This is a genomic window from Streptomyces violaceusniger Tu 4113, from assembly GCF_000147815.2.
Classification (GTDB): Bacteria; Actinomycetota; Actinomycetes; order Streptomycetales; family Streptomycetaceae; genus Streptomyces; species Streptomyces violaceusniger_A.
The window spans coordinates 3374324-3489666 of record NC_015957.1 but is presented as its reverse complement, the minus strand read 5'-3'; the positions used below and the strand labels follow the sequence as shown (position 1 = coordinate 3489666).

Annotated in this window: 88 protein-coding genes and 1 pseudogene (2 of these 89 running past the window's edge); 30 read left to right on the top strand and 59 right to left on the bottom strand. The window is 71.4% G+C overall.

Going from position 1 to position 115343, the window contains the following annotated elements; genetic code table 11:
* On the top strand, positions 1-595 hold the 3' portion of the coding sequence (locus STRVI_RS14945; RefSeq protein WP_014056491.1) for an MFS transporter. 749 nt of this gene lie to the left of the window's left edge; 595 of the gene's 1344 nt are visible here — the last part of the coding sequence; its start codon lies off the left edge, out of view; it ends in the stop codon at positions 593-595.
* Between the two features lie 116 nt (positions 596-711).
* On the opposite strand, the gene STRVI_RS14940 is transcribed toward STRVI_RS14945, so the two are convergent.
* The 3 genes from STRVI_RS14940 to STRVI_RS14930 all read right to left on the bottom strand — a co-directional run bounded on the left by STRVI_RS14940 (position 712) and on the right by STRVI_RS14930 (position 2746).
* Entirely contained in the window at positions 712-1527 is an 816-nt protein-coding gene (locus tag STRVI_RS14940; RefSeq protein WP_014056490.1) for an SAM-dependent methyltransferase, read from the bottom strand.
* 105 nt (positions 1528-1632) lie between these two features.
* Complete coding sequence (locus STRVI_RS14935; RefSeq protein WP_050993949.1) at positions 1633-1845, bottom strand: DUF397 domain-containing protein; 213 nt, start codon at positions 1843-1845, stop codon at positions 1633-1635.
* 25 nt (positions 1846-1870) lie between these two features.
* Positions 1871-2746, bottom strand: a complete 876-nt coding sequence (locus tag STRVI_RS14930; protein WP_014056488.1) for a helix-turn-helix domain-containing protein — start codon at positions 2744-2746, stop codon at positions 1871-1873.
* Between the two features lie 245 nt (positions 2747-2991).
* Between STRVI_RS14930 and STRVI_RS14925 the strand changes: the two genes are divergently transcribed.
* The 5 genes from STRVI_RS14925 to STRVI_RS14905 all read left to right on the top strand — a co-directional run bounded on the left by STRVI_RS14925 (position 2992) and on the right by STRVI_RS14905 (position 10020).
* Positions 2992-3453, top strand: coding sequence for an ATP-binding protein (locus STRVI_RS14925; protein ID WP_014056487.1), 462 nt, complete (start codon positions 2992-2994; stop codon positions 3451-3453).
* Between the two features lie 129 nt (positions 3454-3582).
* Positions 3583-3903 carry a hypothetical protein gene (locus STRVI_RS14920; RefSeq protein ID WP_251982622.1) on the top strand — a complete coding sequence of 107 codons (321 nt, stop codon included), beginning with the start codon at positions 3583-3585 and terminating at the stop codon, positions 3901-3903.
* A 262-nt stretch (positions 3904-4165) separates the two neighbouring features.
* Positions 4166-6457, top strand: coding sequence for an AbfB domain-containing protein (locus STRVI_RS14915; RefSeq protein ID WP_050993667.1), 2292 nt, complete (start codon positions 4166-4168; stop codon positions 6455-6457).
* 126 nt (positions 6458-6583) lie between these two features.
* Positions 6584-8434, top strand: coding sequence for a glycoside hydrolase family 76 protein (locus STRVI_RS14910; RefSeq protein WP_014056484.1), 1851 nt, complete (start codon positions 6584-6586; stop codon positions 8432-8434).
* Positions 8435-8511: 77 nt separating this feature from the next.
* Complete coding sequence (locus STRVI_RS14905) at positions 8512-10020, top strand: glycoside hydrolase family 43 protein (protein WP_014056483.1); 1509 nt, start codon at positions 8512-8514, stop codon at positions 10018-10020.
* A 16-nt stretch (positions 10021-10036) separates the two neighbouring features.
* On the opposite strand, the gene STRVI_RS14900 is transcribed toward STRVI_RS14905, so the two are convergent.
* Complete coding sequence (locus tag STRVI_RS14900; RefSeq protein WP_014056482.1) at positions 10037-10675, bottom strand: TetR/AcrR family transcriptional regulator; 639 nt, start codon at positions 10673-10675, stop codon at positions 10037-10039.
* A 135-nt stretch (positions 10676-10810) separates the two neighbouring features.
* Between STRVI_RS14900 and STRVI_RS14895 the strand changes: the two genes are divergently transcribed.
* Positions 10811-11425, top strand: coding sequence for an NIPSNAP family protein (locus tag STRVI_RS14895; RefSeq protein WP_014056481.1), 615 nt, complete (start codon positions 10811-10813; stop codon positions 11423-11425).
* A gap of 121 nt (positions 11426-11546) precedes the next feature.
* Here STRVI_RS14895 and STRVI_RS14890 read toward each other — a convergent pair whose 3' ends face one another.
* The 11 genes from STRVI_RS14890 to STRVI_RS14845 all read right to left on the bottom strand — a co-directional run bounded on the left by STRVI_RS14890 (position 11547) and on the right by STRVI_RS14845 (position 23906).
* Entirely contained in the window at positions 11547-12857 is a 1311-nt protein-coding gene (locus STRVI_RS14890; protein WP_014056480.1) for an alpha-glucosidase/alpha-galactosidase, read from the bottom strand.
* A complete protein-coding gene (locus tag STRVI_RS14885) occupies positions 12854-13810 on the bottom strand; it encodes a carbohydrate kinase family protein (RefSeq protein WP_014056479.1) in 957 nt (318 codons plus the stop codon). Before STRVI_RS14885 ends, STRVI_RS14890 begins: the two co-directional genes overlap by 4 nt.
* A gap of 46 nt (positions 13811-13856) precedes the next feature.
* Entirely contained in the window at positions 13857-14768 is a 912-nt protein-coding gene (locus STRVI_RS14880) for a carbohydrate ABC transporter permease (protein WP_014056478.1), read from the bottom strand.
* Complete coding sequence (locus STRVI_RS14875; RefSeq protein ID WP_014056477.1) at positions 14765-15715, bottom strand: carbohydrate ABC transporter permease; 951 nt, start codon at positions 15713-15715, stop codon at positions 14765-14767. The genes STRVI_RS14880 and STRVI_RS14875 overlap by 4 nt, the downstream gene beginning before the upstream one ends.
* A 10-nt stretch (positions 15716-15725) precedes the next feature.
* Positions 15726-17054 carry an ABC transporter substrate-binding protein gene (locus STRVI_RS14870; protein ID WP_014056476.1) on the bottom strand — a complete coding sequence of 443 codons (1329 nt, stop codon included), beginning with the start codon at positions 17052-17054 and terminating at the stop codon, positions 15726-15728.
* A gap of 71 nt (positions 17055-17125) precedes the next feature.
* Entirely contained in the window at positions 17126-17965 is an 840-nt protein-coding gene (locus tag STRVI_RS14865; protein WP_014056475.1) for an endo alpha-1,4 polygalactosaminidase, read from the bottom strand.
* 305 nt (positions 17966-18270) lie between these two features.
* Positions 18271-18882: a DUF742 domain-containing protein gene (locus tag STRVI_RS14860; protein WP_106685887.1), complete on the bottom strand. Its 612-nt coding sequence runs from the start codon at positions 18880-18882 to the stop codon at positions 18271-18273.
* 16 nt (positions 18883-18898) lie between these two features.
* Positions 18899-19348 carry a roadblock/LC7 domain-containing protein gene (locus tag STRVI_RS14855; RefSeq protein WP_014056473.1) on the bottom strand — a complete coding sequence of 150 codons (450 nt, stop codon included), beginning with the start codon at positions 19346-19348 and terminating at the stop codon, positions 18899-18901.
* A gap of 30 nt (positions 19349-19378) precedes the next feature.
* Entirely contained in the window at positions 19379-22228 is a 2850-nt protein-coding gene (locus STRVI_RS14850) for a nitrate- and nitrite sensing domain-containing protein (RefSeq protein WP_014056472.1), read from the bottom strand.
* Positions 22229-22372: 144 nt separating this feature from the next.
* Positions 22373-22459: an MFS transporter small subunit gene (locus STRVI_RS56380; RefSeq protein ID WP_413116947.1), complete on the bottom strand. Its 87-nt coding sequence runs from the start codon at positions 22457-22459 to the stop codon at positions 22373-22375.
* A 61-nt stretch (positions 22460-22520) separates the two neighbouring features.
* A complete protein-coding gene (locus tag STRVI_RS14845) occupies positions 22521-23906 on the bottom strand; it encodes an L-lactate MFS transporter (RefSeq protein WP_014056470.1) in 1386 nt (461 codons plus the stop codon).
* 537 nt (positions 23907-24443) lie between these two features.
* Between STRVI_RS14845 and STRVI_RS14840 the strand changes: the two genes are divergently transcribed.
* Together STRVI_RS14840 and STRVI_RS14835 are read left to right on the top strand one after the other, a co-directional pair.
* On the top strand, positions 24444-24839 hold the full coding sequence (locus STRVI_RS14840) for a DUF485 domain-containing protein (protein WP_014056469.1): 396 nt from the start codon (positions 24444-24446) through the stop codon (positions 24837-24839).
* Complete coding sequence (locus STRVI_RS14835; protein ID WP_014056468.1) at positions 24836-26431, top strand: solute symporter family protein; 1596 nt, start codon at positions 24836-24838, stop codon at positions 26429-26431. Before STRVI_RS14840 ends, STRVI_RS14835 begins: the two co-directional genes overlap by 4 nt.
* Before the next feature lie 189 nt (positions 26432-26620).
* Here the strand turns inward: STRVI_RS14835 and STRVI_RS49980 are convergent, their stop codons facing one another.
* The 10 genes from STRVI_RS49980 to STRVI_RS14785 form a co-directional block, all read right to left on the bottom strand.
* The gene (locus STRVI_RS49980; RefSeq protein WP_014056467.1) at positions 26621-27139 is read right to left on the bottom strand and encodes a hypothetical protein; all 519 of its coding nucleotides are present in this window, start codon (positions 27137-27139) and stop codon (positions 26621-26623) included.
* A complete protein-coding gene (locus tag STRVI_RS14825) occupies positions 27123-27614 on the bottom strand; it encodes an RNA polymerase sigma factor (protein ID WP_014056466.1) in 492 nt (163 codons plus the stop codon). Before STRVI_RS14825 ends, STRVI_RS49980 begins: the two co-directional genes overlap by 17 nt.
* Before the next feature lie 85 nt (positions 27615-27699).
* Positions 27700-28314 (bottom strand): class F sortase, encoded by a 615-nt coding sequence (locus tag STRVI_RS14820; protein ID WP_014056465.1) that lies wholly within the window; start codon positions 28312-28314, stop codon positions 27700-27702.
* The gene (locus STRVI_RS14815; protein ID WP_014056464.1) at positions 28311-28721 is read right to left on the bottom strand and encodes a hypothetical protein; all 411 of its coding nucleotides are present in this window, start codon (positions 28719-28721) and stop codon (positions 28311-28313) included. Before STRVI_RS14815 ends, STRVI_RS14820 begins: the two co-directional genes overlap by 4 nt.
* Positions 28722-28941: 220 nt before the next feature.
* On the bottom strand, positions 28942-31170 hold the full coding sequence (katG, locus tag STRVI_RS14810) for a catalase/peroxidase HPI (RefSeq protein WP_014056463.1): 2229 nt from the start codon (positions 31168-31170) through the stop codon (positions 28942-28944).
* 33 nt (positions 31171-31203) lie between these two features.
* On the bottom strand, positions 31204-31641 hold the full coding sequence (locus STRVI_RS14805) for a Fur family transcriptional regulator (protein ID WP_014056462.1): 438 nt from the start codon (positions 31639-31641) through the stop codon (positions 31204-31206).
* A 114-nt stretch (positions 31642-31755) separates the two neighbouring features.
* Positions 31756-32817, bottom strand: coding sequence for an NlpC/P60 family protein (locus STRVI_RS14800; protein WP_014056461.1), 1062 nt, complete (start codon positions 32815-32817; stop codon positions 31756-31758).
* Positions 32818-32838: 21 nt separating this feature from the next.
* Positions 32839-33321, bottom strand: coding sequence for a poly-gamma-glutamate biosynthesis protein PgsC/CapC (locus tag STRVI_RS14795; RefSeq protein WP_014056460.1), 483 nt, complete (start codon positions 33319-33321; stop codon positions 32839-32841).
* Complete coding sequence (gene pgsB / locus STRVI_RS14790; protein WP_014056459.1) at positions 33318-34883, bottom strand: poly-gamma-glutamate synthase PgsB; 1566 nt, start codon at positions 34881-34883, stop codon at positions 33318-33320. Before pgsB ends, STRVI_RS14795 begins: the two co-directional genes overlap by 4 nt.
* A gap of 10 nt (positions 34884-34893) precedes the next feature.
* On the bottom strand, positions 34894-37065 hold the full coding sequence (locus tag STRVI_RS14785; protein WP_043238791.1) for a HAMP domain-containing protein: 2172 nt from the start codon (positions 37063-37065) through the stop codon (positions 34894-34896).
* A gap of 298 nt (positions 37066-37363) precedes the next feature.
* On the opposite strand from STRVI_RS14785, the gene STRVI_RS14780 reads away from it, so the two are divergent.
* On the top strand, positions 37364-38326 hold the full coding sequence (locus tag STRVI_RS14780) for a hypothetical protein (protein WP_014056457.1): 963 nt from the start codon (positions 37364-37366) through the stop codon (positions 38324-38326).
* A 173-nt stretch (positions 38327-38499) separates the two neighbouring features.
* On the opposite strand, the gene STRVI_RS14775 is transcribed toward STRVI_RS14780, so the two are convergent.
* The gene (locus STRVI_RS14775; protein ID WP_014056456.1) at positions 38500-40746 is read right to left on the bottom strand and encodes a hypothetical protein; all 2247 of its coding nucleotides are present in this window, start codon (positions 40744-40746) and stop codon (positions 38500-38502) included.
* Positions 40747-40928: 182 nt separating this feature from the next.
* Here STRVI_RS14775 and STRVI_RS14770 point away from each other — a divergent pair, with 182 nt between their 5' ends.
* Positions 40929-41264, top strand: a complete 336-nt coding sequence (locus tag STRVI_RS14770; protein ID WP_050993666.1) for a hypothetical protein — start codon at positions 40929-40931, stop codon at positions 41262-41264.
* Between the two features lie 65 nt (positions 41265-41329).
* On the opposite strand, the gene STRVI_RS14765 is transcribed toward STRVI_RS14770, so the two are convergent.
* Positions 41330-42265 (bottom strand): AurF N-oxygenase family protein, encoded by a 936-nt coding sequence (locus tag STRVI_RS14765; RefSeq protein ID WP_014056455.1) that lies wholly within the window; start codon positions 42263-42265, stop codon positions 41330-41332.
* Entirely contained in the window at positions 42262-50388 is an 8127-nt protein-coding gene (locus tag STRVI_RS14760) for a type I polyketide synthase (RefSeq protein WP_014056454.1), read from the bottom strand. The genes STRVI_RS14765 and STRVI_RS14760 overlap by 4 nt, the downstream gene beginning before the upstream one ends.
* A gap of 474 nt (positions 50389-50862) precedes the next feature.
* Between STRVI_RS14760 and STRVI_RS14755 the strand changes: the two genes are divergently transcribed.
* Positions 50863-52020: an SDR family oxidoreductase gene (locus STRVI_RS14755; protein WP_014056453.1), complete on the top strand. Its 1158-nt coding sequence runs from the start codon at positions 50863-50865 to the stop codon at positions 52018-52020.
* A 294-nt stretch (positions 52021-52314) separates the two neighbouring features.
* On the opposite strand, the gene STRVI_RS14750 is transcribed toward STRVI_RS14755, so the two are convergent.
* Positions 52315-53685 (bottom strand): WS/DGAT domain-containing protein, encoded by a 1371-nt coding sequence (locus STRVI_RS14750; protein ID WP_014056452.1) that lies wholly within the window; start codon positions 53683-53685, stop codon positions 52315-52317.
* A gap of 249 nt (positions 53686-53934) precedes the next feature.
* Here STRVI_RS14750 and STRVI_RS14745 point away from each other — a divergent pair, with 249 nt between their 5' ends.
* On the top strand, positions 53935-54531 hold the full coding sequence (locus STRVI_RS14745; protein ID WP_014056451.1) for a hypothetical protein: 597 nt from the start codon (positions 53935-53937) through the stop codon (positions 54529-54531).
* Here STRVI_RS14745 and STRVI_RS14740 read toward each other — a convergent pair.
* Positions 54508-56802: an MMPL family transporter gene (locus STRVI_RS14740; protein WP_014056450.1), complete on the bottom strand. Its 2295-nt coding sequence runs from the start codon at positions 56800-56802 to the stop codon at positions 54508-54510. The two genes, STRVI_RS14745 and STRVI_RS14740, sit on opposite strands and share 24 nt — an antisense overlap.
* A 420-nt stretch (positions 56803-57222) precedes the next feature.
* Here STRVI_RS14740 and STRVI_RS14735 point away from each other — a divergent pair, with 420 nt between their 5' ends.
* Positions 57223-58200, top strand: a complete 978-nt coding sequence (locus STRVI_RS14735; protein WP_014056449.1) for a VC0807 family protein — start codon at positions 57223-57225, stop codon at positions 58198-58200.
* A 125-nt stretch (positions 58201-58325) separates the two neighbouring features.
* Positions 58326-59123: an SAM-dependent methyltransferase gene (locus STRVI_RS14730; RefSeq protein WP_014056448.1), complete on the top strand. Its 798-nt coding sequence runs from the start codon at positions 58326-58328 to the stop codon at positions 59121-59123.
* 15 nt (positions 59124-59138) lie between these two features.
* On the opposite strand, the gene STRVI_RS14725 is transcribed toward STRVI_RS14730, so the two are convergent.
* The 3 genes from STRVI_RS14725 to STRVI_RS14715 all read right to left on the bottom strand — a co-directional run bounded on the left by STRVI_RS14725 (position 59139) and on the right by STRVI_RS14715 (position 66219).
* Positions 59139-60728 carry an ABC transporter substrate-binding protein gene (locus tag STRVI_RS14725; RefSeq protein WP_014056447.1) on the bottom strand — a complete coding sequence of 530 codons (1590 nt, stop codon included), beginning with the start codon at positions 60726-60728 and terminating at the stop codon, positions 59139-59141.
* Positions 60729-60734: 6 nt separating this feature from the next.
* Positions 60735-62795, bottom strand: a complete 2061-nt coding sequence (locus STRVI_RS14720; RefSeq protein WP_014056446.1) for an ATP-binding protein — start codon at positions 62793-62795, stop codon at positions 60735-60737.
* A gap of 205 nt (positions 62796-63000) precedes the next feature.
* Positions 63001-66219, bottom strand: coding sequence for an NACHT domain-containing protein (locus STRVI_RS14715; protein WP_014056445.1), 3219 nt, complete (start codon positions 66217-66219; stop codon positions 63001-63003).
* Between the two features lie 146 nt (positions 66220-66365).
* Between STRVI_RS14715 and STRVI_RS14710 the strand changes: the two genes are divergently transcribed.
* The 4 genes from STRVI_RS14710 (at position 66366) to STRVI_RS14695 (ending at position 69610) form a co-directional block, all read left to right on the top strand.
* Positions 66366-67094 (top strand): TetR/AcrR family transcriptional regulator, encoded by a 729-nt coding sequence (locus tag STRVI_RS14710; protein ID WP_014056444.1) that lies wholly within the window; start codon positions 66366-66368, stop codon positions 67092-67094.
* 29 nt (positions 67095-67123) lie between these two features.
* Positions 67124-68278, top strand: coding sequence for an MAB_1171c family putative transporter (locus STRVI_RS14705; protein ID WP_014056443.1), 1155 nt, complete (start codon positions 67124-67126; stop codon positions 68276-68278).
* 308 nt (positions 68279-68586) lie between these two features.
* Positions 68587-69027, top strand: a complete 441-nt coding sequence (locus STRVI_RS14700; RefSeq protein ID WP_014056442.1) for a helix-turn-helix domain-containing protein — start codon at positions 68587-68589, stop codon at positions 69025-69027.
* A 13-nt stretch (positions 69028-69040) separates the two neighbouring features.
* Positions 69041-69610 (top strand): toxin, encoded by a 570-nt coding sequence (locus tag STRVI_RS14695; RefSeq protein WP_014056441.1) that lies wholly within the window; start codon positions 69041-69043, stop codon positions 69608-69610.
* A 22-nt stretch (positions 69611-69632) separates the two neighbouring features.
* Here the strand turns inward: STRVI_RS14695 and STRVI_RS14690 are convergent, their stop codons facing one another.
* From STRVI_RS14690 to STRVI_RS14620, 15 genes and pseudogenes are all read right to left on the bottom strand, one after another.
* A complete protein-coding gene (locus STRVI_RS14690; protein ID WP_014056440.1) occupies positions 69633-73043 on the bottom strand; it encodes an aminotransferase class I/II-fold pyridoxal phosphate-dependent enzyme in 3411 nt (1136 codons plus the stop codon).
* Between the two features lie 71 nt (positions 73044-73114).
* A complete protein-coding gene (locus STRVI_RS14685) occupies positions 73115-74056 on the bottom strand; it encodes an NAD-dependent epimerase/dehydratase family protein (protein ID WP_014056439.1) in 942 nt (313 codons plus the stop codon).
* 144 nt (positions 74057-74200) lie between these two features.
* Positions 74201-75766: an amidase family protein gene (locus tag STRVI_RS14680; RefSeq protein ID WP_043235924.1), complete on the bottom strand. Its 1566-nt coding sequence runs from the start codon at positions 75764-75766 to the stop codon at positions 74201-74203.
* Positions 75767-75919: 153 nt separating this feature from the next.
* Positions 75920-77067: pseudogene (locus STRVI_RS14675) on the bottom strand (ABC transporter substrate-binding protein).
* 43 nt (positions 77068-77110) lie between these two features.
* Positions 77111-78016 carry an ABC transporter permease gene (locus tag STRVI_RS14670; RefSeq protein WP_014056437.1) on the bottom strand — a complete coding sequence of 302 codons (906 nt, stop codon included), beginning with the start codon at positions 78014-78016 and terminating at the stop codon, positions 77111-77113.
* Complete coding sequence (locus tag STRVI_RS14665) at positions 78013-78840, bottom strand: ABC transporter ATP-binding protein (protein ID WP_014056436.1); 828 nt, start codon at positions 78838-78840, stop codon at positions 78013-78015. Before STRVI_RS14665 ends, STRVI_RS14670 begins: the two co-directional genes overlap by 4 nt.
* Before the next feature lie 112 nt (positions 78841-78952).
* Positions 78953-80881 (bottom strand): glycoside hydrolase family 5 protein, encoded by a 1929-nt coding sequence (locus STRVI_RS14660; RefSeq protein ID WP_014056435.1) that lies wholly within the window; start codon positions 80879-80881, stop codon positions 78953-78955.
* Between the two features lie 151 nt (positions 80882-81032).
* Positions 81033-83327, bottom strand: a complete 2295-nt coding sequence (locus tag STRVI_RS14655) for a glycoside hydrolase family 3 N-terminal domain-containing protein (RefSeq protein ID WP_014056434.1) — start codon at positions 83325-83327, stop codon at positions 81033-81035.
* Positions 83324-85258, bottom strand: coding sequence for a glycoside hydrolase 5 family protein (locus STRVI_RS14650; RefSeq protein WP_014056433.1), 1935 nt, complete (start codon positions 85256-85258; stop codon positions 83324-83326). Before STRVI_RS14650 ends, STRVI_RS14655 begins: the two co-directional genes overlap by 4 nt.
* Before the next feature lie 48 nt (positions 85259-85306).
* Positions 85307-86350, bottom strand: a complete 1044-nt coding sequence (locus STRVI_RS14645; RefSeq protein ID WP_043235921.1) for a LacI family DNA-binding transcriptional regulator — start codon at positions 86348-86350, stop codon at positions 85307-85309.
* Positions 86347-87174 carry a carbohydrate ABC transporter permease gene (locus tag STRVI_RS14640; RefSeq protein WP_014056431.1) on the bottom strand — a complete coding sequence of 276 codons (828 nt, stop codon included), beginning with the start codon at positions 87172-87174 and terminating at the stop codon, positions 86347-86349. Before STRVI_RS14640 ends, STRVI_RS14645 begins: the two co-directional genes overlap by 4 nt.
* A gap of 17 nt (positions 87175-87191) precedes the next feature.
* Entirely contained in the window at positions 87192-88130 is a 939-nt protein-coding gene (locus tag STRVI_RS14635) for a carbohydrate ABC transporter permease (RefSeq protein ID WP_014056430.1), read from the bottom strand.
* Between the two features lie 52 nt (positions 88131-88182).
* Positions 88183-89472: an ABC transporter substrate-binding protein gene (locus STRVI_RS14630; RefSeq protein ID WP_014056429.1), complete on the bottom strand. Its 1290-nt coding sequence runs from the start codon at positions 89470-89472 to the stop codon at positions 88183-88185.
* A gap of 227 nt (positions 89473-89699) precedes the next feature.
* A complete protein-coding gene (locus STRVI_RS14625; protein ID WP_014056428.1) occupies positions 89700-91193 on the bottom strand; it encodes a carboxylesterase/lipase family protein in 1494 nt (497 codons plus the stop codon).
* A gap of 67 nt (positions 91194-91260) precedes the next feature.
* The gene (locus STRVI_RS14620; RefSeq protein ID WP_014056427.1) at positions 91261-92163 is read right to left on the bottom strand and encodes an MBL fold metallo-hydrolase; all 903 of its coding nucleotides are present in this window, start codon (positions 92161-92163) and stop codon (positions 91261-91263) included.
* A gap of 371 nt (positions 92164-92534) precedes the next feature.
* On the opposite strand from STRVI_RS14620, the gene STRVI_RS14615 reads away from it, so the two are divergent.
* Entirely contained in the window at positions 92535-93914 is a 1380-nt protein-coding gene (locus STRVI_RS14615) for an endo-1,4-beta-xylanase (protein WP_014056426.1), read from the top strand.
* A gap of 52 nt (positions 93915-93966) precedes the next feature.
* Positions 93967-94898, top strand: a protein-coding gene (locus STRVI_RS47825) for an IS5 family transposase (RefSeq protein WP_435532578.1) whose coding sequence is annotated in 2 segments (ribosomal slippage) — positions 93967-94344 and positions 94347-94898 — 930 coding nt in all. Because the reading frame shifts where the segments join, the coding sequence is not laid out codon by codon here.
* A 57-nt stretch (positions 94899-94955) separates the two neighbouring features.
* On the opposite strand, the gene STRVI_RS54250 is transcribed toward STRVI_RS47825, so the two are convergent.
* The 8 genes from STRVI_RS54250 to mhpD all read right to left on the bottom strand — a co-directional run bounded on the left by STRVI_RS54250 (position 94956) and on the right by mhpD (position 102053).
* A complete protein-coding gene (locus STRVI_RS54250) occupies positions 94956-95249 on the bottom strand; it encodes a hypothetical protein (protein ID WP_014056424.1) in 294 nt (97 codons plus the stop codon).
* A complete protein-coding gene (locus STRVI_RS14595; protein ID WP_014056423.1) occupies positions 95236-95610 on the bottom strand; it encodes a hypothetical protein in 375 nt (124 codons plus the stop codon). The genes STRVI_RS54250 and STRVI_RS14595 overlap by 14 nt, the downstream gene beginning before the upstream one ends.
* Entirely contained in the window at positions 95607-96656 is a 1050-nt protein-coding gene (locus STRVI_RS14590) for an LLM class flavin-dependent oxidoreductase (protein ID WP_014056422.1), read from the bottom strand. Before STRVI_RS14590 ends, STRVI_RS14595 begins: the two co-directional genes overlap by 4 nt.
* A gap of 65 nt (positions 96657-96721) precedes the next feature.
* On the bottom strand, positions 96722-98080 hold the full coding sequence (locus STRVI_RS14585; protein WP_014056421.1) for an MFS transporter: 1359 nt from the start codon (positions 98078-98080) through the stop codon (positions 96722-96724).
* Positions 98081-98358: 278 nt separating this feature from the next.
* Entirely contained in the window at positions 98359-99030 is a 672-nt protein-coding gene (locus tag STRVI_RS14580; protein WP_043235919.1) for a TetR/AcrR family transcriptional regulator, read from the bottom strand.
* Between the two features lie 166 nt (positions 99031-99196).
* Positions 99197-100261, bottom strand: coding sequence for a 4-hydroxy-2-oxovalerate aldolase (dmpG, locus tag STRVI_RS14575; RefSeq protein WP_014056419.1), 1065 nt, complete (start codon positions 100259-100261; stop codon positions 99197-99199).
* Positions 100258-101223 (bottom strand): acetaldehyde dehydrogenase (acetylating), encoded by a 966-nt coding sequence (locus tag STRVI_RS14570; protein ID WP_014056418.1) that lies wholly within the window; start codon positions 101221-101223, stop codon positions 100258-100260. Before STRVI_RS14570 ends, dmpG begins: the two co-directional genes overlap by 4 nt.
* On the bottom strand, positions 101220-102053 hold the full coding sequence (mhpD, locus tag STRVI_RS14565) for a 2-keto-4-pentenoate hydratase (RefSeq protein WP_014056417.1): 834 nt from the start codon (positions 102051-102053) through the stop codon (positions 101220-101222). The genes STRVI_RS14570 and mhpD overlap by 4 nt, the downstream gene beginning before the upstream one ends.
* A gap of 311 nt (positions 102054-102364) precedes the next feature.
* Between mhpD and STRVI_RS14560 the strand changes: the two genes are divergently transcribed.
* Positions 102365-103165 carry an alpha/beta fold hydrolase gene (locus STRVI_RS14560; protein WP_014056416.1) on the top strand — a complete coding sequence of 267 codons (801 nt, stop codon included), beginning with the start codon at positions 102365-102367 and terminating at the stop codon, positions 103163-103165.
* Positions 103166-103178: 13 nt separating this feature from the next.
* On the opposite strand, the gene STRVI_RS14555 is transcribed toward STRVI_RS14560, so the two are convergent.
* Together STRVI_RS14555 and STRVI_RS14550 are read right to left on the bottom strand one after the other, a co-directional pair.
* Positions 103179-104300 (bottom strand): 50S ribosomal protein L11 methyltransferase, encoded by a 1122-nt coding sequence (locus STRVI_RS14555; protein ID WP_014056415.1) that lies wholly within the window; start codon positions 104298-104300, stop codon positions 103179-103181.
* Between the two features lie 509 nt (positions 104301-104809).
* Entirely contained in the window at positions 104810-105721 is a 912-nt protein-coding gene (locus tag STRVI_RS14550; protein ID WP_014056414.1) for an SDR family oxidoreductase, read from the bottom strand.
* A 147-nt stretch (positions 105722-105868) separates the two neighbouring features.
* Between STRVI_RS14550 and STRVI_RS14545 the strand changes: the two genes are divergently transcribed.
* Positions 105869-106816, top strand: coding sequence for a LysR family transcriptional regulator (locus tag STRVI_RS14545; RefSeq protein WP_014056413.1), 948 nt, complete (start codon positions 105869-105871; stop codon positions 106814-106816).
* Positions 106817-106895: 79 nt separating this feature from the next.
* On the top strand, positions 106896-108770 hold the full coding sequence (locus STRVI_RS14540) for a LamG-like jellyroll fold domain-containing protein (protein WP_014056412.1): 1875 nt from the start codon (positions 106896-106898) through the stop codon (positions 108768-108770).
* A 107-nt stretch (positions 108771-108877) separates the two neighbouring features.
* Here STRVI_RS14540 and STRVI_RS14535 read toward each other — a convergent pair whose 3' ends face one another.
* Positions 108878-111649 (bottom strand): AfsR/SARP family transcriptional regulator, encoded by a 2772-nt coding sequence (locus tag STRVI_RS14535; protein ID WP_014056411.1) that lies wholly within the window; start codon positions 111647-111649, stop codon positions 108878-108880.
* Positions 111650-111869: 220 nt separating this feature from the next.
* Between STRVI_RS14535 and STRVI_RS50620 the strand changes: the two genes are divergently transcribed.
* The 6 genes from STRVI_RS50620 to STRVI_RS14515 form a co-directional block, all read left to right on the top strand.
* A complete protein-coding gene (locus STRVI_RS50620; protein WP_014056410.1) occupies positions 111870-112001 on the top strand; it encodes a lasso RiPP family leader peptide-containing protein in 132 nt (43 codons plus the stop codon).
* 115 nt (positions 112002-112116) lie between these two features.
* On the top strand, positions 112117-112248 hold the full coding sequence (locus STRVI_RS50615) for a lasso RiPP family leader peptide-containing protein (RefSeq protein WP_014056409.1): 132 nt from the start codon (positions 112117-112119) through the stop codon (positions 112246-112248).
* A 215-nt stretch (positions 112249-112463) separates the two neighbouring features.
* The gene (locus STRVI_RS14530) at positions 112464-114167 is read left to right on the top strand and encodes an asparagine synthase-related protein (RefSeq protein ID WP_208949137.1); all 1704 of its coding nucleotides are present in this window, start codon (positions 112464-112466) and stop codon (positions 114165-114167) included.
* A complete protein-coding gene (locus STRVI_RS14525) occupies positions 114164-114421 on the top strand; it encodes a lasso peptide biosynthesis PqqD family chaperone (RefSeq protein WP_014056407.1) in 258 nt (85 codons plus the stop codon). Before STRVI_RS14530 ends, STRVI_RS14525 begins: the two co-directional genes overlap by 4 nt.
* Entirely contained in the window at positions 114418-114840 is a 423-nt protein-coding gene (locus STRVI_RS14520; RefSeq protein WP_014056406.1) for a lasso peptide biosynthesis B2 protein, read from the top strand. The genes STRVI_RS14525 and STRVI_RS14520 overlap by 4 nt, the downstream gene beginning before the upstream one ends.
* Positions 114837-115343, top strand: the 5' portion of a protein-coding gene (locus STRVI_RS14515) for a daunorubicin resistance protein DrrA family ABC transporter ATP-binding protein (protein WP_014056405.1). It continues 462 nt past the right edge of the window; 507 of the gene's 969 nt are visible here — the first part of the coding sequence; its start codon is at positions 114837-114839; its stop codon lies off the right edge, out of view. Before STRVI_RS14520 ends, STRVI_RS14515 begins: the two co-directional genes overlap by 4 nt.

Here is a 115343-nt window from a genome sequence, read left to right as displayed (position 1 = left end):
GGAGTCCTGTGCCTACTACCTGACCGCCACCTACCTCCTGTCCTACATCACCGACCGCGACTCCGGCGACCGTGGCGTGGCACTCGCCGGTGTGGTCACCGCCAGTCTGCTCGCCACCGCCACCACCGTGCTCTCCGGCGCGCTCACGGACCGCGTGGGTCGCCGCACCGTCTACCTGGTGGCCTGTGTGCTGGCCGCCCTCTTCGGCTTCCCGATGTTCCTGATGGCCAACTCCGGGGCCCCGGTGCTCATCGTGCTGATCTTCCTGATCGGCATCGGGGTGATCCACGCCGCGCTGACGGGCACTCAGGCGGCCTGGTTCGCCGAGCTGTTCAACACCGCCACCCGCACGTCCGGGGCCTCACTGGGCTACCAGACGGCGGCGTCGGTGGCCGGTTTCGCGCCGTTCCTCGCCGTCCTGCTCGCGGAGTCCTTCGGCTGGGCGGGCCCGGCCGGGCTCTATGTGTGCATGGCGCTGGTGGGACTCGTCGGTGTGCTGTCCACCCGCGAGACCTGGGGTCCCGGGCAGCGCACGGCCCTCCCGGCCGATCAGCCGCGGCGCGTGGCCGACCGGGAGCGGCATCCCTCGCACTGAGCGGCAGCCGGGTGATCCGGGGCCCGGACACGGCACCGGGCTCGCCGGTGCGGGCCGCGCTGACGCGGCCGCCCGCACCGGCGAGCCCATGGAGGACAGACACCGAAGGTACGACCTCAGGGCTTGCGGGCCACCGCTCCGTACATCGCGATGTCCTCGTCCTTGATGGTTTCGGTGGAGGTGCCGTCCGGGCGCCACTTGTGGACCTGGGTGACGCCGGGCTCGACCAGGTCGAGGCCGTCGAAGAACCGCTCGGCCTCGGCCTCGGTGCGCAGCCGCATGGGCATGTCGCGGGCCGCGTACTCGCGGGCGACCCGGGCCACCTCGTCCGGCGCGAAGTCGGCGGTGCCGATGGACATCGCCAGACAGCTTCCGGAGGGCAGCGGCTCCAGGAGGCGGTTGACGATTCCGTAGGCGTCGTCCTTGTCCAGGACGAAGTGCACGATGGCGATGACCGTCAGGGCGACCGGGCGGCCGAGGTCGAGGGTCTCGCGGAGCTCGGGGGCCTGAAGGATGGAGGCGGGCTCGCACATGTCCGCCTCGACATAGGCGGTCCTGCCCTCGGGTGTGCTGGCGAGCAGCCCCTGGGAGAGGGTGAGGACGATGGGGTCGTTGTCCACGTAGACGACCCGGGAGTCCGGGGCGACCGCCTGGGCGATCTCATGGAGGTTGGGCGAGGTCGGGATGCCGGTCCCGATGTCGAGGAACTGCCGGATCCCCGCCTCTTCGGCCAGATAGCGCACGGCCCGGTTCATGAAGTCGCGGTTGGCCCGCATATGGATCGGGAGGGCGGGCCACTCCCGGGACATGGCGATGCCCGCTTCCTTGTCGGCCGGGTAGTAGTCCTTACCGCCGAGGATGTAGTCGTAGATTCGTGCCGAATGCGCGCTCTCGGTGTCGATGCGGTCGGCCGACCATCCGTTGTCGCTCAAGGCGTCCCCTCCCAGTGGATCGTCAGTTCGCTGTCGGTGTGGCCCCCTGTCCGTGCTGGGCCGGGCCGGCCTCGCACAGACAGGGAAGGTTGCGGTGCCGTGGCGCTAGCAGAGGAAGTCGGCGTCGCCCGCCTTCACACCTGCCAGAAACCGGGTCATCTCGTGTGTGGTGAAAACCAGTGCGGGGCCGTCGGGATCGGTCGACTGACGCAGCGCCACCCGCCCGTCGTGCAGCTTCTTGGCTTCGACGCAGGCGCCCCCGGCGTCGTCGCTCCACGGCTTGGACCAGCCCCTGGTGCCGAGATCACGGGAGGGCATGCCGCTGCGTATGTGGTGGTGCACTTCAGAGCTCCTTGCGAATGGCGCCGAGGACGGCCTCGGTTTTCCTGGCGGGCACCGACTGGGCGCCCATCCGGTCCAGGACCTCGCGGTACACCACCACGTCTTCCTCTTTGTCCAGATACACCGCGCCGACCAGGCCGCTGAGGTAGACGATGTCGGGCAACTCCGCGGCCCTGAACCGGAAGACATGGAACGCGCCGGCCCGCATGGCCGGATGCGGACCGCTTCCGAACGGCATGATCTGCACGGTCACGTGAGGAAGAGCGCTGATCTCGATCAGGTGGTCGATCTGGGCGCGCATCACGGCCGGGCCGCCGACCGGCCACCTCAGCACGGTCTCGTCCATCACGACCCACAGCCGGGGAGGGGATTCCCGGGACAGCAGTTCCTGGCGCTGCATGCGCAGGGCGACCCTGCGCTCGGTGGCCTCCGCCGGAGCATGCGGGTTGCCGGCGCTGAGCAGCGCACGGGCGTAGTCCTCGGTCTGCAGCAGCCCGTGGACGAACTGCGCCTCGTAGGCGCGGATCTGAAGCGCCGCCTGCTCCAGGTTCAGATACGCGGCGAACCAGTCCGGCATCACATCGCGGTAGGTGTGCCACCAGCCGCGCTTGTTGGCCTCGCGGACCGACTTCAAGAAGGTGTCGATCTCATGCCCGTCGGTGACGCCGTACGTCTGGAGCAGCTTCTCCACGTCCGCGAGCCTGAGCCGCGCCACTTTTGCGGCTTCCATCCTGCGGATCGTCGAGTGGCTGACCCCGATCGCCGCTCCCGCCTGGTCGTATGTCAGGCCGGCGCGCGTCCGCAGCTCCTCCAACTGCCTGCCGAGGATCATGCGGAGGACAGAGGGTGCACCGCCCCATGCGGTTTCCGCGGCCAACGCTCTACCTCCCCACACCGGGCATTACGGCTGCAGTCTGTCACGGTCCCCGGACCGGGCAAGCGGAACCTCCGATGGCAACTTGCAATTTCCAATTTACCGCTTGCAACTCGTTCGTTGCACCTGTCACAGTGGTCACACCGTCCGATCACGGTGGGAACGCTTGCGTGGGTACGTCCGTAGGCACTGCGCAGTGCGGGAACGGCACGGTCCATGACGCGCAGGCAGACGAAAGGCGGCCGCTCGTGGCTCCCCTCGCCCTTCCCCTGACTCCCCTTCGGACGTCCCGGGAGCGGGACACGCATCCGGCAGTCGCCTTACGGCTGCCCGCCATCGCCTCCTCGGTGAGCACAGTGCGCACGGCCGTGCGCGAGCGGCTGCGCGCCTGGGGCGTGAGCGCCCAGGCGTGCGACGACACGCTCCTCGTGGTCTCCGAGCTGGTCACCAACGTGATCACACATACGCTCAGCGATCATCTGGAGTGCAGGCTGAGCATCGGCGCGGGACATCTGCGCCTCGAGGTCGAGGAACAGCTCCGGGCCCACACCCTCCCCGCGCCGCGCACCCCCGACCCCGATGAGCACGGGGGACGAGGGCTGCTGCTGGTCGGCGCGGTGAGCAGCGCCTGGGGCGTCAGGGACACCCCGCACGGGCCGGGGCGGATCATCTGGGCCGAGCTGCCGGCGCGCACGGAAGAGTGTCACTGACTGATGGACCGACAGTTTGTTGCCCCTGAGGCCCCATCACTCAGCGCGCCGAACCGCTGGCGAGGCCACAGCGGACGCCTGCGTCTGCCGGACGGACTGCCCGCCAGACTGGGATACGACGCGGTGGGGATGCCCGCGGACATCGGCCGGCGGGTCATGAAGTGCCTGCCCCGCATCGGCTGTGTCTTCGCCGACGATCAGCGGTGGTGGTGGATCGTGCCGTCCGCATCCCATATCGACGTCGCCTGGCCGTCGTTCACCAGCTACGCGATCGGCGCCCATATGACCGACCTGAGCGCCCGCTCCCGCCTCCCCCGCCTGGTCCATCACCCCCAGGACGACTCGCCGTACACGCCGCCGATTCCGCTGTACTTCATGACCTGCCATATCGCCGGCATCCGGCCCCACTGGTCACCGGGGGACGCCACCGGGCCGTCCCAAGCGGTGTGAGCCGGACCGTACCGCCTCCCGCACACTGATGCTCCGCACGAGGCCCAGCAAGGCCGACAACGTTGTCCCAACTATGGACAAACACCCGTTGTGAATGCTCTGGTATTCGTGCAGCAAGTGTTCCCTGTGGAAGAGTCCCGCCGCCCACCGGGCGGCGGCGCCAACCGGACCATGGAGCAGCAGCGTGCTGAAACACTTGTTCCTCCGCTTCCCCTCCCTTCTCCGTCCAAGACGGACCTGGCGGCGGCGCGTTGCCGCCGCCGTGGTCCCCGCGCTGGCCGCCACCGCCCTGCTCGTCTCCGGTGCCGGCCCCTCCCACGCCGCCCCGGCCTGGGACCCCAAACCCTCCCCCATGACGACTCCGTGGACGAACCAGGTCCCGGTCGACCACCCGCTGCCGGAATATCCGCGCCCGCAGCTCACCCGGCCCGACTGGGCCGATCTCAACGGCATCTGGGACTTCGCGGTCACCTCCCGCGACGCCGGACAGCCGACGACATTCGGCGAGCAGATCCGGGTGCCGTTCGTGCCCGAGTCCGCGCTCTCCGGCGTCCAGCGCAAGATCACCCAGAATGACAAGCTCTGGTACAAGCGCACCTTCACGGTGCCGTCCGGCTGGAGCGGCCGCCACATCCAGCTCAACTTCGGCGCGTCCGACTGGGAAACCACGGTCTGGGTCAACGGCCGGCAGGCCGGGGCCGCCCACCGCGGCGGATACGACGCCTTCTCGTACGACATCACGCCCCTGCTGAACGGCGGCACCAACACCATCGTCATCTCCGTGTACGACCCGACGGAGACCGGCGGTCAGGCCATCGGCAAGCAGCGCATCCAGGACGTCACCCCGCACCCCGGCAAGAGCATCGTCTACACCGCCTCGTCCGGGATCTGGCAGACCGTCTGGCTGGAACCCACCGCCACCGCGCACATCACCCGCCTGGACATGGTCCCGCGCCTGGAGGACAACACCCTGCGGGTCACGGTGCGCGGCGCCGGAGGAGCCGACGGCACGAGCGTCAAGGTCACCGTCTCCAGCGGCGGCACGACCGTCGGCAGCGCCACGGGCACGGTCGGCAGCGAGCTCTCCGTGCCGGTGCCCAACACCCACCTGTGGACGCCGGAGGATCCGTTCCTCTACGACGTCACGGCCGAGCTGACCGGCACCGCAGCCGACAAGGTCGGCTCCTACACCGGCATGCGGTCGATCGCGGTGAAGGACGTGGGAGGAGTCCGGCGGCCGGTACTCAACGGCAAGTTCGTCTTCCAGACCGGCACCCTGGACCAGGGCTACTGGCCGGACGGCATCTACACCGCGCCCACCGACGAGGCCCTCAAGTACGACCTGCAGAAACACAAGGACCTGGGCTTCAACATGGTCCGCAAGCACATCAAGGTCGAGCCGCAGCGCTGGTTCTACTGGGCGGACCGGCTCGGGCTGCTGGTGTGGCAGGACATGCCCTCGATGGACAGCGGCAAGACCCCGGACACCGCGGCCCGCACCCAGTGGGAGAGCGAATACCGCGCCATCATCGACCAGCACCGCAGCTCGCCCTCGCTCATCCAGTGGGTGGACCAGAACGAGGGCTGGGGCCAGTACGACCAGGCCCGCATCGCCGACATGGTCAAGGCGTACGACCCCGCCCGCCTGGTCGACAACATGAGCGGCGTCAACTGCTGCGCCGCCAAGGACGGCGGCAACGGCGACGTCATCGACAACCACAACTACGTCGGGCCCGGCAACACCCCGACGGAGCCGGTCCGCGCCTCGGTACTCGGGGAGTACGGCGGCCTCGGCTACCGCGTGCCCGGCCATGAGTGGTACCCGGGCGGCGGATTCAGCTACGAGGACCAGCCCACCACGACCGCACTCAACAACCGGCTCGTCGGCCTGCTCGACGGGATGCGGGAGAACACCATGCCCGCGGGCGGCCTGTCGGCCTCCGTCTACACCCAGATCACCGACGTCGAGAACGAAGCCAACGGGCTCATGTCCTACGACCGCCAGGTGGTCAAGGTCGACCAGGCCCGGGTCCGGGCGGCCAACCAGGCCCTCATCGCGGCGTCCCGGTCACCCGGCGCGACGGTGAAACTGCCGGTCGGGCAGAACGTGTCGATCCGGGTCACCACACCCGGCTACACCGACCGCTACATCCGCCACTACGACGGGCTGGGCTTCACCGAGGTGGTCAACTCGGCCAGCGGGGACCTGCTGAAGCAGGACGCCACCTGGACGGTCAGGCCGGGGCCGGCGAACAAGCTCTGCTATTCCTTCGAGTCCCGCAACTACCCGGGCGAATACCTGCGCCACCGCGAATTCCGCGTCCGGCGCGAGGCCGGCGACGGCTCCACCGTGTCCAAGGAGGACGCGACCTGGTGCCCGGTCCAGGGCAGCGGAGGCGTCCGGATGTCGGCCGCGGGCTTCCCCGGACAGTATCTGCGGCATATCAACGCCGAGCTGTGGCTGGCCCAGTCGGGCTCCACCCACGCCTGGGACAACCCGGCCGGCTTCACCGAGGACACCACCTGGGCCATCGAGCCACCCTGGGCTCCCTGACCGACCGCCGCCGGCCCGGCATCGACGGGCCCGCACCTCCGGCGGCCGCCGCTTCGCACGGGCGGCCGCCACTTCTCTCCTCCCCCACGCTCATGCGCACGGCCCCCTACGAAAGGCGGGTACGTCATGTCAGCGCGGCTCCACCGTGTCCTTCGCGGACTCCTGACCCTGGCCATCGCCCTGGCCGGACTGGTCCTCCTGCCCACGCCGTCCCGTGCCGCGACCCCGGTCTGCGCACTGGCATGCGACACCCTCGACCCCTCGAAGGCGCAGCGCGACACCTTCCCCGTGCCGCAGGTGAACCTCAACGGCCGGATCCTGAAGCTGCATATGTCCGACCCCGACAGCATGGCCTGGGCCGGCATCGACAACGGTGTGAGCGGCGACTCGGTCTGGCTCGACCGCTCCTGGGACCGGGGCGCCACCTGGGAGGGCCTGCTCGGCAAGGCGAGCATCCCCGGCACCTGGACCGGCACCCGCACCCTGATGTACAACCTCACCGACCCGGTGGGACACCGGCGCGGCTGGATCCGCGCCTGCGGTGACGCCGCCGGTGTCACCTGCACCGACTGGGTCTACCCGACGGTGTGCGACGGCACGTCCTGCGACGGCGCCGACCCCGCCACCGCGGCGGGCGACGACCGCCCGGTGCCGTCCACCACCCTCTTCGGGCGCACCATCAGCCTCCATGTCGACCAGCGGAACGGAATGGCGTGGGGCGTCATCGAAAACGGCGGCGCGGGCGACGAGATCTGGCTCGACCGCTCCTGGGACAACGGCGCCACCTGGCCCGAGGGCTCCTCCCTCGGCCGTACGAGCGTGCCCTCGGGCAAGACCACGACGCACACGGCCATGTTCGCCACCCGGGATCCGCGCGGGCTGATGTTCGGCGGCGCGGTCCGGGCATGCGGCCGGGCGGCCGCCCACCAGGAGGGCGGTTGCACGGCCTGGGTGCGGCCCGCGCCGAGCCGGGCGCGCGCCGGGGCGGACGCGCTGATGGCGTCGTACCAGACGTACGAGGGCTGGTGGCGCAGCAGTTGGTGGAACTCGGCCGTCGCGGTCACCTCACTCATCGACTTCGCCGAGCGCACCGGGCGGCACGACTACGACTGGGTCATCGCCCGCACCTTCGAGCAGAACCGCGGCGCCTTCCCGGCCGGGGTGCGCAGCTCCGACGCGGTGGAGGGCCATTTCATCAGCCGCGCCATCGACGACGCCGCATGGTGGGGAGTGGCCTGGCTGGCCGCGTACGACCACACCCATGAGCGGCGCTACCTGGACGAGGCCGTCACCATCGCCACTTACGTCCACCAGTACTGGGACACCGGAAGCTGTGGCGGCGGTGTGTGGTGGGACCGGGAGCGCACCTACAAGAACGCGGTGACCAACGGGCTGTACCTGTGGCTCACCACATCACTGCACCAGCGGATCTCCGGCGACACCGGATGGGGCGACCGGGCGGCCACGGCCGCCACCTGGTACCAGGGCAGCGGATTGATCAACGGCGCGGGCCTGGTCAACGACGGGCTGACCGGCGACTGCCGCAACAACTCCCAGACCGTGTGGAGTTACAACCAGGGCCTGGCCATCGGCGCCTTCACCGAGCTGTGGCGGTCCACCGGCAACGGCCAGTACCTGGACACCGCCCGCCGCCTGGCCGATGCCGCGATCACCTCGACGACGCTGACCCGCGACGGTGTGCTCACCGAATCCTGCGACACCGGCACAGGCGCGTGCGACGACAACCAGAAGCAGTTCAAGGGCATCTTCATGCGCCACCTCGCCGACCTCGCGGACGCCACCGGATCGGCCACCTACCGGGCGTACATCACCCAGCAGGCCGACTCGATCTGGACCACCGACCGCGACCCCCTCAACCGGCTCGGCCAGCGCTGGGCGGGCACCACCCCGAACCAGGTGGACTGGCGCACCCAGGCCGGCGCACTCGGCGCGCTGACGGCCGCGGACGGCCTGTGACCCGCTACGCCGACACGGGGACGGCCACTCGGTCCGGACCCCACCCGCCGTACGCACATCGCCCCAAGGAGGCGCCCATGAACCCCCGCACGACCCGCCGCCACGCGGCACTGCTCACCGCGCTACTGGCCATCCTGTGGGGCCTGGTCGCCGCCCAACCCGCCGCCACCGCGGCACCACACACCGCAGCCGCGGCCCCGTCTGCCGCCAAGGGGACACCACACACCGCCACCGCGACACCGCATACCGCCGCCGCGGGCACCTTCCGCAACCCCCTCAACACGGGCCCCGACCCGTATATGACCGTCTGGAACGGGAACTACTACCTGACCACCACGCAGGGCAACAGCATCCGGATGTGGCGCTCCTCCTCGCTGGGCACCCTGCTCGACGCCGATCCCATCACCGTGTGGACGGACACCGACCCCTCCCGCAACCAGCACATCTGGGCACCGGAGTTCTACCGCTTCGGCGACCGCTGGTACCTCTACTACACCGCCGACGACGGAGTCGACGACCACCACCGGCTCTATGTGCTGGAGTCGGACCGCGACGACCCGGCCGGTCCCTACCACTTCAAGTCCCGTCTTACGCCGCCCAACCACGCGTCCGACTTCGCCATCGACCCCGGCATCCTCCAGCACAACGGACGCCTCTACCTCGCCTACTCCGGCATCAACCAGTACCAGCACAACGGCATCAACATCGCCCCCATGTCCAACCCCTACACCGTCTCCGGCAACGCCGTCGCCCTGAACGCGGCCGGTGGCTGCCCCGAGGTGCGCGAAGGCGCCGAGTTCCTCTACCGCAACGGCCGCACCTGGATGACGTACTCCACCTGTGACACGGGCAAGCCGGACTACCAGGTGTGGATGATGTCCCTGCCGTCCACGGCCGACCCGCTCGTGCCCGGCAACTGGACCCAGCACAGCGGTGCGCGGTTCTCCCGCGCCGACGACCACGGCGTCTACGGCCCCGGCCACCACGCCTTCTTCCGCTCCCCCGACGGCACGCAGGACTGGATCGTCTACCACGCCAAGACCACCTCGGTGAACACCTACACCGACCGCACCACACGCGCCCAGAAGATCACCTGGAACGCCGACGGCACCCCCGACCTGGGCCGCCCGCTCGCCACGGGGGCCACCCAGGACCTGCCGTCCGGCGACCCGGGAGCGGGCACGTACTGGATCAACGACGACGGCCGGTCCAGCGGCGACGGAAGCGCCACGTTCACCGGCACCTGGAACTCGGGGACCGGCTGCGCCACCCAGTGCTTCTGGGGCGACGACCACTGGAGCGACCAGGCGGGCAACACCGCCACCTTCTCCTTCACCGGCACCCGGATCGCCCTGCTCTCGGTCCGCGACACCGGCAACGGCATCGCCGCCCTCAGCGTCGACGGCGGCCCCGAGCAACGCCAGGACTTCTACGGCGCGATCCGCACCGGCGAGACCCTCCAATACCTCAGCCCCCGGCTCCCCTACGGCCGGCACACCCTGCGCATCCGCGTGACCGGCGAGCACAACGCCCAGTCGGGCGCCTCATTCGTGAGCGTGGACCGTGCGGAGGTGTACACCCGCTAGCACCGGCCGCTCCGGCCTAGGGTGTGTCCGCCGCGTCGGCCGCCGGGACGAGCAGCCCGTGCAGGGCGTACTCCACCAGCTTGCGCACCTCCTGGGGGGCCAGCGATTCATGCCCGGCCATCAGGCGGAACGCCGGCGCGCCCAGCAGCACGTCCGTGGCCGTCGCGGCGTCCACGCCCCGCCTGGTCAGCCCCGCCTCGGCGGCCCGGTCCCAGTACGGCTCCAGGGCCGCCCTGCGGGGCGCCAGGAAGAACTCATGGAAGTACGGCGCCGCCTGCGGCTCGGTCGCGCAGGCGGCCAGCAACTGCCCGAGGACGCCACCCTCCGGACTGGTGTAGTAGGTCAGCAGGTCGGTCGCGTAGGTGACCAGGTCCTCGACGGGGCGGCCGGTGTCCGGGAAGACCACCGCCTCGGCCGCGTCACGGCCGAACGCCTCCGCCATGATCGCCGCCTTGCAGGGCCAGTGCTTGTAGATGGTGGCCGTGCTCACCCCCGACCGGCCGGCGATGCGGTCGATGGTGACCCCGGACGTGCCCACCTCGCGCATGAGCGCGCTGGTAGCGGTCAGCACCGCGTCATGCGCCCGGATGCTGCGCGGCCGCCGGGGACGGTCCGGTGTGCGGCGCGCACCGGGTACGTCGGCGGTGGTGTCCACGGGTGGCCCTCCTCTGCGCTTGCTTGCCGTTGAACTAAAGTGATGCTTCACTTTAGTTTGCGGAGACCGGCGACGCAATCCCGACCGCCGGAAACCCCCGCGAACCGCGACAACGGAACGGTCAGGACATCGGCCATGCTCTATGAACTCGCCACCCTTTCCCTCAAGCTGCGCACGGTCCCGAAGGCACTGTCCGCGCTGGAGACGTACACCACGAGCCACGCCACCGGCGGCCGGCTGCTCGGCTGCTGGGAGCCCGAACACGGCGTCATCGTCGGGCAGTTGCTCCTGCTGCGCGGCTTCGAGAACGCCGAGGAACTCACCGAGGAGCGCACCCGCGTGCTCACCAGCCCCGACCCGTTCGGCATCGGGGAACACCTCACCGGCTTCCAGGTGGAGAGCTACGCCCCGTTCCCCTTCCTGCCACCGGTCGAGCCGGGCCACTACGGCTCCGTGTACGAGTTCCGCACCTACCACCTCAAGGTCGGCGGCCTGGTGCCCACGATGGCGGGCTGGGAGGCCGCGGTGCCGGAGCGCACCCGGCTCCACCCGCTGACGACCGCCATGTACGGCCTGGACGGCGTCCCCCGTATCACCCACATCTGGCCCTTCCCCGACCTCAACGCCCGGCTGGAGATCCGCCGCGAGTCCTACGAACGCGGCATCTGGCCCCCGGAGAACGGCCCGGAGAACATCGCCCACGCCACCTCCACGATCGCCCTGCCGACCCCCATCTCCCCGCTGGCCTGAGCCCGGGAGCCGTCACCCGGCCCCGGAGCCCGGCTACGCCCGGCCTGCCGCTTGGCACACTATTCTGCTGCGGGCCTGCAGGCCTTCAGGGCCTTCAGGGCCTTCAGGGCCTTCAGCGCCGTCAGCTCCCGAGGGTGGCGTCCAGCCCGGGCTGCAGCCGATCGGCGTGTGCGCGCACCATGTCGTCGCACAGCTCCCAGATCTGCTCGACGCGCAGGGCGGCGGCGGTCGCCGGGTCGGTCATGGCCGCATGCCGGATGTGGCGCGGCTCGTCCTCCAGGGCGGCCCGTACCACCAGGTCGTTCATGCTGAGGTAGGTGCGGTTGAGCGCGGCGAGCTGCGGGGGCAGCGCACCGGCCCGGGTCGGCTGGACACCGGACCGGTCGACCAGGCAGGGCACTTCGACCACGCCGTGGGCCGGAAGGTTCTCGATGAGGCCGTGGTTGGGCACATTGCCGTAGACGGTCCTGGGGGTGCCGGTCACCATCGAGTGGATGATCTGCGGGGCGTACTCCATGGTCCCCTCGACGTCGATGCAGGCGCCGGCCGCGAGGTCGTCGCGGGTCCGCTCGTAGGCTGCGACGTTCTCGTCCACGATGCCGAGATAGGCGCCGATGGGCAGCCGCAGCCGCTCGATCTCGCTGTCGTGGTGCAGATACCAGGGCACGTACTCGGCGGAGTGCTCGCTGGTCTCGGTCGGGTAGTGGCCGAGCCGCCGGTACATGTCGACGCGGACCCGGCGCCGCAGTTGCTCGTTCTCGGCGATCAGCGCGTCCAGCCGGGGGTACAGATCGGTGCCGTCGTGCTCGAAACGGAGCACCCACGCCTGGTGGTTGACCCCGGCGGCGCGGTAGGTGATCTCGTCGAAGGGGACCTCGAGCAGGGCGCACAGGTCGTGCATGGTCCAGTACACCGAGTGGCACAGGCCGACCACCCGGGTCAGGCCGGTCGCCGCGGTGAGGTACTGCACGTTCATGGCCATCGGGTTGGTGTAGTTGAGCAGCCACGCCCCGGGGCATACGGCGGCGATGTCCTCGCCGAGCGCCTTGAGGAACGGGAAGGTGCGCAGGGCGCGGAAGATACCGCCGACGCCGAGGGTGTCGCCGATGGTCTGCCGCACTCCGTGGCGGGCGGGGATCTCGAAGTCGGTGCGGGTGGCCTCCCCCATGCCGATCTGGACGAGGTTGATGACGAAGTCGGCGCCGTCGAGTGCTGCGCGCCGGTCGGCGTGTGCGGTGATGTGCGCGTCGGCACCCCGCCGCTCGGCGATGTACCGGGCGGCGGCCTCGGCGGTGGCCAGGCGTTCCGGATCGATGTCGTGCAGCGCGATCCGCGCGGTCTTCAGCTCCGGGAAGGCGAAGAGGTCCGCCAGCAGGCCCTGGGTGAAGACGACGCTTCCGGCGCCGATCAGCACGATTTTGGGGTAGGTCATGTCGGGCTGTCTCCGTTGACGGTGAGGTGGGTGAGGGCTTCTTCCCAGGTGGGCTGGGCGGTGGTGCCGCCTGCGGCGCGGGTCGACAGCGCACCGCAGGCGGCGGCGAGGTCGAGCGCCTCGGCGATGGGCCGGCCCGCGAGCCGTCCGGCGAGGAAGCCCGCGTTGAAACTGTCGCCCGCGCCGACGGCGTCCTGGGGTGTCACGCGGATACCGGCGCTGGTGAGCAGGGTCCGGCCGTCGTGGCACAGGGCGCCGTCCGCCCCGTTCTTGACGGCCACCAGCGGCACCTGGTGTGCGAGGAGTTCGGCTGCTGCCGTGACGGATGTGCCGTCGGTGCCGGCGAGCCGGTGCGCCTCGGCGGCGTTGGGCAGCAGGATGTCGGTCCGGGCGAGGACGGGCGCCAGTGCCGCGCGGTCCCATCGGCCCGAGGAGTCGTCGTTGGTGTCGAGCGAGGTGGTGGCGCCCGCCGCGTGGGCGGTGTCGAAGAGGCCCGGCAGATCGGCGGCGAGCCCCGGCATCAGGAAGTAGGACGCGGCGTGGACGTGCCGGGCCGAGGTCAGCAGGTGCTCGGGCACATCGCGCCCCGAGGTCGCGGCGAGGGTGCCCGGCGCGGTGAGGATGGCCCGGTCGTCGCCGCGGGTCACGACGACCGTGAGCGGTGTCGGCAGGCTCGGGTCCAGGTGCAGCCCGCCGATGTCGACGCCTTGGGCGGCGAGTTGGTCGCGCGTGTAGTGTCCGGCGCCGTCGTCCCCGACGCGTCCGGCGAAGGCCACGCGCAGCCCCAGCCGGGCGGCGCCGCACGCGGTGATCGCGGCGGATCCGCCGAGGGTGAGCGCGCCACTGTCGATGAGCTGTTCGCGCTGGCCGAAGGCGAGTGGCGTGGTGAGCGGTCCGACGATGACGTCCGGGTTGGCGTCCCCGATGACGAGCAGGTCGAAGGTGGGCGGCATACGGCTTCCTGACGAGTGGTGAGGGAGGGGCGGTGCGGGGCCGTGGTCAGCCCTTGAGGCCGGTGGAGGTGATGGACCGGACGAAGGTCTTCTGGGCCGCGAGGAAGGCGAGCAGCACCGGCAGGACGGTGATGACGTTTCCCGCCATCACGGCCGACCACTGGGTGTGGTGCTGTCCCCGGAAGGTGGTCAGGCCCAGTTGGAGGGTGTAGTTGGCGTCGTGGTTCAGGGCGATGAGCGGCCACGACAGGTCGTTCCAGGTGGTGAGGAAGGTGAGGACGGCGACGGTGCTCAGCGCGGGGCGGGACAGCGGGACCACGATCTGGAACAGCACCCGCAGCCGCGAACACCCGTCGATCCAGGCGGCCTCCTCCAGCTCCCTGGGCAGGGAGAGGAAGAACTGCCGCAGCAGGAACACCGCGAACGGCGTCACCAGCGACGGCACGATCAGCGCCCCGAGGGTGTCGACGAGCCCCAGTTTCCGCATGACCAGGAAGGTCGGGATCATGGTGAGCTGGAAGGGGATGGCCATGGTCGCCAGCATCAGGACCAGCAGCACCCGGGAACCGCCGAACCGCATCCGGGCGAAGGCGTATCCGCCCAGCGTCCCCAGCAGCAGGTTCGAGAAGACCGCGACGGCCGAGACGATCAGGGAGTTGGCGAACCAGCGCGGGAACATCGCGTTGCCGAGGACGAAGCGGTAGCCGCCCAGGTGGATCCCGGAGGGCCAGAGCGCCGGCGGGAACCGGTTGATCTCCGCGTCGCTCATCACGGAGCTGAGCCCCAGCCAGATCAGCGGTACGGCGAAGAGCAGCGCCAGTGGCGCGAGCAGCAGATGCCACGGGCTGAACGGCAGTCGGAACCGGCGCCGTGGGCGGGCCACGGGCTCCCCGGTGGTCCGGCCGACCGGCCGGAGCCGGTCGGTGGCGCTCCCGGGGAGGTGGGACAGGTCCGTCATGGCGTGGCTCCCTTGAGGCGGCGGTCGTCGCGGCGCCGTACCAGCCGCAGCCCGGCGGCGACCACGAGCAGGGCGACGCCGAGGACGTAGGCCGCCGCGGCCCCGTATCCGGCGGTGAAGTTCCGGAACGCCTGCTCCCAGACGAAGTAGACGATCACGGTGGTGGATCCGAGCGGACCGCCCTTCGTCGTCACGTACACCAGGTCGAAGACCTGTAGGGCGCTGATCGTCTGCCAGAGCAGCAGGAACACGCTGACCGGCGCGATGGTGGGCAGGGTGACATGGCGCAGCACATGGCGGCGTTCCGCGCCGTCCAGGGTGGCGGCCTCGATGAGTTCCCGGGGTACGTCCTGGAGGGCGGCGAGGTAGATCACGACGCAGAAGCCGGTGCCGCTCCACAGGGAGATGGCCACCAGGACCAGCAGGGCCTGGGCCGGATCGGACAGAAACCCCTGTGGGGAGAGCCCGAGGCGGTGCAGCAGCGCGTTGGCCGCGCCGAACTCCGGGTCGAGGATGAAGGAGAACAGGACGCCCTGGGCGGCGGCCGAGACCACGAACGGCACGAAGAGCAGCGTGCGGTACAGGCCGGAGAACCGGATGCGGCGGTTCAGCACCAGCGCGAGCGCCAGCCCCAGACCGATGCTCAGCGGTACATACAGCGCGGTGTACACCAGTGTGTTGCGCACGGCCTGGGCGAACTGCGGATCGTCGGCGAGCTGGCGGTAGTTGTCCCAGCCCACCCAGACGCTCGGGGTGAGGAGGTCGCTGTACTGGAACGACAGCAGCAGCGACCACAGGACGGGGACGACGCTCAGGCCCAGGATGACCAGGACCGAGGGGAGGACGAACGCCCAGGCCGTCGCGGCCTCCCGGCGGCCTCTGCGGCGTGCGGACCCGGCCGGTGTTCGCGGCGCCGGACGGGTGATGGGGGTGGGCAGACGGGACATGTGGTACTCCTCAACGCACCTTGGCCATGGCGGCGTTGGCCTCGTCCGCGCACCGCCGCAGCGCCTTCGCCGGTGTGCTCTTCCCGAGCAGGACGGCGGTGATGGCCTCGCCGAACGGCATGGAGATCTTGGGGTAGGCCCGGTCGACGGGCCGTACCCGCGCGGTCTCCAGCACCTCGGTGAACACCGGGAGACCGGGCACCCCGGCCGCGTGCTCCCGCCACTTCGGACGGCGCTCGGCGGGCCGGCTCTGCGGCAGGCTGCCCGCCTCGGAGTCCCACAGATACGCCTGTTCGGGCTCCATGAGCCAGCCGATGAACGTACGGGCCGCCGTCAGCCGCGCGGAGCCGTTGTCGAACACGCTCCAGGTGTCGGGGCCGGAGATCGTCACCGACCGGCCATGGAAGCCGGGCAGCGGGACGACGTGATAGTCGATCTTCGCCTGCCGGATGTCGGGCAGTTGCCAGGGACCAGTTCCGACCATGCCCAGCCGGCCGGTGGAGAACGCCTGGTACATCTGCTCGCCGCCGGGCTTGGGGTCGACGTAGACGCTTCGGTCCCTGGCGAGTTCGGCGAGCACATCGAGGGAGCGGGCCCCGGGTTCGCCCGCGAATCCGATCTCCCGCTTGCCCTTGGCGATGACCTCGCCGCCCAGGTCCCAGATCATGGGCCACATCCGCCACACCGTGTCCTCGTCGCCCGCGCCGGGCCAGCCGGTGCCGAACGTGCCCTTGCCGCGGTCGGTCAGCTTCCGGGCCATCTCGGTGAAGTCCTGCCAGGTCCAGCCCGGTGCGGGCAGCTCCAGCCGGGCCTCGCGGAAGAGCTTCTTGTTGCACACCACGGCGAGCGAGTCCAGCACCGCGGGCACCGCACGGACCACACCGTCGACCATGACGCCCTCCCGGGCGGCCGGCCAGTACTGGTTCCAGGGCACCGGCTGCGATTCCACGACCGACGTCATGTCCGCGAGCTGGGGACTTCTGGCGACACTCGCCAGGTCGGGGCCGAAGATGTAGGCGACGTCGGGTGGCGACTGGGCGACGAGTCCGGCCATCACCTTCTGCAGCATGTCGTCCGCCAGCACCCCGCCGCCGATGTCGACCCGGATGGCGGGGTGGCTTCGGTGGAAGTTGGCCACGAGCCGTTTGAACGCCTTCAGCGAGGGGCCGTTCTGCCCGTGCCACACCTCGATGTGGACGGTTCCGTCGGAGTCCACACCGAGGCCGGTCCCGCATCCCGCCACCGCCGTACCCGCTGCCGCGGTGAGGGCCAGCGCGCCACCGCCGCGCAGGATGCCACGGCGCGAGGGGCCGCCACGGCCACTGCGGACCGCGTCCATGTCTGCCTCCAGATGTTCGGTGGATGCGTGGCCGCCGCGGTCCGCGGCGGCCACACCGTCCCCGGCCAGGACTACGGGCAGGTCTTGCGGACGTAACCGTCCTCGCCCTTGGGCAGGACATCGCGGTCGCGCTGGACGACGCTCACCCGGTCGCCGTACTCGCAGGCGTTCTTCATCCCGGCGTTCGTGTACTCGATGAAGATGGCGTTGTTCCCGAACTCCGCGAGGTAGTCGGCGCACTCGTTGTACTCGGGGTTGCCGCATTCCTCGGCGATGGCGAAGTCGAGGCCGTTGGCCGCGTGGTTCTTGGCCAGCTCCACGGTGTTCTTCTGACCGACCGCCAGGCCCTTGCCGTGGCCGTAGGCGGACAGCATCCGGATGTAGGTCTGGGCGTGCTCCTCGGTGATCCTGCCCTCGACGACATCACGGGTGAAGGTGTCGAAGTTGTCCAGCTCCAGCGCGTCGAAGCCCTTGGCGGCGCATTCGTCGATCTGGGCGTCGATCTTCTCCGCGATGCCCTCCCGCTTCTTCTCGGTGGTGATGTCGAGGATCGCCTCGTCCCAGTCCGTGTCGATGATGACGTCACCGTCGTCGTTCTTGAGCAGCAGGTCGGAGGGCCAGTCATCCGGGCCGCCGGGCTGGCCGGTCTTCTGCGTCTGGAAGGCGTTGACGTAACAGATGTTGTACAGACCCGGTGCCGGGGAGGCGCTGTGGTCGCGGCTGACGACCCCCACCCCGGACGGCGGGGTGTACGCCCCGCCGATCTGGTAGTCGAAGCCCGCGTGGACCGGCGGAAGGGCGGCCGAGGCGGCCGAGGCGGGGGCGGGGGCGAGAACGCCGGCCGCGGCGGCCGCGGCGCATGCCATGGCGGCGCCCACAGTGGTACGGATGCGCGAACGGTTCAGGCTCATCGCTGAGAGCTCCATGATCCGTGGGCACGGCCCCGCCTCGGTCGCAGACAGCGACCTGGCGACTCGGGCCGGACTCGCGGCGGGGCCGCATACCGGCTGGGCGTACCTCTGTCGCCGAGCATTCGACATCGGCGTGCCAGGGAGTAAACCGATCAGACCGAGCCACGTCAAGAGCGTGAAACTGCTCAGTGTCGGCTCGGAACACGCACAAGCGATCAGCGCATGGGGGCTCCACGGCGGACATTACGCACAGATGCGGGCATGCCGACGTGCGGGAACCCGTCGGCCCCCGCGCGCCCGACACACTAGATCCGCCGAAGTCCCACCAGCACTCTCTCCATCAGGGCGCGGTCCGGCGCGGCGCCCTCCTCGGAGGCCGTCCGGTGGACGACGATCAGCCCGCGCTCGGCCATGTCGCCGAGCAGGACCTTGGCCACCCCCAGCGGCACCAGGAGCATGGCCGCCACCTCGGCCACCGATCTCGGCTCCTGACACAGCGCGATCACCGGGCGGTGGTCGGCCTGCAGGACGTCGGTGGAGCGGTGACCCAGCTCGGTGGTGGTCACCAGGGTCTCGACCTCGAAGTGATGGTGGGATCTGGTCCGGCCGCCCGTCCATGAGTAGGCGCGCACGAGCGCGGCCGGGCCCTGGCTCTCGTCGTGCTCGGACTCCCAGGCGGCCGGCCCCTCGGCCTCCGACGACGCCCTCGGGAAGGATCCCCCGGGCTCCTCGGGACGGCCGTCCCCGCCCTCACGGCGGGACGGGGCCTCCGGCGTGCCGTCGGAGCGAGATGCCTTCCGCCCGCGTCGCCCTTTGCCGAAGCTGAAGGCGTTGAGCACGTCGGCGAAGGTCTGTTCGTCCTCCGCCCCCTGTTCTCTCCCAGGTCCCTGCCCGGAAGGGCCTTCACCGGTGCTCATCATCTCCCCGTCCGGCCTATTGGGCTGATGTCCGCTTCACGCCCTGCAGGTTGAGCTCCTGCAGCTCAGCGCGGAGCTCGGGGGTCAGCATCTCGCCGACCTGGTCGACCAGTACGGTCATCTCGTAGGCCACCTGACCGATCTCGCAGTCCGGCGCCGCCAGCACCACGAGGCATGAGCCGTCCTTGATCGACATCAGGAGCATGTTGCCGAGCTCCATCTGGATGACCGAGGACCGCACATCACCGGTCATCAGGCACCGGGCGGCGCCCTGGATCAGACTGATGGCCCCCGCGGCAATGGTGGCGACCTGCTCGGCCCGGTCGGCCGCCAGCCCGTCCGACGCGGTGAGCAACAGTCCGTCGGCCGAGACCACCACGGCGTGCGCCACATTGGGCACACGCTCGGTAAAATTGGTGACCAGCCATCCGAACTGGCTCACCTCCCGTAGCTGGGGTGAGGTCATTGGTTCTTCCTGTCCATCTTCGCTGAGACCTTATGTCTCGTCGCGTCCGTCGGGCTGACCCCGGCGGATGCCCGACTGGTAATTGCTGAGGAATGAATGGGTGCGGCCGGCGTTCCGCCGCGCGGTTTCCTCGTCCGCGGCTCCACGCGGCTTGGGGCGCTCCTCGGTGGCGCGCGGCTTGGCCCGGTCCGTACCCGGGTCCTGGCGCGGCACCCGCCGGGGCAGCCCGGCCTGCGTGATTCCGCCCGCGTCCGCGGCGCCCGGCCGCTCGTGGACGATCTGGCCGGGGTCATCGGCGGCATCCGGCCGGCTCTCGCCGGGGGACGCGGGCGCGGCGGGGACGGGCCGCCGGGGGAGCTCGGAGGCCGGGAGGTCCGCCGGCTTACGGCTCTCGGCCGTCTCCTCGGCAGGGGAGCCCGCCGGGGCCGTCTCGGCCTCGGCGGAGGCGAACCACGGCGAGGGGGCGTCGTCGCCAGCGGCCGGATGTGAACGCCGCGGTGGCAGCGGAGGCTGTCCCGGCGGCTGTGCGGCACGGCGGTCCAGGGGGGCGTTGCCGTTCCCCTTGCCGTTGCCGTTCCCGGGGGCGGCGGCCTTCCCCGGTGCGTCCTCGCCGACCGGGGCGGGCCGGCCGGCCTTGGCGGGAGGTATCCGGCGCGGCAGTCCGCCGGGCTGCAAGGCGTCCACGAACGCCCGCGAGCCGCTGGAGCGGGTCGGCAGGGAGCGGCCCGTGGCCGCGGAGTCGGCCGGGGAATCCCCGGCGCGCAGCGAGCGGGCGCCGTCGGTCGCGCGGCGCGGCAGCGGCGCCGCCGGGGCCGCGCCGGTCTCCCGGCGGGTGCCCACCGGCTCGGCCGTCCTGGCGGAGGTCTGCCGGACGGGCAGGGAGCTCTGCCCGCCCGCGAGCGCGGGCTTGTCCGCGAGCATCAGCCTGGCAGGGACCAGCACACCAGCGCGCAGCCCACCGCCGGTGTCGCGCTCAGAGATCAGCTCCACGGTGACGCCGTGGCGACGGGCCAGATGGCCGACGACGGTCAAGCCCATCTGCCGGGACGTAGGTACCTCCACGGATACGTCCCCCGCTACGCGCCGATGAGCCTTGGCCAATTCGGCCCCGCTCATCCCGAATCCCTCGTCGCGGACCTCGATCAGTGCGGAACCGTCCAGGCGCAGTGTATTGCTGACCACCACTTGGGTCTCCGGCGGGGAGAACGCGGTGGCGTTGTCCAGCAGCTCAGCGATCATTCGCGCCAGGTCACCGGCAGCGTACCCGATCACTTCGGCGGCCGGAACGGGCTCCACCACCACCCGCCGGTAGTGCTCGATCTCGGAGACCGAGGCCCGCAGCACATTGTCGAGCGGCACGCGCTGCTCGGACGGGCGGACCGGGGTGCTGCCGCACAGGACCATCAGGTTCTCGTTATTGCGCCGCATCCGGGTCGCCAGGTGGTCCAGCTTGAAGAAGCTGGCCAACTGGTCCGGGTCCTCTTCGTGCAGTTCGAGCTGTTCCATCAGGCGCAGCAGCCGGTCCACCAGGCTCTGGCTGCGCCGGGAGAGGTTGACCAGGGTGTCCCGCAGGTCGCCGCGGAGCGCGGCCTGTTCGGCGGCCAGCCGCACGGCCTGGCCGTGCACCGCGTCGAACGCCCGCGCGAGCTGGCCGAACTCCTCGGTGGTGTGGACGGGCACGGCGCTGATCGACGTGGTCGCCATCTCGCCCTCGCGGATGCTCGACACCGCTTCGGGCAGCCGGCGCTCGGCCACGTCGAGCGCGGTGGAGCGCAGCACGGTCAGGGACCGCAGCAGATGCCGGGCGATGGCGATACCGATGGCGAAGGCGAGCAGGAGTACGGCGAAGAGCAGCACGGACTCCGCACCGGCCCGGTCGCTCGTCTCGTCCTGCAGCTTGGCGGAGGTCACGCGGAGCCGGTCGGCAAGCCGCTTCTCGACCGTGTTGATGAGGGTTCCGGTCGCCTCCGAACTGCGGTTCCAGTCGCGGACGGAGAACGACGCGGCATCGGCGGAGTTCTGTCCGGAGCTCTGCGAACCCGCCTGGGACAGCACGGTATCCAGCAGCCGGGTGCGCCGCTCGACCTCCGGGCCGGTGACCGTCCGCTGGTAGGCGCGCTGGTCCCCCTTGGTGGCCACGGCGCGGAAGTCGCTCAGCTTGTCCCGCAGGCGGATGTCGGACTCCTGGAGCGCCCTGATGAGCTTGGGGTCCTTCAGTGTGGCGGGGTCGGGCGCGTCCATGACGATCACGTGCTGGAGGTGGACCTGTTCCTGGACCAGCTCCAGGTCGTACAGCGCGGTGGCCGGTCCGGAGAGCTGGGGTTCACCGAACCGGCTGCCCAGTGCCTGGTCCAGGTCGAGCAGACCGTTGATGATCTTGCTGTACTCGGTCACCGCGGTCCACGAGCCGATGTCCGTGGACGTCACCTGCTTGCGCAGCGCGGGCAGCCCGTCCAGCAGCTTGAACGCGTCGCGATAGCGGTTCGCCGAAACGCCTCCGAGACCGTGTGCCCGCTTGGTGGTGCGCGTGACGGCGGCCTGCGCGCGGTCGACGCGCCGGCTCTGCTGCCGGAGCATGGCCGGATCGGCGGACGCGCTGTCTCTCAGCCGCTCGGCCGACATCGTCCGTTCCATCTGCAGATCGCTGATCAACGGCATCAGCCCACCGCGCAGTCTGACCAGCCGCTGCACGTCCGCGTAGGTGTTCGCGCGCGCGACGTCGCGTTGGATCTGCACGACGCCCAAGGCGACGGCGAGCAGAGCGGGCACCACCAGAACGGCACCCAGCTTCACGGGCAGCCGCCAGTTGCGCCATTCCACGACGCCGGCCCACCACGACGGTGAGCGATCGCGCGCGGCCGCATGCCTGCCCGGGGTCATGAGGCGCGCTCCGCGCTCGGACCGGCTTGCCCACAGGGATGTATCACGATGCCGTTTCTCCTGGGATTTCCCCGGCTGGGGAAAGTCGAACGCCCGGCAGCGCGCCGGCACATCGCTTTCGGCGATGCGTCGGCGCGCCTGGCTCTACTCGAACAACTTGCTGCTCTTCTCGGCCAGTTGGTAAAGACCGTACAGAAACGGCACAGCTACCCACAGCCATGCCACGACCATGACCACGGGAGAACCCGTCTTGGCCACGTCCGGCGAAGGGCTGTCTGCGTCAGTCACCGGCTTACCGCCTCTCTGCCGGAAGGGGGTCGGGGGTTTCCTCCGGGGACGCCGACTCCGCCTGGGCCGACTCCGGTTCATGGAACTTCGGATTCACCGGACGCACCAGTTCGTTCGCGATGAAGCCGACGACAAGCAACCCCATCATGAGAGTGAACGAAAAGGTGTAGAGGGCCGGGCCGGTGTCCCCGGACTCATGCGCGGAATCCGCGATGGAGTCCACGATGAGCGGTCCGGCGACTCCGGCGACCGACCACGCGGTCAGCAGCCGGCCGTGGATCGCGCCGACCTGGTAGGTGCCGAACAGATCCTTGAGGTAGGCCGGAACGGTGGCGAACCCACCGCCGTAGAACGACAGGATCACCATGGTCGAGGCGACGAACAACGCGGTGCTGCTGTCCTTTTCGAGCATGATCGTGAGGTAGAGCAGGGCACCGGCGCCCAGGTACAGGCGGTAGATGTTCTTCCGGCCGACCACGTCGGAGACCGAGGACCATACGAAGCGACCGGCCATGTTGGCCAGGGACAGCAGCGCGACGAAGCCGGTGGCGGCGCTCGCACTCACCGGACTGGCCGTGTCCTGGAAGAAGTCCTGGATCATCGGGGCGGCCTTCTCCAGGATCCCGATACCAGCAGTAACGTTCATGCACAGCACGACCCAGAGCAGCCAGAACTGGGGCGTGCGCACCGCGTTCTTCGCCGATACGTTCGCGGTGGTGACGAGCCGCTTGCCCGAGTCGTCGCGGGGCGTCCAGCCGGCCGGCCGCCAGCCCTCGGGCGGCACCCGCACCAGCACCACGCCCAGCGACATGAAGGCGGCGTAGGCCAGGCCATGCACCAGGAAGGTCTTCGCGATGCCGCTGGTGTCGCTGCCGAACGCCTTGAGCATCTCCGTCGACCAGGGCGAGGCGATCAGCGCGCCGCCGCCGAACCCCATGATCGCCGTACCGGTGGCCATTCCCGGCCGGTCCGGGAACCACTTCATCAAGGTGGACACCGGCGCGATGTAGCCGATGCCGAGCCCGACCCCGCCGATGCCGCCGTATCCGAGAACGACCAGCCAGTAATTGCGCGTGGCGACGCCGAGGGCGGCGACCAGGAAGCCGATGGAGAAGGCCACGAGCGAGACGAACATGGCCCAGCGCGGGCCTTTTCTCTCGACCAGCGTTCCCCCGAACGCGGCGGAGAGCCCGAGCACCAGAATGCCGATCTGGAAGGGGAGGGCGCTAGCCGTCCCCGAAATGTCTAGGGAATCCTCCAGAGGTATCTTAAAGACGCTCCAGGCGTACGCCTGGCCGATGGAGAAGTGGATCGCAAGCGCCGCCGGTGGAATCAGCCAACGATTCCACCCCGCCCCTGCGATGATGCGAGAGCGATCGAGGAAACCCACGGATCAACCTACCTCCGGCTTCTTGAGAGCACCCCCGCAGACTGCGTTCCTGGACCTATACAAACACCTCGGGGGAGGCAGTGGCGAGCACGGGGCTGCCGTCATATGCCAGTGGCAGACTCACTGCACAGCGGCACGCTCACAGCACTCATGCTCACGCACGACGGGACGTTCTGCCCGAGGTGAGGTTCTACCAGTGGCGACACTTGGGACACAACGCCGGGTCCCGAAATGTCCTCAAGGCGCAACCCTCAGCGGCCATCGTCAACCTGACATCAAGTCAAAATGGACAACACGGGAAGGAGAGACAAAGTATTGGTTCAGCGGCCACTCCCGCCATATTCGAGAGGTCGCCGACGCCCGATGTCTACCATGACACCCGCCCACCTGCACCGGTGAGAGCCGGGGGCGGCGTTGACTGTATCCGGCGCCTCACTACACTTGCGGCGTCAAGGGCCCGCCGGTCGCCCCTCCCTCCACCGCTCGAGCGCGGGCGCTCCGAACCGACGCCTCGTCAGAAACACCCCGGAGAAGACCATGAATAAATCGGTGCGACCGCCCGCTTCCTTGCCATCCGAGCGGGCCACCGGAACGGGGTTCGCCGATCGCGGTGACGACATCGGGGAGCCCGATTTCGAGGCGATTCAGCAGAGCCCGGAGTTCAAACTTCTCCGCAAGAGACTGCTCTGGTTCATCTTCCCGATGAGCGCCTTCTTCTTGTGCTGGTACATGACCTTCGTGCTCTTCTCGGCGTATGACCACGAGTTCATGAGCCGCAAGCTGTTCGGCGCGGTCAACACCGGCACCGTCTTCGGCCTGCTGCAGTTCGTATCGACGATGGCGATCGTCCTGACGTACCGGCGCTTCGCGCGCAAGAAACTTGACCCGCAGGTGGACACGGTCCACGAGCTGGCGGGAGTCGGCAAGGAATGACATTGCAGATCGCAGCCCGCACGACCGGCAGCCCGATAATCAACCTGAGCGTCTTCTTCGCTTTCGTCCTCATCACGCTGTTCGTCGTCTACAAGGCCACCAACAGAAATTCGACGACCTCCGACTACTACGCCGCGGGCAGCGCCTTCACCGGCGTCCAGAACGGCATCGCCCTGTCCGGCGACTTCCTCTCCGCGGCCTCGTTCCTCGGCATCTCGGGGGCGATCGCCGTCCATGGCTACGACGGGTTCCTCTACTCCGTGGGGTGGCTCGTGGCGTGGCTGGTGGCCCTCCTGCTCGTCGGGGAGCGGCTGCGCAACACCGGGCGGTTCACGGTCGGCGATGTGATGGCCTACCGCATGAAGCAGCGCCCGGTGCGCGCGGCGGCGGCCAACTCCACCCTGGTCATCACGTTCTTCTACATGCTCGCCCAGATGGCCGGTGCGGGTGGTCTGATCGCCCTGCTGCTCAATGTGCACAGCAAGGGCGGGCAGGCCCTCATCATCACCGGCGTCGGCCTCGTCATGGTCTTCTACGTCCTGGTGGGCGGCATGAAGGGCACGACCTGGGTGCAGATCATCAAGGCGGGCCTGCTGCTGATCTGCGTGACCTTCATGAGCGTGTTCCTGCTCGGCAAGTTCGGGTTCAGCTTCTCGGCGATCCTCGACCAGGCGGCGCAGAACAGCTCGCTGGGCGCGGATCTGCTCAATCCTGGTGGCTGGTACGGCGAGAACTCAATGACCAAGCTCGACTTCGTCTCGCTGTCGCTGTCGCTGGTCCTCGGCATCTCCAGCCTGCCGCACGTGCTGATGCGCTTCTACACCGTGCCCGACGCCAAGGAGGCCCGGCGTTCGGTGGTCTGGTGCTCCTGGTCGATGTTCATCTTCTACCTGTCGATCCTGATCGTCGGGTACGGCGCCACCGCGCTGGTCGGCTCGGACCGGATCGTCAACGCCCCCGGCGGCGAGAACTCCGCCGCTCCCCTGCTCGCCTTCGAGATCGGCGGCGCGATGCTGCTGGGCGTCGTCTCCGCGGTGGCCTTCGCGACGATCCTCGCGGTGGTGGCCGGGCTGACCCTGGCCGCCTCGGCCTCGTTCGCCCATGACGTGTACGCCAACGTGATCCGCGACGGCAAGGCCGACCCGCGCTCCGAGATCCGGGTCGCGCGGCTGACGGCGCTCGTGATCGGTTTCATGGCCATCCTCGGCGGCATCGTCACCAACGGCCAGAACGTGGCGTTCCTGGTGTCGTTGGCCCTGGCGCTCGCCGCGTCCGCCAATCTGCCGACGATCCTCTACACGCTGTTCTGGAAGCGGTTCAATACGACCGGGACGCTGTGGAGCATCTACGGCGGCCTGGGGTCCGGCCTGGTGCTCATCATCTTCTCGCCAGCGATCTCGGGCAGTTCCACGTCGATCATCAAGGGCGTGGACTTCCACTGGTTCCCCCTCACCAACCCCGGCCTGGTGTCGATTCCGCTCTCCTTCCTCTGCGGATTCCTCGGCACGATCTTCAGCAAGGATTCCTCGGACTCCAAGAAGCAGGCGGAGATGGAGGTCCGGTCGCTGACCGGCATCGGTTCGAAGGCGTAAGCCGGACGGACCGCTCCTGGGCGGCCCCGCTCGGGGCCGCCCAGGGCCTGTCCGGCGGATCTTCGCGCCTGTGACATCAGCGGCCGGCGCCGCGGGGCCCGCGGCGTCTGGTGCAGGGGGCACCTCCCAGCGGTAGCCGGGGGCGCGGTGCCAGGCGTCGCGGGCCCGCGAAGGTCCGCCGGACAGGCCCTACGGCCGGCGGATGGTGCCGGGGGCCGTGAGGGGTCCCCTCCGGAGCTCCGACGGCTCGGCCCGCGCCGAGGAGCTCGGTGCCGTCGACCGCCCGGGGAGGGGGACGTTCCTGCTGTCCCGGGGGCCGGCGGTCTCGTTCCGGGGCCCGCGGGTGACGCGCCGGCCGGCGGTCTTGGACGGCGCCGACGGGGTGGGCGACGCCGAGGGACGACCGGGGGGCGCCGACGGGAGCGGGGGCGTCGTACGGCCCGTCGCGGGCGGCGGGGCGAGCGGCACCGTCGGGCGCGCGGGCGTCTCGGGCGCAGTCAGACGGAGCGGCAGCGCGATGAGGGCGGCGACGGCGCAGGACACGCCGACCCCGGCCGCGGCGCGCAGCAGCCGGCGGCGGGCCGCGGCGCGGCGGATCGCCTCGTACCGGCCGGGGGGCGGGCCGAGGTAGTCGGAGGTGGGCCGCAGGATCACCGCGAGGGGGTCGTCGGGTTCCAGCTCCGGGCCGTCGTCAAAGTGTGGGGTCAAGGCTTCTCCTCAGATGGACGCGGAGCAGTTCTCTGGCCGCGTGGAGGTCGGCCTTGACGGTTCCTTCCTTGCGCCCGGTCAGTACGGACACCTCCCGGATCGGCATATCAGCGTAGTAGTGCAGCAGGATCGGCACGCGCAGTCGTTCCGGCAGCGACTGTACGAGCAGACGTACCGACGGGTCGGACTGTTCGGCGTGGGGGCGGAGGGCGGCTTCGGAGGTGGCCCGGCGCATGGCCTTGCGCTCGCGCTCCATCTTGCGCCAGTGGTCCCGGACGAGATTGGCCGCGGTGACGTAGAGGAAGCCACGCGGCTCCTCCACGGACGTCCAGCGGGCCCAGAGCCGGGTGAACGCCTCGGAGGCGATCTCATGGGCTGTCTCGTCGTCGTCGACGAGCCGGCGGCACCAGCCGGCGAGGCGTGGGTAGAGGGCGGCGAACAGCTCGGACGCCGCCCTGTCACGGGACCGTTTCAACGCACTCCATGGTCGTGATGGCACTCGGAGGGGAAGACCCCGGGCCGCCGGTGTGGGTTCCGTCGGCCCGGGATCCAGGGGTGGGTCAGGAGCCGGCGGAGGTCAGCGCGGCGAAGACGATCACGTTGTCGAGGTAGCCGTCGCCGGAGCGCGGGCCACCACAGGTGATCAGCCGCAGCTCCGGACGGTCCACGTCCCCGTAGACGTCGTCCGCCGGGAAGTCCGCCTTGGCCACCGTCCGTACGGCGGTGATGGCGAACACCGCCGCCGTGCCGTTCTCCAGGCGCGCCACGACCCGGTCGCCCCGGCGCAGCCGGGCGAGGTGGCGGAAGACCCCGTCACCGTAGTCGCCGACCGTCACATGGCCGAGGATGACCGACGGGCCGACCTGTCCCGGTGTCGGCGAGTGCCGGTACCAGCCCGCCTGGTCGTGCTCCGTGACCGGCGGCACCCGCACACTTCCGTCCCGCGCCAGCCCCAGCCGCATGACCGGGGTGTCGACGTCGATGGCCGGGATCAGCAGCCGGACCGGGACCGAACGCCCCAGGGGACGCGCCGCCTTCACGGGGGTCGGGGAAGGCGGTGAGGTCCTCCCGGAACCTGGTCCGGCCGTGGCCTGCCGGGCCGGATGGCCGCCGCAGCCCACGAGCAGCGAGGCCATCGCCGCCGTGGTGAACGCGCGCCTGGAGAACGGGGTCATGCCCCGGTCGCCCGCCGGCGACGGACGACGAAGACCGCCGCGCCGCCCGCGACGAGCGCCGCGGCGGCGCCCCCGCCGATCAGTTGGCCCTGGGCGTCGGAGCCGGAGGACTTGGCCGTCACGCCGGTGTTCGGCGCGCCCCTCGGGACGACGCCGACCTGGCCGCGGTCCCGCGTCTTGGTCGGCTTCTCCTTCGGGGCCGGGGTGGCGGCGCCCGGCCGGCTCGGCTGCCGGCTCGGGACCGGGCTGGCGGCCGGGCCGCGGGTGGGTTCCGCGCTCTGGGCGGGGGCCGCGGCGGACGAGGGGGCGCGGGGGGCCGGAGACTTCTCGTCGGCGAACGCGGGCGCGGTGCTCACCAGGACGGCGGTACACGCGAGTGTCATCGCGCTGAGGACGGTTCGGCGCATGGAATCGCTCTCTTTCGTCGGTCCGCCCGCTATGCGGCGGGCGGGTTACGGATCGAGCGGAGAGACGAGGCAGCGGCGCGGTGCGTTGTAAAGAGCAGGCAAAGTATGTCGGTCGGCCCTGTTCTAGCCGGAGTTCGGGCTGAACGCCGGAGTGAACGCCGGGCGGAAAAGCGTCCAGGCCGGCCCGTGCGGGCCGGCCTGGACGTCGTGCTCAGGTGTGTCAGACGAGGTCGATCCGGTCGAGGTTGGAGACCTTGACCCAGGCGGCGACGAAGTCCTTCACGAACTTCTCCTTCGCGTCATCGCTCGCGTAGACCTCGGCGAGCGCCCGCAGCTCGGAGTTGGAGCCGAAGACCAGGTCGGCCCGGGTGCCGGTCCACTTGACCGCACCGGTGGCGCCGTCGCGGCCCTCGAAGGTGCTCTGGTCCTCCGAGGTGGCCTTCCACGTCGTGCCCATGTCGAGCAGGTTGACGAAGAAGTCGTTGGTCAGCACTCCGGGCGTCTCGGTGAGGACACCGGCCGCCGACTGCTGGTAGTTGGCGCCCAGCACCCGCAGGCCACCGACGAGGGCCGTCATCTCCGGGCCGCTCAGGGTGAGCAGGTTGGCCCGGTCGAGCAGCAGGTACTCGGCCGGGAGGCGGTTGCCCTTGCCGACGTAGTTGCGGAACCCGTCGGCGGTCGGCTCCAGCGCGACGAAGGACTCCGCGTCGGTCTGCTCCTCGGTCGCGTCGACACGGCCCGGAGTGAAGGGCACCTCGATGTCGTGTCCGGCGTCCTTGGCGGCCTTCTCCACGGCGGCCGCACCGCCGAGCACGATCAGGTCGGCCAGCGACACCTTCTTCGCACCGGCACCGGCGTTGAACGCCTGCTGGACGCCCTCGAGGGCGCGCAGCACGGTGGCGAGCTCACCGGGCTCGTTGACCTCCCAGTCGCGCTGCGGCTCGAGGCGGATGCGCGCGCCGTTGGCGCCGCCGCGCTTGTCGCTGCCGCGGTAGGTCGAGGCCGACGCCCACGCCGTGGAGACGAGCTGGGCGACGCTCAGGCCCGCGTCGAGGAGCTTGGCCTTGAGGGCCGTGATGTCCGCGGCGTCGATGACCTCGCCCTCGGCCTCCGGCAGCGGGTCCTGCCACAGCAGGGTCTCCGCCGGGACCTCCGGGCCCAGGTACAGCGACTTGGGGCCCATGTCGCGGTGGGTCAGCTTGAACCAGGCGCGGGCGAAGGCGTCCGCGAACTGGTCGGGGTGCTCGTAGAACCGGCGGGAGATCGGCTCGTAGACCGGGTCGAGGCGCAGCGCCAGGTCGGTGGTGAGCATGTTCGGGGCGATCTTCTTCGAGGAGTCGTGGGCGTGCGGCACCGTGCCCTCGCCCGCGCCCTCCTTCGGCCGCCACTGGTGGGCGCCGGCCGGGCTCTTGGTCAGCTCCCACTCGTAGCCGAAGAGGTTCTCGAAGAAGTTGTTGCTCCACTGGGTGGGCGTGGTGGTCCAGGTGACCTCGAGGCCCGAGGTGATGGCGTCCGCGCCCTTGCCGGTGCCGTAGGTGTTCCGCCAGCCCAGGCCCTGCTCCTCGATGGTGGCGGCCTCGGGGTCCGCGCCGACGTGGTCGGCCGGGCCCGCGCCGTGGGTCTTGCCGAAGGTGTGGCCGCCCGCGATCAGCGCGACCGTCTCCTCGTCGTTCATCGCCATCCGGCGGAAGGTCTCGCGGATGTCGCGGGCCGCCGCGATCGGGTCCGGGTTTCCGTTCGGGCCCTCCGGGTTGACGTAGATCAGACCCATCTGCACGGCGCCGAGCGGGTTCTCCAGCTCGCGGTCACCGGTGTAGCGCTCGTCCCCGAGCCAGGTGCTCTCCGGGCCCCAGTACACGTCCTCCTCGGACTCCCAGACGTCCTCGCGGCCGCCGCCGAAGCCGAAGGTGGTGAAGCCCATGGACTCCAGGGCGACATTGCCGGTGAGGACCATCAGGTCGGCCCAGGACAGGGCCTGGCCGTACTTCTTCTTCACCGGCCACAGCAGACGGCGCGCCTTGTCCAGGTTGCCGTTGTCCGGCCAGCTATTGAGCGGGGCGAAGCGCTGCTGACCGGCGCCCGCGCCACCGCGGCCGTCGCTGATCCGGTAGGTGCCCGCGCTGTGCCACGCCATACGGATCATGAACGGGCCGTAGTGGCCGAAGTCGGCCGGCCACCAGTCCTGCGAGGTCGTCAGCACCTCGGCGATGTCCTGCTTCACCGCCGCGAGGTCGAGCCCCTGGAAGGCCTCCGCGTAGTCGAACCCCTCGTCCAGGGGGTTCGCCACGGCGGGGTTCTTGGCCAGGATCTTCAGATTGAGCCGCTCCGGCCACCACTGACGGTTGCCGCCCCCCTGAGTCGGATGCGGAGCGCGCTCGTGCGCGACCGGGCAGCCCCCCGCCTCCTCCGTCTTCGCGTCTACGACGATTGCCTCATGGTTCTCGGACATGGGAATCCTTCCAAGCTGGGCGGATCATGGTGCTCAGGAACTCGTGGCGGTGGAACAGTCGGAGCACAGGCCCCAGTAGATGACCTCGGCCTCGTCGATCGAGAAGCCGTGGTCGTCGGACGCGGTCAGGCAGGGCGCCTCACCGGCGGCACAGTCGACATCGGCGACGGCATCACACGACCGGCACACGACGTGGTGGTGGTTGTCCCCGACGCGTCCTTCGAACCGGACGGGGTTGCCGGCCGGTTCGATGCGGCGTACGAGGCCCGCCGCGGTCATCGCGTGGAGGGCCTCGTACACGGCCTGCAGGGAGATGTGGCCGACGCGATCGCGTACCCCGGAGGCGATCGCCTCGACGCCGAGGTGGTCGCCGTCCCGGACGGTTTCGAGCAGCGCGACACGGGCGGCCGTCACCCGCAGGCCGGCACCGCGCAGCTCCTCGGCAGTGGTCGGAGTCTGGGATGCGGTCATGGCGCTTGAACCTACCCGCATAAACGCGAACGCTACAAGGAAACGAGGCGTTAAAGTCTGCCGCAACGCGGAAAAGTTTTGCCCGATTTTCGGGTGTTTTCCCCTCCCGAGCCCTCAGAGGCGCTTGGCGCTGCGGAAGAGCCCGGCGTAGAAGCCGTTGCCGTCGATCCGGGAGACACCGCCGTTGTCGCCGATGGTGGGGCCGTTCTGCTCCTTGCGGCTGGAGACGAAGACCCGGTGGCCGTCGGTGTCCAGCCCCAGGTACAACGCGACATGGTCCATATGGTTGCCGGTGCGGTGATCCATCTTGAAGAACAACAGGTCACCAGGTTGCAGAAGGTCGATGTTGGTGGGCCGGGTGTACCAGGGGGCGGGGCCCTGCATCTTGATGACGTCGACGCCGGTCTTGGAGCGGGCCATGCCGTCGGCGGTGCGCGGCAGGCCGTCGCCGAGGGCGTTGGTCGCCATCAGGGGGAAGCGGGCGCGGTAGCCCATCACCATGCGGATGAAGCCGGAGCAGTCCAGCGCCCGGTAGCGGTCCTGGCGCGGGGCCAGCGTGGTGCCGTTGCGGAAGGTGTAGGAGATGCCGAGGTAGTCGTAGAAGTCGTTCTGCTCCAGACGGTCCACGCCGTCCGGCTTGAACGGTCCGAAGACCGCGTCGCCCGCGTACGGGATGCCCTGGGCGTCCTTCTTGACCGGCGCGCCCTGCACATACTGGAAGGCGATCGCGAAGAGGTCCTCCTTCTCGCTGCCGTAGTTCTCCTTGAACCAGCTCTTGAACCACTGCTCCTTCTCGGCGCCCGCGGTCCACGCCTCCGGCATCAGCCGCACCCAGTCCTCGGTGATCACCTTGGACTTGGTGTTGACGGGCTCGCTGAAGGTACGGGAGGGGCCACGCAGGGTGGCGGTGCGGGCGCGGTCGGTGAAGGTGGCGAGGATCTGGCCGTTCTCACCGCGCAGGATGGTGCGCTCGGGGTTCTTCAGCCGCTCCCAGGTCTGCTTGCCGCCCGGCCGGCCGGTGCCGCCTTCCAGGTTCAGCTCGTCGATGACCGCCTGGGTGGCGGGCGTCTTGGCCTGCTCGTCCTTTCTGAGCTCCACGGTCAGATAGCCGCTGGCGCCGAGCAGCGCGAGCACGGTGGCGGCGTGCAGGACGGGGCGTTTCTTCTTGGGTGGCATGGGATCGGCTCCAGTGGTGGGTCAGGCGGACGGCATGACGCCGAGGAGGATTCCGGCGGTGAGGACGACATAGGCCATCAGCGTCACCGACCCGGTGGACAGCAGGGTGGCCCCCCGGGGCTGGCGGACCAACTGGTAGGCGATCAGTCCGGGGACGATGAAGCCGAGGGTCTGGTTCGCGTACATCAGCGGGAACTCCAGCGACAGGATGATCATCACGGTCGCCTGGAGCGTCACGCCGAGCAGCACGACCGCGGCGAACAGCCGCTTGCCGTAGAGGATCACGAACTTCTGCATCAGCAGCGTGCCCACATAGGTGAGCACGGTCACGCCGACCACCATCGCGGCCCGCTGCAGATCCTCGACGAGGGTCAGCGCCAGCCAGCCCGGGGTGATCATGCCGCCGGGCGAGAGGTTGGTGGTCAGATAGCAGACCAGCGAGAAGAGCAGCCCGATCGCGATGCCGATGGCGGCGATCTCAGGGGTGAGGACGGCGGGGATCAACGGTGCTGCTCTCCTGGGTTCTGCCCCTGCTGGGAGTCGTCGGCGGGCGGGGCGGGCGGGACGCGCGGCTCGAACAGGCCGCGGGGCTGCGGGGATTCGGGGGTGGATACCACCGGCGGGGATCCGGGGGCGGGTATCACCGCGGGCCAGGGCTCCCGGGAGTCCTGGCCGTAGGTCTGCCGCGGGTACGGCTGCTCGGAGGTGCGCTGATGCGGCACCTGCGCCTGGGGCGCGTACCGGCTCTCGTACGCCTCCGGGTACCGCTGGTAGGGGTCCAGGCGGGGCGCGTAGAGCTGCATCGTGTCCACGTACTCGACATGGCGCTCGTCGGCCGCCGGGGCCGACGGGGCCGCCGCTGCCGCCGGTACCTCGTCGGCGCTGTCGTCGGCCGGCAGCTCGGCGAGGTGCTCCAGGAGGAGCTCGCCCTGGCCGTGGATGTTGCCGATGGCGACCAGGGAGGAGTCGGCGCCGAGATGGCCGAGCAGCTCGGCCATGAACTCCTCGGGGTCCCGGCGGTCGCCGCCGAGGTCCACCGCCCGGCCCCGGTACTCGGCCGGGATGGCGTCGATGGCGGACTTGGCCGGATGCCCGATGACGAAGACCTGCTCGGGGTCGAGGTCGGGGATGATCTCGCCCATCTGGCCATTGCGCTCGACGCGGTCGGGGCGGCAGTTGATGACGACGTTGAGCGGGCGGTGGACGGCGCCGAGGTCGAGAAGCTGGTTGATGTTCATCAGCGTCGACTCGGGGTCGTTGGCCGCGAAGACGTTGGCGAACCGCAGCTTCTTGCCGTCCTCGGTGGCGTACCGCTCGACGGAGAGCACACCGGGGTCCGGCGGGGCGTCGTACATGCCCTTGAGGGCGGTCTCGCGGTCGACGCCCACCAGCTCGGCGACGGTGAGCGCGATGGCCACGTTCTCCTTGAAGGTGAACCAGCTGAAGCCGCGCAGCTCCTCGTCGCTGACCGTATCGGGGTCGGCGTAGATCAACTGGCAGTTCCGGGCGTCCGCCTCCTCCTGGAGGATGTCGAAGCGGTCCTGCTCGGCGGTGACGCAGATGCCGTTCTCGGGCATGGACCGGCACAGGGAGCGCGCCACGTCGTCCAGCGTCGGGCCCATTTCGGCCAGGTGGTCCTCGCGGACGTTGCACAGCACGCCGATCGTGGAGCGGATCAGCTTGGACTGGTTGATCTCCTGGAGCGCCGGCATGACCGCCATGCACTCGATGACGAGCGCCTCCGGGTTGTAGGCGGCGGCGCGGCGCACGATGCCGATCTGCTCGACGACGTTGGCGATGCCGAACTTGCGGTAGACGGGTTCCTCGGTGGCGTCCGGGTGGATGAAGCGGGCCGCCGTACCGGTGGTCTTGGCGACGGTGGTCAGCCCGCCGCCGCGCAGGGCGCCCGCGCACAGCCGGGTGATGGAGGACTTGCCGCGGATGCCGTTGACCAGGACCCGGGTGGGGATCATGTCGAGGTTGGTCTGGTGCCGCCGCTGTTCGACGATGCCGGCGATCAGCAGGACGGCCTCGCACACCACGAGCACGGTGTAGAGGAAGAGCACGGTGAGGGCCTCAGTTCCTTCCGACTCCGGCGGGGGTCCGGCTGCCGCCGTCCCGTTTGCGGGGCTGCTCCTGGAGCTGCTGCCGGATCAGCTCCAGGCTGCGGACGACGGCGCCGACCTCGTCGTGGTGGCGCGGGAACAGCACGGTCTTGCGGTCTCCGGCGGCGAGCGCCTCGGCCAGCTGGGCCAGGGCGCGCAGCGGCCGTACGACGACGATGTGCAGCCAGCCTAGGCAGGCGGCCGCGGCGGTCAGCCCGAGCAGTCCGGCCAGTACGGTCCGGTTCTGCAGGCTGTACTCGGGGATCGCCAGGCCGGCGGCGGGCTGCCAGCTCGCCAGGGACCACTGGAGCGACTTGGCCGCACCGCCGCCGCTGAACGGCGCGACGGCCGCGACCCGCACCGTGCCGCCGCGCTGGACGGTGGCGTGCGCCCGCTTGGTGGCGAGCAGCGAGCTCAGGTGCGAGGGCGCCTTCTCGAAGGCGATATAGCCGGAGTCGCCGCCGATGACCCGGCCCTTGGTGTCCACGACACGGACCTCTCCCATGCCCTGGCGGCCCAGCAGCGCGTTGACGAACTCGATGCGGAACTCGCCGACGACGGCGGCGCCGCCCCGGCCGGGTGCCTGGGCGGTGGCGGTGACGACGGGCTTCTTGCGCCCCTCGCCGGTCACCTCGAGGGCCTGCTTCGAGGGGCCCTTGCCGTCCGCGTGGTGCGGGGAGTGGCCGGCCCGCGCGAGGATCTCGCCGTCGGCGCCGAGGACGTACACCGACTCATAGCGGTCGTGGTCCTGCATGGTGCGCTCCAGCACCTGCTTCATGTCCTCGGGCGTGGTGCGGTCCCCGATCAGGGCCGCGACCGCGGACAGATCCGCATGGCCCTCGTTGAGCGCGCGGCGGACCCGGTCGCTGAGGGTGATGGTGCGGGAGTTCTGGTCGTGAACGATCTGGACCGGGACCTTGACGGCGGAGTCGGCGCGGTTGAGCAGCAGCATCAGCGGGACCGACCAGACGAGCAGCAGGACGGCGCAGACGGCGAGCAGGGCGCGGGCGCCCAGGCCCTTGCGCACGGCCGGGCCCTCGACGTCCGCGGGCTCGCCCTGGAGTTGCCCGCGCAGCCGCTCCAGGGCGGCGCCCACCCGGGCGGCCTCCCCGGCCCTCGGCACGCTCACCGGGCGGGCCAGGTCGCCGCGGGTGAGGCGGCGGCTCTCCAGGAACAGCCGGATCAGCGGGCGCTGCACGGTGCCCAGCAGCACGACCACCGCGAGCCCGCCGATGACCAGCAGGGCGCCGGCGGCGGCCACGCCGAAGGCGGGGCGGGTGATCTGGGAGACCTTGGCGGAGACGTCGACCTCGGTGACGACGGTCAGGCCGAGGCTGCTGGCGGTGGTGGCACCACCGGCCTGGGGGGCTGCGAGCGTGGCGTAGCCGCCGACGGTGCGGACCTCCTTGGCGGCGCCCCCGGCGAGGTGGCCGCTGACGCCGGTGTAGCCGCCCGCGCCGGGCTCCTTGGCCTTGACGGGGTGCTGCCGGCCCTTGCGCGCGGCGGTCTTGGCGAACGAGGTGAGCTGCTTCCGCGCCCGCTCGCTCTCCAGGGCGCCGTGGCTGGAGAGCAGATGGCCGGTGGAGTCGACGACGCCGATGGCACGGCCCGGGCCGAGGTCGACGCCGGGGAAGCTGAGGGTGCTGGAGGCGACGAGCAGTTGCTGCGGCTGGCCCTTCCAGGACAGCAGGGCGACGATGATCAGCCGGGTCTGGCCGTTCTCCAGGCGCACCATGCGCGGGTCCAGCCCGTCGCTGCGGGAGAGCTTGGTGAGATCGATCGCGGTCAGCGGGACGTTCTCGCCGCGGGCGGCGAGCATCTTGCCCGATTTGATCTCGATGACGGCGGTGCCGCGCCACTTCTGGTAGACCTTGCCGACCTTGTCGAGGACGGTGTCGGCGGAGACCGGTCGGCCCTCGTTGAAGAGGGTCGCGGTGCTGGTGAGATCGGTGACCGACTCGTCCAGTGACGCCCGCAGCGCGATGGCGCCGTCTTCGGCGACGTACTGCTGCGAGGTCAGGACCGCCTTGGGGACCAGGGCGTTGTCCGGTTTGCCCAAGGTGAGGGCGGTGATTCCCGCGAGGGAGAGGAGCAGAACCGACAGCACCGCTATGGGGGGCCGAATACCCCCCAGAAGCGACATGTCGGCCCTTCGGCGGACCTTGTGCCGCCGCTTCGAGCGCGAAGCGGCCACGGATGGGCTCCTCTCATGCAACTCACACCACACAGAGCGCACTCGAGTGCGATCCGGACCGTCAGACAGTCAGACGGATCAAAGGGTTGCACATCGTAAAGAAAAAACGAGAAAACGCGTTTGTCATTGACCAAGACCGGGCAAACGACGATCCCCCGCCCTTTGCCGGGCGTTCATCTGGACGTCATTCTTCGCCAGCATCCTCCCGGTATGCCCCCGTAAAAAGGGTCGTTACGATGAGACGGTCATGGCGGAGACACGAGCGAAGTCGATCATCGCGGCGGCCGTCACGGTCGCGTTCGGTCTGCTCCTGGCGGGATTGAGCGCGTATACGATCGGCCGGTCGGGCGGGGGGCCCGCCTCGGACGGTGCGGATGCCCCCGAGGTCCCGCTGGAGCGCAGGATCACCGACTTCACGGCCGGATTCGCCCCCGGCTCCGGCTACCGGGAGCCGCGCCGCGCCGAACGCCGCGCCGTCGCCGACGCGGTGGGCCTGATCCTCGACGGACACCCGGACCGCGCCCGTCCGCCGCTCGCCGACGCCGGCTTCCGGCTCCGTACCCTCACCGACACCGGCACCGGCCGCCGCTACGCCGAACTCTCCGACCGCACCGAGGACGGACCCGCCCCGCGCGGCTGGGGCCGCGTCTACGTGGACCTGTCCGCACCCGCCCGCTGGTCGGTCCAGGTGCCGCACCCGGTCTCCGACGCGGACACCGAACGGCTCGGCGCACGCGTACTCCTGGACTCCCCCGGCGGCGTCCTGGTGCTCGCGGGCGCCCACCGCAGAGCCGGGGAGGGCGATGCCGCGGACGCCGCCCACCGTACGGACTCCGTCTTCGACGCGGTCTGCGACGAGCTGGCCCGGCGCGGTCTGCCCGGCGTCCAGGTCCACGGTTTCGCCGACGACTCGGCGCCGGGCCGGGACGCCGTCGCCTCCACCGGCAAGGGCTCGACGGGCCGCGCGGACGCCCGCCGTCTCGCGGCCGCGCTGACCGCACGGCACTTCTCCGTCTGCCGGGCCTGGGTCCGCGACTGCCCGCTGGAGGGCCGCGACAACGTCCAGGGCCGCAGGGCCGCCGCCGATCATGTGCCGTTCCTGCATGTCGAGTTCGCGCGGTCGGTGCGCGCGAGCGACACGGGGATCCGGCATGCGGCGGCGGCCATCGGCACGGTGACCGCCCGGTGGGCGAAGGACGACGCGGACTGACCAATCCGGCCATCCCGCGGTGATCTCGCGGCTTTCCACGGCATCGATATGCGGCTGCGCCTTGTGCAGGGACCTCGCCCCCAGGCCCCGGGGTCTGGGGGCGGAGCCCCAGTTGAGGGAAGGGGCGGGAGGGGAACAGCCCGCCGCGGGCGTCACGACCCGCCGGACACGGGCTAACCGCGGGCCGCGGCCACCGTGAACGCGCTCTTCACCGTCTGCGCCACGGTGTTGCCGTCCGCGTCGGTCCCGGTGACGCGCAGGGACGCGTCCCGGCCCGCCGCCGATTCCGGAGTGGTCCAGTCCGCGCGGAACCGGCCCTTGCCGAGCGCGGTGGTGGACGCCGCGGTCCATCGCTCGCCGTCGTCGAAGGACACCTCGACCTTGGCCTTGGTGACCGCGGGCGGGGCCACCACGCCCGGCACATGCCCGAAGCCGACGACGAGATGGCCGTCACCGGCCGGGCTCGTGCCGTCCAGCCCGGTGTCGAGCTGGTAGTGCGGGACGACGACCGGCAGCGCCGAGCATTCGGCGGGCCCGTCGTACTCGCCCGCCTCCGACACACACGTCCAGTTGTCCGGCACGGTCTGGCCGCCCGAGTGCCCCGAGGCGAAGGTCCACTCGGTGTGCGTGGTCAGCGATTGGCGGAACTCGCCGTTCGTCCTGGTCTGGTCGTACACCACCGTGTACGGCGCCTCCTTGGGCGGCACGGTCAGCACACCGCCGGGGACGCCGTCGCCCTCGTACAGGGTCGTGTCACCGGAGACCACCGCGAAGTGCGAGGAGGTGATGTCGGACGGGACCGCGAGGACGTGGTGTCCGGCGGAGTCCATGACCGTGGCCGTGCCCAGGGAGAAGGTGAGGGCGTCGCCCTTGCGGCAGGCCGCGCAGTACCACGTCTCGTCCGCGGCGGCGCCCCGAGCGGGCTCGGTGAAGCCCGGGACCAGTGGGCCGCGCAGCCAGTCGACCGTACTGGTCCGGCCGGGCACGAGGGGCTGCTCCTGGGACACGAAGCGCCGCTCCCCGGCCTTGAGCCAGTCCGCGTAGGAGGCACCGGCGGAGCCGCCGACGTACTCGGTCCGCCGCGCCGGTGTCTTGAACGGCTCGGACAGCGCCTCGCCGCCGGCCTCGTACGGCAGGTACATCAGGCGCGCGACCTCTTCGGCGCGGCCCGGCGTATCGCTGTGATAATTGGTGCGCACCGTGGCCAGTTGGCGTCCGGTGACCTTGTAGTGCTGGTTCTTCGCGATCGTGCCGGCGGGGTTGGCCAGCTTGAGGTCGTAGGAGTAGGGCGTGGCCGCGTCCGCGGGCGCCTTGCGGTGGGTGTACACGTTGAAGCGCAGGTCGCCGGTGGTGACGGGGCGGCTGGAGGGCTGCACCTGGACGGGCGGGCCGCCGGAGACGCCGACGCCGCCGTTGACCGCCGCCGCGCCCTTCGTGTCCTGGCGCAGATAGCGGAGGATGAGTTGGTGTTCCTCCGCCGGCCTCGGAGTCGAGAAGGTGACCCGCTCGGTCGCCTTGCGCAGGTCGAGCACCGCTTCGGTGCCGGTGCCGCCGTCGGGGACGGTGAACTCGGCGGTGGCCATGCGCACACCGGCCGGCTCACCGGCGCCGTCGAAGGCCGGGGCGGAGACCATGGCGGTGTAGTGGCCCGCGGGGACCTCGACCCGCGCCTCGCCGTCGACGGCATCGAGGAACGGCTCCCGGTAGCGGGTGGCGTCGTCGGCGTTGGCCAGGGCGAAGGACGTGATGCCCGGGAGGGGCTTGCCGTCCGTGCCGAGCACGGTGATCTTCACCGGGTGGTCCGCCCGCGCCGATGGACGCGGGGCGGCCCGCACACCGTCCGTGGCGACCGTCGGTGCGACGGAGGTGACGCCGCCGAACAGCGGTCCCTCGCCCACGGATCCCTTCGCCGCCTCGGCGCCGACCTGCTTGGCCAGCGCCGCGCCGAAGGCGGGGCCCGAGGGCGGTGCTGTGGCGCCCGTGGTGGCCTCGACCCGCACCGGGGTGGTGGTGACACCGGCCTTGGCGAGGGCGGAGACGTTGAACAGCGCGGGGTCCAGGGTGCGGCCCAGGTACGGCAGCGCGGTCAGCGGAATGACGAAGACATCGTTGTCCAACCGCCGGGTCACATAGTCCGCCTCGGCACCCGGCCGCGGCGCCACCACAACGCTCCCGTCCGCGCGGAGCGTGACGCGCTCGCCGGTGACCAGGGTGACGGTGTGGGCTGTCGTCTCGGGTACGACCGGCACGGCGGACGCGGCCGTGGCGGTGCCCGGCACCGGGGCGGGGGCGGCCAGGGCGCCGGGCGCGGGGCCCGCCGCCAGCCCGAGGGCGGTCAGGACACAGCCGGACGCGAGGGCGCGGGCGCCGCGCGCTCCGGCGCGGTGCACTGCGGTCTTTCTGATCCGTCGATACCACATGAGGCGGATCCTTCCTTGACGGCGGGTCAACGTGACGGTCGAGGAACATGACGGGCGATCAATGGCCACGATCAGTGGGCACTCTTACGCCCCACAGGTTCGCCATCGGAAGAGCTCGCGGCCAGGTACGGACCAGAGGTGGCCGAAAAGCGCCCCATTGAGGCGTTAACCGAGCATGCCCAGTGCGGCGCGAGGCCCGGGCGCTGGACACGATCGACCGCCCCGGTCCGGGGGTGGCGGACAGCGTCCGGCTGCGCGACATCGAGGACTTCGTCTCCATCCGGGGCCGGTTCCGCAAGGCCGGGCAGACCCCCGAGCGCACCGACTTCCTCGCCCCGTACGGCGACCCGGAGGATCCGGCCGAGGGGCCGCAGGTCCGTGTCCTGTGCACCACGGACGGGCTGCGCAACGACGACAGCCACGAGGGCACGTTCCCGGCGCGCTGTCTGGGCAAGGTGCGGGACTGGAACCCGGGGACCGGTGAGCTGACCATCGAGGCCATCGCGATCTTCAGTTGACGTGCCGTGCGTCCGGGGGGTGTTCACAGCCTCCCGGGGGGCGTTCAGAGCCTCCCGGGGGGCGTTCAGCCCAGCAGCAGGCTCCGGCGCCATAGCGGGCGCTGGAGCCCGGTGATCATTCCGGCGTCGGTGAGGAAGGCGACGAGGCGCTCGCCCGCCCAGCGCATGGTCCGCCGGAAGTGCGGATTCGCGCGGGCCTCGCGGGCGGCGCGGCGCGGGTCGAGGCCCACGGCGCGGTAGATCGGGGCGTTGGTGTACGTGGTCATGGCCAGCATCGCGCACCAGGCGGTCAGTTGCCGGTGGAACTCCAGGACGGCACCCGACCTGCCGCGCCGGGCGTCCAGGAGTTCGGAGTGGGCGAAGCGGATGTGCCGTGACTCCTCCATCACGTGCAGGCGCGACACCTGCCGTACGAGGGGCTGCACCCGCTCGTCGCCCATGGCCTCCCGCTGGAAGCGGTCGTAGACCTCCTCGATCAGCAGGGCGGCCGCGAACAGGCTCGCGCCGCGCAACCGCGGGAGCACCGCCCGGCCCAGATGCCGGACGAGGGCGGGCGGTCGGTGGACCGGGCAGCCGAGGGTGCCGAGGGCCCGGCCGAACATGGCGACGTGGCGCGTCTCGTCGGCCACTTCGCTCAGCGCGTAGTGGGTGCGTGGCGACGCCGGGTCGCGGGCGGTCAGATAGCCGGTGAGCATCTGCATCAAGGTCAGCTCGAACCAGGTGGCCATGCTGATCATGTTGGCCCACTCGCTGCGGGAGAGCGCGAGGCGCCGCTCCTCGCTCAGCCGGTGCCAGGTGGGGGTGGCGTACAGCGACATCCGCTCCGGCTGGAGATACCAGTGACCGGGCTCGGGCGGGGCGTTCCAGTCGATGGCGAGGGCCGGGTCGTAGGTGTGCTTGGCCGCGGTGCGCAGCAGGCGTCCGGCCACCTCGGCCGGTGTCTGGCGTGGCGTGCCCGTCGGGGCGGGCGCGGACCGACCCGGCGGCTGTGGTGCGCTCACCGCGCCTCGCCTGCCGTGGGCGAGCGGTCCGGTCCGGCCTGGGCCGGGACGGGCAGCGGCCCGGGCAGCACGGGGGATGCCGTTGCGGGGCCGGGGATGCCGGGGCCGGGGATGCCGGGGCCGGTGCTCCCGGGACCCGGTGGGGCGTCGGGGGGAGCGGTGACCTGCAGTCCCAGCCGGAGCTGCACGATCCTGGCGAATTCGGCGATGGTGCCGTTGCTGCGCAGCAGTTCCATGGGCGGGATGTCGATTTCGTAGCGCTGGTTGAGCGAGACGAGCACCTGAGCGGCCATCAGGGAGTCCATGCCGTAGGAGTCCAGGCGCCGGTGCGGGTCGAGTGCCTCGTGGTCCATCTGCAGGACCTGCGCGAGCAGGCGGGTGAGCTGGTCCACGAGGTGGGCGAGGGCGGTCTCCTCGTCCATGAGGGAGAGCCGGCGCAGGAGTTCCTCGCGGGTGGCCTCCCCGTCCCCCACCTGGGGCGGTACGAGGTCGCCGAGGCGCGGGGCGCGCAGCAGGGGCAGCAGAACGGCGGCGCGCGACCAGTCCGTCCGGGAGACGCCCACCACCGCGGGGGCGTCCGGCCGGTCGTCGCCGAGCAGCCGTCGGCCGTGGTCGAGGGCGGTGTGGGGGGCGAGGGGCTCGATGCCCAGGCCGTGGAGGGAGTCGAGCAGGTCGTTGCGGGCCGCGTAGCCGATCTCGTCGATGGCTCCCCAGGCGAGGGTGAGCGCCGCTTCGCCGTGCCTGCGGCGCAGCCGGGCCAGGCCCTCCAGGTAGAGGTTGCCCGCCGTATAGGCCGACTGCTTGAAGTTGCCCACCATGGCGGTCGTGGAGGAGTAGCACAGGAAGAAGTCCAGCGGACGCCCGCGGGTCAGGGTGTCCAGAACGTGGGCCCCGGCGATCTTGGGCCGCAGGACGGCGCTCATCCGCTCGGCGGTCAGCTCGGCGAGGGGCGCGTCGTCCAGTGCCATGGCCGCGTGGACCACACCCCGCAGCGGATGCCCGTTCTCCTCGACGTCCTTCAGCACCCGGCGCATCGCCTCCGCGTCGGCGGCGTCCGCGGCGTACGCGGTGACCCGCACCCCGTCCGGGGCGAGCGCGTCGCGTACGGCGGCGGCCTCCGGACCGCGGTCCCCGCTGCGGCTCACGAGGGCGAGATGCCGGGCGCCGAGCCCGGCGAGCCACTGTGCGGTGGCCGCGCCGAAGCCGCTGGTGCCGCCCGTGACCAGATAGGAGGCGTCCGGGTCGAGGCGGGGTGCGCGGGGCGCGTTGGGCGTCCTACGCGCGGGTGGAGAAGCGGACCAGGAGGCTGGTTCGACGGCGCAGGGCTCGTCCAGCGGGTCGAACGTGACGACGACCTTGCCGATGTGACGTGAGTGGCGCATCAGCACGAAGGCGTCCGCCACGCGTGCGGCGGGGAAGACGGTGTGCGGCAGCGGCTGGAACTCCGGGCCCTTCTCCGACGCCTGGCCGTCCCCCAGGGTCCGTCCCACGTCCTCCAGGAGGTCTCCCAGCAGCCGGGGGTCGCGCAGCACGGTGGTCAGATCCACGCCGTGGAAGGAGATATGGGAGCCGAAGGGGCGCAGCGGCAGGGTCCGGTCCTCGTAGAAGTCGCGCTTGCCGAGTTCGATGAAGCGGCCGCCGGGGCGAAGCACCTCCAGGCCCCGCGCCAGGGCCTGTCCGGAGAGGGAGTTGAGGACGATGTCCACTCCCCTGCCCCCGGTGAGATCCATGACCTGGACGGTGAAGTCCAGCGAGCGTGAGTCGAGGACGTGTGCCACACCGAGTGCGCGCAGCAGGTCGCGTTTGGGCTCGCTGCCCGCCGTGGCGATGACCGTGGCGCCGTGCGCCCGTGCGTAATGGAGGGCCGCGAGACCGACGCCACCGGCCGCGCCGTGCACGAGCACGGTCTCCCCCGCCCGCATCCGGGCGGTGTACAGCAGGCTGTAGTGGACGGTGCACAGGGCGACGGGCACGCTCGCGGCCTCCGCGAAGGTGACTCCCGCGGGCATCGGCCACAGGTTGCGGGCCGGGCTGACCACCTGGGACGAGAGCGCCCCGGTCAGCAGCCCGACGACCCGGTCCCCGGGCGCGAAGCGGTCCACGCCGGGCCCGCAGGCGGTGACCACGCCCGCGCATTCGAGGCCGAGGTTCTCCTCGCGGGGGCTGCCGGCCAGCGCCTCCGTGGGCAGCAGCCCGACCGTCTGCATGATGTCCCGGTAGTTCAGGGAAGCCGCGCGCACCTCGACGACCACCTCCCCGGGACCCGCGACCGGTGGGGGGATCTCCTGCCAGGCGAGGCGGTAGGAGAGGCCGGGCCTCCGCACCCGCAGGGCGAACGGCGGCGGGGCCGCGCCGTTGGCGAGGGGGACGGCGGGCGGCAGGGCGTGCTCGCGCGGGACGAAGCGGTCGTGTGCGGTGAGCACGATCTCGTCCTCGTCGTCGGCGGTATCGGGGGCGTCGGGGGCCTCGGTGTCGAGCAGTTCGCGGACCAGCCGGGCGGCGTCCGCGGCCGGGTCGTCGCCCCGGCACAGGCTCAGGCGGCGCCCGCGCAGATCGGGTTCCTCGTTGGCCAGGCAGCGTGCCACGCCCCAGGCGGCGGCGTCGGTCGGGTGGGTGATCGGTCCGGGGGTGGCCTCGGCGCCGTGCGGCCGGGTGACGAGCCACAGCCGGACCCCGGCGGGCGAAGCGAGGGACCGGTGTGCCTCCGCGACGGCCCGCAGCGTCTGGCCGGCGTGGGTGGCGCGGGCGACGGCCTCCTCGGCGTCGTCGGGTTCGGCGCCGCCCAGGATCAGGACGACGGTCGTCTCGCCGGTGCCCGCCCCGGTCAGCGCCCGGGTCCACGCGGCGGCGTCGGTGTGGGCGTCGGTGACGACGCTGTGCCCGGCGCCGTGTGCGGTCAGCGCCTCGGTGACGGCGTGGGGCAGTGGGTCGTCGGCCGTGTCGCCGCAGACGATGTACGCGGCGGACGGGGCGGGGGGTGGCGGTGCGGCGGCGGGGGCGGGGGCGCCACCGGCCGCGGCGAGGAAGACGGAGGCGTGGTCGCGTCCGGGCGGCGCGGTGTCGCCGGTGCGGGCGCAGGAGGTGAAGCCGCACCGGCGCAGGAGCGCGGGCCACTGCTCACGGGCCAGCAGCGGGGAGCCGGGCCGCAGGCCGGTGTCGGTGCGGTGGTGGAAACTGTCGAGGGCGCCGAAGACGGGGAGCAGGATCTCCGGCTCGTGGCATTCGAAGGCCAGCAGGTGTCCGCCGGGCGCGAGGAGCGAGGCCACGCGGCCGAGGGCGGGCTCCAGGTCCTTGGCCGTGTGCAGCGCGTTGGCGGCGACGACGAGGTCGAAGCCCTGTGGGTGGTAGCCCTGTTCGGCGAGGTCCCGGTCCAGGTCGAAGGTGCCGTACTCGACGAAGTCGTAGTCGCCGAAGCGGTTGCGGGCGCGGGCCGGACAGGCCGGTGAGACATCGGTGTAGCGGTAGCGGGTGCGGTCGGCGGGCAGCAGGGGCAGCAGCGCCGCGGTCATGCCGCCGGTGCCGGCGCCGATCTCCAGGACGCGCAGGGCGCGGTCGGCGGGCCAGTGGGCCAGCAGGGCGCGGAGCAGGGCCTGCGCGAGGCGGTTGTGGAAGCCGGAGATCGGCGCGGTGTCGTAGTACTGCTCCAGGAGGTGCCCGGCCGATTCGGCGCTGAGCAGTGCCAGGGCGCTCGCGCGGCCGGTGAGGACGTCCGCCAGGTGCCGGGTCAGGTGTGTCGCCAGGGCGATCCGGTGCACATCCCCGGGTGCCCGGACGAGGGCCTCGCGCACCGGCGGCGGGGTGTGGCGGGCGTCGGGCGTCAGGCACCGGCCGCCGGGGGTCTCGGTGAGCAGACCGCGGCGCAGCAGCAGGGGTTCGAGCAGGGCGATCAGGGGGCGGTGCCGCTCCTCCATACCGGCCGCCACGAGGGCGTCGGCGGTGAACGGCGCGGCGGGGTCGGGCAGCAGCCGGGCCAGCGCGGCGGCGGCCGAGCGCGCGGTCAGCTCCTCGTCATGACGCGAGGTCAGGTCGTACCGGGCTTCGCGCCACCGCTCCCGTACGGCGTCCAGGCGCGGGGCGGCGTCCCGGAGGATGGCCTCGGGGGGCGGCAGGGGTGAGGGCGCGGCCGGGAGGTGGGCGCGGGGAGCGGCCCGCGGAACGGTGTGGTGGAGGGTGACGGGGGTGGTGCGGGCGATCGGGAAGAGGCGCAGCCGGCACTCCTCCAGGCGGGCCGTGACGGTGCCGTCGGCGTCCGCGACGGTGATGTCCCAGCAGACCTCGCTGTCGGTGGCGTCGCGTTCGGTGACCCACATGATCCCGGTGGGCGACGGCGCCGACCACACCCGCACCGCGCCGATGGACGCGGGCAGATAGGCGCCCCGCTCCCGCAGCCGGTCGTAGAGGAGGGCGACACCGGTCTGGAGGGCTCCGTCGAGCAGCGCCGGATGCGCGGTGTACGGGGCGCTGCCGGGGGTCTCGTGCCGGTAGGTGGCGACCGAGGTCCGCGCCCCCAGGCGCACCTCGTCGAGCATCCGGAACGCGGGCCCGTAGACGAGCCCCACCTCGGCGCAGGCGGCGTAGTGTTCCTCGCCGCTGACGCGCGTCGCGCACCGGGCGCGCAGACGCTCCGGGTCGACCGGCTCGGGCCGGGGGCTCAGCAGCGGGCGCACCCGGGCCCGCGCGTGCGCCCGTGGCTCCGGGCCGCGCTCGTCGGTGCTGGTGACCGTGGCGAGCGTGGTGTCGGGGTCGAGGCCGACCCGCAGCCGTACGGCGGAGGCGTCCGCCCACGGCACCACGAGGCTGGCGCTGACGTCGAGGTGTGCCACCTCCACCGGCCGTCCGTGCACGGCGCGCCCCGCGGCGAGAAGCGCTTCGGCGTATCCGGTGGCCGGCATGACGACCGATCCGCCCAGCCGGTGGTCGGCGAGCCAGGGCACGAGGACGGGCTCGATCGCGCCCTCCCAACTGGGGACGGCGGTGGGCATGCGCTCGCCGAGCAGGGGGTGGACGATGACGCCGTCCCCGCTGGAGTTGGCCCAGGAGCGGGGGGTGCCGGACCAGTGGCGCTCGTACTGCCATGGGTAGGCGGGGAGCCGGGTGACCCGGCCCGGCACCGGGAAGTGCCGGGTGAGATCGGCCGCGGCCCCGGCCGCGAGCGCACCGGCCACCGCCGCGCCGAGAGCGGCGGGGCCGTCCGCCCCGCGGCGCAGGGTGGGCAGAACGACAGTGTTGCCGGTGCCGGTGCCGGTGCCGATACCGGTTCCAATGCCCCTCCCGATGCCGGTCTTTCCGCGCCGGGACGCGACGCGCCGGAGGTAGGCGCGCAGGACGGGATGGGGCCCGATCTCCAGGAGGACGCCGGCCCCGTCCGCGAGGGCGCGCCGCACCGCGTCCGCGAAGAGCACCGGGCGGCGCACGTTCTGCCACCAGTACGCCGCGTCCAGATCGGTGCCACGGGCGCGGAAGCCGGTGACCGTCGAGTAGAACGGCACCCGGACCGGCGACGGCGTCATGTCGGCCAAGCCAGCACGGAGTTCGTCCTCCGTGGGGTCCATGTGGCGACTGTGGAAGGCGTAGTCGAGGCCCAGATCGCGGAAGAAGACGCCCTCGGCGGCGAGTTCCGCGCCGAGCAGGTTGAGGGCCTCGGTCTCACCGGCCACCGTGACGTCCTCGGCGCTGTTGACACCGGCGAGCTCCAGCTTCTCCCCGTACCCGGCGAGGGCCTTCGCGGCCCGGTCGGCGGACAGCCCGACGGCGGCCATCCGGCCACTGCCGGCCGTGGTCCCCTGCACCCGGCCGCGTTCGGCGATCACCCGCGCCGCGTCCGGCAGGGACAGCGCTCCGCACGTGTGGGCGGCGGCCACCTCCCCGACGCTGTGGCCGACGACCATGGCGGGCTCGATGCCCCGGGCGCGCAGCACCGCGGTGATGCCCAACTGCACGGCGAACAGGAGGGGCTGGGCCACCTCCGTCGCGGCCAGGTCCGCCTCCCCGGCGTGCGCGGTGAGGCGATCGGCCACCGACCAGCCCAGACGGGGCGCGAGCTCGGTGTCGGCCTCGCACACCGCGCGCCGAAAGACGGCATCGGCGTCGAAGAGGTCCGCCCCCATGCCCGCCCACTGCGAGCCGTTCCCACAGAACACGAAGGCGACCCGCCCACTTTCGGCGGCCGCGCTCACCGCACCGGGGGCGGCCGGCGCGGGGGTGCGGGCGGTGGGTTTGCCGCCGGGCGCGGTCGGCTCGCCGGTGGGCGCCATCCGCTTCCCGCCGGGCGCAACCGACTCCCCGATGGACGCGACAGTCCCACCGATCGGCACTGCCGACTCCCCGCCGGGCGTGACCGACTCACCGATCGGCACGACCGGCTCCCCCGCGAGGGCAATCGGCACCCCGCCGGATGCGACCGACTCCCCGGCGTGCACGGCCAACTCCCCGCCGGGCGCGGACGGCTCCCCGCCGGGCGCGGCCGATTCTCCGGCGGGCGCGGACGGCTCCGCGGTCGGCGAGGCCGACTCCCCAGTGGGCGCGGCCACCTCACCACCGGAACCGCCGACACCATGCGGCCCCGGCTCGGGCTCCGGTGCCGTCAAGGCGCGCAGTGCGTGTGCCGCTTCCTCAGGCGTGGTGGCCCAGACGACGGCGCGGTGTTCGTGGCGGCCACGGCGGAGGCAGGAGGTGTGGGCCAGGTCGTAGAAGTCGGCGGGGGTCGTTTCGTCCAGGTGGGCGGCCGTGGCCTCGGCCGCCTCCGACAGGGCCTTGGCGGTGCGGGCCGAGACGAGCAGGGGCACCGGTGAGCGCGGGGGGCGCGGGCGGTCCGGCGCGGGCGGGGGGTCGGCCACGATGGCGTGGGCGTTGGCGCCGCCGAAGCCGAAGGAGTTGACCCCGGCGACGGCGCGCCCGCCGGTCGTGGCGGGGGCGAGGGCCGTGGACCGGGTGGTGAGCCGCAGTCCGAGGCCCTCGAAGTCGATGTCGGGGTGCGGCGGTTCGGCGTGGAGGGAGGCCGGTGCGGTGCGGTGCCGCAGCACCAGGAGGGCCTTGAGCAGACCGGCCATGCCGGACGCCGGCTCCAGATGGCCGAGGTTGGTCTTCACCGAGCCGAGCGGGAGGGCGCCGGAGATCCGGCGTACGCCGAGAGCCCGGCCGATGGCGAGGGCCTCCAGCGGGTCGCCGACCGGGGTGCCGGTGCCGTGCGCCTCGAAGTACACCAGCTCGTCGGGGTGCACCCGGGCGCGGTCGTAGACCTCGCGCAGCAGCCGTTCCTGCGCCTCGGGGCTGGGCAGCGCAAGACCCATGGTCCTGCCGTCGCTGTTGCTGCCGGTGCCCAGGACGAGTCCGTGGATCCGGTCGCCGTCGGCCACGGCGTCCGACAGCCGTTTCAGCAGCACCACGCCGCCACCCTCGGCCCGTACGAACCCGTCCGCCTGTGCCGAGAAGGAGGCGCACCGGCCCCGCCGGGAGAGCATCGACGCCTGCGAGAACCCCACGTAGTGGAACGGGCTGAGCAGCACATTGACCCCGCCGCAGACGGCGGCCCGGCCACCGCCCTCCCACAGGGTGCGGCAGGCGCGGTCCAGGGCCACGAGGGAGGAGGAGCACGCGGTGTCGATCGCCATGCTGGGGCCACGCAGATCGAAGGCGTGCGAGACCCGGTTGGCGGCGATCGACGAGGCGGCGCCCGACATGGTGTAGGCGCCCACCGTGCGCAGCGCGGACATCTGGAGCGCGCCGTAGGAGGCGTCGGAGATGCCGACGAAGACCGCGGTGTCCGAACCGGCCAGCGTGGCGGGGTCCACGGCGGCGTCGTCCAGCGCCTCGGCGGTCATCTCCAGCAGCAGCCGGTGCTGGGGGTCCATGTGGGCCGCTTCCTTGGGGGAGATCCCGAAGTAGGCGGCGTCGAACCCGGCCACGTCGTCGAGGAACCCACCGGCCGCGGTGTACGACTTGCCCCGGCGCGGCACGGCGGGGTCGGTGAACAGGCGGGCGTCGAACCGGTCCGCGGGCACCTCCCCCACCAGGTCCCTGCCCTGCTCCAGGGCCTCCCAGAGCCCGTCCAGGTCCCGGATGCCGCCGGGAAGCCGGCAGGCCGCCCCCACCACCGCGATCGGTTCGGCCTCGTCCTGACGCATACCGGGGCCTTTCTCCAGTCACTTCGCGACACCGGCGGGAAGCCCGCGTCACGCTCTCGGCAGCGACGCACACTAGGCCAGACGGGCCACCGCCGAGGCCGCCTGTACACCCGTTGGAGGGAACGGCGGCGAAGTGCACTCGGTGAGGTGAACGGAGCCGGCCCGGGCCGCTTAGCCCATTCGGGTGATGTGCGTCGACGGGGCCCGTACAGAGCGCGTGTACAGAGCGCGTGTACAGAGCGTGCGTACGGCGGGCCGGGCGGCGCGGCGGGGTGCGGTCGGTGTGGTGTCCTCGGCACGCGCCCCGGCGGCGGTCCCGGCGCGGACCCGGCGCGGTCCCCGTGCGGTCCCGGCGCGGTGGGATTCGCCACCGGATCGCCTGGCCCTCGGATCCGCTGCCGGTTCGCGCCGCCGGATCCCCATGCCCCTCACCCGCTCACCCGCTCACCCGCCCTTCGACGTCTGGAGCCCGCCATGGCCGTACTCTTCACCGGCGCGACCGGTTTCCTCGGCAGCCGCATCCTGCGCCACCTGCTCGCCGAGGACGGCGACGACCGGCCCGTCACCGTCCTCGGCCGGGGCGGGGAAGAGAGTCTGCGGGCGCGGATCGAGACGGCCCTCGACGGGCTCGACGGCCTGGCGGGCGCCGCGACGCCGCGCGGGCGCCTGCGGTACGTGTCCGCCGACCTCACCCTGCCCGGCCTCGGCCTGACCGACGACGACCGCCGCGCCCTCACCGACGCGTGCTCGGTGGTCTGGCACTGTGCCGCGCACCTCGCACTGCACGACGACCCGGTGCCGCTCTTCAAGGCGAACGTCCTCGGCACCCGACGCGTCCTCGACCTGGCCACCGAGGCGGCCGGGGCGCGGGTCGTCCACCTGAGCACGGCGTACGTCGCCGGGGGACGCGCCGAGGGGCATATCCGCGAGGTCGACCTGGACGGCGGCCACGGCTTCCTGACGCCGTACGAGGAGAGCAAGTACACCGCCGAACGCGCGGTGCACGCCTGGAGCGCCCGCACCGGCCGGGGCGCCACGATCCTGCGGCCGTCGCTGCTCGTCTCCGACCGGCCCGTCCACGGCAGCGGGCAACGCCAGCCGCTGGCGGTGCTGGCGTTCCTCCTCCACGAGGCGCTGCGCCGCAGGGCCGAGGACGACCCGGCGCTCGCCTCCCTCCTCGACGGTGGCGACGCCCACGGCAGCGGTCTGCGGGTGCGGGTCCGCGCGGGGGGCGGCGGGGCGCTCAACCTGGTCCCGGTGGAGTACGCGGCCCACGCGGCGGTGTGCGCCGCGCGGGCGGCGGCGGCCCGTCCGGGCGCCACAGCGGGGGTGCGCACGGTGCACCTGACCCATCCGCACAACACGCCCTTCGCGACGGCCGTGAAGGTCCTGGAGCGGCTGTACCCGGGGCTGTCCCTGGACCTCGTGGACGACCTGGACGACCCGGATTCATACGAGTCGCTGTTCGCGCACCACCTGGCCTCGCTGCTGGTCTTCACCGCACAACGCAGGACGTATGACCGGAGCAACCTGCTCCAGGACGCGGCGGACCTGCCGGACCCCAAACCCCTTGACGCCGCCTACCTCGCCGACGCGACTGGAGAGGCGGTCGCACCCGCACCGGCCGCCTGAACCCACCCCCACAACTCGGCGGCCCGGCGGGGCGCGGGGGCGGGGGCGGGGGCGGTGAAGCCAACGCTGCTCCACGATACCGACTGACCCCCGACCCCAAACTCCTGGACGCCACCTACCCCGCCGACGCGGCCGGAGAGGCAGTGGCACTCGTCCCGGCAGCCTGACCAGTCCCCCACGACCCGGCAGCCCGCCGGGGCGCGGAGGCGGTGAAGCCAAGCCCGGGACGTACCACCGGAGCAACTTGCTCCACGACACGGCGGGCCTGCCCGACCCCAAGCCCCTGGACGCCACCTACCTCGCCGACGCCGCCGGAGAAGCGGTCGCACCCGCACCGGCCGCCTGACCCCTCCCCGACGGCCCGGTCGCGGCGAGCACCCGCAACTCCCCCAGCCAGGCGGCGGCGAACGACTCGGCGGCCCGGCGGGGGTCGGTGGTGGTGAAGCCGGCCACGGCCTGGTCCTGGGCGGTGGCCAGGACGCTGGACAGGCGGTGTCCGGCCGGGAGGAAGTTCAGTGGCAGCATGCGCCGGACTCGCCGCCCGGCAACTTCCAGCGGGGACGAGGGGCCCCGCACATTGCTGGCGAGCAGGGTGGCGCGGGCCGGGTCGAAGTACCGCTCGAAACACCATCCCCCGGCCGCGGCGGGGACGGACCGGAACACCGCGCGCACCAGCGGATGGCGCAGGGCGCGGGCCCGGCCCGCCGTGCGGGCGGCGACCAGGGCGAGGCGCCGTCCGGCGTCGGGCTCCGCCACGGGGAGCGGGATACGGAGCGGGATGTGGCGGTTCCGCAGCACGGCCGCGTCCCCCGGGCCCCGGACGTTCACCGGGACCAGGGCGCGCATCTGCCCGTCGGGGCCGTGGAGTCCGGGCCGGGTGCGCAGCGCCCCGCTCAGCGCGGCCAGGTATACGTCGTTGACTGTCGTGCCGTGGCGGCGGGCGATGCCACGCAGCAGCGCGAGGTCCGTCTCCGCGCAGGCGTAGGAGAGGGTGGCGGGCGGGCCGCCGTCGGCTTTCGCCGCGCTCCCCCGGCGCCGCTCCAGCAGGGGTGTCCCGCACAGCCAGGCCGCGCGCAGCGGATCGGTGACGGCACGGTGCGGGGCGCCGCGCGCCCGCCACGGTTCGGCCCGCGCGGGGGACACCGTGGCGGCGTCCGGGCCACGAGCGTCCGGGCCATCGGCGCCCGGGCCATGAGCGCCCGGGCCATGAGCGTCCGGGCCGTGGGCGCCCATCCAGGCGGCCAGTACGCCGACCACTCCCGCCCCGTCGAGCAGCCGGTGATCCGCCCGCCACACCAGGGCGGACGTGCCACCCGGCAGTCCCGCCACCGTGGAGCAGGACCAACGGTGCGGCTCCAGCGGTCTGGCCAGCGCCTCATGCGCCACGTCGGACAGGCCCCGCTCCCGCTCCGGACCGGCCTCGGCGTACTCGTCCGCGCCACTCCACGGGCCGCCGTCCGAGGGCCCGGTGCCCAGCAGTTCCGCCACCGGCCTCAGCGAGGCGGCGAGTTGGTGCCGGTCGGGAGGAGGGCCCTCCAGCTCCAGCACCACGCCGATGGTCAGTCCGGTACCGGGATGCGCCTCCCCGTACGCCACGAGAGCCGCGTCCGGAAACGGCAGTTTCCCCACCGGCTTCCCGGTCGGCTCCTCGAGCTTCCCCGTCATCCTCCACCGCCCCTCCGCCGGTGACACCGACCGGCAGCCGGAACAACGCCCGGGCGGCGCCCAAGTCACCGCCCGGCGCCATCGCGTCAGCGGCCGACGAGCGCCTTCACGACAACGGGTACACCTTGGTGACCGTGCGGGTGAATCACCCGCACGGACCAACGGCCACGGCTTCCCGGGCCGCCATCATCGGACGGATCAATCATCGGAAGCGGCCACCCTTCGTGTGGCCCGACCTGGGAGAAGTGCGTGACTTCAGCGAATGGGCGCAGGCGCGCCCTCGTCCATACGGCGGCCCTGGGGCTGCTGGCGGCCACGGCGGCCGCCGTGGCCTTACTGGGGCAGCAGCCCCCGGCCCGCGCGGCCGCCGAAGCACCAGCGGTTCCGCTGCCGTTGACGTGCAAGGGCACGGCCACGGTGGAACCCACCAACCCCGACCTGGTGCTCGTACGCGACCAAAGCGGTGTCGCGGGCTACCGGGCCACCATCACCGGAAACTGCCTCGGCTCCGCCGTGGTCTCCAAGGTGCGGGTCACCCTGGAGGGCATGGCCGAGGGCACCTGCGGCGCGGCCGTCGGCACCGGCACGGGCACGGCGGAGTGGATCGGGCCGGGCGGTGCGCGGGTCGGCACCAGCACCGGCGGCGGCAAGCTCCGCTTCACCAACGACGCCGACGGCAACGTCACCTTCAGGGCCGAGAACGTGCAGATCGCCAGGGGCCTCTTCGCGGGCTCCGTGGGCGTCGACATCACGGTGGACGACCGCGGTGTGGGCCGGGACTGCTGGACGCAGGGCAGGCTCGCCGGTGGCTCGGGCAGCGGCTCAGCGCGGCTGACGTTCGGCTGACGCCTCGGCGGGGGCCGGAAGCCGTGCCGCGTGTTCCGGGGCGGCCTCCGGTCGCCCGCCCTTGCCGGTACGCGATTTCCGCCCGCCCTTGCCTGTGCTGGAGTTCCGCCCGCCCTTGCCTGCGCTGGAGTTCCGCCCGCCCTTGCCCGAGCGGGACTTCCCGGACTTGCCGGAGGCCCAGGAGAAGCCGGGCCACCACCAGTTCGCCGCGCCGAGCAGCCGCATGACGGCGGGTACCAGCACCGCCCGTACGAGCACCGCGTCGATCAGCACCGCCAGGAAGACACCGACGCAGATCTCCTTCACCATGACCACGCTGCTGGTCGCGAAGCAGGCCGTCACCACCAGAACGGCCGCCGCGGCGGCGCTGATCACCCGTCCCGAGCGCTCGATCCCCGCCGCCACCGACTCCCGGTCGTCTCCGAGCAGGCGGTACTGCTCGCGGATGCGCAGCAGCAGGAACAGCTCGTAGTCCATGGACACGGCGATGAGGAGGAACAGCATGACGATGGGTGCCAGCGCGTCCACGTAGCCCGTCGGTTCGGCTCCGAGCAGCCTGCTGGCGTGTCCGTCCTGGAAGATCCAGGTGAGGGCGCCGAAGGAGGCGCCGATGGACAGGCCGTTCATCACCAGCGCCTTGAGGGGAAGCACGAGCGAGCGCAGGGCGACGGTGAGCAGCACGAAGCTCGTGACCACCATGAAGGCGAGCACCCGGGGCAGCAGCCGGTAGAAGGTGTCCATGGTGTCCACGGCGAGGGCCGACGCGCCGCCCACCAGCACACCGCCGCCGCCGGGTACGGGCAGCGCGCGCACCGCCCGTACCAGTGACTTGGCCGAGTCGCTCTCCACCCGGTGGTCCTGGCCGACGTAGATGACGGCCTTGTTCCCGGTGGTCCCGGCCACCAGCACGCCCCGGGCGCCGGGCAGTTCGGAGACGTTCCGCGTCCAGGTCAGCAGGTCGGCGTGGCCCCGGCCGCGGTCCACGGGGTGGTCGAAGGTGGCGATGGCCTGCAGCGTGCCGAGGCCGGAGACGGCGAAGTCGTGTTCCATGCGTTCGGCCGCCACCCGGGCCGGCGCCCCGGCGGGCAGCATGCGCTGGTCGGGAAAGCCGATGACGGTGTGCAGGAACGGCACCGCGAGGGCGAGCAGCAGCGCGGAGACGGCGCAGGTGTAGGCGATGGGCTTCTGCATCACCGCGCGGGCCACGCGGCCCCACAGCGCGCCGTCCCGGCGACCGCCCTGGCGCCGCAGCCAGGCCGGTGAGAGCGCGTCCACCCGCTCGCCCAGGCAGAACAGCAGCGCGGGCAGCACCGTCACCGTCACCAGGGCCCCCACCAGCAGCCCGGCCGCCGCGCCGATGCCCAGCGCGCGGACGAACCCGAGCGGGAAGAAGGCGAGGCCCACGGCGATGAAGGTCATGACGACGCCGGACAGCGCCACCGTCCGCCCGGCGGTGTCGACGGTGATGGCGACGGCCTGCGCCGGAGTGCGTCCCGCCCGCAGCTCCTCCCGGAATCTGCTGACGATGAGCAGACCGGCGTCGACGCCCGCCGCGAGGCCGATGGCCACCACGAGGTTGACCGTCACATACGGGACCTCGATGACATCGGCCACCGCGCGCAGCGCGGCGAGGGCCGCGGCCGTCGCCAGGACTCCGGTGACCACCGGCAGGAGTGCGGCGACCACGCCCCGGAAGACGAACACCATCAGCAGCGTCATCAACGGCAGCACCATCAACTCGGTGCGCACCAGGTCACGTTGGGAGCGCTGGACGATCTCCGAGATGATGGCGCTCGGCCCGGTCCAGGTGACCTCGAACCCCGGTGCGCGCAGGGTGTCCCGCAGCACCAGATAGCTCTGGGTGCGGCCGGTCTCCCCGTCGCCCTGCAGCAGGATGGGCACCACGGTCGCGTGCTGGTCGAGGGAGACCAGCAGCGGATTGGCCGAGGACCAGGCCGTCGTCGCCCGGTCCACGGTGCCCTCGGGCGCCCGGCGCAGCGCGTCCTCCACCGCTTCCCGGAAGGCTGGCCGGGCGGCGGTCAACTCCTTGCTGCGGAAGGTGACCAGGACATCCGCGCCGCCCTCCCCCACCTCGGTCCGGATCGCGTCCGCCGCCCGGGTCGCCTCGGCGGCCGGTGCCATGAAGCCGCCGTAGCTGAGCCGCCCGGACAGCCCGGAACACGCCCAGCAGGAGACCACCAGCACCAGCACCGCCCCGGCGAGCACCCAGACCCTGCGCGCGACGTCGAAACGCCCCAGCCGGACGAACATGCCACCCTCCCTGGTTCACCGCGCCGGCGCCCACGGTGGGACGGCCCGCGCAGGACGCCCAACGAACGACACTCCTCCAGGTCACCCAGGTGTGCGGAGAAGCCCCACAATGACCCGCTATCAGGTGTAGCGGCCGGATTTTCCGGGTGCGCCCTTACACAACGGAAACTGTCGTTTACCGGATCGTGTTCGCAAAGGGCTTTTCTCAGGGCCTCTCACCACAATGAGCTTTGACGCCCCAAAACGCCGGAGAGGGCCACGGAATACCGCTCCGAGCAGCCACTTGACCGATACCGGCCCCTTGAAACAACCTTCTGCGGAGATTTTGGCGACATTTGATGTCCCGGCACTGTCCCCTTACGACATGGCTGATTTACGTTTCTCTTTTCTCGCACCACCAGAAACGCTTACAGGGGAACCGTGCTCACTCAGGACACCACCACGCAAGGCGCTTCGAGCGCACCGGAGCCACAAGCACCACCGATCAGCGACCGGCCGGCCGCGCCCGCCCGGTCCAGGGGCGCCGCCATTCTCGGCTGGGTCGTCACTCTCACCCTCAACGTCGCCGCACCGATCCTCACCTACAACGCGCTGCGCGACCACGGCTGGAGCGAATTCGCCGCGCTGCTGCTCAGCAGCGCCTGGCCGGTGGTCGACGGCGCCGTCCACATCGTCTGGCGCCGCCGCCTGGATGAACTCGCCATCGTCACCCTGGTGTTCATCGCGATCACCGCCGTGGTGTCGACCCTCGGCGCACACTCGGCCCGCGCCCTGCTGATCAAGGACTCGGCTGTCACCGGGCTCTTCGGGCTGCTGTGCCTGGCGACGCTGCTGACGCCGCGCCCGCTGATGTTCTACTTGGGGCGCAAGTTCGCCACTGACGGCACCGAGGCGAGCACCGCCTGGTGGAACGGCCTGTGGAACGTCGATGGCTTCCGCAAGGCCATGCTGACGATGACGACCGTCTGGGGCGTGGCCTACTGCATGGAGTCCGCGGTCCGGATCGTGCTGTCCTACACGCTGAGAACCGACACCATGGTGATCCTGAGCCCGGTCCTGATCTACGCCGTGCTCGCCTCCCTCGGCGTGTGGACCAGCGTGTACGGCAAGCGGTCGCGCCGCAAGGGCCAGGCGCACGCCGCCGCGGCGGCTGCGGCCGAGGCAGAGGCTGAGGCTGCGACGGTGGCCGGGGCTGAGGCAGAGGCAGAGGCAGAGGCAGAGACGGTGGCCAAGACCGGGGCTGAGACCGAGGCAGAGGCAGCGGTGGTGGCCGAGGCTGAGGCTGAGGCAGAGACTGCCGCGGTGGCCGAGGCTGAGGCCGAGACCGAGGCAGCAGCAGCCGAGGCAACGCCCGCCGAAGCAACGCCGGCCGAGGCAAAGGCGGCCGAGCCCGCCTGACACCGCGTAGCCGGCCGCGGGTGAACTCCGGCGGCCGGGCGCGGCGTCGATGGTCGATATGGGAAGCTGTTCGACAGCCGGACACGCATGCGGGGGCCGTGACGGCCGTCGAGAGGAGCAACAGCGTGACGGAGAACGGCTTCCGCGCCGAGGAGATCGATACCAGCAGGCCGCACCCTGCCCGGATCTACGACTACCTCCTGGGCGGCAAGAACAACTACGAGGTGGACCGCGAGGCGGGTGACCGGCTCGCCGCCGCGGCGCCCGAGGTGTGGACCGGCGTACGGGCCAACCGCGACTTCCTGCGGCGCGCCGTGCGCTACGTGGTCGGCAGCGGCATCCGGCAGATCCTCGACATCGGCACCGGGCTGCCCAGCTCCCCCAACGTGCATGAGATCGCCCGGGAGTTGGCGCCGGACGTGCGCGTCGCGTACGTGGACAACGACCCGATCGTCAACACCTACGCCAATGTGCTCCTCCGCGGCTCCTCCGCCACCAGCATCGCGCTGGCCGACCTGCGCGACCCGCGGGCCGTCCTGGACCACCCCGAGGTCCGCCAGGTCATCGACTTCGACGAGCCGGTGGCGTTGCTTCTCGTCGCCATCGTCCACTTCCTCACGGAGGCGGAGGAGCCCGAGCGGGTCCTCGCCACCCTGCGCGACGGGCTGCCGACCGGGAGCTTCCTGGTGCTCTCCCATGCCACGGGCGACTTCGCCGACCGCAGCGCGGCCCAGGCCGTGTACGACAACGCCACCGCCACCCTCAACCTGCGGTCCCGCGCCGAGGTCGAGGGGTTCTTCGGCGGCTTCACCCTGGTCGAGCCCGGTCTGGCCGAGGTCCCGTTCTGGCGCCCGGACGCCCCGCCGCCGACCAGGCCCGGCGAGATCGGCTACTACGGGGGCGTGGCCCGCAAGACGGGCTGAGACAACGCTGTCGCGTCAGGAGGGGCAGGCGCTCTTGGAGCCGCCGCGGTAGGTGCGGTAGAGGGCGGCCGCGCCCGGGGCGCCGGAGCGGGTGCTCGACGGGTACTCGACGACGGGTACGGGCTTGCAGACGGCCCATTGGTCGTTTTTGTCCGGGCCCTCGAAGCCGTAGGTGCCTCCGGCGCCGACCAGGCAGGACTTGCACGAGTTGCCGGCGATGCTCGGGATGATGAGGGTGTTGTACACATCGTTCTTGGTCGGGATGCTCATCGCCTCCGGGGCCTTCTTGCCGCCCTCGTTGATCTCGGCGAAGGTACGGTCCACGGCGCCCGCGAGCAGCGCGAAGGCGTCGTGGTACATCACGGCGTAGCCGTCATCCAGCGGCTTGATGCCCAGCTTGTGCTGCTTCTCTATCTCCTCGAAGCTGTCGAGGAAGCGGCCGAGCGCCTTCTTGGGGTTGCCCTTCCCCGCCCACCAGGCGGGGTCGACGGAGGACGCGTCCACGATCGTGGCCCGTGCCTCGTCCAGCCATCGCTTGGGCGCGTCCACGGTGAGGGTGGGCTCCAGACCGATGCCGACCTTCAGGATGCGCAGCGTCGTGGTGCGCCCGCAGCTGCCCTCCTGGGCCATGCGCTCCATGAACGCGGGCAGGTCCTGGTCGCGGCCCGCGAAGAAGACGGTGTCGGACTTCTCGTTGCAGATCTTCTGCACGGCGTCGGTGAACCGCTGGGGGATGCCCTTGTCGGTTCCGGAGGTGCCGGTGAAGTTCGAGTTGTGGTTGGTGAGGTCGTACGCCGTGCCGAAGTGCCGCTCGAAGACGCTGCGCAGATTCTGGGAGTAGACGTCCTCGCTGCGGTTGTCCCAGACCAGGAAGCCCCGGTGCCCGGCCGGCTTCTTGTCCAGGTAGAGCCCCAGGGCGCGGGCGAACTGGTCGTTGTTGGGCGAGGTCTTGAAGAAGTACGGGGAGTTCATGTTGGCCGCGGTGATGACCGGGCCGACGGTGGGGATGCTGTGCTTGCTGAGCGCGGCGATGGCTCTGCGGGTCTCCGGGGTGCTGCTCGGGATGCCGGTCACGCCGACCAGCGGCGCCCGGGTGTCCTTGGACAGTTCGGCGAGGCGGTCGACGACGGGCTCCCAGCGGTCGAGGTTCCGGCCGTCGGGGGCGAGCAGCAGTTGGTAGTGCGGTCCGCCGAAGCGGTTGGCCTGCCGTTGGGCGGCCAGGGCACCGGCGAGTCCGCGGCGGATCATGTCCACCGTCATGGCGCTGTGGTCATCCGCGGTGAAGGGCATCATCAGCGCGATCCGCACGTACGGGATCTTGGGGCCGCTGGGCGGATCCTCCCAGTCCCGCCGCACCCGCGCGTTCTCGTCCGCCACCGCCCCGATGAGGCTTTCGATGCCCGGGTCCGCCTCGAAGGCTTCCGCGGTGACGCCCACGCAGTCGCCGTCGATGTCCCGCAGATCGTCACCGCACCTGCCGGGGCCCTGCACCACGTTGACGACGACGGTGATCGCGGCGGCGACCAGGGCGCCGAGTCCGACGACGGCCAGCCATTCGAGCGGCCCCCACTCGCGAGGGTGACGGCGGAAGAGACGGAACAGCATGCTTCCTCACTGACCGGAGATAGGGAAGGGGCGCTTCTTCCGTGCCGCCGCAGGCCAACTGCGGGCGGCCTGACCCAGGACGGCGTGCCAGGACGGGTGGCGCGGGGAGAGGTAGGCCAGCTCTTCGCCGACCGCCTTGCACATATCGGGGTCCGGCTCGGCGTGCGGCTCGGACACATGCCACAGGGCGTGCAGCAGCCGGTTCACACAGCGCTCGATCTCATGCAGTTCGGCGTACCGGCCGTCGTGCGCGCCGAGGGCGATCTGCATCCGTTCGTCGGTCCACTCCGCGGCCGGTGGGGTGGGCGCGGTGGCGGCGTACCGCAGGCACAGCAGCCAGTGGGCGGCGGCGTGGGCGTCCTTCTCGGACTGGAACTCCTCCGTCAGCATGGCCACCACCGTCTCCGCGTTTCCGGCCGCGAGGGTGTGCCGCAGGGCGTCCGCCTCGCCGCTCTCCCCGCGCTGGGCGTGGTGCATCCGCAGGAAGCGGTGGATGTCCTGCCAGCTACGGCCGTCCTCGGCCCGTGACGAGGTGCGGCGCGCCTCGTGCACGAGCAGCGTCCGCAGCAGTGCGTCGGTAACCAACGGCTGGTCGGGCGGGGTGAGTTGCTGCCACTGCTGCTCTTCGAGGTAGTCGGTGGCGGAGTTGGCGGGCAACTGGTCCGGGCCCTGGAGGCGCAGATTCTCGGCCAGCGCCTCCGCGGCGGTGCTGTCGCGGGCGAGCGAGAGCAGGGTCAGCCGGTCGCGCTGGCGCCGGTTGGGAAGCAGCCGCTCCAGGAGTGCTTCGGTGACGGCGCGGCCGTCCTTCGCGTGGAGTTCGAGGAGGTCGCGCGGGCCCACGCCGCGGCCCCGCTTGGTGGCGTCCAGGACCGCCGCGCACAGGACGGTGGTCACCGCGGGATGCCCGCCGGTCAGGGAGTGCACGGCGGAGGCCAGATAGGGGTGGAGCGGCCGGGCGGGCCAGTCCGGCACCAGGAGAGGCAGGATGTCGTCCCGGCTCAGCGGGGTGAGCGGGACGGCGAGCAGGCCGGCGGACGGGGCCAGGCCCTTGCGCTGCCAGCCGGAGGACTTCACCAGGTCGGGCAGGTCGCGGCGGATGGCGGCGGACGCGTTCTCCGGTAAGCCGCCGAGGCGGGTGGCCACGACGACGAGCTCCTCGTGGTCGTGGCGTTCGGCCATCGCGCGGTGTTCGAGCAGCAGGTCGAGGAAGTCCTGCCCCGGCGGGCAGTGGGCGTCGTCGAGCAGGATGAGCGGCCAGGGCTCCCGGTTCCAGCGTTGCAGCCTGCCGTAGGAGGAGGCGACATCGTGGAGGAAGGCGGCCATCAGGGACTGCTCGGCCGCGTGCCGGTAGTCGCCGCCGCGCTGGAACCACTCCCCGAGCAGCACCAGCGGATCCTGGCCGTCAGCGCCGCGTGGGAAGCGCCGCCGGTACCACTCCTGTGCCGCGGCCGGCTGATACCGGTCGGTGTACTCCGCCACCACGGCGGCGGTGACCGAATCCCGGCCCCACTCCGCGTCGGTCTGTGCGCCGATCGTCTCCAGACGGCTTTCGACGGCGGTGGCCCAGGCGTGTCTCAGCGCGTTCTCATCACCGTCGGCGAGGCGGCAGGCGAGCAGCAGCCGGGCGAACGTCAGGCACGCCACGTCCCGCTGCTCGCCGTTGCCGCGGTACCAGCCGGAGACGGCGAACAGGCCGGGCACCAGGACGGGGAAGCGGCGGCGCACATCGGGGGCGAGCCCGCACACCAGCTCCGCGAGGATCTCGACGAGGGTCGAGGCGGTGGGGGCGCGGCCGTCGGCCGGGGCGGGCGGGAAGGTCTCGGATTCGGTGGCCACGGCGCGGACGTGGGCCAGCGGCAGCCGGTCCCGGTAGCGCGCGGCGAGCTCTTCGAGCACCGCGCTGCGCCCCATGCCGTGGTATCCCGTCACCAGCACCACGGGCAGATCGCCCTGGTGCTCCCGGCCCACCCGGGACCGCTCGTCGTAGGCCAGGCCCGTCAGCCGGGGAACGAGCGAGCGCAGCAGAGGGTCCCGGCCATAGAGCGGTGACCCTTCCGATACGCGCATCCTGCTGCGTCCCGCCTCAGTCGTCCTCTGCTGCCCGGCAGCCGTGACCTCGGAGACGGGCGGCACCGCTCCCCCGAGACATCAGCCGCTGACATCCGTACCAACTACGCCTACATTCATGAACTTACCCGTTGGGTAAACATCCCACCAGGTAATCGCGGCACCGGTGTGAGCCGGGTGTGTGCCGGGTGTGCGGTGGTGCCGGTCAGGGGTGCGGGTAGATGTCGAGTTCCACGCTGTCGGGGAGCGAGTCCGCGCCGCGGATCTCGCCCGGGTAGACGAGCCGCACCCGGCGCAGCCGGGGCAGTCCGGCGAGGGAGGCGAGATCGAGCTCCGCGACCTGCGACAGATGGATCTCCTCGAGCCCGGGAAGGCGCCGGGCTATCCGCCGCAGCGGAACCGCGGCACCGGCCCTGGCCCATACATCCAGGTGCGTGACCTGCGGGATCTCGGTGCGGGGGGCGAACAGCAGCATGCTCAACTGCTGCGGGGAGAGCGTCAGCTTGCGCAGCTTCGGCAACTCGGCGACGAGGGAGCCCCATTCGTCCGGCGCCAGGCGCTCGCTGGCGTCCTGCAGACGCAGCTCCTCCAGCCCCCGGCACTCCACGATCCCCGCGAGCTGCGCCGCCGACGACGGCAGGGAGAGCAGCCGCAGCTCGGCGGGGCGCGGGAGGTCGGGCAGACCCCGCCAGGGCACCTCCGGCCCGACGAGCAGCCCCTCCAGCCGAGGACAGTCGGCCAGCTTCAGCAGGGGCTCGAACTGCGGGAGGTCCCGCAGCTCCAGCCTCCGCAGCCGGGGCAGCCGGGTCAGCGGCGTGGGGTCCTTGACGTTCCGGCATCCCTGCAGGGCGACCGTCTCCAGCTCGGGGTAGGCGGAGAGCAGGGTGAGGTCCTCGAGCTGCAGGGTGTTGCGCAGGCGCAGCTCGCGCAGGTGGCGCGGGTCGAGCGAGGCGCGGATGTCCTCCGGGGCGAAGTCGCCGTGCAGGCCCACGCGTTGATAGCCGGAGATGGTGCGCAGCGCCTCCAGCTCGGCGGGCGAGCGCACCGTGACGATCTCCTGGGGGGCGGTGTCGAGGAGTGGCCGTACGATCTCCTCCGCGTACACCTCGGTGTCGAACCGGTCCCAGTGGGCGAGGAGTTGGGCGCGCACCGCGGGCTGGCCGGTGCCCAGGAACTCCCGGAGCCTGGGGATGGCGGCGTCCCCGCCGATCTGACAGATCGCGTGGACGGTGGCCAGTTCCTCGTCGCCCTCCAGGTCCTTGGCGTCGGGCAGCAGGCCGAGGAGCAGCGGGCCCGTCTGCGCCAGTGACCTGGCCTCCCGCAGGCTGCGCGGCGGCAGCAGCCGGGCGGCCCGGTCCTCGATGGCCTCGCGCACCGTCGGCTCCAGGCGGGTGGCCTGTTCGAGGGAGGCGAGGGCGAGGAGCCGCAGCCGCGCCTGGACCGTGGTGTCCTGCTCCCGGTCACCCCGCTCGCGCAGGCGGGTCAGCAGGTCGGCACGCTCTTGGTGGCGAGCCTGTGCGACGGCCATCTGCACCACGTCCTCCCACTGGTCCAGGTGTGCGTTGTTCACCAGCATGCCCATATCGCGCTCTTCCAGCACGGCCCTGGCGCCCAGGAAGTCCTGGAAGGTGCGGTGGATGAAGTCGACCGCGCCCGGGGCCGGTTCGCGCAGCAGACCGGAGCGCTCCAGCAGATGCTGCAGGGCCTCCTCCGCCGTTCCGACGTCCGCGAGGCGGGGGACGGAGGGCTGCAGCCGCCGCACCACGTTCACCGCGTCGGGACGGTCCAGTTGCGTCCGCTCGTTGCGGATCAGCCAGTAGGCGAGCCTCTGGAGCGGCTCGGTGGCCGACTTCTGGTCCAGGGCCGGACGGCCGCGGCCGTAGACCTCGCGCTCCAGGTCGCGCCGCTCCAGGAGCATGGAGAGCGCCGCCTCGTAGAGGGAGGCGCGGCCCTGGGGCAGGAAGCCGCGCCGCTCCCGGTGCAGGGCGCAGATCAGGCCGCACATCAGCGGATTGGTCGCCAGGCGGCTCAGCTCGGGGCTGCTGCGCAGCGACAGCGAGAGCGACTCGCCGAGCTCCTGCGAGGCTCCGGCCGCGGTGTGCCAGCGCCGGATGAACTGCTTCATGTCGGCGGGCCGCATCGCGGCGAGCGCGAACTCCTGGAAGCCCTCGCGGGCCAGCCAGCCCCGTTCGAGGGCCGAGGGGCGGGAGGTGAGCAGCCACAGATTGCCGGGGAAGACGGCGAGCAGCTTCTTCAGCCAGGCCCGCACGCGGGTCCGGTCGTCCTTCGGGATCTCGTCGGCCCCGTCGATCAGGAGCACGCCGCGCCCGTGCCGCAGCACCCGCGCGGCCCAGCCGTCGGGCTCGGTGCCCACCAGCGGGCAGCCGATCCAGCGCAGGAAGTCATCGGGCATGGGCAGCTCGGCGTCCCTGCGCGCCAGGGTGCGCAGCGGCAGGACGAAGGGGACGCGCCCGAAGAGCTGCGAGAGCCCGCCCGGGACCCGCTCCTGCTGCGCCGTGGAGAGGGCCAGCCACTGGACGAGGGTGGTCTTGCCGGTGCCGGCGACGCCGCGCAGCAGGACGCGCTCATGGCTGGCGAAGACCGCCTCGGCCGGGCCCGCGGCCCGCTCGGCCTCGGTGTCCCGGTCGGCGCCCGGCTCGCCGTTCACCACCGGGACCCGGTCGGTGCCGTCGCGGTACGGCCTGGCCTCCAGGCTCAGATAGGCGGTCTCCAGCGGCCAGTCCTGGCCGTCCGGTTCGCGGAGGTCGACGCCGTAGATCGTGAGCCTGCCGTGGCACTCGACGACGTAGCGCGCGTACTCCTCCTCGAACTGGATGTCCTGGTGGCTGATGTCCGGCAGCCGCCGCAGGATTGAGTCCAATTTCTCGCTCTGCTCCCGGATCTCGCGGCTCTGCTCGATCTGGGCTCGGGCCGCGAATCCGGGCCGCTGGCTGAAGAAGCGCATGAGATGGAGGCAGGCCGTCTCCAGGAGCCGGTCGTGGAAGCGGGCGGCGTCGTCGCTCAGCAGCCTGCGCGTGTCGGGGCCCGCGCGCCGGGACAGCTCCGCGGCCAGCCGCTCGGGGCCGAGCGCGAAGGCGTGGACGTCGTCCATGTCGAGATCGCCGAGGGCATGCAGGGTGCGGGTCAGCGCCTGCCCGACGGAGTCGTGCTCGTCGGCGCCGATCGGCGGATCGTGCGGCCCGGCGGCCCGCACGGCGCGGCGGACCAACTCCCGGGCGAGCTTGTGCAGATCGTCCTCGGTGAGGGTGCGGTGCTCCCGGGCGAAGGACACCAGCCGGCGGATCGGCACGGGCCGCTCGCCGTACTCCGCCCCCGGCGCGCTCGCGGGCGGCAGCAGCAGCCGTTTGACCACCGGCACGACCACTGCCGATGCGATCCGCAGCCCCACCGTGCCGCCGTCCACAGCAGCCCCTCCCTCGCGGCATCGGCGCGCGTTCCCCGCCGAGCCCCGTGCAACCCCTCACCTCCCGCTCACCATAGCCGCGAAGACCCCTGAAGGGTGAGGGTCCACAGGGCGCGAAGCACGGTCGCACCGGTACGGTTTGGCCCATGGATGTTTCCAGAACAGCTTCCGCCGATGAAAACACCAGGCCGCGGGCGGTCATCAAGACCGCCGCACGCCAACTGCTGGTGAAACTGGGGGCCGGAGGGCTGACCCTGGACGCCGTCGCCCGTGAGGGCGGACTCGCCGTCAGCGATGTGGAAGCCGTCTTTCCGCATCGGGACGACCTGCTGACCGCGCTGCTCATCGACGCCTACAACGACTCCGGCGCCGCGATGGAGCAGGCCGATCAGGCCGCCAGGGAGGCCGGCGCGCCGGCGGGCGCGCGGCTCCTCGCGGCCACCCGCGCGCTGCGCCGGTGGTCGTTCGCCAACCCCGCCGAGTTCACGCTGGTCTACGGCTCGCCCGTGCCCGACTTCCACGCCCCGCAGGACACGGTCCCGCCCGCCTCACGCACCCCCGCGGTGCTGGCCGGCATCGTGCGTTCGGCGCTGGAGGCCGGTGAGCTCACCGCGCCCCGGCGGCAGGTGCCGGGGCCGCCGCTGCTTCTGCCGGACGCCGAGGCGCTGTTCGGCGGGGTGCCCGAGGCTCCGTTCTCGGACCTCATCGAGCGCGGCATCGTGCTGTGGAGCAGCCTGGTCGGGCTCCTGGTCTTCCAGGTCTTCAGCCGTACCCATGACAGCGTCCGGGACGAGACCGCGTTCTTCGACTACGCCGTCGCGGTGGCGGCCGAAGGAATCGGACTCGTGGTTCCCTTGGGCGAGCACACCGACTGAACCGTTCGGCACCTGTGGGGGAAAGGGCCGTGACCACCATCAAGACTCTCTGCTTCGTCATCGCGGCGCTCTCGTCGTATGCCGCGCTGATCTACCGACTGTTCCAGATCAGGCGTAGCTGGCGGGACACCGCCTACCGCACCCTCGTGATCACCCTGCTGCTGCAGTGCCTCACCTTCACGATGGGTGCCTTCGCCATGGGGAGCGAGCGCTTCCTGGGCGTCGGCAACCTCGCGATCCTGGTGATGCATCTGTCGGCGGTCGCCTTCTGCGTCAGCGCGCAGATCATCCTGCTGCACTGGGCGTCCGCCACCGAGGAGTCGGGGCGCAGGGCCCGCTACTGGCTGCTCACCGGCATCGCCCTCGACGCGCTGCTGACGGCGCTGTTCTTCATCGCCGACGGCCCCGGGCGGCCGGCCGAGGACTTCAACACCGGCAGCGGCCGGCCGCTGATCCTCACCTACCTCCTGGTCTTCATGGTCTCCCAGGCGGTTCCGTGTGTGACCATCCTGCGCCAGTGCGTGCCCTACGCCCGGATGGCGGGCAGGACCTCGCTGGGGCAGGCGCTGCGGATGCTCTCCGTCGCCGCGCTGATCCTCTTCCTCTACTGCCTGGCCAGGGTGGTCAACATCCTCACGGCCGCGGGCGGGCTCGACATCGGCGGCTGGACGCTGGCCGCCTCCGTCTTCAGCGCGCTGGGCATCGTCACCCTCTCGCTCGCCCTGACGATCTCCTCCTGGGGGCCCTCGGCCACCAAACTGCTGGAGTGGGCGCGCGGTTACCGGTCCTACCGGGCCCTGTATCCGCTGTGGCGGGATCTGTACGAGTCCTCCCCGGACATCGTCCTGGAGCCGCCGGGGGCCGCGGTCTCCGACCTCAACTACCGGCTCCACCGGCGGGTGATCGAAATACGGGACGGCCGACGGGAGTTGCGCCCCTACATCGACCGCACCTCGGGCGGCGACGGGCAGGCGGGCCCCAAGGGGAGCGAGGAGTCCCGGCAGGCGTTCGCCGAAGCGGCGCAGATCAGGCAGGCCCTGCACGCCAAGCGCACCGGCACCATTCCCGATGACAACGCGGACACCGGCGACTTCGAGGACCGCGACACGGACAACTTCACCGCCGAGGTCGTCTGGCTCACCAAGGTGGCATCCGCCTACCGGCGGCTCGCCAAAGCGCGCTGAGAGAGGGATCCCGCCCGGTCTGCCCCCGTCAGGCCGAGCGGGATTTCCCCCGTGATTCCCCCGTTTTCCTCTTCCGGGCCGAGCGGGTGGCCCCCGCCCGGCCCAGCTCGGCACAGCCCTGAAAGCCGGGCCGAGCCGGGCCGATAGGACTGACAACCTACTCGGCCACCCCCGTGAGCGGAGTTAGCTGGCAGCTATCGACGAGGTCTACGTTGGCGGAGTTGGGCCAGATTGTCAACTGACCGCTAATCTGCGAAACTGACGATTAGCCGGGGGCAAAGCCGAGGAGGTGAGGGAGGGAGATTCGCATGTCCGAGACCGACGACCGGCCCACGCTGGCAGTGCGTCTGGACAACCTCTTCAAGACGGTTCGTCCCAAGGGCAAGCACTGGACCAACGCCGAGGTGGCGGAGGAGCTGAAGCGGGCCAACCCCGAGCTCAAGGTCGGGGGTGTGTATCTGTCGCAGTTGCGGACGGGCAAGCGCTCCAATCCCTCACCGGACCTGCTGGCCGCCCTGGCGCGCTTCTTCGGCGTGTCGGTGGCCTACTTCTTCGACGACCAGGTCGCCGAGTCGGTGCTCAGCGAGGTCGCCGCCATCGAGGCGCTCCGGCAGGCCGGGGTGCGCGCCGTGGCGATGCGCGCGGCGGGGATGAAGAAGGAGAACCTCGAGGCCATCACGACCATCATGGACCAGTACCGGCAGTTGCAGGGCCTTCCGCCCGTCACCGACACCTCGGACCAGGAATGAGGGGTGCGGCTGAGTGAGAGGCGCCAACAAGAGACGGTCGGCCGACCACGACCGGCGCAGTCAGCTCAAGAAGCTCCGGAAGGCCGGCGCGCGGCGGATCGCCGACCTCGACCTGCCGGAGATGGCCGATGTGGCCGAGCTCTGCCGCTATCTCGGTGAGGTCCGCGGCCGCCCCATCACGCTGGTCCCGATGCAGATGCCCGCGACGCACCCGTGCGGCATGTGGGTCGCCGCCCACGACGAGGACCTCATCTTCTACGACGCCAACACGACCAGCGCGCATCAGGAGCACATCATCTTGCATGAGCTGGGCCACATCATCTGCTGCCATCGCGGGGCGGGTTGGCTGGACGAGGCGAGCGCCCGCCTCCTCTTCCCCAACCTCGACCCCGACCTCGTGCGTGACATGCTCCTGCGCGCGACCTACGACGACGTCCAGGAGCAGGAGGCGGAGATCATCGCCTATCTGCTCTCCCAGCGGGTGGGCGGCACCGAGGAGCGGCACGGCACCGCCCCGGCCGAGAACTCCGGGGAATCCGGGCAGGAGGCCATGCTCAGCCGGATCGAACGCACCCTGATCTGACGTGGATCCGACGGTGTCCCCCTCATCCCCCGGTGGCTGCCACCTCCTCGGCCAGGATCGCCACGGTGCGCCGGATGTCGTCCTCGCGGTGCTCGCTGGTGACGAAGAACCGCAGCCTGGCGAGCCCCTCCTCGACGGCCGGGTGGAAGATCGGATCGGCGATGACACCGCGGTCGAACAGCCGGTCCGCGATGCGCAGGGTCCGCGCCGAGTCGCCGAGGACACACGGCACGATCGGCGTGTGGGCGCTGGAGCCGGTCGTCAGACCGGCCGCGGCGGCCAGGCCCAGGAAGAGCTCCGCATTGCGCCGCAGGGCGGCCACCCGGTGCGGTTCCGCGAGGATCAGCTCGGTGGCGGCCAGCGCCGCGGCCGCGTTGGCGGGGGTCAGGCCGACGCTGTAGACGAAGCCGGGCAGCGTATGCCGCAGCCACCGCACCATCCGGGCCGAACCGCCGAGATAGCCGCCGCAACTGGCGAACGTCTTGGAGAGCGTGCCCATCCACAGATCCACACCGGACCGGTCGACACCGAAGAACTCGCCCACGCCACGGCCGCGTTCGCCCACGGTGCCGATGCTGTGCGCCTCATCGACCATCAGCAGCGCGCCGTAGCGCCGCTTCAGCTCGATCACGGCGGGCAGGTCGACCAGATCGCCGTCCATGCTGTAGGCGCCCTCGACGGCGATCAGCACCCGTCTGAAGCGGGACCGGTTGCGCCGCAGCGCGTCCTCCAGCCCGTCGATGTCGTTGTGCGGGAACGGGCGCCGCGCCGCCCCGGACAAGGCGCAGCCCTGGAGGATGCTGTCGTGGGCGAGCGCGTCGTGCACCACGAGGTCCCGCGCGCCGACGAGATGCCCTATCGCGGTGACATTGGTGGCGTGGCCGCTGACCAGCGCCAGGCAGTCCGGGACGCCGAGGAAATCGGCGAGCGCCCGCTCCAGCCGTACGGTCAGCTCCCGTTCGCCGGAGAGCACCCGGCTCGCGGAGACCGAGGTGCCGTACCGGTCCACCGCCCGGTGCACGGCCTCGTTGACCGCCGGATGGCCGGAGAGCCCCAGGTAGTTGTAGCTGCCGAAGGACAGATACGGCCGTCCGTCGATCACGGTCGTGTCGCGGATGTTGCCCTGATGGACCCGGAAATAGGGGAAGTCCGCGCCACTGCCGACGATCGCGCTCAAGCGCTCCTCGAACTGCCGCACCTCGGGGAAGTCATCGGCGCAGGCACTCGCCGCGTCCCAGTCCGCCGGCGTCTGCTGGGGCAGCGGCGCACCGGCGGCCGGCTCGTGCGCGAGGTGCGGATCGACCAGCGCGACGAGCCGTTCCACGGTGAGGTCGGGCGAGAAGATCTCCTCGGTGCGGAATCCCGGTATCCGCTTGCCGATGTTGACCTCCAGCTCCTGCAGCATCAGGGAGTCGAAGCCGAGGTCGGTCACCAACCGCATCCGCTCGGTCAGATCGGCGAGCGGGAAGACGCCGGTCCGCGACAGCTCTTCGAGCACGATGGACCCGGCGGACGCCCCGCCGCCCCGCCCCGCCGCGGGCGAGCCCACCGGCCCGGTCCGGCCCTCCCCCACGGCCCCGAGGGCGTGGGCGGTGTCCTCTTCCTCGGGAGCGCGTGCCGACTCGTCCACCACCCAGTGGTGGCGCGGGGCGAGCGGGCTCGGCGGCAGGGTGATGGGGGGTATGCGCTCCCTCAGCGGGCGAAGCGCCGCGCCGGTGACCGCGCGCTGTGCGAGCTGGGCCAGTGCGGCCGAGTGCGCGTCGGCGGGCAGCGAGCCCGGCTCCGGTACGGCGGCCTCCGGCAGCTCACCGGGTGGCACCGTACCGGCCACCAGCCCGGCCCCGAGATCTCCGGTGCGGCCGGCCGCCACGGCCTCGGCCGCCGCGGTCAGCCTGGTGGCGGCGTCGGCGGCGTCCTCCGCCACCAGGGCGAGGCGTTCGGCGAGGGGAGCCCGGCGGGCCAGGGTGTCCGCCACCCCGGCCAGCGGCGGCCGGTCCTCGGCGAGGGTGTGTGCCAGCTCCCGGGCGTAACGGGCCAGCCCGGCCCGGTCGCGGGCGCTGAGCACCAGCAGACGCGGCCCGCCGTCCGGTGCGGGGCCGGCCGGTGCCGTGGCGTACTCCTCCACCACCAGATGGACACCGGTGCCGCCGAAGCCGAAGGCGCTCACGCCTGCCCGGCGCGGCTGCCCGGGCTCGGGCCAGCCGGTCGGCTTCGTCGGGATGGTCAGCCGCGCGGCGTCGAGTCCGGAGCGGTCGGCCAGGTCGAAGTCCGGCTGCGGCGGTATCACCCCCCGGTGCACGGCCAGCACCGTCTTGACGAGTCCGGCGATCCCCGCGGCGTTGAGCGCGTGCCCGACCACCGCCTTCACCGCGCCGAGGAAGGCCGGTGCGCCCCGCTCGCCCCGCAGTTCCCGCAGAACACCGACCTCGACCGGATCGCCGACCGTGGTCCCGGTGCCGTGCGCCTCGAGGTATCCCACCGTGTCCGGGGCCAGGTCCGCGTCGCGGTAGGCCCGGCGCAGGGCCCTGAGCTGACCGGCCGCCTGGGGGTGCATGCCGCCCTGCACGGTCCCGTCGTTGGCCGTGCCCACGCCCCGGATCACCGCGTAGACCCGGTCACCGGCGGCCAGCGCGTCGGCCAGCGGGCGCAGCGCCAGGACCCCGGCGCCCTCCCCCAGGACGAAGCCGTCGGCCTCCGCGCCGAACGGCAGGCATCTGCCGCTGCGCGAGATGGCGCCGATCCGGCACAGCCCCACCAGCAGGTCCGGGGCGAGGATCAACTGGGCGCCGCCCGCGAGCGCGATCCGGCACCGGCCCGCGCGCAGCGCGAACACGGCGTTGGCCACGGCCATGAGTCCACCGGAGCACGCCGAGTCCAGCGCATAGCTCTCGCCGTGCAGATCGAAGACCGAACTGACCGTGTTCGGCCCCATGTTGAGCAGCAGCCCGGCCACCGAGGAGCCGTGCAGCCCGTCCACCGCGCGGACCGCCTCCGGCCACCGGGGGTCGCTCGCCCGCGCCCCGAACTCGCCGCCGGTGAGCTGGCGCATCCGGATCTGCATGGTGCTGAGTTGGCGGTAGCCGCTCTCGGTGAGCGCCGTGATCACCGAGGTCTCCTCGCGGTCGAAGCCCTCGGCTTCCCATCCGGCGTCCTGGATGGCCTCCCGGGCCAGGTCGATCAGCAGTCGGCCCTGCGGATCCATCGATCTGGCCCGCCGTGGCGGGATGCCGTAGTGCGCCGCGTCGAAGTGGCCCACATCCGGCAGCAGGGCCATGGTGTCCGTATAGGCCGAGGACGAGTCGCGTAAGTTGTCGCTGAGGAAGGTGGCGGTGCGCCACCGCGAGTCGGGGACGGCTGTGAACTGCGCCCGCGGCTCGTTGAGGAGCCGCCAGTACTGGTTGACGTTACGTGCCCCCGGGAACCGGCAGGCCATTCCCACGATCGCGACGTCATCACGCCGCGTTCCCGCTGAACCCACTTGGGATCCCTTCGCTGTCACAGATGTCACCCGGCGGTGGACAGACGCTCACGCCACCACTCGACCGTCGCCTCGACCTGCTCGTCGACGGGGGTGGCGCGCACCGCGAACGCGGCTTCGTAGGCGCTCGCGTCCACGACGAAGGGACGGTCGAACTGGTAGCGGACCTCCTTCAGTTCACGCAGCAGCGGGGAGACCAGCGAGGCGAGACCGAGCACGGCGGACGGCAGCCTGCGCACCGCGACCGGCCCGGTTTCCGCCTGTGTGGCGAGGCGGTCGACCATCTCCCGGGTGGACCGCGCGGGCGCGGTCGGTACGTGCCAGGCCCGACCCCAGGCCCGCTCCTCGCCCGCGACCTCGGCCAGGGCGGCGGCCACGTCGGGGATATAGCTCCAACTGTGCGGGGTGTCCGGGTCCCCGAGCGAGGAGACCGGCTTGCCGCGCAGCACCTTTGGCATGACCCGCGCGGCCAGGTGCCCGCCGTCGGTCACTCCGGGCCCGAAGAAGTCCGACGCCCGTACCTCGACCGCCTTGATCCGGCCTTGCTCATGGAGGTCCCGCGCCTGCTCCCACCCGGCGGCGCGTACCCGCCCCTTGGTGCCGGTCGCCGCGAGCGGCAGCTCCTCGGTCATGGGGCCGTCGACCGGGCCGTACCCGTAGAGGTTGCCCAGGACGACCAGGACGGCCCCGGTCGCCTCGGCCGCCGCGCAGAGCGACGAGGCCAGCGGCGGCCAGTCGCTCGCCCAGCGGTGGTAGGGCGGTGCGGCGCAGCTATAGATGGCGGCCGCGCCCTGCGCGGCCTCGGTCAGTCGTGCGCTGTCCGTCGCGTCCAGCGCGACATGCTCGATGCCCGGCTCCGGGCTTCGGCCCGATGTGGTGACGACCCGTACCGAATGGCCCTTTTCGGCCAGCAGCCGAGCGGTGGCCGCTCCGGCGGGCCCGAATCCTATGACGACATGAAGGCTCACGCGCGCACACTAGCGCGAGAATCCATGGCCATTGGGACAGACTTTCCGACGCGCGTTCGGATGCGGCGGAAGATGTCGCGATCTCGTCGGTGAACGGTGGCGTCCGGCCCATGTCCCGGGGGCCGGACGTCATGGCCGGACCGCTCAGCGGGAGGCGCCGGTTCCCACCGACGGCAGGTAGCGCGGCGCCCGCCAGGCGTGAAGTCGCCGCTCAGCCGCGGCGCCCAGCGAGAGAAGCTCGGTGTCCTCGTGGTCACCGGCCATCAGGAGCAGGCCCACGGGCAGCTCGTCCACGAACCCGGCGGGCACCGACAGGGAGGGATATCCGGCCACCGCCGCGGGCGTCGAGGACGGGATCACGTCGTTGTCGCCCCGCGCGCAGTCGGTCGTCCAGGCGGGCGGGTTGGTCGGCGAGGCGATGGCGTCCAGGTGGTGGGTGGCCATGGTCTCGTCGATGGAACGCCGGGAGAGATCCTTCAACTCGGCGCGCATGGCCCGGTATTCCGGGTCGGTGGTGGCAGGCGCGGCGAGGGCCTGCTCGAACAGCTCCTGGCCTGCGAAGCAGGTCTGCTCCGCCGGGTGGGTGCGGTTGAATTCGATCAGTTCGGCGAGGTTGCGCGGCCCCTCGCGGGTGGCGAGGTAGGCGTCGATGTCCCGGTGGAACTCGCTGAGCAGCGCGGGGAATTCGAGCTCGGCCAGCCGCCGCTGATACGGCGGCGTCACCTCGACGACCTCGGCTCCCGCGGTACGCAGTCGCTTCGCGGTCCGGGTCATCACGGCGTCCACCTCCGGGCCGAGCGAGGGCAGCCGCCACAGACCGATCCGTTTGCCGCGCAGCGCGCCGGGGTTGGTCAGCCCCTCCGCGGTGCGGCCGCCGCTGAGCACCGAGAAGGTGAGCGCGGTGTCGATCACATTGCGCGCCATGGGCCCGGCGGTGTCCTGCTCGGCGGAGATCGGGACCACGCCGGCCTGGCTGACGAGGCCGAGGCTGGGCTTGTGGCCCACCACCCCGTTCATCCCGGCCGGGCACACGATGGAGCCGTCCGTCTCGGTACCGATCGCCACCTGTGCCAGCGACGCGGCGAGCGCGGCGCCCGAACCGGCGGACGATCCGCATGGGTTCCGGTCCAGTACGTAGGGGTTGTTGGTCTGCCCGCCCACGGCCGACCACCCCGATGTCGGCTTCGCGGCGCGGAAGTTGGCCCACTCGGACAGGTTGGTCTTGCCGAGGATCACCGCCCCCGCGTCACGCAGTCGCGTCACCAGGGCGGCATCCGTGTCCGGCGGGCTGCCGGCCAGTGCCAGCGATCCGGCGGTCGTGGGCAGGCCGCGGGTGTTCACGTTGTCCTTGAGCAGGACGGGGATGCCGTCGAGCGGGCCACGGGTGGCGCCGTGCCGGTGCCTGGCGTCGCTGGCGGCCGCCTGCCGCGGGGCGGTCGGGTCGGTGCGCAGCACCGCGTGGATCGTGGGGTCGATGGCCCTGATCCGCCGCAGGTAGGTGCTGGTCAGCGCCGACGAGGTCAGCGAGCCGTCCGCCATGCGCGCCTGGAGTTCGGGGATCGTCACCGTGTCGAGATCGACCCCGAGTCCGGTGGACGAATCGGCGCCGCCGCCGGAGTCGGCGGCCTCCGCCCGCGGTTGCGGCGCGCCCGCGCAGAGCGAGCCCACGACCAGGGTGGCGCTCAGCGTGGCCAGGCTCCGCTTCCTCATGACGCTCATGCCCCTCATGCCCCTCATGCTCCTCATGGAGGTCAGCGCACTATAGGCCGGCGGCCCGGCGCAAGGGCCTTTCGCGTCGCCGTTCCCCGTTTCCTCTCCCGCCGCGCGGGCGCGTGCCCGCGCCGCCGGGCCGGAAAGGAGGGCCTAGGGCTTGTGGCCGACCGCCTCCGCGTAGAACGAGCGGTCCACGACCTCGTCCTCGGGCAGGGAGTCGCCCTCGACCACCCCGGCGGTGGCGTACGCCTTCTGCAGCCGGTCCACCGTGCCCGCGCGGATCTCCCAGTCCATGCGCAGCGACGGCACGGCGGCCAGTGTGTCCGGCTCGGTCTTGAGCGCTTCGCCGAGGTCGTCGAGGAACGCCTTGTCCTTCTTGTAGTCCCCGGCGAAGTAGGTGTTGACGGTGCGGATGTAGGCGCGCAGGAACGCCACCCCCGCGTCCGGGTCCCCGGTCAGCAGATCGGGGCCGAACAGCAGCCCGCCGAGCGGTTCGCCGCGCGGCTGGCCACCGAGGAAGGCGTAGCGCCGTCCACCTGGCGCCACACCGGGTCGAGCAGCCATGCCGCGTCCACTCCGCCGTTCTTCAGCGAGGTGAGGACCTCGGCCGGGCCGAGCTGCTGGAAGCGGACGCTGTCCACGTCGGCCTGATGCGCGGCGAGCACCTTCTCCATCGGGTACATGATGACCGAGCCCTTGCCGATGAGCGTGCCGACCGTGCGGTCCTTGAGGCTGACCTCGCCCGCCGTCTCCCCCGGTTTCAGCCTGGCCCAGAATCCGCTCTTGGAGCCGGGCGCGGGGGTGAAGTTGCCGGCGACCCAGCGAATGGCGAACCCCTGGCGGATGCCGTTGAGCACGGCGGCCTCCGGCGCCGCGTACTGGACGTCGATATCGCCCTTGGCGAGCAGCGGCAGCGCGTCCGGGGTGGGCAGCAGCTTCAGTTCGACGTCGAGCTTCTCCTTGCCGAACTCGCCCTTCTCCATGCCGATCCGCAGGGGCGCGAGGTACTCGGCGGTCAGCGTGCTGGCGGAGACGACGATCTTCGTCTTCTTCTTCAGCGGCTTCGGCGCGGGCGCGCCGGGCGCGCACCGGGCGGGCGCGCGGGCGGCGGAGGCGTCGGCGGGGTCGGTCCAGCCCTTGGCGCAGCCCGCGACGGGGGTGATGGGGCGGGGCTTGCCCGGTGTGCCGGAGCGCGCCGACCCCGAGGTCTGGGCGTCGCAGGCGGCGAGGGAGCCGAGGACGCCGAACAGGGTCACGCCCGTGATCAGGGCGCGGGCGAGGGAGGGTCTCCGGGCCATGGGTGTCGCCTTCCGGGGCTGGGGGTCGGAGCCGGGGTGAGGGTCAGGGCCGGGGCCGGCCGCGGTCCCGTGGCGCCCAGGGAGTGAGCCGACGGCCGATGAAGCGGACGAGTTCGGAGAAGACCACGCCGAGCACGGCCACGCAGACGATGCCGACGAACATCACGTCGTTCTGGAACAGCGTCCGCGAGTCGAAGATCAGATGGCCGAGGCCGTCGTTCGCGGCGATCTGCTCGGAGGCGACGATGACCAGCACCGCCACTCCGGACGCGACCCGCATGCCGACCAGGACCTGCGGCAGCGAGGCGGGCAGCAGGACGTGGCGGAACATCTGCCAGGGACCGGCGCCGAACACCTGCCCGGCCTCCCGGTAGCCCTCGGCGACGCCCATCACGGCGGCCATCGTGGAGATCCATACGAAGAAGAAGACGGTGGTCGCGACGAGCGCGATCTGAGGGCCCTCACCGAGGCCGAACATATTGAGGAACACGGGGAGCAGCGCGAGCTTGGGCACCACGTACAGGGCGTCGAGCAGCGGTTCCAGCGCGGCGCGGACCATCCGCAGCGCGCCCATCACCAGCCCGAAGAGATAGCCCGCGGCCGTGCCGAGCGCATACCCGGCGACCACCCGCTGGAGCGTGGCCCATACGTCCGGCCACAGCTTGCCGTCGGCGGCGCGCCGCCAGCCGTCCGCCGCGATGGTGGACGGCGCGGGGTAGATGCGCGAGTCGATCCAGTGCTGATCCGCGGCGAGCTGCCACAGCAGGATCAGCGCGGAGGGGACGGCGAGGGCGAGGGCCAGCTCGATGCCGCGGCGCCGCCGGTGGGCGCGGACGGGATCGCGCTCCCCCGGTCCGGGGCGCCTCACCAGCACGGTCTCGGCGGGCCCGCCGTCCGCCGCACCGGGCCGGGCGGTCCGGGTCGAGGCGGCCGTGCTCTCGCCCTTCATGAGGGCTTCCCCACCGGGTCCGCCGGGGCGGCGGCACCGGCCCCGGCCCGCTGGACCTCATCGCGCAGCAGCTCCCACAACTCGGACTGCAGCGCGGCGAACCGGGGAGCGCGGCGCATCGCCCCGGTGCGCGGGCGGTCGAACGGCGGGTGGCGTTCGGCGATCACCCTGCCGGGCCTGGCCGACATCACCACCACCCGGTCCCCGAGCACGATCGCCTCCTCCAGGCTGTGGGTGACGAACAGCGCGGTGGTACGGGTCGCCTGGCAGACCGCGAGCAGCTCGTCCTGGAGGATGGTGCGCAACTGGGCGTCGAGCGCGGCGAACGGTTCGTCCAGCAGCAGCACCTCCGGCTCCACCGCGAGCGCGCGAGCGATCGCCACCCGCTGCCGCATCCCGCCCGACAGGGTGGCGGGGTAGGCGTCGGCGAAGTCGGCCAGACCGAGCCGGTGGAGCCAGTCCCTGGCCCGCGCGTCGGCGGCCTTGCGTGGCACGCGCTGCACATCGAGGCCGAAGCGGACGTTGGCCAGCACGGTCTTCCAGTCGTAGATCCCGTAGTCCTGCGGGATCATCGCGGCCGGATGGCGCCGGCCCGCACGCAGCTCGACCTCACCGCCGCTGGGGCGGACGAGTCCGGCGACGATGCGCAGGAACGTGGACTTGCCGCATCCGGACGGGCCGACGATGCAGCAGAACTCCCCGTGCTGGATGTCCATGTCGAGTGGTCCGAGGGCGTGCACCTGCCGGGTTCCGTGCCCGAAGGTGCGGGTCACCGCGCGGGCACGTACTTTCGGCGCGGTCCCGGGTGTGGTGTGCGGCTCCACCCGTAACTCCTGATCCGGTTCGGCGGGTGTCGTGCGACGACGGCTGCGCGCACCACCTCACGATATGACGGACCGTCAGATTCGGGCAAGGGTCGCGGAACGACTGGCGGACTCAGGACAGCCGGCGGCACAGCAGCGCGTCCGGGCCCCCGGCGCTGCCCACCCGCGTGGTGAAGGCGATCCCGGCGGCGTACTCGTCGGCCGCGCACTGGCCCTTGTAGGCGCCGTGGGCGAAGTCGCCCCCGGCGGCGTCGGCGGGCCGGTTGTCGGACCGGTCGAACCACACGGTGCGTCCCGTGGTGCCGAGCGGGGTGCGGGCCGGGGCGCACAGCGCGGCGGACACCCGGCCGCCGCGGCGGCTGTAGCCGATCAGGAACTGGTCCGAGGGGCACTGGAACTTGGTGTAGCCGGAGGCCCAGTCGCCACCGGCGGGCACATACCGCTCGTCCGTGACGACCGTATGGGCGGTGCCGGGGGCGCGCGGGTCGTCGGCGCCGGTGTCGGTGCACAGTCCGCGCCCGGCGGCGTGGCCGAGGCCGATCAGCCGCAACCCGTCGGGGCAGGCGGCCTTGTAGGCGCCCGGATCCCAGTCGCCGTGCGTCCGCTCGATCAGCGACTGCACCTGGTCGCCGTGGTCGGTGGCGAGCATGCGCCAGGTGGGGACGGGGTCGACGGGCCCGGTGTGCTCGGGCGCCGTCATCAGCCGCTGCCACGGCGTGGCGCGCCAGTCGCCCTGGTCGAGGATTCCGGTGCGGTGGCCCGCGGAGTCGTAGCGCAGCAGCGCCCAGTCGTCGCTGCCCTCCCAGCCCACCAGTGGCCAGTAGGCGAAGTCGGCGTCGTGGTCGGCGAAGTAGTCGGTGAGGTTGGTGAACCAGGCGCGCGGGCGGGTGCCCGTCTCGGCCGCTCCGATGCCGAACTCGCTGATCCACACGGGCGCGGTGTAGTGCCGCCCGGTGTCCTCGGCGACGAAGAACGCCTGGTCGGTGAGGACTTTACGGAGCTCGTCGCGGCTGAGGTCCTGGTACCGGGGGTCGTGGGTCTCGCCGACGCCGGTGGCGCCGCTGTGGCGGGGGCCGGTGTAGCCGTAGAAGTGCGCGGAGTAGACCAGCTTGTGGGCGTTCACGAGGGTGTGCGAGAGGGTGCGCGCGGGCGCCAGGGTGGGCCGTTCGTGGGGCAGTCCGTCGACCGGTATCCCCGTCCAGTTGATGCCCTCGATGACGATGAGGAGGTCGGGGTTGCCATCGGTGAGGATGCGGTCGGCGGCTTGTTGCGCGGCGGCGTACCAGTCGTGCGCGTCGCCGAGCCCCCAGTTGGGGTCGTCCAGGATGTCGCGGCGCACCTCGTTGTAGAGGTCGGCGCCCACGACGCCTGGCTCATCGGCGTAACGGCGGGCCATGAAGACCCAGTCGTCCACCCAGCGCTGGGTGGTCTGGCCGCTGTTCCACCGCTCGTTGCCGTCGACTCCGCAGCACCACCGGGTGGTGTTGGTGTGGTTGTTGAGGATGACGGCGAACCCGTCGCGGCCGAGGGCGGACACCACGGCGTCGAAGATCTGCAGCGGTGTCTTCCCGCGCAGTTGCGGGTTGGCGGCCACGGCACCGTCCGGCACGGTCGCGGTGGCGCGGATCATCTCGTTGGAGAACGGCAGCCGGATGCTGTTGATGCCGAGCCGGTGGAAGTCGGCGAGCAGCGTCGGCAGGGGGACCCGGTCCAGGCCGAGGGGTATGCCGTGGGAGTTCTGGCCGGCGTGGTGGTTGGCGGGGTCCTCGACGCTGCCGCTGCCCGTCCACGACCCCTGCGCACCGTCCCAGTTGGCCGACTTGAGCCGGAAACGGTCGCCCTTGGCGTCGACGATGTACCGGCCGCGAGTGGACAGCGGCGGCTGCCAGGTGTCGGCAGCGGGAGTGGCGGCCGGGGCGGTGGCGGGGGCCGCCGGGGCGGCGGGCTGTTGCGCGGCGGCGACCGGCCCCGGCGCCGTGGCCAGCAGCGCGAGGGTCGCCGCGAGCCCCGCCAGATACCTGAGTGATCTCCTGATCGGCATGCGGCCTTCCCCTGGGTCAGCGGCCGGGCGGTCCCTGCCGGGCACGTGACTGTAGGACGGCCCGCTCAAGGTGTCGAGTACACCCCCGGCCCAACATCCGGCTTCGGCCTCCAGGGCCGTCCGGGGGGCCCCGCCGATCTCCGGCCGGGCATCAGTCGATCACCAGCCGCGCCCCCTGCGTCGCGGCGGAGGACGGGCCGGTCTCCAGCATCACTTCTCCGGGCTCGACGGCGAGGCCGAGGTCCCGGGTGACGGAGGCGAGGGTGTCGGCGTCGATCGCGAACACGGCGTCGGCCTCCTCCCCCGGCCGCAGGTCGAGGCGGGCGAATCCGCGCAGCTCGCGGACGCGGGGCCAGGAGGAGCCGCCCGACAGCCGCCGCAGGTAGAGCTGGACCGTCTCGCGCACCGGCCGCTCGCCGGTGTTGCGCACGGTCACCCGGCAGCTGAGGGTGGGATCGTCCCGGGTCACCCGGGCGCGGGAGAGCCGTGGCGGCTCGTAGGCGACCGTGGTGTACGACAGGCCGTGGCCGAAGGCGTATCGGGCGGTGGCGGGCTGGTCCACATAGCCGCGGTAGCCGTGGTCCTTGGCGTTGTAGAACACCGGCAACTGCGCGGCCGACCGGGGGATCGACACCGGCAACCGTCCCTCGGGCCCGGCCGCGCCGAACAGCACATCGGCGACGGCCCGTCCGCCCCACGGGCCCGGGTACCAGGCGCTCAGCACCGCCCCGGCCGTGCCGGAGACGTCGGGCAGGGCGTGCGGACGGCCCTGGACGAGGACCACGACGACCGGCACGCCCGTGGCCGCCACCGCGCCAAGGAGCGCCAACTGCCCGTCGGGCAGGCGCAGATCGGCCAGGTCGACGCCTTCGCCACTCGTCATACCGCCGGGGTTGGCGGAGGTCACGACGGCCGCGCCATTGGTGTCGAAGGAGGTGTCGCCCGAGCGCGCGCTGGACCCGCCCAGGACGAGGACCGCGATGTCCGCCGCTGCCGCCAGCGCGGCCGCCTCGGGGACACCGGAGAGGTCGCCGCCGACCAGATCGCACCCCGGCGCGTGGCTGACCTCGGTGTCCGGCGGGGCGGCCGACCGGATGCCGTCCAGGACCGTGACATGGTGGGAGCCGGGGCGCTGCGGCGCGGTGTAGTCGCCGATCTGCTGGGCGATGGAGTCGGCGTTCGGGCCGAGGACGGCGATCCGGCGGGTGGATGGTGCCAGCGGCAGGACTCCCCCGTCGTGGGCGAGCAGTGTGATGGACGCGCGGGCGATGCGTTCGCTCAACTCGCGGAGGCCGGGGCGCTGTTCGGCAGCGGGTGTATTCGGCTCGGGGCGCTGTTCCACCGCAGGCGTATAGGGCTGTTCGAAGAGGCCCAGGCGGAACTTCAGCGTGAGGACCCGGGCCACGGCGGTGTCCAGGGTCCGCTCCGTGACGAGCCCCTGCGCGACCGCCTCGGCCAGCCGTGGAAAGCAGGCGTCCCAGAGGCTCAGATCGCATCCGGCGTTCAAGGCCAGGGCGCCCGCGGCCACGGGGTCGCCCGTGAGCCGGACCAGCCGGTCGACGGCGGTGCCGTCCGCCATCACGATGCCGTCGAACTCCAGCCGCTCCCGCAGGAGTTCGGTCAGCAGCGGGCGGCTGGCGACACAGGGCAGGCCGTCGAATTCGTTGTAGGCCGCCATCACCCCGGCGGCACCGGCGCGTATCCCCGCCCGGGCCGCCGCCAGATGGGTCTCGTGCACTTCGCGGGCGCCCAGTTCGGTGGCCGCGCTGTTGCGTCCGCCGACCGTGGCCCCCTGTCCGGCGAAGTGCTTGAGCACGACGGCCACCTCGCTGGTGCGCATGCCGCGCACCAGCGCCTCGGTGAGCCGCGCCGCCAGGTACGGGTCCTCGCCGAAGCACTCCTCCGCGCGGCCCCAGCGCGGGTCGCGCACCAGGTCGAGGGCGGAGACGAGCGCCACATGGCCGCCCCGCGCCCGCACCTCCGCGCCGGCGGCGGCCGCCGCCGCCTCGTAGAGCCCGGGGTCCCAGGTGGCACCGACGGCGAGGTTGACCGGCAACACGGTGCCGTCCAGGGCCTGGTGGCCGTGGGGAACCTCCTCGACGAACAGCACCGGTATACCCAGCCGGGTGTTCTCCACGACGTGCCGCTGCACGGCGCCTGCGACCCGCGCCCCGTCCGCCGCCGTGATGCCGTCGGTGAAGCCGACGCCGGACCAGGCGTCGGCCCGCTGCAGCCCGTACAGGGCGCCCATCCCGCCGTACGCGGCGACCTCGGTGCGGAAGGCGCCGGTGAGCCGGTGGCCGCCGCCGTCCCGCTCGTAGGCGTGCCAGCCGTACATGCGCTGGTTGACCTGGCCGACCTTCTCGGTGAGTGTCATGCGCCGCAGCAGATCGCGGACCCGCTCGGCCACGGGCGCGGCGGGGTCGCGGTAGAGGTAGCCGATCACCGCAGCTCCAGGACGCGCACCCCGTACGGGCCGAGCGACACCTCCGCGGCCGGTGCGCCGGAGGCGAGGTCGTGCAGGGTGCCGTCGGCCGCGGGGCGGACGGTGAGCTCCTCGGCGCTCTGGCTGACCAGCCATACGAAGCGGCGCCCGTCGTCATGGACGAGGAGGTCCGCGCCGACATGGGGGCTGTCGACCGTCACCGGGCGGCGGGCCCCGGCGACATCGGCGAGCGCCGCGTACAGCCGGTGGGTTTCCTCGGGGTTGGCCCGCGCGGTGCGGGCGGCCATGTGCTCCAGGGGGTAGGTGGCCAGGACGGTGCGGCCGCGCCCGGTGTCGTGCACCAGGAGGGCGGGCCGCCCGTGGGCGTCGACGGCCACCACCCGGGCGTCGCGCGGAACGACCGGCAGATACGCCCGGCTGTCCTCGTTGCCCGCGACGGGGAAGCGCAGCGAGGTCCCGGCGCTCAGCCCGCCGAAGTCCTCGGTGAACGTCATCTCCAGAACGTCGTCCTCGATGGGCTCGGCGACACCGTAGGAGAGCTGCAGCTCGACGCCGAACAGCCCGTCCAGGTCGTCGAACCACGGGCCGCGGGTCCCGGGGTACTCGCCGGAGCAGAACGAGAGGTAGACCGTGGCGCCCGCGCGGGCGCGGCGTTCGAGCTCACGCCGGGTGCGCGTGGTGAGCTGGCGGGTGGCCGGCAGCAGATACAGGGCCGCGTCGCCGGCCAGTCCGTCGGCCTCCCGGGTGAAGCCCACCGGCAGGTCGGCGGCGCGGGTGGCGACATAGCTCTGGTGCAGGGAGGTGAAGATCAGCGGTCGGTCGGCGGGCCTGCTGTAGGGGTAGCCGCGCTCCAGGAAGGCGGGCACGACCAGCGCCGCGTCCGCGTCGGCGCGTCGGCAGTGTGTGAAGTCCACCTCCTTCAACACCTCGGCGAACGCGGCGAGTTCGAGCAGCGGGGCCTTGGGGGCGCCGGTGCTGTCGGTGATGCCGAAGTGCATCTCGAAGGGGTGGTGGTCGTACGGCGAGCGGTCCCACAGGTCGTCGTAGTCGGTGTTGTTCCAGGCGATCCAGCCCGTCGCCCCGCCGAGCAGGGAGTTGTGCAGGGTCTGCCGGTAGTAGACCGCCGCGTTCCGGTCGGAGACGGTGTCCGTGGAGAGGCCGAACTCCTCCAGGACGACGGGCTGTCCGGTGACCGACGCCAGTTCGCATTCGAAGGCGGCGCGCAGGTGCTGACGGGGCCGGTCGGTGTCCGAGCGGTACACATGCGGGCCCACGAAGTCCACGTACTCGGCGGTCTCGCGCAGCGAGAAGCCGTTGTCGCGGCCGGTGACCTCGATGCCCCACGCGCCGTCGCCGAGGGAGACCGGCTGGGTGCCGCCGGCCGCCCGTACGGCGTTGCACATGGCCTGCGCCCAGGCCGTCACCACATCGGAGGAGGGCGGATCCACCTGGTAGATCCGGCCGTAGCCGGGCATCTCATTGGTGATGAGCCAGCCCGTGACCGCCGGGTGGTCCTTGAAGCGGCGGGTCATCTGGGACACGAACCACGCCTGGCGGCCGACCATCCACACGTCCTCGTAGAGGTCGCGGCCGCCGCGCCAGGCGGGGTCCCAGTTCTCGCCCGACATGTGTCCGACGATGAAGGTGGGCACCGTCCCCATGCCGATCTCGGTGTGGGCGTCGAGGAAGTCGCGGAAGCGTTCGCACAGCGTCTCCTCGACGCGGTCGGGCTGCGGATGGAAGTCCGGCCAGTAGAAGAACGACCGGGTCATCGTCAGGCCGTGCTCGTGCAGCACCCGCAGCTCCGCGCGGACCGTCTTCGGGTCGTAGTCGCGCCACATCAGGGGCCCGCCGGTGCGGGACCAGAAGTTGGCGCCGAGCCAGGGCAGGACGGCGGGCTGGTGGATGAGCTGGGCGCTGTGGCGTCGCATGGTCCTTCTCGGGTGTCGGTGGTAGGGGTGGGGGCTGAAACGTGTGTGTCAGCCGGGGGCGGGTCCGGTGGACTCGCGGACGACCAGCCGCGGCCGGTCGTCGAGCACCGTCTCCTCTACGTCCTCGCCGCAGCGTGCGAGGAGCAGCCGGGCGGCGGCCGCGCCCACCCGCCGCACCTGCTGGTCGACGGTGGTCAGCCCGGGGTGCAGCCAGCGGCCGAGCGTCAGATTGTCGTAGCCGACGACGGACAGATCGTCGGGGACGCGCAGCCCGCCGCGCTGGGCGGCGCCGATGCCGCACATGGCCATGGAGTCGTTGGCGTAGACGATCGCCGTGGCGCGGTCGGCGGGCTCCAGCAGGGCCTGGGTGGCGGCGACGGCGGACACTTCGGTGAAATCGGTGTGCAGGACCGCGTAGGGCCGCAAGCCCGCTTGCCGGAGGGCCGTCTCGAAGACACCGCCGCGCAGCCGGGTGTGCCGCAGGTCGGCGGGGCCCGCCACATAGGCGATGCGCCGGTGGCCGAGCCCGAGCAGATGGCGGACGACCTCCTCGACGGCGGCGTCCTGGTGGCCGAGGCCGACGCGCGGTACGGCGGCGGCGCGGTCGGGGGGACCGAGCAGTACGGCGGGCAGGCCGAGGCGGGCCAGCAGGGCGGGGCGCGGGTCATCCGCGCGGGCGTCGGTCAGGACGGCCCCGTCGACGCGGCCCTCGGCCGCCAGCCGCTTGTAGAGGGCGTTCTCCTCCTGCGCGCCCGCGACCAGGTGCAGCAGCAGACCGTAGCCGCGGGGCGCCAGTTCGCCCTCGATACCGGTGATCAGCTCGCTGAAGTGCGGGTCCGCGCCGAGCACATCGGTGGGGCGCCGGACGACGAGGGCGAGGGTGCGGGTGCGGGCGCTGCGCAGAGCGGCGGCGGACGCGCTCGGCGACCAGCCGAGCTCCATCGCGGTGTCCAGGATGCGCGCCCGGGTCGCCTCCGACAGCCGGCCCTTGTCGTTGAACGCCTGGGACACGGCCGCGGTCGACACCCCGGCGGCGGCCGCCACCTGCTTGATGGTGGGGCGCCGGCCCTGCTTCACAGTGGGTATGCTCACGCCTTGACCGCCCCGTTGATGAGCGCCTCCTGCATGCGCTTCTGGAGCACCGTGTAGACGACCCATACGGGGACCAGGGTCAGTACGGTACCGGCGGTGAGGACACCGTAGTCGGTGCCGGTGATGGCCTTCAGGGTGGGCAGGGCCACCTGCACGGTGCGCTGTTCGGGGTCGGGGCCGATGATGATCAGCGAGTACAGGTACTCGTTCCAGAAGGTGAGGAAGTTCAGCAGGAGCACGGTCGCGATACCGGGCAGGCACATCGGTATGTAGATGTGCCGCAGCACCGTGTAGGTGGACGCCCCGTCCATCCGGGCGGCCTCCTCCATCTCCCTGGGGATGGTCCGCATGAACTGCACCAGGATCACCACCGACAGCGGCATCGCCGTCGCGGGCAGGAAGAAGACCATGAACAGCCGGGTGTGGAACAGCCCGGTGGCGGCGGCAAGCAGGAACGTGGGGAAGAGCGCCGCGAACGTGGGGATGAGGAAGCCCAGGGAGAAGATCTTCTCCATCGCCGAGGCGAGCCGGCTCGTCGAGCGGGCGAGCGCGAACGCCGCGGGCAGCGCCAGCAGCAGGGTCAGCGCCAGCGCGAGGACCGTCACCAGCGCCGAGTTGACGACGGCCGTCCCCAGGTCGGCGCTGTCGTAGGCAGTGCGGAAGTTGCCGAAGCCGAACGACGAGGGCAGCGCGAAGGGATGGGCGAAGATCTCCTCGTTGCTTTTGAACGCGGAGGCGAGGAAGTAGTAGAGCGGCACGATCAGCAGCACCGCGTAGGTCCACACCAGCAGGTGTGCGGGCAGCCAGCGTTTGCCGAGTTTCATGGTGAGCCGCCTTCGGGTCAGTAGTTCTGGCGGAACGCGCGGCGGATGGTGAGCAGCCCGACGAGCCCGGCCAGGAAGAGGATGACGCCGACGGTCTGGCTGTAGCCCAGGTCGGCCGCGATGAACGCCTTCTGGTAGACGAGGAAGGACAGCGTCGTGGACGAGCTGCCGGGGCCGCCCTGGGTGAGCAGCAGGACGTGCTGGGCCGAACCGAAGAGGGTCCACAGGAACTGCAGCATGGTGACGACGCCGACATAGTCGCGGATCACGGGGAAGTGGATGCGCCACATGGTCCGCCAGTGCCCGGCCCCGTCGAGCTGCGCCGCCTCGCCGAGGTCGTCCGGGACGCTGTCGAGCCGGGCGGCGAACAGGACGGCGGTGAAGCCGATCCCGCTCCACACGTCCAGGGCGATGAGACAGGCCAGGGCCGTCGACGGGGAGGCGAGCCAGGCGTCGGTGAGCGAACCGAGCCCCACCGACTGCAGCGCGCCGTTGGCCAGCCCGTCCGGGGACAGCGCCGCGTAGAACACCATGGCCTTGGCGGGGGTGGAGATCAGGCCGGGGATGAACAGCAGATAGCGGATGACGCGGTGCCCGGGCGGCTTCTGCGCCACGTAGTAGCCCAGCATGTAGGCGCACACGATCATGATCGGGAGCGCCACCGCCAACTGGACGGCGGTGTTGCGCACCGCGTCCCAGAACACGGGGTCGTCGAGGACCGTGCGGACGTTGCCGAGACCGGCGAAGGACACCGGCTGGAGCATGCCCGGCCAGTGCAGGGCGGCGATCACGAAGATGGCGATCACCGGGCCGATCATGAAGACCGCGTACCAGACCAGCGCCGGGACGGCGAGGATCGTGCCGCCCTGCCGGGGCGTGCCGACACGGGCCGTGGTGGCGGGCGGTGCTGGATGGCGGACCGCGGCCCCGCCCGGGGTCGACGTCAACGTCGTCATGAGGTGGCTCCCGTGGAGTCGGGCTCGGGATATGAGCGAACGGGCGGGCGGTTCACGCGGAGCGGTACGCGGTCTCGAGCGCGGCGCGGACCTTCGCGGCGCTGGTGCCGCGGGTGAAGGAGGTGCTGGTCGCGGTGATCAGCGGCTGGGCGGCGGCGGGCGGGACGTACACATCGGGCAGCAGCGCCTGGCTGACCGTCGAGCCGAGCCGCTGGGCCGCGGCGACCAGTGGGAAGTCCGTGCTGAGGGTGTCGGAGCGCAGCGCCATGTCGCGGCCGCTCTCCTTGATGAACCGGGAGACGGTGTCCGGCCGGTACATGAAGCGCAGGAACTTCTCGACGGCGTCGATCTTCTTGGTGCCGTTCGGGCTGATCCAGAACCCGATGAGGGTGTAGGTCCGCAGGATGGTGGGCTTGTCGTGGGCGGCGCCGCCGGTCAGGGGCCAGCCGCCGACCTCGGTGTGCCGGGCCACCTTCTCGGGCACCTTGGCCAGCGCCGAGGACATCGCCGACTCGATCGCCGCGGCCTGGGTGTTGAACTGCGTGGTCATCGTGTCCGAGGTGAGGCCCTGGGCCTTGTCGGCGAAGACGCCCGCGTCGCGCAGCGTCACGAAGTAGTCGATGCCCTCCCGGGCGCCCCTGCTGCCGAAGTCCCCGGTGGTGTAGGCGTGCCGGGCCTCGTCCTCGGTGAGGAAGGTCTGGATGATCTGGGCGAGCAGTTTCTGCCCGGTCCAGTCGTTGCCGCCGACGGTCACGGGCGCGATCCCCTTGGCGCGCAGCTTGCGGGCCGCGGCGATCAGCTCGTCGCCCGTGGTGGGTATCGCGTCGACGCCCGCGCGGTCCAGCAGTGCCCGGTTGTAGGCGATCGGCCAGTTGGTGGCGAAGTAGGGGAAGGCCCGTACCCGGCCCTTGGCGTCGGTCCACTCGGCCAGCGCCTGCGGGAGCACGCGCGTCCGCAGGCCCCAGTCGTCCAGGTAGCCCTTGACGTCGACCGTGGCGCCGACGTCGGTCCATGCCAGCGTCTTGTCGTAGAGGTTGACCATGACGACGTCCGGCTCCTTGCGGGCCAGCCGCGAGGTCTCGTAGACCTGCGCGAGGTCGTCGCCGTTGATGAGGTTCTTGACCTTGAGTCCCGGATTTTCCTTGCGGAACCGGTCCAGGGCCGCGAGGTAGGTCGGCGATCCCGGTGCGGTGGTGCCGAGCTGGCTGTGCACGACGAGGGTATCGGGATCGGAGTCCGCTCCGGTCAGTGCGGAGCAGCCGGACAGGCCGGGCAGGACGGTCGCGGCGGCCAGGCCGGAACCGGTGGCGAGGAAGCCGCGCCGAGTCAGCGGTGAGTGCACTGCGGGGGTCTCCAACCAGGCGGTTAACAAGTGGTTAATCGATCTACCTCGAGGGTGAGAGGAATGTAGGAGCCACTTCGCCTCTGGTCAAGCCCTTGCCGGGGGCGAAAAACACGCCACCGGGGAGGGCGGGTGCCGGAAAACGGAACGGCGCCCACCGGGAGGTCCCCGTGGGCGCCGAAGCCGAGCTCCATGTGATGGCGGCGGTGCGTCCGCCCGCGCGGGCGCTATTCCCAGGCCCGCCGTATCGGGGCGCCGGGGTCCGCCACCTGCGTCCATGCCTCCGCGATGCGCATGGTCGTCCGGCGCACGCTCTCGTACGGCGGCCAGCCGGGGTCGCCCGTCCTCGCGAACCGGATCCAGGTGGCGTGGAGGCGGGAGGCGAGACCGGCGGGCGGCTCGGCCGGGCCCAGGATCGCCTCGGGGCCATGGAGCCGTGGCAGACCGGTGCGGTCGAACACGAACGGCAGCTCCATGACATGCGTGGCACCGAGCCGCCCGTCCAGGGCCCGCGACCGCCAGGCGAACTCATAGACATGCGTCCGCGCCGAGGGGTGCTGGGCGTGGGCGGCCGCTAGCCGCCGCGTGCCCGCGCCGAACAGGGCGTCCGTCATGATGGCGGACCGCAGTTCCCCGGCGGAGGCCCCGGGCCGCTCGCGGCGGTAGACCTCCACCAGCTCCTGAGGGGCGGGGTGGGAGCGTGCCGCCACGGCGTGGACGTCCTCCTCGGTCGAGGACGCCAGGTGGCCGAGCGGGGCCAGATAGAGGTTGCCCTCCTCGGCGTTCGTGCCGAGCAGCAGGTCGACGCCCGCGCCGCAGCCGGCGGCCACGGCCTCGGCCGGCTGCTGGTCCAGGACGAGGCTGAACGGGCTCAGGCCGATCAACGGATCGAAGTGCCCGTCGACCGTGAGATCGATGCCCGCGAGTCGGGGCATGGCCTGAACGAAGCGCTCGTCGGGGACCGACGCCAGCGCCTCCGCGGTCGGGGCGGTCCCCAGGATGCGGGCGAGTGCCCGGGTGACCCGGTCGGCCTGGGCGGGGGCGAACGCTCCCAGGCCGTTGCCGCTCTGGATGATCGCCCGCTGGAAGAGACCTCCGGCCCGTGGGTCGGCCACCACCGCGCCGACGATCGTGGCGCCCGCCGACTGCCCGAAGAGCGTCACCCGGGACCGGTCGCCGCCGAAGGCCGCGATGTTCTCCTCGACCCAGCGCAAGGCCGCGATCACATCCAGCAGACCCCGGTTGTCGGGGGCGTCGGGGAGATGCAGGAAACCGGGCACGCCGAGCCGGTAGTTGAGGGTGACCAGGACGACGCCGTCACGGGCGAAGCCGGTGCCGTCGTAGAGCGCCGACCGGGTGGACCCGGCCACGAATCCGCCACCGTGCACGAACACCATCACGGGCAGGTCGTCGCGTGTGGTGTCGGGCGTCCAGACATTCACCGCGAGGTAGTCCTCGCCCGGGACCCAGCCCTGCCCGAAGTACGGGGACATGTCGAGGTCGCCGAACGCGTCGCGCTTGGGCTGCGGTGCCGTGGGACCCGCGGCGGTGGCATCCCGGACACCGTCCCATGGCGGATGCGGTGTCGGCGGGGCGAACCGGGCGGCGCCCCGTGGCGGGGCGGCATAGGGGATGTGCCGGAAGACGGTGGCGTGCTCCTCCTGGCGGCCGCGGACGGCGCCTTGGGAGGTGGCCACGATGGGGGCGAAGGTCTTCGTCATGTGCGGGGTGTGTCTCTTCCTCGGTTCCTCGGTATCGCTCCGGTCCGGATCACAGGCGGGTCCGGGGTCACAGGCGCGCGAAGGCCGCCCATTCCTTGATGGCGAACCCGCCGCCGTCGCGCCGCACCTCCGCGGCGCCATGACCGCCCAGGTGGGCGGGGAAGACCAGGGTGTTCTCCTCGGCCGCCCGGCCGAGGATCCGGCGGCGGGTGGCGCGGGATTCGCCCGGGTTCTCGCAGAAGCAGCTATTGGTGTCGGGATCGGCGATCTGCACCGGGCTGTGCAGCAGGTCCCCCACGAAGAGCGCGCGATCGCCCCGGGAATCGAGAGCGAGCACGGACGAGCCCGGGGTGTGTCCGGGGGCGAGTTCCAGTCGCAGATTGGCGTCGATGTCGAGACTGCCGTCCCACAGCAGCGCCTTGCCCGCTTGATGGACGGGGGCGACGGAATCCTCGAAGACATTCTGATTGCCCCGGCCGAGCAACGGCGTGTGCCCGTTCTCCGGATTCCAGAACTCGAAGTCGCGCTCGGGAAGAATATAGGTGGCGTTCGGGAACGTCGGAACCCACTGCCGGCCGTCGAGGCGGGTGTTCCAGCCCACGTGGTCGACGTGCAGATGTGTGTTGATCACGATGTCGACGTCCTCCGGGCGCACCCCGGCCCTGGCGAGATTCCCCAGGAAGTCGGTGTTCAGATAGCTCCACACCGGTGCGTAGGGCCGGTGCTTGTGGTTGCCCACACCGGTGTCGACCAGAATGGTCTTGCCCTCGCTGCGCAGGACCCAGGTCTGAATCGCGGACCGGACATTATCGGTGGCGGGGTCGTAGAAGTCCGGGACCAGCCAGGACGCGTTGTCCTCCCAGACCTCCTCCGGGCTTTCCGGGAAGAATGCCCGGGGCGTCAGGTCGACCGGGCCGTAGTATTCCTCGACGCGTGCGATGGTGACATCGCCCAGCGTTATCTGCTGCATGGATATTCGCCTCGTGTGTCAGAAATTCGATTGGCAGCAGAATCCTCGCCGGAGGGGGCCGGGGGCGGTATCCGTCACCTGACTGCACCTGCTCTCCGACGACGGCCACGTGACCGATAACACGTCACAGCCGCTCCGAAACTTTTTCGGATACCAGCCCGGAGAGATCCTCTTCACGGCCGACAGTCGCCCGTACACACCGAGGAGCAGCAGCTCAAGGACGGGAAGACAGAGGTATCAGCGAACACTTCTACCGGAAGAGTTCCGGAAGGAAGCGTTGACGTTGCGTCAGTCCCGCAGCATACTCCGCAGCGATCGTTGCCCATCGGCACACCACCGCCACCCGCTCGGCCTTCGAAGAAGGGACAGCAATGGTCATCAATTCCCGTCAGGAACACAGAGATCGGCGTCCTCGGTTACCCGTCCGAAGGGCGTTCAGCCTCGGTGTCGTCGGCTTCCTCACCGCGGCCAGTGTCCTGGCCCTGTCCGGTCCCGCCAGCGCCGCGAGCAGCCTCGGCGGTGCGGCGGCGGCCAAGGGCCGGTACTTCGGTGCCGCCGTGGCCGCCAACCACCTCGGCGAATCCCCGTACGCCGCCACGCTGGACACCGAGTTCAACGCCGTCACACCCGAGAACGAGATGAAGTGGGACGCCGTCGAGAAGTCCCGGAACTCGTTCACCTTCGGCCCCGCGGACCAGATCGTCGGCCACGCGCAGGGCAAGGGCATGAAGATCCGCGGCCACACCCTGGTCTGGCACTCCCAACTGCCCGACTGGGTCGGCGGTTTGAGCGCCACCGAGCTGCGCTCGGCGATGAACAACCACATCACCAAGGTGATGCAGCACTATCAGGCCAAGATCTACGCCTGGGACGTGGTCAACGAGGCGTTCCAGGACGGCAACAGCGGTGCGCGGCGCAGTTCGCCGTTCCAGGACAAGCTCGGCGACGGCTTCATCGAGGAGGCGTTCCGCACCGCCCGTGCGGCCGACCCCAACGCCAAACTCTGCTACAACGACTACAACACCGACGGTCAGAACGCGAAGAGCAACGCCGTCTACAACATGGTGAAGGACTTCAAGGCCCGCGGTGTGCCGATCGACTGCGTCGGCTTCCAGTCGCACTTCAACGGCCAGTCCCCGGTCCCCGGTGACTACCAGCAGAACCTCCAGCGCTTCGCCGCCCTGGGCGTCGATGTGCAGATCACCGAGCTGGACATCGAGGGCTCCGGCACGGCCCAGGCCGACAGCTACCGCCGCGTCACGCAGGCGTGCCTGGCCGTGTCCCGCTGCACCGGCATCACGGTATGGGGCATCCCCGACAAGTACTCATGGCGCGCCAGCGGCACTCCGCTGCTGTTCGACGACAACTACGGCAAGAAGCCCGCGTACAACGCGGTGCTCGCCGCGCTGGGCGGCACCAGCGATGGTGGCGGTGGAGGCAGGACGTGCACCGTGTCGTACGCCGAGACGCAACGGTGGGGCGACCGTTTCAACGGTCAGGTGACGGTACGGGCCGGAAGCTCCGCCATCAGTGGCTGGACGGTGACGGTGACCGTGCGTTCCGCGCAGAGCGTCTCCACCACCTGGAACGGCAGTCCTAGCTGGGACGGCAGCGGCAAGGTCATGACGATGCGGCCGGGCGGCAACGGCAACGGCAACCTGGACGCCGGAGCGGCGACCAGCTTCGGCTTCACGGTCATGGCGAACGGGGACTGGTCGGCCCCCACCATCGGTTCGTGCACCGCCTCCTAGGACTTGTCCGGCCGATCATGTGACTGCCTCGTGTCTGAATCGTTGATGTGGCATGGGGCGGGGTGATCTGACGGATGCGGAGTGGGAACGACTGCGGCCGTTCCTGCCGGTCAGCAATGGACGTTGTGGCAGGTGGCGGGATCATCGACAGGTGATCGACGGGATCCTGCACCGCGTGCGCACCGGGGTGCAGTGGCGTGATCTGCCCGAACGGTTCGGACCGTGGAAGACCGTCTATGAACGCCACCGGCTATGGTCGGCCGACGGCACCTGGGAACGCCTGCTGCAGCAGGTCCAAGCCGCGGCCGACGCCGCGGGCGACATCGACTGGGACCTGGCGGTCGACTCGACCATCGTGCGCGCTCATCAGCACGCGGCCGGTGCTCGCACAGATCCGCCGCCGGCAGCCGCGTCAAAGGGGGCCGAAACAGCAGAACACCAGGACGAGCCTCCGTGGCAGAGCCTGCTCGCCCGGCTGGTGGAGGTGGTGCAGGAGGTGAGGGACTGGGCCGCTCGCGCGGCGGACTCACGAGCAAGCTCCACCTGAGCGCCGACGGCCGCTGCCGCCCGCTGTCCCTGATTGTCACCGGTGGACAGCGGGCGGACTGCACCCAGTTCCAGCCGGTGCTGGAGAAGATCCGCGTTCCACGGCCGGGGCCGGGCAGACCGCGCACAAAGCCCGACAGCCTCGCCGCTGACAAGGCCTACAGCAACGGGCCCTGCCGCGACTACCTGCGACGACGGGGCATCCGGCACATCATCCCGGAGAAGTCCGACAGTCAGGCCGCCCGCCTGCGTAAAGGCTCACGCGGCGGACGGCCACCCGGCTTCGACGAGGAACGGTACAAGAAGCGCAACACGGTCGAGCGGGCGATCAACAGGTTGAAGCAGTCCCGGGCCGTGGCCACTCGCTACGACAAACGCGGCTACGTCTTCCTCGGCACAGCCACCACAGCCGCGCTGGTCATTTGGCTTCGCACATGATCGCCCGGACAAGTCCTAGCCGACGGGCAGCAGCAACCTCATGCACGACGGCGGCGGTCACCAGACCACTGCCGGACTCCGGCGCCCCCGTGTTCGCCACCGCGGCCAACGGTGCGCGACCGGGGGCGCCGGCCACAGGCGCTGGTGGTCATGGCCGACGGAATCGAGTGCGGGGGCGTGGCCGAGGACCACCTCCGGGGTGTCCTCGGGCAGGGCGCCCCGGAAGAAGACCACGTCCCCCGCGGCCCCGTGGAGCCAGGCGGCGACGGCGAACGCCGCGCCGGCCGCGGCCTCCGTCGGGCCCGCGGGTGCCCGGTCGGCGTTGCCCGGCAGCCCTTCACGGTCGGCCACGGCCAGGGCAGCGCATCGGCGACAGGCCCTGGTCGTTCCCCGCCGGGGCCACCGCGGCGGCCGGGACGACCGCCGCGGTGGGATGCAGGGCGTCGCACCATTCGGCGTGGGCCGGCACCGGTTCCATGAGCACCGCCGTGCGCGGGGAGGGCGTCCCGGCCACAGCGGGCGTGCACAGCTCACCGGTGTCGCCGGTCCGCGCCGTGAACCGGGCCGGCTGCGCCGCCGGCGGACGGGGGGCACCGGCCGCCACGCAGCCCAACGTGTCCAGGACGTGCAGGGCCGCCCGGGGCCGGGTGTCCGGTGCGGCCGTGCGCGGGCCGTTGCGGCCGCGCCGGACCAGCTCCTCCAGTACGCTCACCGGCCGGCTTCCGGCCGCAGGGCGGGCAGCACCTCGGAGCCGACGCTTTCGATCAGCTCGGTGGGCGCGTCGTAGGAGCCGACGTGCTGGAGGAACACATCGGTCACCCCGTCGGCGTGCAGCGCGCTGAGCCGTTCGGCGATCTCCTGGGCGGTGCCGAACAGGCAGAACTCCTGGGCGAACCGGAGCACCGCCGCATCGCTCACCCAGGCCGAGCAGATGTCGACGGCCGCGTCCCAGTCCTCGGCATGGACGAGGTCCGGATAGACGCCCTCCACCCGTGCGGGTACGTCCAGTTCGATCCCGGCCAGGGCGAGGAAGGGCGCTCCGCCGTTCTGGGCGATCGAGGCGCAGATCGGCTTGAGCAGCCGGGCGTCGGCCTCGATGTCGTCGGTCACCGCGCAGAACGCCGAGACCGTCAGCGGGATGGCCGCCGCGGTGCGGCCCGCGGCCTCGGCGCCCTCCCGCACCCGGGCCGTGGCACTGGCGAGCGTGTTCCGCGAGACGCCGCTGAGCAGGATGACACCGTCGGCGATCTCCCCGGCGAGCCGCAGATTGCGGGGGCCGCTGGCGGCCATGTGGATCGGCACGTTCGGATCCGGGTCCCGCAGACGGGACCGTACGCCGTTGAAGTCCCACTCCTCCCCCGCGAACAGCGCCCGCAGCGTGGCGAGCCCGTCGCGCAGCTCCGCCCCGGTGCTCTGGCGCATGCCGATGGGGCCGACCGAGCTGTTGCCCACGCCGAGGCCGAGGGTGAACCGGCCGGGAGCCAGCTCGGCGACGCTGCGCGCGGCCGAGGCGACGACGGCCGGATGCCGGGTGGCCAGGTTGGTGACCGCGCTGCCCAGGCCGATCCGCTCGGTGCCCAGCGCGGCGGCGGTCAGGACCGTGAACACGTCCCGCCACAGGAGCTGGGAGTCGGGGAACCACACCTGGTCGAAGCCCAGTTCCTCGGCCCGCCGGGCGGTCGTGGCCAGCCGGTCCACCCGGTCGCACGGGGGTATGCGGACGCCGACGCGTATCCCGCTCTTCTCCGGTGTGTTCATGCCTGCCCCCGCCTCCTGACGGCTCGACTCGGTTTCAGTACTATGTACGGTACGACGTACGAAAGTCAATGGACCTGCGCGGCGCCGCTGTCGGCCACGTGCGGAGCCGGATCGTGCGGAGCCGGATCGTGCGGCGGCTGCGGGGCGTCGCCCTCCTCCCGGAGGAACAGGCCCGCGATCACCGAGACGACCGACATCGCCGCCATGTACACCGCGATGCCCAGCCACCCGCCGGTGGTGTGCAGCAGATAGGTGGCGATGTCGGGGGAGAACGCGTTTCCGGCGATCAGCCCGACGGTGAAGCCGATCGACATGCCGGTGAACCTCAGGCGCGCCGGGAAGACCTGCGAGAAGTACGCCGGCACCACCCCGTAGTTGGCGGAGTAGCCGATGAACAGGAGCGTGAAGCCCAGCAGCATCAGCCAGTACTCCCGCGTCTGCAGCAGCGCCAGCCAGACGAACGGCAGCACGATCAGCGAGGCCGCTCCGGCGAGGAAGACCCTGCGGTTTCCGAACCGGTCCGCCAGCTTTCCGGCGAGCGGCACGCACACGATGATGACGAGGGTGGCCGGCAGCAGGACGGCGATCATGCTGTCCTTGCCCAACTGCAGGCCGGTGCGGGCGTACTCCAGGCTGTAGACGCTGGCCAGGGTGAAGGCCACCCCCGCGCTCAGGATGCCGCCGGCCATCAGCACGACCCGTCCGCCGCACTCGCGGAACACCTCGACCACCGGCAGCCGGTCGACCGTGTTCTGCGCCTTGACCGCCTCGAACTCGGGGCTCTCCTCCAGGCTGAGCCGCACGAAGAGACCCACCCCGACGAGCACCGCGCTCAGCAGGAACGGAATCCGCCAGCCCCACGAGTGGAGCTGGTCGTCCGGCAACTGGAGCACCCCGAGGAAGACGAGGTTGGCCAGGAGGAGCCCGGCCGAAGTGCCGGTGTTGATCAACGAGCCCCGGAATCCGCGTTTCCCGTGTTCCGCGTGTTCGATGGTCATCAGGACCGCCCCGCCGTATTCGCCACCGACGGAGAACCCCTGGACGAGCCTGGCGACGATCAACAGGATCGGCGCCGCGATCCCCACCTGGCCATAGGTCGGCAGCAGGCCCACCGCGAAGGTCGCCACGCCCATCAGCCCCAACGTGGCGACCAGTGTGGACTTCCGGCCCAGCCGGTCGCCGAAGTGCCCGAACACCACCGCGCCGATCGGCCGGGCCAGGAAGCCGATGGCGAAGGTCGACAGCGAGAGCATCGTGCCGATCACCGGGTCCGAGGTGGGGAAGAAGAGCTTGGCGAACACCACCGACGAGGCCAGTCCGTAGATGGAGAAGTCGTAGTACTCGACGGTGGTGCCGATCCAGCCCGCGAGCAGCGCTCGTGTGCTCTGGTCCCGGCCGGGGTCATGAACATGGGTTGCCGTCATGAGGGTCCTTTGTCCGTAGGGACGGGCGAGGCGTGGAGAGAGGTGGTGGCGGCGCGCCCCTGACAGATGCAGTGGGCCTTGGGAAACCGCAGGACGCCTGGGGCCGAATCGAAGTCGGCTCAGCGATCGCAAGTGGTCGTACTATGTACCGTTCGATGTATGCCGTCAAGGATCCTGACAGCGCCCATGACGGATAGGGAGTCCATGACGGATAGGGAGAGAAGACAGCTCAGCCCCGGGCCGAAGGACCCGGGGCCGGGGAAACCAGGCAGCGAGTCTCAGTCGCCGGTCTGCCGCAGTACGCCCTCGATGAGGCAGTCGAGCCCGAAGAGGAACTGTTCGTCGCTGGGCAGTGTGGTCATGTCCTCGGCGAGCTCGACCATGTTGGGGAAGTCCTCACGTGGCAGGGCACCGTAGAAGTGCCTGCGCCGGCGCCGCAGCTCCTCGGCCTCGGGATGGTCCGCCTTCCCCCACGGGCGGGGGGCCTGATAGCTGGCGAATCCCAAGCTGTACTGCACGATCAGGCCGTAGACCCGCACCGCGTCCCGGTCCGCGAACCCCGCCTCGCGCAGCCTCCCGATGACCGCCTCGAACGCGCCCCGCATGGACTGCGGACCGGTGCTCACCCGCGTTGAGAAGAGCCGCACGATGCTGGGGTGCTCCCGCATCATGTCGAGGAAGGCCAGCGCCAGGGCCCGCACGACCGCCTCGGGCGAGGTCTCCTCGGCGGTGGGCAGCCGGAAGTTCCCCATGACGTGGTCGGCGATGCCGTCGAGGATCTCCTCCTTGCCGCGGAAGTAGCTGTAGAGCGTCATCGCGCCCACGCCGAGGTCCGAGGCGAGCCGACGGATCGTCAGCACCTCGATGTCCTCCTCGTCGCAGATCCGGGTGGCCACCTCGATGATCCGCTCGGCGGTGAGCGCCCTCGCACGCGACCGCGGACCCGCCACCTGGACTCTCCTCTTCTCGCACCACCGGAAACCGGCGACGCACCCGGCGCCGTCGTACCGCATACCGTACAGCCGCCCTCGGGCATTTTTTCCCCCTCGGGCGAACCGCCGGTCAGGCGGACGGTGAGGCGCGGACGAGAAGAGGTGGCCGGAGCCGATCGGGCGGTCAGGAGGCGGTGTTCGCGCGGGCGGCGAGGTCGAGGGCGATGTCCGTGATCATGTCCTCCTGGCCGCCGACCATCTTGCGGCGGCCGACCTCGACGAGGATCGCGCGGGTGTCCAGACCGTGGCGGACCGCGGCGGCCTCCGCGTGGCGCAGGAAGCTGGAGTACACGCCCGCGTAGCCGAGGGTGAGGGTCTCCCGGTCGACGCGGACCTCGCGGTCCTGCAGGGGCCGGACGACGTCGTCGGCGGCGTCCATGAGGGGGAACAGATCGCAGCCGTGCTTCCAGCCCATCAGGTCGGCGACGGCGATGAACGCCTCCAGCGGGCAGTTGCCCGCCCCCGCGCCCTGGCCCGCGAGGGAGGCGTCCACGCGCGTGACGCCGTTCTCGACGGCGACCACGGTGTTGGCCACGCCGAGGGCGAGGTTGTGGTGGGCGTGGATGCCGAGTTCGGTGTCCGGGTCGAGCACCTCGCGGTAGGCGCGGAAGCGGTCGCGGACACCGTCCATGGTCAGCCGGCCGCCGGAGTCGGTGACGTAGACGCAATGGGCGCCGTAGGACTCCATCAGCTTGGCCTGGCGGGCGAGTTCGGCCGGTTCGGCCATATGCGACATCATCAGGAACCCGGCGACGTCCATGCCCATCTCGCGGGCGGCGCAGATGTGCTGGGCGGAGATGTCGGCCTCGGTGCAGTGGGTGGCGACGCGCACGGAGCGGATGCCGAGGGCGTGGGCCCGCTTCAGGTCGTGCAGGGTGCCGATGCCCGGCAGCAGCAGCGTGGTGGGAATCGCCTTGCCGGTGGCCCCGACCACGGCCTCGATCCATTCCCAGTCGGTGTGGGCGCCGATGCCGTAGGTGACGCTGGAGCCGGACAGGCCGTCCCCGTGGGCGATCTCGATCGCGGCCACCCCGGCGGCGTCCAGGGCGGCGGCGATGGTGCTCGCCTGCTCGACGGTGTAGCGGTGGCGGACGGCGTGCATGCCGTCCCGCAGGGTCACGTCCTGGATGTACAGGGCGGGCGGGCCCGACGGGGTGGGGGCGGTTGTGCCGGCGTCGGTCGTGGTCATCGTGCGGCCTCCTCGCCGGAGCGGTGGGCGGCCAGGCGCTCCGCGGTGCGCAGCGCGGCCGAGGTCATGATGTCGAGGTTTCCGGCGTAGGCCGGGAGGTAGTGGGCGGCGCCCTCGACCTCGAGGAAGACCGAGACCTTCACCGCGTCGGCGCGCGCGGCCTCGGCGGGCAGCAGCGAGCGCAGCGGGGCCTCGGCGCTCACCTGGTCGAACTGCACCTTCTGCTTGAGGCGGTATCCGGGCACATACGCCTGGACCCGGCCGACCATCTCCTCGACGGAGGCGGTGACCTCCTCGGTGTCGCAGCCGGAGACCAGGCAGTGCACGGTGTCCCGCATGATCAGCGGCGGCTCGGCCGGGTTGAGGATGATGATGGCCTTGCCGCGGGCGGCGCCACCGACACGCTCGATGGCGGAGGCGGTGGTCTCGGTGAACTCGTCGATGTTCGCCCGGGTGCCGGGGCCCGCGGAGCGGGAGGAGATGGACGCGACGATCTCCCCGTAGTGGACGGGGGTGACCGCGCCCACCGCGGCCACGATCGGGATCGTGGCCTGGCCGCCGCAGGTGACCATGTTGACGTTCGGCGCGCCGAGGTGGGCGTCGCCGTTGACCGGGGGCACCACATAGGGGCCGATGGCCGCCGGGGTGAGGTCGACGAGGGTGCGGCCGAGGGGGCGCAGCACCTCCTCGTGGCGCTTGTGGGCACCGGCGGAGGTCGCGTCGAAGACGATGTCCACGTCCGCGAACTCGTCCAGCTTCACCAGCCCGTCCACGCCCTCGTGGGTGGTGGCCACCTTCAGCCGGCGGGCGCGGGCCAGCCCGTCGGAGTCGGGGTCGATGCCGGCCATCGCGGCGATCTCCAGGGTGCCGGAGAGCCGCAGCACCTTGATCAGGAGGTCGGTGCCGATGTTGCCGGACCCGATGATCGCCACCTTGGTGCGGGTGTTCGTCTCGCTGCTCACCGGTTGTCTCCTTCCGCGGCGAACCCGACTCCTACGGCGCCCAGGTTCGAGATACGGGCTTGGAACACATCGCCCGGGGCCGCCGGGACCATCGGTCCCAGGGCCCCGGTCAGGACGAGGTCGCCCGCCCGCAGCGGGTCGCCCCGCTCGGCGAGGGCCGAGGCCAGCCAGACGGCCGCGTTGAGGGGGCCGCCGAGGCAGTCGGCGCCGGTCCCCTCGGAGACCATCTCGCCGTTGCGGGTCATGCTCATCTGTACGGAGCGTAGGTTGACCCCGGTCAGCGGCACCGGGAAGGCGCCGAGGACGTACATCCCGCAGGAGGCGTTGTCGGCGACGGTGTCGACGATGGAGATGTCCCAGTCCCGCACCCGGCTGTCGACGATCTCCAGCGCGGGGAGTGCGAACTCGGTGGCGCGCAGCAGGTCGACGACGGTGCACCGGGCGTGCGGCAGGTCGCTGCCGAGCACGAGCGCCACCTCGGCCTCCACCTTGGGCTGGAGCAGCCGCCCGGCGGCCACCTCACCGCCCTCCGGCACGGCCATGTCCGCGAACAGGGCGCCGAAGTCCGGCTGGTCCACGCCGAGTTGGCGCTGCACGGCGAGCGACGTCAAACCGATCTTCCGGCCGACGATGCGGCGGCCGGTGGCCTGCTCGCGTTGCAGGTTCAGCCGCTGCACCGCGTAGGCGGCCTCGATGTCGCCGTCGTCCAAGAGCGTGCGCACCGGCGGGCAGGCGGTCCCGCCGCGGGCGGCCTCCGCCAGTGCGTCGGCGGCCTTGACCACGGCCCCGGGGAAGGCGTCCGTCGGGACGCGGTCGGGCACATTCGGCACGGGCTACCTCCTGAGGTGGAACGTGGGTGCCGGGCCCCCGGCGCTCCCCATGTGGCCTCCGGTATAGACGCGTGGGACGCCACGAGCCAACTTTTGTTCCGTTACGCGGAACGCGGCGGGTACTGGGATGTCGGACGAGGCTGCGCTGACCTGCCGTAGCCGCATCCGGCCGGAGGGGCGTACCGCCTCACGGAACTCTCCGGACGAGGGGCCCGCTCTAGCCGCACCGCTCTTGACGCCACCCAAGCGGTTCCGTACAAAGTACGACCAGGACCGCGGGCTCGCCAACCCGCCACATCGGGAGAGTGCATATGCTGACCGCCCACTACGCCTCCAGCCGCTTCGGCCAGCTGCACTACGTCGAGTGCGGCGAGGGCGAGCCGGTGCTGCTGCTCCACCAGACCCCGCGCTCATGGACCGAGTACCGCGATGTGCTTCCGCTGGTCGGCGCCACTCACCGAGCGATCGCGATGGACACCGTCGGCTACGGGGCCTCGGCGAAACCCGCGGACGATCAGAGCATCGAGATGTTCGCCGACGGGGTCGAGGACCTGGTGGCCGGGCTGGGGCTGGAGTCGTTCCATCTGGTCGGCCACCACACCGGCGGAGTGATCGCGGTGGAGGTGGCGGCGCGCCTGGGCTCCCGGGTGCGGAGCCTGGTGCTCTCCGCGACCCCGTTCATCACCCCGGAGAAGCGCGCCCGAGCGGCGTGGAAGCGCCCGGTCGACTGGGTGCAGCCGAAACCGGACGGCTCCCACCTCATGGAACTGTGGAACCGTCGGAGGCACTTCTACAAGCCGGGGCAGGAGGCCGCGCTCAACCGGTTCATGGCCGACGCCGTGCGGGTGCTGGACCGGGCGGAGGACGGCCACATCGCCGTTCGGCTGTTCGCGATGGACGAGCGGCTGCCGCGGATCACCGCCCCGGCCACGGTCATCTGTGGACAGGACGACGATCCGTCGATGCCCAGCTTCGAGCCCATGGTGAACGCCCTGTCCGCCACGGGGCACATCGTGCCCGGGGCAGGTGTGCCGTTCCCCGAACAGCGGCCGGAGGAGTTCGCCAGGCTGGTGCTGGACGCCGTCGCATCCGCCGGGGCGGCGGACCGCTGACGACGGTGTGGTGTCAGGGGGCGGGGAACAGCGAGCGATAGAAGGGCGTCTCGCGGAAACCGTCCCCGTGGTGCGTGGAGCTCCAGCTCAGGGGCACCGCCGGGCCACTGGCCCGGTGAAGCCGGCCGACGAGCGCGTAGTCGGGGTGTACGCCGTCGTCGCTCATCGTCGTGGTGAACTCGAACTCGAACCGGTCGCCCGGCCGCACCGGCAGGCCCTCCTCCGACAGCGGTGCGTAGACCGGGGTCCAACTGCTCGGCTGGACCAGTGAGTCGATCGGTTCGTCGTCCTCGGCCACCCACAGACGCATGCCGAGCGCGAGCCCGGAGAAGCGGCCCTCCCGGGTGAACGTCAGCTCGGCGCCGTCGACGCCCTCCGGCCGCAGCTTGCCGTTGAACTCCAGCGGCTCCACTTCGGCGGCCCCGGACATGTACGACCGCTCCCGCACCTTCGGGTCGTCCTGCACCCCCTCGATGACCACCCGCAGGTCGAAGGGGCGGCCCACCGAGGCGAACACCTCCTCCACGTAACGGAGGACGAAGGTTGGAAAGGCGGGCGGTTCGCCGAGCGTCGCGCTCTCCAGGTCCAGGGCGACGGCGGCGGTGGCGCCGCGGTGCGGGATGAGCACCCCACCGGGCTTCACCAGGCGCTCCCGCGCGTCCCGCAGGACGGACCCCGCCCCTTCCGAGCCGGCGAGCGTGCCGATGATCTCGGAGACGCACATATCGACGGGCTCGGGCAGCTCGATCTCGGTGGACAGCCCCTCCACCACCGTGATCCGGTCGGCGAAACCGGCCTTCTTGATGTTCTCCCGGGCGATCCGCGCGGACTCCGGGATGACCTCCACGGCCCATACGTGTCGCGCTCCGGCGCGGGCGGCGGCCAGCGCCCACACCGCGTCCTGCCCCGTGCCGATGTCGAGCACCGTCCGGCCGGGTGCGTAGCGCCGGACGGCGTCGTGGTACGCGCCCATCCGACGCTCGTCCTTGATCATCGCGTCGTAGGCGACCTCGTCGTACACCGGATACTCGCCGATCGAAGCGAACAGCCACACCGGACTCGACTCCAATTCGCACGCCCGCACCGGCACCTTGCACCCCGGTGCGGCTAACTCTGCGAGGAAGGAACGCGGCATCTTCAGACCTTTCCCTGGAGTGACTTTTCACGACCAGCATGCCAGGCATAGAAACGTGGAATTCCCTAGCAATCGAACGCAACTCAGGTGAATAAAGTCCGAATATAGCCCGGTTAAAGCAATGTAAAAGCCGGAGGGGCGAGGCGATCGACTCTCGATATCACCGGCGCCCGGCCACGGCGTCGGCCACACCCGCGATCGCGCGCCAACAACGGCCGTCGAGGGGGCTTGCGCCGCTATGAGGCGGTCTCATCGAACAGACGTACCCCCTCTAATTGACATGTTCGCGCCCAGGCAAAGGTTGCTCGCGAAGGTAAAGTCGGCTTGATTTCGCGGATGGAGCCCGGATCCCGGCACTGGACCGTCCGAAAGTAATCGGAACTCATATGCAAACTGGTTATCCGTAGTAATTGGCGAGACAGGCACTCATGCCCGCTGCGCCGCCAACGGAGTATCGCGGACGGCGTACGGAATTTGAAAGTTGAACGGACTCCGCCGGAGCGGGGCCGTCAATCGTTGAAATAGTGACCTTCCTTGATGTCCGCGATCAGCGCGGGACGCGTCGGCCGCCACCCCAGGCGTTCCCGCGTCCCCGCGCTCGACGTCGGGCTGTCGAGCGACACCAGGGGGCCGAGAAAACCGAAGTGGTCGACCGCGTCCTCGGGCGCGACGCCGGTCACCGGCACCCTCAGCCGACGGCCGATGGCCTCGGCGATCTCCCGGAACGTCACCCCCTCATCGCCGACCGCGTGCAGGCGCGAGCCGGCCGGGGCGGCCTCCACCGCCAGCCGGTACAGGTGCGCCGCGTCCAGCCGGTGCACCGCGGGCCACCGGTTCGATCCGTCGCCGACATAGGCGGACACGCCCTTCGCACGGGCGATGCCGATGAGAGTCGGCGTGAAACCCTTCAGGTCTCCCTCGCCGTGCACCAGCGGCGCCAGCCGTAGCGCGGCCGAGCGCACACCGCGCTCCCCCATCGCGATCACGGCGTGCTCGGTCGGCACCCGCAGGGCCCACGCCCCCAGCCTCGCCACATCGGGGACATCCGCCTCCGTGCCCAGGCGCCCCAACGTCAGGCCCAAGGTCCCCGAGGTCACCACGAAGGGCTTGCCGGAGCCTTCGAGCGCTGCCCCGATCGCCTCGACGGCGCTCCGTTCGACCCGGGCGCGAGCGGCCGGATCCGTGGTCTCCGTAATGTGCTGGTTGGCCGCGTAGATGACCCCGTCCGTCACCGTGGCGCCGGCCCGCAAGCTGTCGAGGTCTTCCAGTTCGCCGCGGCGCACATCCGCGCCGACCAACGACAACGCCGCGGCGGCCGAGTCCGAGCGGGCGAGGCCGACGACCTGATGGCCTGCTCCGAGGAGCTCGCGGACCACCGCGGATCCGATGTACCCGGTGGCACCGGTGACGAAAATGCGCACGATGACAGTCCTCTTGTGACGTCGAGTCAGCCCGGCCGCCGAGCGGGGCGGGCTTGTGCCTGAACGCTAGGAACGGCGGGCACTCCGCGTCCAAGTCCTGTTCCGCACCACGTGATACGGGATCGCTATCACCCGTATCCTGATGGCGTGCCCGACGATCCCCCCTCCTCGGCCGACCTCGACCTGCGCCTGGTGCGGTACTTCACGGTCGTCGCCGAGCACCGCAACTTCCACCGCGCGGCCGACGCCCTGCACCTCGCCCAGCCGTCGCTGAGCCGGCAGATCCAGCGTCTGGAGGAACGCATGGGCGTCCGCCTGCTCCATCGCACCAAACAGGGCAGCCATCTCACCGAGGCGGGCCGGATCTTCCTGCCTCAGGCGCAGGCACTCCTGGACTCCGCCCGGCACGCCGTGGCGACGACCCGCGCCGCCGTCGGCCCCGAGGAATTCACCATCGGGTACACGGGCAGCCTCATCGTGACCACCGCGGCCCGCGCACTGCGCGACCGGCGTCCCGACGCCGAGGTGCACACCCTGCATCTGGACTTCGGCCAGGTACAAGCGGCCCTCCTGGACCACCGGGTCGACGTGGTCCTCGCCCGAGAGCCTTTCCCGACCGGCCAGTTGCGCGTAGCGGTCCTCTACGAGGAGCCCCGGGTGCTGGTGGTGCCCGCCTTCCACCGTCTCGCCGGCCGCACATCGGTCACCCTGGACGACTTCGCGGACGAGGCCCTGGTCCGGTACCCCGACGCGGCGTATGACGCGTTCTGGCGTCTGGACCCACGCCCGGACGGACGCCCGGCACCCGATGGCCCGCTCGTCGTGTCCGCGGTGGACAAACTCGAACTCATCGCCGGTGGCCGGGCCCTCGCCCTCGCGCCGTCCGGCAGCGGGCACCACCCCCTTCGACACGACCTCACGACCATTCCCGTCGCAGGAATCGCACCGTGCCGCGTCGTGGTCGCGAGCAGGGCCGAGGACCGTGGACCGCTCGTGGCGGACTTCCTCGGCATTGCCGTGCGTCAGCTCGCCAGGCCACGTCAGCACCGCCGTACGGCTGTTCCGCCCGCAACGGATCAGGCGCCGTTCACCTGACCGCCCCTGCGTGGTCACGGACCTTGACCACAGTGCGGTCCGGGGTCACCGGTTCTTCACACGATGCGCGGGAGTGTCAATGGACGCAGCGGGGCGCAACCAGTTGGGCAGACGGACGCTGTTGCGGGCCACCGCCGTGATCCCGGCCGCGGGCACAGCGGCCATCGCATCGGGTACGACACCCGGTTACGCGGCCACCGCGAAGGCCGACGGCCACCGGTACGACTCCGAGTCGCCGCGGTTCAGCCTCGCGGTGCTGCCGGATACGCAGTACCTCTTCGACGCCGACAGCTCCGACCCGGAGCCGCTCCGGGCGACCTTCCGGTACCTGGTGTCCCAGCGCGAGGACGCCAACATCGCCTTCATGGCGCACCTGGGTGATGTCACGGAACACGGCTCGCGGGAGGAAATCACGCTGGCCGCCACGGTGTTCGGGACCCTCCACGGCAAGGTCCCCTACAGCGTCCTGGCCGGCAACCACGACATCGACTCCAGCACCGACGACCAGCGCGGCGACAGCGCCTATCTCGACGCCTTCGGTCCGCGGCGGTTCTCCGCCATGCCCACCTTCGGCGGCGCCTCGCCCGACGGCTACAACAGCTACCACGTCCTGCCCGCGGGCGGGCGCGAGTGGCTGGTCCTCGCGCTCGACTGGCGGATCTCCGACTCCGGGCTGCGATGGGCGCAGAAGGTACTCGACGCCCACCCCACCCTGCCCGCCGTCCTCACCACCCACGACCTGGCCTGGGCCGATGACGGGGGCAGCGCACAGCTCTCGGACAACGGCCGGCGGCTGTGGGACGGGCTCGTCCGCGGCAACGACCAGATCTTCCTCGCCCTGGGCGGACACTACTGGCCCCCCGGGCGCACCGTCCTGACCAACGACGCGGGCCACGACGTCCACATCCACATCACCAACTACCAGGACCGGTACTACGGCGGCGCCGGAATGATCCGCCTCTACGCCTTCGACCTGGCCCGCGATGTGATCGACGTGGAGACGTTCTCGCCCTGGTTCCTCAGCCGCGACCCGGAGAAGAGAACACCTCTGGAGGCGGAGACCATCGAACTGACCGGCCCCGTCGACCGGTTCAGCCTGAGCATCGACTTCGAACGCCGCTTCTCCTCCTTCGCCCCGGTCGTACCGCGCAAGCCGCGCCCCGCCTCCGCCGTCATGCCGCGCGGCACCCTCGCGTACTGGCGCTTCGACGCCTCGGGAACCGCCGCTCGCGCGGGCGCGGACGGACCGGTCGGCACGGATACGGTGCTCCGCGACCTGTCCGGCCACGGCAACGACCTCCGGGTGACGCGCCTGCACGAGAGCGAGCCCGAGATCCTGACGTGGTCCGGCGAGCACCACGGTGACCAGCCGGCCCATGCCAGCCTGCGCTTCGACGGCGGCAAGGCCCCCGACCGCGGCGCGGTCCTGACCACCTCCGCCACGGCGCCGTTGAACTCCGAGAAGTTCACCGCTGGTTACACCATCGAGACGTTTATCAAGCTCCCGGACCCCTTCGAGGATGACCACGCCTGGATGGGCATCCTCAGCTGGGAGGGGCGCAACGGCGACGCCGGAAAGACCACCGGCTGGTCGCCCGACGAGCCGACGTGCAGCCTCAATGTGACCCCCGAGCGCTTCCTGCAGTTCGTGGTCTACCCGCAGGTGCAGGACGCCGATCCGACCTCCTGGAGCCACGCCCTGCCGGTGGGCCGGTGGACCCACGTCGCCGTCGTCAACGACGGCCATCACACCGTGGTGTACGTCGACGGCTCGAAGATCGCCCGCAACCCCGGCCAGCCGTCGACGGGGATCGCCACCCTCGGCAAGCCCTTCGTGATCGGTGGCACCCAGTTCGAGGAGAAGTTCGGCCAGGGCTTCTACGGCTGGATCGGCGACACCCGCATCGTCAAACGAGCCCTGCGGCCACAGGACTTCATGACCGCCCCCGCCTAGTGTCTTCTGGATCGGAGGGGGGCAGGCGGGCCCCGCCGTCGCCACCGTCTTGCTCACGGGCTCCGGGACGGACAACCGGGGCCGTCACATCTGCGGGAAGCCGCGGGTCAACGTTGCGACTGGTCCTCGGAGAGGTCCCGTGCAGGATCCATGAGTCTGTCGCGGAGTTCGTCGGCGGCCGGGTGGCCGATCTCCTCGGCGATCTCAAGAGCCTGTCGCCAGACCAGCCGAGCCGCTTCATGATCGCCCGCGGCGAGACGGGTGTCGCCCAGATGATTCAGTATCTCCGTCTCGTTGAACCGGTCGCCGACCCCTCGGACGAGGTCGAGGGCCCGCTCGTAGCAGCCGGTGGCATCCGCGTACCGAGCGAGGTGGTGATGTGCGTAGCCGAGGCTGTCCCACGCCCCCGCCTCCGCGTGCCGGTCGTCGATCTCCCTGTTGAGGGCCACCGCCTGTGCGCAGTAATCGAGCGTCCGCTCGTACTGACCGAGCATGGCGTGCAGCCACCCGGCGTTGTTCAGCGCCATGGCCTGTCCGCCCCGGTGGCCGGCCCGCCGGTACAGCCTCAGCGCCCGTTCGTTGTGGTCGAGTGCCTCCCGGGGCCGGCCTTGCCGGTCGCACACCCAGCCCAGGCCCCGGTACGTGTGCGCCTGGCTGACCCGGTCGCCCAGTCGGTCGTAGAGATCCAGGGCCTGGTGGAAGTGGGTGTGGCCCTCGTCGAGGCGGCCCATCTGGGTGTAGGCCATGCCGAGGCTGCGATGTGCGCCGGCCTGCCAGGACCGCTCACCCAGCCGCCGCGCCGCCTCGAGCGCGGTACGTTGGCTGGCCGCCCAGTCGTGCCAGTGCCCCCGGTAGTCGAAGAATGTCTCGAGGGCCCTGGCCAACTGCCAGGCGTGCGCGTCGAGACCCAGGCCGGCCGCCAGATCAACGGTCGCGTACAGCACCCGGTGCTCAGCGGTGAACCAGTCCAGAGCCGCACCGTGGTCCGCCATCTCCTCCGGCACGACCCCCGGCTGGGCGGCGGCCAGGGGGATCTGGTCCCGGTGTGCGTCCAGCAGCCCTGCCGCGGTGTGGGCGGTATGGAGGTAGAAGTCAACGAGCCGGTGCAGTGCGGCGTCGCTGACGGGGACCGGTTGACCGTGGCCCTGTTCGGTGGCGTAGAGGCGGATGAGGTCATGCATGCGGTGGCGGCCGGGGGTGTGTTCCTGGATCAGGTGGGCGGACCGCAGTTTGCGCAGGAGGACGCGCACCCGTGCCACGGGCAGTCCAGTGAGGCTCGCGGTGGCGGGCACGCCGATGTCGGGGCCCGGCGCGAGGCCGATCAGCCGGAACGCCTGCGCGGTATCGGGTTGGAGTGCGTGGTAGGAGGAGGAGAACACGGCACGCAGGTCCGCGGCCATGTCGCCGGTGTCCAGGGCATCGAGTCGGGTGGCGGCTTCCTGGACTTCCTCGGCCAGGGCCGACAGCGGCAGCTCCGGGCTGGCCGCCGCGCGGGCGGCCAGGATGCTGATGGCCAGGGGCAGTCCCGCGCAGTACGTCAAGAGCGTGGCCACGGCCTCGGGTTCGGCGGCCGTCCTGCGATGGCCGAGATGGCGGATGAGTAAGTGGCGTGCCTCGGTGTCCGGGAGTACGTCGAGGTAGAGGGGCCGGGCTCCATGGCTGACAGTCAGGCCGGTCAACTGGCGGCGGCTGGTGATGAGCACGGTGCAGGTGGGGCTGCCAGGAAGCAGGGGCAGGAGCTGAGCGGTGTCGCAGGCGTTGTCGAGCACGATGAGCAGGCGCTTGTCCGACGTCAGGCTGCGGTACAGCCCGGTCTGCCCATCCAGCTCCGCGGGGATCTCCGCGGGATCGACGCCGAGGGCGTCGAGGAAACCGCGGACCGCCACCGCCGGTGCGAGGGGTTCGCCGGAGGGGTCGAAGCCACGCAGATTGATGTAGAGCTGCCCGTCGGGGAAGTGTTCCAGACGGTTGTGGGCCCAGTGAAGGACGAGCCAGCTCTTGCCGACGCCGCCGACGCCACCGATCGCGGACACCATCACCGTGCCACCGGGAGCGGCTTGGGAGTCCAGCAGGCGGTCCAGGTCGGCGAGCTCGGGGTTCCGTCCGACGAACACCGGTGGAGGTGCGGGTAGTTGCCGCGGTACGGGCACGGCGCGTCGGCTCGCACCGCCTGAGGAGAGAGTCGCTGGGGCGGTCAGCGCCGGGTCAGCGGTGAGAATCCGCTGATGTAGATCTTGCAGCGCCGGGCTCGGGTCGGTGCCCAGTTCCTCTGCCAGCCGACATCGGATTTCCTGGTAGTGGTGCAGGGCCTGGGCAGGGCGGCCGCTGCGATACAGGGCGACCATGAATTGCCCGGCCAGACGCTCGTCCAGCGGATGCGCCTCCGAGCGGGTGGGCAGCTCGGCCAGCAACCCGGTGTGGCGGCCCATGCGGAGCCGGATGTCGGTGTGGTCCAGCTCCGCGGCGGTTCGCTCCCGCTCCAGGGCCTCGCGAAGAGTGGTGAACCACGGGGTGTCCAGGGCGGTGAAGGCTCTCCCCCGCCACAGTCCCAGCGCTTGGGCGAACAGTGCCGAGGCACGCTCGTCCTCGTCGGCGGCGCGGGCCTGCCCGACCAGTCGACGGAAGCGGTGCAGATCCACTGCCGTCTCCTCGACCGAGAGGACGTAACCGCCGGATCGCCGACCGATGCTCACCTGCTCGGCGGCGGGAGCCAGCGCCTGGCGGAGACGGGAAATGTAGCTGTACAACGTCCCCTGAACGCGTCGCGGAGGGCGCTCTCCCCACACCCGGTCGACGAGCTGGTCAACCGCCACCACGTGATTCGCCTCGACCAGCAGCGCGACGAGTACGCACTGCTGCCGGGCATGCCCCAGGTTCATCTCTGTTCCGTCGACACGTACTTCGACACTGCCCAATAAGCCGAATGACACCATCGGTTCTTCCCCCCGTTGTCGCATCCCCTGCAACCTTCATAACCGCTGTGACCGGACTATTCAAGGTTCGTCCAAGGTCTGTCCACGGCCTTCCGAGCACATTGGTTTCCGCGGCGGTCAAGGAGATCGACCACCGCATGGTGAATCAACGCGAAGGAGAGCATCCGTGAACACGGAAAAGCTGGAGTACGAGCCGCCCGTGCTGGCCGAGGTCGGCGACTTCGCCGAGCTGACCCGGGTCACCTGCTGCGGCAGGTGGATCGACAACATCTGGGTCTCCGCCTGGTTCGACTTCTAAACCCCTGGTCCGCGTGAGGGCCGGCCTCACGGCCCGGGTGACGGGCGCATTCCGCGTCCGTCACCCGGGCCCTTCCGGACCGGCTGCGGCCATCAACCCGAGGAGCTGATTCTTCATGGTCACAGAGCAATGGGAATACGAGCCGCCGATTCTGGTCGAGGTCGGCGACTTCGCCGTCCTCACCCGTTTGGGCTGCTGCGGCCGGTGGCTCGACAACATGTTCATCACGGGGTGGTTCGACATCTAAACCCCTGGCCTTGACCACGACCAGGCGAAATGGCGGACCCAGGAGTGGTCTTGGGTCCGCCCGACAGGGAGATCGACATGGAATTCCTGATCCTTCCGGATCACCCGGCGAGTGCGGGAATCACGGCGCTCCTGCCGGACTCGGCACACTCACAAATGATTCCGCATAGCTCCGGGCGCCCGTTGATCGTGGGCCGTTGGGCCGACCACGAGGTCGTGACCGCTTCCGTGGGGCGGAACTCCGCGGCGGTGCTGGGAACCACCACGCTGACCTCCGCCGCATTGGCCGAACGACTCCGCACCGTTCGCTCCGTCCACGATCTGGACACGCTGACCCGCTCGCTGCCGGGCTGCTTCCACCTGGTCGCGTCGATCGGCGGGCGAGTGCGAGCCCAAGGCACCGTCTCGACCGCGTGCCAGCTCTTCCACGGTCGCGTCGACGGCGTGACCGTGGCAGCCGACCGGCCGCAGACCATAGCGTCCTTGACCGGAGCCGGCGTCGACGAAGAGCTGATCGCGTTGCAGCTGCTCACGCCCTATGGACCGCCCTGGCCACTGAACATGACGAGCGTATGGCGGGGAGTGCGGACCCTGCTCCCGGGCCACTACGTCGACATCCGCGCTGACGGGACCGAGCGCACCACGCGGTACTGGACGCCGCCCGAGCCCGAACTCCCGCTGGAACCAGGTGTCGCCGCGCTGCGCGAGGCGCTGGAGACGGCCGTCGCGGCACGCACGTCACGGGGCGACACCATCAGCGCCGACCTCTCCGGCGGCAAGGACTCGACGAGCCTGTGCTTTCTCGCGGCCCGGCATGACACGCGGCTGGTGACCGTCCACGCCCAGTCCTCGGACCCCGCGAACGAGGACAGGGTCTGGGCCGCCCGGTGCGCGGACCGACTGCCCCACGCCCGGCACCTGGTGGTCCCCATGAAGGCCACGCCCGGGATCTACGCGGAAGTGGCGAACGGCGACACGGCCCAGCCCAGCGATACGCCACTGTCCTTCACCCGCCGACCGATGATGGAACACCTCGCGCGCCTTGTCGCCGACCACGGCTCCGCCATACATCTGCAGGGCATCGGCTCGGACGAGCTGTTCATCCCCAGTGCGCTGTCACTGCACGCACTCGCTCACAGTAGCCCGTTCAGCGCGATTCGTCCGGCTCGGGCGATGAAGTCGATGCGCCGCTGGTCGTGGGCGAGCACGCTACGTGTCCTCCTGTACAACCAGTCCTATCCGCGGTGGATGGCCTCGGCGGCCGAGGGCATCACCGCCGAACGCGCCTGGGGCACCGCCGTCGACTGGGAGATCGCACCGAAGATGCCGCCCTGGGCCACCCCGGATGCCATCGACGCGGTACGCCGCCGGATCCGCCAGGCCGCATCGCAGAACCCCGAACCGCTGGCGCCGCTGCCCGTACACCACGAGATGCTGCGATTGACCCAGGTCAACGGCACCGCCGTACGTACGAGCTCGCGGATCGGCGCCGAATTCGGCGTCTCCTTCCAGGCCCCCTTCATCGACGACCGGGTGCTCGAGGCGGCGATGTCCATCAGGCTGGCCGACCGTATGGCGCCCGGCCAGGTCAAACCGGTCCTCGCGGCGGCGATGCGCGGCATCGCACCCGATGACCTCCTCGCCCGGCAGAGCAAGGCCGACGCCAGTCCCGAGCTGTACATCGGGTTGCGCCGCCACCGGCGCCGTCTCACAGAACTGTTCGAGGACTCGCGGCTCGCACGGCTGGGGCTGGTGGACGTCAACGGCATCCGCACCGTCCTGAACAGCCTGCACATCGACACCAGGCCGCTCATGCCCTTCGAGTCGACGCTCGCCAACGAACTGTGGCTCCGCGCGCTGCCGCCCGATGTGAGGTCCGCCGGAACATCCACACCCCAACCCGCCCGAGGTGCATCGTGACCTACTCCCTCGCCCCCCATGTGACCAGCAGCGAAACGGACACCGGCATGGTGTTGCTCGACGAGCGCACCGGCCGGTACTGGCAGCTCAACGACACCGGCGCGCTGGTGCTCCGCTGCCTACTCGCGGGCGGCACCGTCGCGTCCGCCGCCTCGGCCCTGCGCGAACGCTTCTCCGGAGCGCCCGAAGCGGCGACGGCCGACGTCGAGAAACTGGTCGACGCCCTTCGAGCCGCGAAGATGGTGGCCTCATGAGCGTGCGAGCCCTGAGCCTTGAGACTCCCACCACTCCGCCGTGGCATCTGCGCCCGGCCGCGCTGACCGCGGTGGGGATCGCCCGGTTGCTCACCAACCTGCCGCCCCAGCGTCTGCGCAAGGTACTGGAATGCGCGCGGCGCGGATCCCGGCCCGCGGCAGAGACCCAGACCCTCCGAGCCCGCAACGCGGTGGTGGCGGTCAGCGTGCCCTGTGCCGGGCCCCGGTGCCTGCAACGTTCCATCGCCACCGCACTGCTGTGCCGGATGACCGGCACCTGGCCGGACTGGTGCACCGGCGTACGCACCCAGCCCTTCCAAGCCCACGCCTGGGTGGCGGTCGACGGCAAGCCCATCGGCGAGAACATCGACGAAATCCGTTACTTCCATGTCCTCATGACGGTACGGAGTCGGCCGTGAACGTCAACGGCGGCGCCGGTACGGCCGTTCTGGCCCGGGGACTCGGCAAGAGCTACGGCGCCGTTCCGGCCGTGCGCGACCTCGACCTCACGGTCTCCGCCGGCGAGATCTTCGGCTTCCTCGGACCCAACGGCGCGGGCAAGAGCACCTCCATCGGAATGCTGAGCACGCTTCTGCGCCCCACCACGGGCCGGGCCGAAGTAGCAGGCCACGACATCCGTCACGAGCCCGATGAGGTGCGCCGCCGCATCGGGCTCGTCTTCCAGGAGACGACCCTCGACGTGGACCTGACCGCCGGGCAGAACTTGCGTTTCCACGCGGATCTCTACGGCCTCCCGCGACGCGAGGGGCGCGATCGAGCCCTCACCATGCTGGATCTGATGGGCCTGGCCGAGCGCCACTCCGATCCGGTCCGCACCTTCTCCGGCGGTATGCGCCGAAGGCTGGAGATCGCCCGCGGACTGATACACACCCCGCACGTGCTGTTCCTGGACGAGCCCACG

Excerpts from the sequence above, each read along its gene's own strand:
- STRVI_RS14935 (WP_050993949.1), bottom strand. The coding sequence starts at position 1,845 with ATGCCCTCCCGTGATCTCGGCACCAGGGGCTGGTCCAAGCCGTGGAGC.
- STRVI_RS14920 (WP_251982622.1), top strand. The coding sequence starts at position 3,583 with ATGCCCGCGGACATCGGCCGGCGGGTCATGAAGTGCCTGCCCCGCATC.
- STRVI_RS14910 (WP_014056484.1), top strand. The coding sequence starts at position 6,584 with ATGTCAGCGCGGCTCCACCGTGTCCTTCGCGGACTCCTGACCCTGGCC.
- STRVI_RS14905 (WP_014056483.1), top strand. The coding sequence starts at position 8,512 with ATGAACCCCCGCACGACCCGCCGCCACGCGGCACTGCTCACCGCGCTA.
- STRVI_RS14895 (WP_014056481.1), top strand. The coding sequence starts at position 10,811 with ATGCTCTATGAACTCGCCACCCTTTCCCTCAAGCTGCGCACGGTCCCG.
- STRVI_RS14890 (WP_014056480.1), bottom strand. The coding sequence starts at position 12,857 with ATGACCTACCCCAAAATCGTGCTGATCGGCGCCGGAAGCGTCGTCTTC.
- STRVI_RS14885 (WP_014056479.1), bottom strand. The coding sequence starts at position 13,810 with ATGCCGCCCACCTTCGACCTGCTCGTCATCGGGGACGCCAACCCGGAC.
- STRVI_RS14880 (WP_014056478.1), bottom strand. The coding sequence starts at position 14,768 with ATGACGGACCTGTCCCACCTCCCCGGGAGCGCCACCGACCGGCTCCGG.
- STRVI_RS14875 (WP_014056477.1), bottom strand. The coding sequence starts at position 15,715 with ATGTCCCGTCTGCCCACCCCCATCACCCGTCCGGCGCCGCGAACACCG.
- STRVI_RS14870 (WP_014056476.1), bottom strand. The coding sequence starts at position 17,054 with ATGGACGCGGTCCGCAGTGGCCGTGGCGGCCCCTCGCGCCGTGGCATC.
- STRVI_RS14865 (WP_014056475.1), bottom strand. The coding sequence starts at position 17,965 with ATGAGCCTGAACCGTTCGCGCATCCGTACCACTGTGGGCGCCGCCATG.
- STRVI_RS14860 (WP_106685887.1), bottom strand. The coding sequence starts at position 18,882 with ATGAGCACCGGTGAAGGCCCTTCCGGGCAGGGACCTGGGAGAGAACAG.
- STRVI_RS14855 (WP_014056473.1), bottom strand. The coding sequence starts at position 19,348 with ATGACCTCACCCCAGCTACGGGAGGTGAGCCAGTTCGGATGGCTGGTC.
- STRVI_RS14850 (WP_014056472.1), bottom strand. The coding sequence starts at position 22,228 with ATGACCCCGGGCAGGCATGCGGCCGCGCGCGATCGCTCACCGTCGTGG.
- STRVI_RS56380 (WP_413116947.1), bottom strand. The coding sequence starts at position 22,459 with ATGGTCGTGGCATGGCTGTGGGTAGCTGTGCCGTTTCTGTACGGTCTT.
- STRVI_RS14840 (WP_014056469.1), top strand. The coding sequence starts at position 24,444 with ATGAATAAATCGGTGCGACCGCCCGCTTCCTTGCCATCCGAGCGGGCC.
- STRVI_RS14835 (WP_014056468.1), top strand. The coding sequence starts at position 24,836 with ATGACATTGCAGATCGCAGCCCGCACGACCGGCAGCCCGATAATCAAC.
- STRVI_RS14820 (WP_014056465.1), bottom strand. The coding sequence starts at position 28,314 with ATGACCCCGTTCTCCAGGCGCGCGTTCACCACGGCGGCGATGGCCTCG.
- STRVI_RS14815 (WP_014056464.1), bottom strand. The coding sequence starts at position 28,721 with ATGCGCCGAACCGTCCTCAGCGCGATGACACTCGCGTGTACCGCCGTC.
- katG (WP_014056463.1), bottom strand. The coding sequence starts at position 31,170 with ATGTCCGAGAACCATGAGGCAATCGTCGTAGACGCGAAGACGGAGGAG.
- STRVI_RS14805 (WP_014056462.1), bottom strand. The coding sequence starts at position 31,641 with ATGACCGCATCCCAGACTCCGACCACTGCCGAGGAGCTGCGCGGTGCC.
- STRVI_RS14800 (WP_014056461.1), bottom strand. The coding sequence starts at position 32,817 with ATGCCACCCAAGAAGAAACGCCCCGTCCTGCACGCCGCCACCGTGCTC.
- STRVI_RS14785 (WP_043238791.1), bottom strand. The coding sequence starts at position 37,065 with ATGTCGCTTCTGGGGGGTATTCGGCCCCCCATAGCGGTGCTGTCGGTT.
- STRVI_RS14780 (WP_014056457.1), top strand. The coding sequence starts at position 37,364 with ATGGCGGAGACACGAGCGAAGTCGATCATCGCGGCGGCCGTCACGGTC.
- STRVI_RS14775 (WP_014056456.1), bottom strand. The coding sequence starts at position 40,746 with ATGTGGTATCGACGGATCAGAAAGACCGCAGTGCACCGCGCCGGAGCG.
- STRVI_RS14760 (WP_014056454.1), bottom strand. The coding sequence starts at position 50,388 with ATGCGTCAGGACGAGGCCGAACCGATCGCGGTGGTGGGGGCGGCCTGC.
- STRVI_RS14755 (WP_014056453.1), top strand. The coding sequence starts at position 50,863 with ATGGCCGTACTCTTCACCGGCGCGACCGGTTTCCTCGGCAGCCGCATC.
- STRVI_RS14750 (WP_014056452.1), bottom strand. The coding sequence starts at position 53,685 with ATGACGGGGAAGCTCGAGGAGCCGACCGGGAAGCCGGTGGGGAAACTG.
- STRVI_RS14740 (WP_014056450.1), bottom strand. The coding sequence starts at position 56,802 with ATGTTCGTCCGGCTGGGGCGTTTCGACGTCGCGCGCAGGGTCTGGGTG.
- STRVI_RS14725 (WP_014056447.1), bottom strand. The coding sequence starts at position 60,728 with ATGCTGTTCCGTCTCTTCCGCCGTCACCCTCGCGAGTGGGGGCCGCTC.
- STRVI_RS14720 (WP_014056446.1), bottom strand. The coding sequence starts at position 62,795 with ATGCGCGTATCGGAAGGGTCACCGCTCTATGGCCGGGACCCTCTGCTG.
- STRVI_RS14710 (WP_014056444.1), top strand. The coding sequence starts at position 66,366 with ATGGATGTTTCCAGAACAGCTTCCGCCGATGAAAACACCAGGCCGCGG.
- STRVI_RS14700 (WP_014056442.1), top strand. The coding sequence starts at position 68,587 with ATGTCCGAGACCGACGACCGGCCCACGCTGGCAGTGCGTCTGGACAAC.
- STRVI_RS14690 (WP_014056440.1), bottom strand. The coding sequence starts at position 73,043 with ATGGCCTGCCGGTTCCCGGGGGCACGTAACGTCAACCAGTACTGGCGG.
- STRVI_RS14680 (WP_043235924.1), bottom strand. The coding sequence starts at position 75,766 with ATGAGGAAGCGGAGCCTGGCCACGCTGAGCGCCACCCTGGTCGTGGGC.
- STRVI_RS14670 (WP_014056437.1), bottom strand. The coding sequence starts at position 78,016 with ATGAAGGGCGAGAGCACGGCCGCCTCGACCCGGACCGCCCGGCCCGGT.
- STRVI_RS14660 (WP_014056435.1), bottom strand. The coding sequence starts at position 80,881 with ATGCCGATCAGGAGATCACTCAGGTATCTGGCGGGGCTCGCGGCGACC.
- STRVI_RS14650 (WP_014056433.1), bottom strand. The coding sequence starts at position 85,258 with ATGCGACGCCACAGCGCCCAGCTCATCCACCAGCCCGCCGTCCTGCCC.
- STRVI_RS14640 (WP_014056431.1), bottom strand. The coding sequence starts at position 87,174 with ATGAAACTCGGCAAACGCTGGCTGCCCGCACACCTGCTGGTGTGGACC.
- STRVI_RS14635 (WP_014056430.1), bottom strand. The coding sequence starts at position 88,130 with ATGACGACGTTGACGTCGACCCCGGGCGGGGCCGCGGTCCGCCATCCA.
- STRVI_RS14625 (WP_014056428.1), bottom strand. The coding sequence starts at position 91,193 with ATGACGAAGACCTTCGCCCCCATCGTGGCCACCTCCCAAGGCGCCGTC.
- STRVI_RS14620 (WP_014056427.1), bottom strand. The coding sequence starts at position 92,163 with ATGCAGCAGATAACGCTGGGCGATGTCACCATCGCACGCGTCGAGGAA.
- STRVI_RS14615 (WP_014056426.1), top strand. The coding sequence starts at position 92,535 with ATGGTCATCAATTCCCGTCAGGAACACAGAGATCGGCGTCCTCGGTTA.
- STRVI_RS14590 (WP_014056422.1), bottom strand. The coding sequence starts at position 96,656 with ATGAACACACCGGAGAAGAGCGGGATACGCGTCGGCGTCCGCATACCC.
- STRVI_RS14585 (WP_014056421.1), bottom strand. The coding sequence starts at position 98,080 with ATGACGGCAACCCATGTTCATGACCCCGGCCGGGACCAGAGCACACGA.
- dmpG (WP_014056419.1), bottom strand. The coding sequence starts at position 100,261 with ATGACCACGACCGACGCCGGCACAACCGCCCCCACCCCGTCGGGCCCG.
- STRVI_RS14560 (WP_014056416.1), top strand. The coding sequence starts at position 102,365 with ATGCTGACCGCCCACTACGCCTCCAGCCGCTTCGGCCAGCTGCACTAC.
- STRVI_RS14555 (WP_014056415.1), bottom strand. The coding sequence starts at position 104,300 with ATGCCGCGTTCCTTCCTCGCAGAGTTAGCCGCACCGGGGTGCAAGGTG.
- STRVI_RS14540 (WP_014056412.1), top strand. The coding sequence starts at position 106,896 with ATGGACGCAGCGGGGCGCAACCAGTTGGGCAGACGGACGCTGTTGCGG.
- STRVI_RS14535 (WP_014056411.1), bottom strand. The coding sequence starts at position 111,649 with ATGAACCTGGGGCATGCCCGGCAGCAGTGCGTACTCGTCGCGCTGCTG.
- STRVI_RS50615 (WP_014056409.1), top strand. The coding sequence starts at position 112,117 with ATGGTCACAGAGCAATGGGAATACGAGCCGCCGATTCTGGTCGAGGTC.
- STRVI_RS14520 (WP_014056406.1), top strand. The coding sequence starts at position 114,418 with ATGAGCGTGCGAGCCCTGAGCCTTGAGACTCCCACCACTCCGCCGTGG.